This window comes from Streptomyces sp. DT2A-34, from assembly GCF_030499515.1.
GTDB lineage: Bacteria > Actinomycetota > Actinomycetes > Streptomycetales > Streptomycetaceae > Streptomyces.
In genome coordinates this window covers 5,835,661-5,949,109 of sequence record NZ_JASTWJ010000001.1, presented here as the reverse complement: position 1 = coordinate 5,949,109, position 113,449 = coordinate 5,835,661, and the positions used below count along the sequence as shown (strand labels likewise).

The 113,449-nt window shown below is 70.1% G+C and carries 106 protein-coding genes, 2 tRNA genes and 4 pseudogenes (2 of these 112 running past the window's edge); 52 read left to right on the top strand and 60 right to left on the bottom strand.

From position 1 onward, the window contains the following. Positions 1-207, top strand: the final stretch of a protein-coding gene (locus QQM39_RS26710) for an MFS transporter (RefSeq protein WP_302000085.1). It extends 1,344 nt beyond the left edge of the window; only the last 207 of its 1,551 coding nucleotides appear in the window; its start codon lies off the left edge, out of view; the stop codon is at positions 205-207. Here the strand turns inward: QQM39_RS26710 and QQM39_RS26705 are convergent. Further along, a complete protein-coding gene (locus QQM39_RS26705) occupies positions 188-1,351 on the bottom strand; it encodes an alpha/beta hydrolase (RefSeq protein WP_302000084.1) in 1,164 nt (387 codons plus the stop codon). The two genes, QQM39_RS26710 and QQM39_RS26705, sit on opposite strands and share 20 nt — an antisense overlap. 102 nt (positions 1,352-1,453) lie before the next feature. Here QQM39_RS26705 and QQM39_RS26700 point away from each other — a divergent pair, with 102 nt between their 5' ends. Next, positions 1,454-1,948: a GNAT family N-acetyltransferase gene (locus QQM39_RS26700; RefSeq protein WP_302000083.1), complete on the top strand. Its 495-nt coding sequence runs from the start codon at positions 1,454-1,456 to the stop codon at positions 1,946-1,948. A 66-nt stretch (positions 1,949-2,014) separates the two neighbouring features. Here the strand turns inward: QQM39_RS26700 and QQM39_RS26695 are convergent, their stop codons facing one another. Continuing rightward, positions 2,015-2,563 carry a DUF1062 domain-containing protein gene (locus QQM39_RS26695; protein ID WP_302000082.1) on the bottom strand — a complete coding sequence of 183 codons (549 nt, stop codon included), beginning with the start codon at positions 2,561-2,563 and terminating at the stop codon, positions 2,015-2,017. Between the two features lie 195 nt (positions 2,564-2,758). Between QQM39_RS26695 and QQM39_RS26690 the strand changes: the two genes are divergently transcribed. The 3 genes from QQM39_RS26690 to QQM39_RS26680 all read left to right on the top strand — a co-directional run bounded on the left by QQM39_RS26690 (position 2,759) and on the right by QQM39_RS26680 (position 6,139). Next, entirely contained in the window at positions 2,759-3,871 is a 1,113-nt protein-coding gene (locus tag QQM39_RS26690; RefSeq protein WP_302000081.1) for a hypothetical protein, read from the top strand. A 226-nt stretch (positions 3,872-4,097) separates the two neighbouring features. Beyond that, the gene (locus tag QQM39_RS26685) at positions 4,098-4,532 is read left to right on the top strand and encodes a DUF485 domain-containing protein (protein WP_302000080.1); all 435 of its coding nucleotides are present in this window, start codon (positions 4,098-4,100) and stop codon (positions 4,530-4,532) included. Further along, the gene (locus QQM39_RS26680) at positions 4,529-6,139 is read left to right on the top strand and encodes a cation acetate symporter (RefSeq protein ID WP_302000079.1); all 1,611 of its coding nucleotides are present in this window, start codon (positions 4,529-4,531) and stop codon (positions 6,137-6,139) included. Before QQM39_RS26685 ends, QQM39_RS26680 begins: the two co-directional genes overlap by 4 nt. Positions 6,140-6,232: 93 nt before the next feature. Here the strand turns inward: QQM39_RS26680 and QQM39_RS26675 are convergent, their stop codons facing one another. From QQM39_RS26675 to QQM39_RS26665, 3 genes and pseudogenes are all read right to left on the bottom strand, one after another. Further along, on the bottom strand, positions 6,233-7,120 hold the full coding sequence (locus tag QQM39_RS26675) for a cellulose-binding protein (RefSeq protein WP_302000078.1): 888 nt from the start codon (positions 7,118-7,120) through the stop codon (positions 6,233-6,235). Between the two features lie 399 nt (positions 7,121-7,519). Then, positions 7,520-10,290 (bottom strand): annotated as a pseudogene (locus tag QQM39_RS26670) (SUKH-4 family immunity protein). Positions 10,291-10,298: 8 nt separating this feature from the next. Further along, positions 10,299-11,294, bottom strand: coding sequence for an SMI1/KNR4 family protein (locus QQM39_RS26665; protein WP_302000077.1), 996 nt, complete (start codon positions 11,292-11,294; stop codon positions 10,299-10,301). A 310-nt stretch (positions 11,295-11,604) separates the two neighbouring features. Here QQM39_RS26665 and QQM39_RS26660 point away from each other — a divergent pair, with 310 nt between their 5' ends. After that, positions 11,605-12,129 carry a YwqJ-related putative deaminase gene (locus QQM39_RS26660; RefSeq protein ID WP_302000076.1) on the top strand — a complete coding sequence of 175 codons (525 nt, stop codon included), beginning with the start codon at positions 11,605-11,607 and terminating at the stop codon, positions 12,127-12,129. A gap of 58 nt (positions 12,130-12,187) precedes the next feature. Beyond that, positions 12,188-12,682 carry an SUKH-3 domain-containing protein gene (locus QQM39_RS26655; protein WP_302000075.1) on the top strand — a complete coding sequence of 165 codons (495 nt, stop codon included), beginning with the start codon at positions 12,188-12,190 and terminating at the stop codon, positions 12,680-12,682. 23 nt (positions 12,683-12,705) lie between these two features. Here QQM39_RS26655 and QQM39_RS26650 read toward each other — a convergent pair whose 3' ends face one another. Beyond that, on the bottom strand, positions 12,706-14,040 hold the full coding sequence (locus QQM39_RS26650) for a sensor histidine kinase (RefSeq protein ID WP_302000074.1): 1,335 nt from the start codon (positions 14,038-14,040) through the stop codon (positions 12,706-12,708). Positions 14,041-14,207: 167 nt separating this feature from the next. On the opposite strand from QQM39_RS26650, the gene QQM39_RS26645 reads away from it, so the two are divergent. From QQM39_RS26645 to QQM39_RS26610, 8 genes are all read left to right on the top strand, one after another. Next, entirely contained in the window at positions 14,208-15,068 is an 861-nt protein-coding gene (locus QQM39_RS26645; RefSeq protein ID WP_302000073.1) for a hypothetical protein, read from the top strand. A 14-nt stretch (positions 15,069-15,082) separates the two neighbouring features. Then, a tRNA-Gln gene (locus tag QQM39_RS26640) sits at positions 15,083-15,156 on the top strand. A 126-nt stretch (positions 15,157-15,282) separates the two neighbouring features. Continuing rightward, the gene (gene glmU / locus QQM39_RS26635) at positions 15,283-16,731 is read left to right on the top strand and encodes a bifunctional UDP-N-acetylglucosamine diphosphorylase/glucosamine-1-phosphate N-acetyltransferase GlmU (protein ID WP_302000072.1); all 1,449 of its coding nucleotides are present in this window, start codon (positions 15,283-15,285) and stop codon (positions 16,729-16,731) included. Positions 16,732-16,806: 75 nt separating this feature from the next. Beyond that, positions 16,807-17,787, top strand: a complete 981-nt coding sequence (locus QQM39_RS26630; protein WP_128431423.1) for a ribose-phosphate diphosphokinase — start codon at positions 16,807-16,809, stop codon at positions 17,785-17,787. A 192-nt stretch (positions 17,788-17,979) separates the two neighbouring features. Beyond that, positions 17,980-18,576 (top strand): 50S ribosomal protein L25/general stress protein Ctc, encoded by a 597-nt coding sequence (locus QQM39_RS26625; RefSeq protein ID WP_302000071.1) that lies wholly within the window; start codon positions 17,980-17,982, stop codon positions 18,574-18,576. Between the two features lie 211 nt (positions 18,577-18,787). Then, positions 18,788-19,384, top strand: a complete 597-nt coding sequence (gene pth / locus QQM39_RS26620) for an aminoacyl-tRNA hydrolase (protein WP_302000070.1) — start codon at positions 18,788-18,790, stop codon at positions 19,382-19,384. A gap of 65 nt (positions 19,385-19,449) precedes the next feature. After that, complete coding sequence (locus QQM39_RS26615; RefSeq protein WP_302000069.1) at positions 19,450-19,938, top strand: hypothetical protein; 489 nt, start codon at positions 19,450-19,452, stop codon at positions 19,936-19,938. Between the two features lie 137 nt (positions 19,939-20,075). Then, positions 20,076-20,753 carry an LPXTG cell wall anchor domain-containing protein gene (locus tag QQM39_RS26610; protein WP_302000068.1) on the top strand — a complete coding sequence of 226 codons (678 nt, stop codon included), beginning with the start codon at positions 20,076-20,078 and terminating at the stop codon, positions 20,751-20,753. A 72-nt stretch (positions 20,754-20,825) separates the two neighbouring features. Here the strand turns inward: QQM39_RS26610 and ppc are convergent, their stop codons facing one another. Beyond that, entirely contained in the window at positions 20,826-23,567 is a 2,742-nt protein-coding gene (gene ppc, locus QQM39_RS26605; RefSeq protein WP_302000067.1) for a phosphoenolpyruvate carboxylase, read from the bottom strand. 311 nt (positions 23,568-23,878) lie between these two features. Here ppc and QQM39_RS26600 point away from each other — a divergent pair, with 311 nt between their 5' ends. Both QQM39_RS26600 and QQM39_RS26595 read left to right on the top strand, forming a co-directional pair. Next, positions 23,879-24,889, top strand: a complete 1,011-nt coding sequence (locus QQM39_RS26600; protein ID WP_302000066.1) for a fatty acid desaturase — start codon at positions 23,879-23,881, stop codon at positions 24,887-24,889. Beyond that, on the top strand, positions 24,886-25,563 hold the full coding sequence (locus QQM39_RS26595; protein WP_302000065.1) for a TetR/AcrR family transcriptional regulator: 678 nt from the start codon (positions 24,886-24,888) through the stop codon (positions 25,561-25,563). The genes QQM39_RS26600 and QQM39_RS26595 overlap by 4 nt, the downstream gene beginning before the upstream one ends. A gap of 8 nt (positions 25,564-25,571) precedes the next feature. Here QQM39_RS26595 and QQM39_RS26590 read toward each other — a convergent pair whose 3' ends face one another. Together QQM39_RS26590 and QQM39_RS26585 are read right to left on the bottom strand one after the other, a co-directional pair. Next, entirely contained in the window at positions 25,572-25,745 is a 174-nt protein-coding gene (locus QQM39_RS26590; protein ID WP_302000064.1) for a CsbD family protein, read from the bottom strand. Positions 25,746-25,848: 103 nt separating this feature from the next. Then, a complete protein-coding gene (locus tag QQM39_RS26585; RefSeq protein ID WP_302000063.1) occupies positions 25,849-26,658 on the bottom strand; it encodes a trans-aconitate 2-methyltransferase in 810 nt (269 codons plus the stop codon). 94 nt (positions 26,659-26,752) lie between these two features. Between QQM39_RS26585 and tamR the strand changes: the two genes are divergently transcribed. Further along, complete coding sequence (tamR, locus tag QQM39_RS26580; protein ID WP_059196100.1) at positions 26,753-27,250, top strand: MarR family transcriptional regulator TamR; 498 nt, start codon at positions 26,753-26,755, stop codon at positions 27,248-27,250. Between the two features lie 16 nt (positions 27,251-27,266). Here tamR and QQM39_RS26575 read toward each other — a convergent pair whose 3' ends face one another. After that, positions 27,267-28,034, bottom strand: a complete 768-nt coding sequence (locus QQM39_RS26575; protein WP_302000062.1) for a response regulator transcription factor — start codon at positions 28,032-28,034, stop codon at positions 27,267-27,269. 273 nt (positions 28,035-28,307) lie between these two features. Here QQM39_RS26575 and QQM39_RS26570 point away from each other — a divergent pair, with 273 nt between their 5' ends. The 3 genes and pseudogenes from QQM39_RS26570 (at position 28,308) to QQM39_RS26560 (ending at position 29,745) form a co-directional block, all read left to right on the top strand. Further along, positions 28,308-28,763, top strand: coding sequence for an N-acetyltransferase (locus QQM39_RS26570; protein ID WP_302000061.1), 456 nt, complete (start codon positions 28,308-28,310; stop codon positions 28,761-28,763). A gap of 66 nt (positions 28,764-28,829) precedes the next feature. Next, positions 28,830-29,327: pseudogene (locus tag QQM39_RS46285) on the top strand (sulfotransferase); the annotation flags it as partial. Positions 29,328-29,436: 109 nt separating this feature from the next. Further along, a complete protein-coding gene (locus QQM39_RS26560; RefSeq protein ID WP_302003955.1) occupies positions 29,437-29,745 on the top strand; it encodes a hypothetical protein in 309 nt (102 codons plus the stop codon). A 71-nt stretch (positions 29,746-29,816) separates the two neighbouring features. Here QQM39_RS26560 and galK read toward each other — a convergent pair whose 3' ends face one another. The 3 genes from galK to galT form a co-directional block, all read right to left on the bottom strand. Then, complete coding sequence (gene galK, locus QQM39_RS26555; protein ID WP_302000060.1) at positions 29,817-30,980, bottom strand: galactokinase; 1,164 nt, start codon at positions 30,978-30,980, stop codon at positions 29,817-29,819. 129 nt (positions 30,981-31,109) lie between these two features. Beyond that, positions 31,110-32,072: a UDP-glucose 4-epimerase GalE gene (galE, locus tag QQM39_RS26550; protein WP_302000059.1), complete on the bottom strand. Its 963-nt coding sequence runs from the start codon at positions 32,070-32,072 to the stop codon at positions 31,110-31,112. Beyond that, positions 32,069-33,154, bottom strand: coding sequence for a galactose-1-phosphate uridylyltransferase (gene galT / locus QQM39_RS26545; protein WP_302000058.1), 1,086 nt, complete (start codon positions 33,152-33,154; stop codon positions 32,069-32,071). Before galT ends, galE begins: the two co-directional genes overlap by 4 nt. A 178-nt stretch (positions 33,155-33,332) precedes the next feature. Here galT and QQM39_RS26540 point away from each other — a divergent pair, with 178 nt between their 5' ends. Further along, positions 33,333-35,024, top strand: a complete 1,692-nt coding sequence (locus QQM39_RS26540; RefSeq protein WP_302000057.1) for a sodium:solute symporter family protein — start codon at positions 33,333-33,335, stop codon at positions 35,022-35,024. Between the two features lie 20 nt (positions 35,025-35,044). Further along, on the top strand, positions 35,045-35,398 hold the full coding sequence (locus QQM39_RS26535) for a hypothetical protein (RefSeq protein WP_302000056.1): 354 nt from the start codon (positions 35,045-35,047) through the stop codon (positions 35,396-35,398). Positions 35,399-36,000: 602 nt separating this feature from the next. Here the strand turns inward: QQM39_RS26535 and QQM39_RS26530 are convergent. The 4 genes from QQM39_RS26530 to QQM39_RS26515 all read right to left on the bottom strand — a co-directional run bounded on the left by QQM39_RS26530 (position 36,001) and on the right by QQM39_RS26515 (position 42,897). Next, complete coding sequence (locus QQM39_RS26530; protein ID WP_302000055.1) at positions 36,001-36,708, bottom strand: LuxR C-terminal-related transcriptional regulator; 708 nt, start codon at positions 36,706-36,708, stop codon at positions 36,001-36,003. A 323-nt stretch (positions 36,709-37,031) separates the two neighbouring features. Further along, a complete protein-coding gene (locus tag QQM39_RS26525; protein ID WP_302000054.1) occupies positions 37,032-38,867 on the bottom strand; it encodes a PQQ-binding-like beta-propeller repeat protein in 1,836 nt (611 codons plus the stop codon). A gap of 74 nt (positions 38,868-38,941) precedes the next feature. Then, the gene (locus QQM39_RS26520; RefSeq protein ID WP_302000053.1) at positions 38,942-40,744 is read right to left on the bottom strand and encodes a PQQ-binding-like beta-propeller repeat protein; all 1,803 of its coding nucleotides are present in this window, start codon (positions 40,742-40,744) and stop codon (positions 38,942-38,944) included. 344 nt (positions 40,745-41,088) lie between these two features. Beyond that, the gene (locus tag QQM39_RS26515; RefSeq protein WP_302000052.1) at positions 41,089-42,897 is read right to left on the bottom strand and encodes an ABC-F family ATP-binding cassette domain-containing protein; all 1,809 of its coding nucleotides are present in this window, start codon (positions 42,895-42,897) and stop codon (positions 41,089-41,091) included. Positions 42,898-43,106: 209 nt separating this feature from the next. On the opposite strand from QQM39_RS26515, the gene QQM39_RS26510 reads away from it, so the two are divergent. Then, on the top strand, positions 43,107-44,717 hold the full coding sequence (locus tag QQM39_RS26510; protein WP_302000051.1) for a S8 family peptidase: 1,611 nt from the start codon (positions 43,107-43,109) through the stop codon (positions 44,715-44,717). A 73-nt stretch (positions 44,718-44,790) separates the two neighbouring features. On the opposite strand, the gene QQM39_RS26505 is transcribed toward QQM39_RS26510, so the two are convergent. The 9 genes and pseudogenes from QQM39_RS26505 to rsmI form a co-directional block, all read right to left on the bottom strand. Next, positions 44,791-45,912, bottom strand: a complete 1,122-nt coding sequence (locus tag QQM39_RS26505) for a peptidoglycan recognition family protein (protein WP_367669126.1) — start codon at positions 45,910-45,912, stop codon at positions 44,791-44,793. Between the two features lie 192 nt (positions 45,913-46,104). Next, complete coding sequence (locus QQM39_RS26500; protein ID WP_302000050.1) at positions 46,105-48,105, bottom strand: nitrate- and nitrite sensing domain-containing protein; 2,001 nt, start codon at positions 48,103-48,105, stop codon at positions 46,105-46,107. Between the two features lie 55 nt (positions 48,106-48,160). Further along, positions 48,161-48,940 (bottom strand): MHYT domain-containing protein, encoded by a 780-nt coding sequence (locus QQM39_RS26495; protein WP_302000049.1) that lies wholly within the window; start codon positions 48,938-48,940, stop codon positions 48,161-48,163. A 181-nt stretch (positions 48,941-49,121) separates the two neighbouring features. Beyond that, positions 49,122-50,026 (bottom strand): annotated as a pseudogene (locus QQM39_RS26490) (4-(cytidine 5'-diphospho)-2-C-methyl-D-erythritol kinase). Further along, a complete protein-coding gene (gene rsmA / locus QQM39_RS26485; protein WP_302000048.1) occupies positions 50,027-50,914 on the bottom strand; it encodes a 16S rRNA (adenine(1518)-N(6)/adenine(1519)-N(6))-dimethyltransferase RsmA in 888 nt (295 codons plus the stop codon). Positions 50,915-50,992: 78 nt separating this feature from the next. Next, complete coding sequence (locus QQM39_RS26480) at positions 50,993-52,480, bottom strand: resuscitation-promoting factor (protein ID WP_302000047.1); 1,488 nt, start codon at positions 52,478-52,480, stop codon at positions 50,993-50,995. Between the two features lie 146 nt (positions 52,481-52,626). Further along, on the bottom strand, positions 52,627-53,508 hold the full coding sequence (locus tag QQM39_RS26475; protein WP_302000046.1) for a TatD family hydrolase: 882 nt from the start codon (positions 53,506-53,508) through the stop codon (positions 52,627-52,629). 62 nt (positions 53,509-53,570) lie between these two features. Continuing rightward, positions 53,571-53,966, bottom strand: a complete 396-nt coding sequence (locus QQM39_RS26470; protein WP_302000045.1) for a hypothetical protein — start codon at positions 53,964-53,966, stop codon at positions 53,571-53,573. A gap of 190 nt (positions 53,967-54,156) precedes the next feature. Beyond that, positions 54,157-55,005 (bottom strand): 16S rRNA (cytidine(1402)-2'-O)-methyltransferase, encoded by an 849-nt coding sequence (gene rsmI, locus QQM39_RS26465; RefSeq protein WP_302000044.1) that lies wholly within the window; start codon positions 55,003-55,005, stop codon positions 54,157-54,159. 62 nt (positions 55,006-55,067) lie between these two features. On the opposite strand from rsmI, the gene QQM39_RS26460 reads away from it, so the two are divergent. From QQM39_RS26460 to QQM39_RS26445, 4 genes are all read left to right on the top strand, one after another. Then, positions 55,068-56,810 (top strand): dolichyl-phosphate-mannose--protein mannosyltransferase, encoded by a 1,743-nt coding sequence (locus tag QQM39_RS26460; RefSeq protein ID WP_302000043.1) that lies wholly within the window; start codon positions 55,068-55,070, stop codon positions 56,808-56,810. A 92-nt stretch (positions 56,811-56,902) separates the two neighbouring features. After that, entirely contained in the window at positions 56,903-57,073 is a 171-nt protein-coding gene (locus tag QQM39_RS26455; RefSeq protein ID WP_302000042.1) for a hypothetical protein, read from the top strand. A 198-nt stretch (positions 57,074-57,271) separates the two neighbouring features. Then, positions 57,272-58,915, top strand: coding sequence for a penicillin-binding transpeptidase domain-containing protein (locus tag QQM39_RS26450; RefSeq protein WP_302000041.1), 1,644 nt, complete (start codon positions 57,272-57,274; stop codon positions 58,913-58,915). A gap of 105 nt (positions 58,916-59,020) precedes the next feature. Then, on the top strand, positions 59,021-60,703 hold the full coding sequence (locus QQM39_RS26445; RefSeq protein ID WP_302000040.1) for a penicillin-binding transpeptidase domain-containing protein: 1,683 nt from the start codon (positions 59,021-59,023) through the stop codon (positions 60,701-60,703). A gap of 3 nt (positions 60,704-60,706) precedes the next feature. On the opposite strand, the gene QQM39_RS26440 is transcribed toward QQM39_RS26445, so the two are convergent. After that, the gene (locus QQM39_RS26440; RefSeq protein WP_302000039.1) at positions 60,707-61,066 is read right to left on the bottom strand and encodes an SsgA family sporulation/cell division regulator; all 360 of its coding nucleotides are present in this window, start codon (positions 61,064-61,066) and stop codon (positions 60,707-60,709) included. Between the two features lie 179 nt (positions 61,067-61,245). Between QQM39_RS26440 and QQM39_RS26435 the strand changes: the two genes are divergently transcribed. From QQM39_RS26435 to QQM39_RS26410, 6 genes are all read left to right on the top strand, one after another. After that, the gene (locus QQM39_RS26435) at positions 61,246-62,304 is read left to right on the top strand and encodes an energy-coupling factor ABC transporter permease (RefSeq protein WP_302000038.1); all 1,059 of its coding nucleotides are present in this window, start codon (positions 61,246-61,248) and stop codon (positions 62,302-62,304) included. Positions 62,305-62,306: 2 nt separating this feature from the next. Further along, the gene (cbiQ, locus tag QQM39_RS26430; protein WP_302000037.1) at positions 62,307-63,068 is read left to right on the top strand and encodes a cobalt ECF transporter T component CbiQ; all 762 of its coding nucleotides are present in this window, start codon (positions 62,307-62,309) and stop codon (positions 63,066-63,068) included. Further along, entirely contained in the window at positions 63,056-63,817 is a 762-nt protein-coding gene (locus QQM39_RS26425) for an energy-coupling factor ABC transporter ATP-binding protein (RefSeq protein WP_302000036.1), read from the top strand. The genes cbiQ and QQM39_RS26425 overlap by 13 nt, the downstream gene beginning before the upstream one ends. Positions 63,818-64,062: 245 nt before the next feature. Further along, positions 64,063-64,533 (top strand): MarR family winged helix-turn-helix transcriptional regulator, encoded by a 471-nt coding sequence (locus QQM39_RS26420; protein ID WP_302000035.1) that lies wholly within the window; start codon positions 64,063-64,065, stop codon positions 64,531-64,533. A 150-nt stretch (positions 64,534-64,683) separates the two neighbouring features. Next, positions 64,684-65,133: an organic hydroperoxide resistance protein gene (locus tag QQM39_RS26415; protein ID WP_302000034.1), complete on the top strand. Its 450-nt coding sequence runs from the start codon at positions 64,684-64,686 to the stop codon at positions 65,131-65,133. A 35-nt stretch (positions 65,134-65,168) separates the two neighbouring features. Beyond that, positions 65,169-66,335 carry a serine hydrolase domain-containing protein gene (locus QQM39_RS26410; protein WP_302000033.1) on the top strand — a complete coding sequence of 389 codons (1,167 nt, stop codon included), beginning with the start codon at positions 65,169-65,171 and terminating at the stop codon, positions 66,333-66,335. A 64-nt stretch (positions 66,336-66,399) separates the two neighbouring features. Here the strand turns inward: QQM39_RS26410 and QQM39_RS26405 are convergent, their stop codons facing one another. Continuing rightward, on the bottom strand, positions 66,400-66,675 hold the full coding sequence (locus QQM39_RS26405; protein ID WP_302000032.1) for a DUF1876 domain-containing protein: 276 nt from the start codon (positions 66,673-66,675) through the stop codon (positions 66,400-66,402). Between the two features lie 72 nt (positions 66,676-66,747). Then, positions 66,748-68,217 (bottom strand): toll/interleukin-1 receptor domain-containing protein, encoded by a 1,470-nt coding sequence (locus QQM39_RS26400; RefSeq protein WP_302000031.1) that lies wholly within the window; start codon positions 68,215-68,217, stop codon positions 66,748-66,750. Between the two features lie 31 nt (positions 68,218-68,248). Between QQM39_RS26400 and QQM39_RS26395 the strand changes: the two genes are divergently transcribed. After that, on the top strand, positions 68,249-68,707 hold the full coding sequence (locus tag QQM39_RS26395; RefSeq protein ID WP_302000030.1) for an HIT family protein: 459 nt from the start codon (positions 68,249-68,251) through the stop codon (positions 68,705-68,707). Between the two features lie 39 nt (positions 68,708-68,746). Here the strand turns inward: QQM39_RS26395 and QQM39_RS26390 are convergent, their stop codons facing one another. Then, entirely contained in the window at positions 68,747-69,205 is a 459-nt protein-coding gene (locus QQM39_RS26390) for a hypothetical protein (RefSeq protein ID WP_302000029.1), read from the bottom strand. Positions 69,206-69,570: 365 nt separating this feature from the next. Here QQM39_RS26390 and QQM39_RS26385 point away from each other — a divergent pair, with 365 nt between their 5' ends. The 3 genes from QQM39_RS26385 (at position 69,571) to QQM39_RS26375 (ending at position 72,260) form a co-directional block, all read left to right on the top strand. After that, entirely contained in the window at positions 69,571-71,067 is a 1,497-nt protein-coding gene (locus tag QQM39_RS26385; protein WP_302000028.1) for a metallophosphoesterase family protein, read from the top strand. A 25-nt stretch (positions 71,068-71,092) separates the two neighbouring features. After that, positions 71,093-71,812, top strand: coding sequence for a class I SAM-dependent methyltransferase (locus tag QQM39_RS26380; protein WP_302000027.1), 720 nt, complete (start codon positions 71,093-71,095; stop codon positions 71,810-71,812). Positions 71,813-71,978: 166 nt separating this feature from the next. Continuing rightward, entirely contained in the window at positions 71,979-72,260 is a 282-nt protein-coding gene (locus tag QQM39_RS26375) for a hypothetical protein (RefSeq protein WP_302000026.1), read from the top strand. A 90-nt stretch (positions 72,261-72,350) separates the two neighbouring features. Here QQM39_RS26375 and QQM39_RS26370 read toward each other — a convergent pair whose 3' ends face one another. The 3 genes from QQM39_RS26370 to QQM39_RS26360 form a co-directional block, all read right to left on the bottom strand. Next, positions 72,351-73,196 carry a DMT family transporter gene (locus QQM39_RS26370; RefSeq protein WP_302000025.1) on the bottom strand — a complete coding sequence of 282 codons (846 nt, stop codon included), beginning with the start codon at positions 73,194-73,196 and terminating at the stop codon, positions 72,351-72,353. A gap of 84 nt (positions 73,197-73,280) precedes the next feature. Then, positions 73,281-73,469: a DUF397 domain-containing protein gene (locus QQM39_RS26365; RefSeq protein WP_302000024.1), complete on the bottom strand. Its 189-nt coding sequence runs from the start codon at positions 73,467-73,469 to the stop codon at positions 73,281-73,283. After that, a complete protein-coding gene (locus tag QQM39_RS26360) occupies positions 73,466-74,311 on the bottom strand; it encodes a helix-turn-helix transcriptional regulator (RefSeq protein WP_302000023.1) in 846 nt (281 codons plus the stop codon). The genes QQM39_RS26365 and QQM39_RS26360 overlap by 4 nt, the downstream gene beginning before the upstream one ends. A 136-nt stretch (positions 74,312-74,447) precedes the next feature. Between QQM39_RS26360 and QQM39_RS26355 the strand changes: the two genes are divergently transcribed. Together QQM39_RS26355 and QQM39_RS46280 are read left to right on the top strand one after the other, a co-directional pair. Beyond that, positions 74,448-74,852, top strand: coding sequence for an ATP-binding protein (locus QQM39_RS26355; protein WP_302000022.1), 405 nt, complete (start codon positions 74,448-74,450; stop codon positions 74,850-74,852). A 366-nt stretch (positions 74,853-75,218) separates the two neighbouring features. Beyond that, positions 75,219-75,470, top strand: coding sequence for a PIN domain-containing protein (locus QQM39_RS46280; protein ID WP_367669119.1), 252 nt, complete (start codon positions 75,219-75,221; stop codon positions 75,468-75,470). Between the two features lie 67 nt (positions 75,471-75,537). Here QQM39_RS46280 and QQM39_RS26345 read toward each other — a convergent pair whose 3' ends face one another. Together QQM39_RS26345 and QQM39_RS26340 are read right to left on the bottom strand one after the other, a co-directional pair. After that, a complete protein-coding gene (locus tag QQM39_RS26345) occupies positions 75,538-77,847 on the bottom strand; it encodes an MMPL family transporter (RefSeq protein ID WP_302000021.1) in 2,310 nt (769 codons plus the stop codon). A 264-nt stretch (positions 77,848-78,111) separates the two neighbouring features. Further along, entirely contained in the window at positions 78,112-78,717 is a 606-nt protein-coding gene (locus QQM39_RS26340) for a TetR/AcrR family transcriptional regulator (RefSeq protein WP_302000019.1), read from the bottom strand. 166 nt (positions 78,718-78,883) lie between these two features. On the opposite strand from QQM39_RS26340, the gene QQM39_RS26335 reads away from it, so the two are divergent. Next, positions 78,884-82,180 (top strand): S41 family peptidase, encoded by a 3,297-nt coding sequence (locus QQM39_RS26335; protein ID WP_302000017.1) that lies wholly within the window; start codon positions 78,884-78,886, stop codon positions 82,178-82,180. Positions 82,181-82,255: 75 nt separating this feature from the next. Here QQM39_RS26335 and QQM39_RS26330 read toward each other — a convergent pair whose 3' ends face one another. From QQM39_RS26330 to QQM39_RS26315, 4 genes are all read right to left on the bottom strand, one after another. Then, positions 82,256-82,441 (bottom strand): hypothetical protein, encoded by a 186-nt coding sequence (locus QQM39_RS26330; protein ID WP_302000016.1) that lies wholly within the window; start codon positions 82,439-82,441, stop codon positions 82,256-82,258. Between the two features lie 88 nt (positions 82,442-82,529). Further along, entirely contained in the window at positions 82,530-83,423 is an 894-nt protein-coding gene (locus QQM39_RS26325; protein WP_302000014.1) for an SDR family oxidoreductase, read from the bottom strand. Then, a complete protein-coding gene (locus QQM39_RS26320) occupies positions 83,420-84,382 on the bottom strand; it encodes an alpha/beta fold hydrolase (protein WP_302000012.1) in 963 nt (320 codons plus the stop codon). The genes QQM39_RS26325 and QQM39_RS26320 overlap by 4 nt, the downstream gene beginning before the upstream one ends. Then, positions 84,379-85,923 carry an NAD(P)/FAD-dependent oxidoreductase gene (locus tag QQM39_RS26315; protein WP_302000010.1) on the bottom strand — a complete coding sequence of 515 codons (1,545 nt, stop codon included), beginning with the start codon at positions 85,921-85,923 and terminating at the stop codon, positions 84,379-84,381. Before QQM39_RS26315 ends, QQM39_RS26320 begins: the two co-directional genes overlap by 4 nt. 173 nt (positions 85,924-86,096) lie before the next feature. Between QQM39_RS26315 and QQM39_RS26310 the strand changes: the two genes are divergently transcribed. Continuing rightward, positions 86,097-86,771, top strand: coding sequence for a MerR family transcriptional regulator (locus QQM39_RS26310; protein WP_302000008.1), 675 nt, complete (start codon positions 86,097-86,099; stop codon positions 86,769-86,771). On the opposite strand, the gene QQM39_RS26305 is transcribed toward QQM39_RS26310, so the two are convergent. After that, complete coding sequence (locus QQM39_RS26305; RefSeq protein ID WP_302000006.1) at positions 86,768-87,571, bottom strand: exodeoxyribonuclease III; 804 nt, start codon at positions 87,569-87,571, stop codon at positions 86,768-86,770. The genes QQM39_RS26310 and QQM39_RS26305 overlap by 4 nt on opposite strands. 187 nt (positions 87,572-87,758) lie before the next feature. Continuing rightward, positions 87,759-88,382: a superoxide dismutase family protein gene (locus QQM39_RS26300; protein ID WP_302000004.1), complete on the bottom strand. Its 624-nt coding sequence runs from the start codon at positions 88,380-88,382 to the stop codon at positions 87,759-87,761. A gap of 588 nt (positions 88,383-88,970) precedes the next feature. Between QQM39_RS26300 and QQM39_RS26295 the strand changes: the two genes are divergently transcribed. Next, positions 88,971-89,447 (top strand): GNAT family N-acetyltransferase, encoded by a 477-nt coding sequence (locus QQM39_RS26295; protein WP_302000002.1) that lies wholly within the window; start codon positions 88,971-88,973, stop codon positions 89,445-89,447. 4 nt (positions 89,448-89,451) lie between these two features. Here QQM39_RS26295 and QQM39_RS26290 read toward each other — a convergent pair whose 3' ends face one another. The 8 genes from QQM39_RS26290 to galU form a co-directional block, all read right to left on the bottom strand. After that, the gene (locus QQM39_RS26290) at positions 89,452-90,672 is read right to left on the bottom strand and encodes an MFS transporter (RefSeq protein WP_302000000.1); all 1,221 of its coding nucleotides are present in this window, start codon (positions 90,670-90,672) and stop codon (positions 89,452-89,454) included. Positions 90,673-90,794: 122 nt separating this feature from the next. After that, a tRNA-Ala gene (locus tag QQM39_RS26285) sits at positions 90,795-90,868 on the bottom strand. Positions 90,869-90,937: 69 nt separating this feature from the next. Beyond that, positions 90,938-92,233, bottom strand: coding sequence for a gephyrin-like molybdotransferase receptor GlpR (gene glpR / locus QQM39_RS26280; RefSeq protein WP_301999999.1), 1,296 nt, complete (start codon positions 92,231-92,233; stop codon positions 90,938-90,940). Positions 92,234-92,428: 195 nt separating this feature from the next. Next, complete coding sequence (locus tag QQM39_RS26275) at positions 92,429-93,064, bottom strand: GNAT family N-acetyltransferase (protein ID WP_301999997.1); 636 nt, start codon at positions 93,062-93,064, stop codon at positions 92,429-92,431. A 20-nt stretch (positions 93,065-93,084) separates the two neighbouring features. Beyond that, positions 93,085-93,630, bottom strand: a complete 546-nt coding sequence (locus QQM39_RS26270; protein WP_301999995.1) for a molybdenum cofactor biosynthesis protein B — start codon at positions 93,628-93,630, stop codon at positions 93,085-93,087. Further along, the gene (gene moaC, locus QQM39_RS26265) at positions 93,627-94,121 is read right to left on the bottom strand and encodes a cyclic pyranopterin monophosphate synthase MoaC (RefSeq protein WP_301999994.1); all 495 of its coding nucleotides are present in this window, start codon (positions 94,119-94,121) and stop codon (positions 93,627-93,629) included. The genes QQM39_RS26270 and moaC overlap by 4 nt, the downstream gene beginning before the upstream one ends. An 86-nt stretch (positions 94,122-94,207) precedes the next feature. Beyond that, entirely contained in the window at positions 94,208-95,530 is a 1,323-nt protein-coding gene (gene glp / locus QQM39_RS26260) for a gephyrin-like molybdotransferase Glp (RefSeq protein WP_301999993.1), read from the bottom strand. A 4-nt stretch (positions 95,531-95,534) separates the two neighbouring features. Next, a complete protein-coding gene (gene galU / locus QQM39_RS26255) occupies positions 95,535-96,437 on the bottom strand; it encodes a UTP--glucose-1-phosphate uridylyltransferase GalU (RefSeq protein WP_301999992.1) in 903 nt (300 codons plus the stop codon). Positions 96,438-96,570: 133 nt separating this feature from the next. Between galU and QQM39_RS26250 the strand changes: the two genes are divergently transcribed. After that, the gene (locus QQM39_RS26250; protein WP_301999991.1) at positions 96,571-97,152 is read left to right on the top strand and encodes a 5-formyltetrahydrofolate cyclo-ligase; all 582 of its coding nucleotides are present in this window, start codon (positions 96,571-96,573) and stop codon (positions 97,150-97,152) included. A 73-nt stretch (positions 97,153-97,225) separates the two neighbouring features. Here QQM39_RS26250 and QQM39_RS26245 read toward each other — a convergent pair whose 3' ends face one another. Then, the gene (locus tag QQM39_RS26245) at positions 97,226-99,994 is read right to left on the bottom strand and encodes a penicillin acylase family protein (RefSeq protein ID WP_301999990.1); all 2,769 of its coding nucleotides are present in this window, start codon (positions 99,992-99,994) and stop codon (positions 97,226-97,228) included. A gap of 255 nt (positions 99,995-100,249) precedes the next feature. Here QQM39_RS26245 and QQM39_RS26240 point away from each other — a divergent pair, with 255 nt between their 5' ends. From QQM39_RS26240 to QQM39_RS26225, 4 genes are all read left to right on the top strand, one after another. Next, positions 100,250-101,770, top strand: coding sequence for a potassium/proton antiporter (locus QQM39_RS26240; protein WP_302003732.1), 1,521 nt, complete (start codon positions 100,250-100,252; stop codon positions 101,768-101,770). A gap of 238 nt (positions 101,771-102,008) precedes the next feature. Beyond that, positions 102,009-103,301: an MFS transporter gene (locus QQM39_RS26235; protein ID WP_301999989.1), complete on the top strand. Its 1,293-nt coding sequence runs from the start codon at positions 102,009-102,011 to the stop codon at positions 103,299-103,301. A gap of 67 nt (positions 103,302-103,368) precedes the next feature. Continuing rightward, the gene (locus tag QQM39_RS26230; protein WP_301999988.1) at positions 103,369-103,701 is read left to right on the top strand and encodes an FmdB family zinc ribbon protein; all 333 of its coding nucleotides are present in this window, start codon (positions 103,369-103,371) and stop codon (positions 103,699-103,701) included. An 81-nt stretch (positions 103,702-103,782) separates the two neighbouring features. Next, positions 103,783-104,625 (top strand): S-methyl-5'-thioadenosine phosphorylase, encoded by an 843-nt coding sequence (locus tag QQM39_RS26225; RefSeq protein ID WP_301999987.1) that lies wholly within the window; start codon positions 103,783-103,785, stop codon positions 104,623-104,625. Positions 104,626-104,721: 96 nt separating this feature from the next. Here the strand turns inward: QQM39_RS26225 and QQM39_RS26220 are convergent, their stop codons facing one another. After that, positions 104,722-104,874: a hypothetical protein gene (locus tag QQM39_RS26220; protein WP_301999986.1), complete on the bottom strand. Its 153-nt coding sequence runs from the start codon at positions 104,872-104,874 to the stop codon at positions 104,722-104,724. A gap of 22 nt (positions 104,875-104,896) precedes the next feature. On the opposite strand from QQM39_RS26220, the gene QQM39_RS26215 reads away from it, so the two are divergent. Together QQM39_RS26215 and mscL are read left to right on the top strand one after the other, a co-directional pair. Continuing rightward, on the top strand, positions 104,897-105,361 hold the full coding sequence (locus QQM39_RS26215; RefSeq protein WP_301999985.1) for a hypothetical protein: 465 nt from the start codon (positions 104,897-104,899) through the stop codon (positions 105,359-105,361). A gap of 87 nt (positions 105,362-105,448) precedes the next feature. Beyond that, positions 105,449-105,907, top strand: a complete 459-nt coding sequence (mscL, locus tag QQM39_RS26210) for a large conductance mechanosensitive channel protein MscL (protein ID WP_301999984.1) — start codon at positions 105,449-105,451, stop codon at positions 105,905-105,907. A 4-nt stretch (positions 105,908-105,911) separates the two neighbouring features. On the opposite strand, the gene QQM39_RS26205 is transcribed toward mscL, so the two are convergent. Next, positions 105,912-106,094 (bottom strand): hypothetical protein, encoded by a 183-nt coding sequence (locus QQM39_RS26205; RefSeq protein ID WP_301999983.1) that lies wholly within the window; start codon positions 106,092-106,094, stop codon positions 105,912-105,914. A gap of 126 nt (positions 106,095-106,220) precedes the next feature. On the opposite strand from QQM39_RS26205, the pseudogene QQM39_RS26200 reads away from it, so the two are divergent. Both QQM39_RS26200 and QQM39_RS26195 read left to right on the top strand, forming a co-directional pair. Continuing rightward, positions 106,221-106,472, top strand: a pseudogene (locus QQM39_RS26200) (low temperature requirement protein A); the annotation flags it as partial. A gap of 916 nt (positions 106,473-107,388) precedes the next feature. Further along, complete coding sequence (locus tag QQM39_RS26195; RefSeq protein WP_301999982.1) at positions 107,389-108,360, top strand: helix-turn-helix transcriptional regulator; 972 nt, start codon at positions 107,389-107,391, stop codon at positions 108,358-108,360. Here QQM39_RS26195 and QQM39_RS46275 read toward each other — a convergent pair. The 8 genes from QQM39_RS46275 to QQM39_RS26160 form a co-directional block, all read right to left on the bottom strand. Continuing rightward, positions 108,295-108,579, bottom strand: a complete 285-nt coding sequence (locus tag QQM39_RS46275; protein ID WP_367669110.1) for a ribbon-helix-helix domain-containing protein — start codon at positions 108,577-108,579, stop codon at positions 108,295-108,297. The genes QQM39_RS26195 and QQM39_RS46275 overlap by 66 nt on opposite strands. 21 nt (positions 108,580-108,600) lie before the next feature. Beyond that, positions 108,601-109,212: a transfer protein spdA gene (locus tag QQM39_RS26190; RefSeq protein WP_301999981.1), complete on the bottom strand. Its 612-nt coding sequence runs from the start codon at positions 109,210-109,212 to the stop codon at positions 108,601-108,603. A 76-nt stretch (positions 109,213-109,288) separates the two neighbouring features. After that, on the bottom strand, positions 109,289-109,477 hold the full coding sequence (locus tag QQM39_RS26185) for a hypothetical protein (protein WP_301999980.1): 189 nt from the start codon (positions 109,475-109,477) through the stop codon (positions 109,289-109,291). 733 nt (positions 109,478-110,210) lie between these two features. Then, on the bottom strand, positions 110,211-110,990 hold the full coding sequence (locus QQM39_RS26180; RefSeq protein WP_301998423.1) for a hypothetical protein: 780 nt from the start codon (positions 110,988-110,990) through the stop codon (positions 110,211-110,213). A 26-nt stretch (positions 110,991-111,016) separates the two neighbouring features. Next, positions 111,017-111,322, bottom strand: coding sequence for a hypothetical protein (locus QQM39_RS26175; RefSeq protein ID WP_301998421.1), 306 nt, complete (start codon positions 111,320-111,322; stop codon positions 111,017-111,019). Between the two features lie 235 nt (positions 111,323-111,557). Continuing rightward, positions 111,558-112,997: a phage/plasmid primase, P4 family gene (locus QQM39_RS26170; protein WP_301999979.1), complete on the bottom strand. Its 1,440-nt coding sequence runs from the start codon at positions 112,995-112,997 to the stop codon at positions 111,558-111,560. 9 nt (positions 112,998-113,006) lie between these two features. Then, on the bottom strand, positions 113,007-113,300 hold the full coding sequence (locus QQM39_RS26165) for a hypothetical protein (protein WP_301999978.1): 294 nt from the start codon (positions 113,298-113,300) through the stop codon (positions 113,007-113,009). Positions 113,301-113,338: 38 nt separating this feature from the next. Beyond that, a protein-coding gene (locus QQM39_RS26160; RefSeq protein ID WP_301999977.1) for a hypothetical protein crosses the window boundary here: on the bottom strand, positions 113,339-113,449 show its 3' portion. The gene runs 81 nt beyond the window's last position; only the last 111 of its 192 coding nucleotides appear in the window; its start codon lies beyond the right edge, outside the window; the stop codon is at positions 113,339-113,341.

Sequence of the window (113,449 nt, the reverse complement as noted above, 5' to 3'; positions counted from 1 at the left end):
ACGCGGGCCCTGGATTCCGGCGCCGCGGCACCGGAGGCCACCAGGCGGGCCATCGCGGACGCGGTGCACGCCGTGTACCTGGGGGCGTCGTGCGCGGCGGCGCTGGCCTTCCTGGTGCTGTTGCTGCTGGCGCCGAGGCGGTTTCCGGTCCTCGGGGAAGACCTCACGGAAGCCCTCACGGAAGACTTCAAGGAAGACGGACGCTGACCTCGGGGTTGGCCGGCGACGGCCCGTCGAGCGGCGGCTGCGAAACGCCCTTCAGATGCAGATCGAAGAAGGCGGCGACGTACGCGCGCGTGAGGACCGACGAGCGCGCGTAGGGAAGCGGCGCGGTGTCCGGGATGCCGGCCAGTTCCGCGAGGAGAGGTACGTCGGTGAAGGAGCCGTGGTCGGCTCCGGCGACGGTCAGCCAGCGCTTCCAGCCGTCCAGGTGGGCCCAGCCCTGGACCCACTTCTCGTCCGCGTGCCTGTCCTTCGTCCCGAACATCAGGAAGGGACGGCCGTCGAGCCCGTCGTCCGGGACGGGCGCGAAGAAGGTGCCGTCCATGTTCACACCGGCCCGCACGCGCGCGTCCCCGGCCATCGTCGTGGCGGCGGCGTTGCCGCCGATGGAGTGCCCGGCCATGCCGATCCGCTTCGCGTCGATCACGCGCGCGTACCGCCACGCGGGGTGACGCCCGGTCAGCCGGTCGAGCACGAAGGAGACGTCCTCGGCCCGGCTCTCGGCGATGGCCGCCATTCCGCCCTGGGGAGGCTGGTCGCAGATGGCACAGGGCAGGGTCCGCCCGTCGGGGAGGGTCGTACCGGCGTTCTCATACGGGTGGTCGACCAGCGCGACGACATATCCGCGACTGGCGAGGTCCTCGGCGAGACCGGTGAGCGTGGCGCGCGGGAAGGTGAAACCGGGCGAGAGGACGGCCAGCGGGAACCTGCCGTGCGCCGGGCGCGCGTCGGGGTGCGCCCAGGTACGGACACCGCCGATCACCTCGGGCGGAACGGTGACGTCCGGGGCGCGCAGCCGAATCAGGAGGCGGGCCTCCTCGGTGGTCATGTACGGGGCGGTCGGGCCTTCGGTTCCGGGCCGTGCGGGGTAGTACATCGACACCATCAACTGCCGCGGGCCGGCGGCCGGTACCCAGGGGTCGGGGCGGTCGCTGTCGACGAGGTGGACGGTGCCGCGCCCTACGGTGTGGGGTCCGGTGGGGCGGGGCAGTTGGGCCGACCCGACGGTGGACGAAGGGTTCGCGGGGGCGGCGGAGGCGGACCCCGCGGCGGCGATCGGCAGGGTCAGGGCCGGTCCGAGCGCGAGCACGGCGGACGCCGCGAACGCCGATAAGCGTGATCTGTTCATGCGGAGGACGCTAGGCCGCGGGCCCGTGACCCGGCGTCACCCTGGAGTCCCCTGTCCGGCACGCCACGTCGTACCACAGACGTACGGATCTACCCTGTCCCCATGCTGACCCTGGAGCGCCTACGCGCCGACCACGCGGACGCCCTGCTGGCCTTCGAGCGGGAGAACCGCGAGTACTTCGCCCGGTCGATCCCGGACCGCGGAGACGCCTACTTCGCCCCTGCCGGTTTCGCCGCCCGGCACGAGGCACTGCTGGCCGAACAGGACGCCGGGATCTGCCACTTCCACCTCGTGCTGGACGCCGACGGGCACCTCGTCGGACGGGTCAACCTGATCGACGTCGAGGACGGTTCCGCCGAACTCGGCTACCGCGTCGGCGAACTCGCGGCGGGCAAGGGCGTCGCCACGGCCGCGGTGGCACAGGCGTGCCGGGTGGCGGGTACGGCGTACGGGCTGACGTCCCTGGTCGCCGTCACCCACCTGGACAACCTCGCCTCCCGGACCGTCCTGGAGCGGAACTCCTTCACCGTCGTGGAAGACGTCACTGTGGACGGCCGTCCCGCGGTCCGTTACCGCCGCTCGCCTCTCGGGCACTGACGGTCCGCGTCGGCGCCAGGGCCTGTCCGGCGGGTCTCGCCGGACAGGCCCTGGTCCCGAGGAGGTTCAGCGCTTGAGCGTGAAGGTGAAGTCACCGGAGAGCCTGCCGCTCAGCCGGACTGCCGAGACGAGCTTCCCCTGCGTGATCAGTCTCTCGGCCTCGGCCCGTGAGAGACCGCAGCCTTCAGCGATCAGTCGTACCGGCCGGACCGGAATCCGCGCCGCGAAGCGGACCGAGACGTCGATCACCTCGCGGTCCAGGTGATCCGATCCGCCGGTGTCGAGGCGCCAGGCGCCCGCCCAGTCGAGGGCGATGCGGTTACGGCGCCGCAACGCCGGATCCTGGAGCAGCTCGGCCGTCAGGCCGAGGTCGTTGTCGTGCAGCCGGTCCAGCAGCTCAGGTCGTACGGAGCGCACCTGCGCCCGCTCCAGGACCGTGAGCTTCGACGTTTCCCCGCAGGCGGTGCAGAGCACGAGGAGCCAGGCGTCGATGAGCTTGTGGTGTGCGTTGACGCGAAATTTACCGCTTGCCCGGAAGCGGTCGGACGCGCACGTGTGGCAACGGCGCAGAACGGTCGGCAGGCAGGTGGGCGTGACCACCCAGGTTGTGAGCACAGAGGTACACCGGTTTCAGTGAGAAGTCCGCAGCAAAAAGCAGCGCGGCGCACAGGCGCGACGCGCGACGAATCAGCGCTCGGGAGGTCTCACACGGTGTACAACGGCACGCCTTCGACTGGACAGCTGGGTGCGGCAGCACGGTAAGGGCGAACAGCGGCGCTGTGCCACCGGTTTTCGTGTGAGGGTGCGGTCATGACCAACGCAACACGACACACCCTCCGTGGATTTGCGGAGACCTTGGTCCGCCTGGGCATAGCGACGGACGAACAAGCCGCGACCGGCCTGGCGGAGGCCGCCGGGATCGGCATGGACCTCGACGAGGAATTCGAGGACACCGACGAACTGACCTTCCTCCTCGGCGAATGCGGCCTCGGCTTCCAGATGCCCGAGAAGGTGCTGGGCGGTCTCGAGGACGGGTACGAGGATCTGCTGCTCGACGCGGCGGCGTGCTCGGGCGGCTCGGTGGTCGTCGATGACGTGGAGCTGGTGAGGGACGAGGACGGGGACGAGTACCTGCACTTCCGGCGCAATGGCCGGTCGATCTGGCACCCGGCGGAGCACCTCTCCGACAGCACCCGCTACATGGACTGGAACGCCGCCTTCGACGCCATCGGCGACCTCGTGCCCGGCAACGGCGATCCACGGGGCTTCCACCAGCTGGACGAGGAGGCCTACGACGCCTGGTGGCTGCTGTTGACGCCCGAACAGGCCGAAGGGCTCCAGGAGTTCGGCCTGCCGATGCCGGTGCGGCTCGGCAACCGGGTGCGCGACCGCATCCCGACGGCGGAGCCCGAGACGCTCGCCTGGTACGTGGAGGACGACCGCCTGCATGCGAGCGAGGAGTCCCGCCGGCGTCTTGACGAGTGGCTGACTTCCATGGACGCCGCCCTGGACCGGTGGCGGACGGCCCACCTGCCGGCCGGCTTCCCCTTCGACCACTCGCTCGACTCGCTCGCGGAGCTGGAACGGCTCGTACTGGACCGCTTCGACAGCCTCACCTCGCTGGAGGCGGCGGCCGGAGACGAGTTCTTCGAGGGCGCGGTCCGATACGTCGGAGAGAGCGCCGTGCGACTGTGGCCGTGCCGCTGGACGTACCGGCACTCCGACGACACCTCGTCGGTGTTCGCCAACGAACCGATGATCCGCTCCAACGCCCCGGACGGCTTCGCGGGCGAGTTCTCTCCCGCCTACGTACTGCGGACCCTCGTCAGAAGCCGCACCTCCGACGACATGCGCAAGCGCATGGAAGACATCGGCGAAGCGGTCGACAGCTACCGCAAGGCGCTACGCTCCCGCGCCCGCTGAGGCCCCCTTGGGGCAGTCCCAGCCCCTCAGCTGCCTCAAAGGTCTGGGTTAACGGCGGTAACACCCCAGGTCAGACACGGTTTGGCGTAGTAAGCGCATACCGACCGCTCAGTTTGGTGAAAACCGCACGCATTCCCGGTACTCCGAAGTAACGTGCATGGCTCGCCCGCCCCCCACCTCCCTGCGGTCCGCCGCACCGGACCCGAGCCATGCAAGGAGCAAAGGGATGTCCTCCCCGTACGACCGGTACGACCCGTACTCGCCCACCTATCCCTGGCAGCCCCCCGCCCCACCGCAACCACCGGCACCCCCACGACACCGAACCCCCGACCACCCACCCCTCGGCCACCACAGCGACCTGCGCATCCTGCGCACCGCCTACCGCTGGCAGCGGCGCGTCGCGACGCTCACCGCGCTCGGGTACTTCACCCTCTTCCTGATCCTGTCCGCCTTCGCGCCCGGGTTCATGACGAGCACGGTCACCGACGGGCTGCCCGCCGGCCTGCTGCTCGCGCTGCTCCAACTGCCCGTCACCTGGCTGGCGATAGGCCTGTACGAGCACACCGCCCGCCGTTACGTCGACCCGCTCGCGGACCGCATCCGCAAGGAGGCCGCGGTGGAAGCCAAGCGTGAGTCGGTCAAGAGGGGGACGGGGCGATGACGGACTTCAGCGGAGACGCGCAGGCGATGTCGCTGGTCGCCTTCTGTGCCGTGGCCACCATCACGCTGCTGCTGTGCGTGATGACGGGCCCGGACCGCGACGACCTCGACGAGTTCTACACGGGCTACAGCTCCCTGTCCCCCATGCGCAACGGCCTGGCGATCGCCGGCGACTACATCAGCGCCGCGACCGTACTGGGCACGACCGGCGTGGTCGCCCTGTGCGGCTACGACGGGATCGTGCTGGCACTGAGCACGGCCCTGTCGCTGATGCTGCTGATGTTCCTGCTGGCCGAACCCCTGCGCAACGCGGGCCGGTTCACGATGGGCGACGCGCTGGCCCGCCGTATGCCGGGGCGGGGCGTGCGTATCGCGGCGTGCGCGGTGACGCTGGCCGCGCTGGTGCCGCTGATGCTGGTGCAGCTGGCCGGGACCGGGCAGTTGCTGGCGTTCATCCTCGGGTTCTCGGGCGACTCCCTCCAGACGGGGTGCATCATCGGCCTCGGCGTACTGATGATCAGCTACGCGGCGATCGGCGGGATGAAGGGCACGGCCCTCATCCAGATCCTGAAGATGGTGATGCTGCTCGGATCGGGCGCCGTCGTCGCCGTACTGGTGCTGGCACGGTTCGACTGGAATCCGGGTGCGTTGTTCAGCACGGCGGCGGAGCGGAGCGGGGTGGGCCCGGCGTTCCTGGAGTCGGGGCTGCAGTTCGCGGGCGGACCGCATCCCCGCCTGGACATGATCAGCGCGCAGTTCGCGGTCGTCCTCGGCGGTGCCTGTCTGCCGCACATCACCATGCGCATGTACACGGCGTCGGGCGTGCGTCAGGTGCGGCGCTCGATGTCGTGGGCGGTGTCCAGCGTGGCGCTGTTCGTGCTGATGATCACGGTGATCGGCTTCGGCGCGACGGCGCTGATCGGGCGGGAGGCGATCCTCGGGGCGGACCCGCAGGGCAACACGGCGTATCTGCTGGGCTCCCGGGCCGCCTTCGGCGCCGAGGTCTCGATGGCGGAGACCCTGCTCTTCACGACGGTCACCACGGCCATCTTCCTGACCGTGCTCGCCTCCGTCGCCGGCATGATCCTCGCCTGCGCGAACTCCCTCGCCCATGACGTGTTCGCCGTCCGGGTACGGGAGCTGTCCGGCCGCCGCGAGATGACGCTGGCGCGGCTGTCGGCGCTGGCGGTGGGGGTCCCGGCGATCGTGCTGGCGACGATGGTCCAGCACCGCAGCCTGCAGCCGCTGGTGACCCTGTCCTTCTCCCTGGGCGCCTCGGCCATCGCCCCGGCGCTCGTCTACAGCCTGTTCTGGCGCCGGTACACGCGGGCCGGCCTGCTGTGGACGCTGATCGGCGGCTCGGTGGTCGTGCTCGTGCTGATGCCCGGGACCAATCTGGTCTCCGGATCACCGGTTTCGGCCTTCCCCGACGCCGACTTCAACTGGTTCCCGTTCACGACGCCCGGCCTGGTGTCGATTCCGGCCGGGTTCCTCTTCGGGTGGCTCGGGACGGTCCTGTCCGGGCGGGGGAAGTCGGAGGAACAGCGGCGCCAGTACGAGGCTGTGGAGGGGTGGATTCTGGCGGGGGCGGTGCGCAGGGGGAACTGACCGCCCGTGAAAGCTGACCGCCGGGGAGCAGACCGCCACGGAGCAGACCGCCGGTGAGCTTGCCCGAACGCGGCGGCCCGCCACCGGTGTCACTCACTCCAGCGCGGCCTGCCCCGTCAGCGCCGTCAGACTGACCCTCATCTGGCCGATGTGCGCCCGCACGTCGTCCCACATCTCCCCGTGCTCGCGCAGCACCCGTTCCGTCTCCCGGGCGATGGCATCCGCCCGCCGCCGGGCCTGCGCGAGCAGCTCCGTCGCACGCGCCCGCGCCTCCTCCTGCAAGCGCTGCGTCGAGGCCTGCGCGTCCGCGAGCTCCTGCTCCGCATCGGACAGCGAGGCCTCGGCCCGCGCCATCCGCTCCTTCTCCGACGCCTCCAGCGCCGCCAGCCGCTCCTCGGCCTCCCGCTCGGCCTCGGTCCACCGCGCGGTGTGCTCCTTGTCCTGCTCGGTGAGCATCACGGCGGTGCGCTCCCGTACCTCGCGCAACGTGCCGAGCGCCTCCCCGCGCCCCTCCTTCACATCGCGCCGGGCGGTGACACGGATCTCGATCGCCTCCGCACGAGCGGCGAGCAACCGCTCATCGGCACGCTCTTCCGCGTCGGAGCGTACGGCGTCGGCGTACGCCTGCGCCGCGTCACGCACACTGTTCGCACGCTTCTGCGCCTCGTCGACCAGGGTCTGTGCCTCCTGCCGCGCACCGTCCCGCAAGGCCTCGGCCTCCTCCTGCACCAGCGTGAGGATCCGCCGCGCACGCCCCCCGAGCGTCTCGTACGTCTGCGGGGCGAGCTGCGCCACCTCCTCCCGCAGCTGCTCCGCCTCCTCCTCCATCTCCCTGGCGAGCACGGTGAGCCGCGCGGCCCGTTCCCAGGCGGCGTCGCGGTCGCGGAAGAGGGCGTCGACATGGGCGTCGACCTGTTCGGGACGGTAGCCACGCCCACGTACGACCGCGAAGTCGTAGAGCGAGACCGGTGCGCCGCTCATCCTGGAACCCCTCTCCGTCGAACCAACGCGAAAATAATCATTTAGCGCCCATCTTGATGTATCAGGCCGAATCGCTCATAACGCGACACTCCGCGCGCGGGGGCATGAGGTAGGCGCAAGGGCACGGCACGGGCGCAGAGACACAGAGGGGAGATATGGAGGCGCGGGGTGGGATTGCGCGGGGCGGAAGGCGCGGGGGCGTGCGGGCGTGATGGTGTGCGCGTGTTCTGGTCTAAGGGGCCTCGGCGCGAGACGCGCGGCAGGCGGGCGTGACGGCGGGGGCATGGGAAAGGGCCGGCCCCGGTCGGAAAACCGAGGGCCGGCCCTTTCGCCACCCGAACGCCGCCGCAGTCAGCGGCAGCAGGGCGATGTCACCTCACGACAAACAAGCGGGCGGCGTCACAGCAACCCGTCCCACATCTGCTCCAGCAGCACCGACCACCAGCTCTCCGGCGAGCCGAGCGCCGCCGGGTCGAGGGCGGCGAGCTGGGCCTGGAAGTCGACGGTCCAACGGCCCGCCTGCTCCTGGTTCAGACCGAAGCGAAGACGCCACATCCGGCCGAGCAGCGCCAGGCAGCGCTGGAACTCGGGCAGCCCGGTGTTCACGAACTGCGGCGGTACGGGCGCGCCGCCCGGACCCGCCTCCACCGGCACGGCGACGATGTTCGCCGTCCCGTACTGCACACACAGCGCCCTGCCGAAGTCACTGCCCATGACGAGGTACGAGCCCGCGTCCGACGCCGGCTGCACCCCGCGCTCGGCCGCCAGCTCCGCCAGCGTCGGAACGGGCCGCCCCGGCTGGGCCTGCGCCCAGAAGAACGGACCCATGTCCATCGGCAGCCCGCCGACCACCAGGCTGTGCGCCACGACCGGCGGTACGCCCTGCCGGGACACGGCGGCCTGCTCGAACCGGAAGAGCCCCGGCCCGAACGCCCCCGCCAGCTCCTGCGCCACGCCCTCCGGCGGAATCGGCGGCGCCGCCTGCACCTGCGGAAGCGGGGCGCGCACCGGCGCCGGCCGGGCGGGGCCGTCGGCCACCTGGTGCAACTCGCCCTGGTGGACGAGCAGTTGCTGCATGCCCTGCTGCCGGCTCGCGTGATCCGTGCCGTACGGCGCGATGGACGTGATCCGCGCCTGCGGCCACTGCTCCCGGATCATCCGCGCGCAGTACGCACCCGGCAGCTCGCACGACTCCAACTCCGTGTGCAGCTCCAGCACCTGGTCCGAGGGCACGTTCATGCCGCGCAGCTCGTGGAAGATCTGCCACTCCGGGTGCGGCGTACCCGGCGCCGAACGCCGGATCAGCTGCTGCTCCGACCCGTCCTGCGCACGGTAGCGAAGGACGGCCTGGTAGCCGGGGCCGACGGTCGGCTGGCCGGCGGGCTGCTGGGGGTAGCCGTACGCCGGGGGCTGACCCGGCCCGGACTGAACGGGCCCAGGCTGACCCGGAGGCGGCGGAACCGCACCCGGCGGCATGGGCGGCTGGGGCGCGCCGGGCGGCATACCCGGAGCGCCCGGCGCCACACCGGGGGCGCCCGGAGCCATACCGGGAGCCCCTGGAGGCTGAGGCGCGCCAGGGCCCTGCGGCGGCTGTGGGACGCCCGGCGCCGGCGGCGGAGGCGGAGGCACACCGGGGCCGCCCACCGGGGGCCCCGCCAGCACGGTCTCCGCGTGGTGAACGGCACCGCGCGCACCGCCGGAGGCACCCGGGGCGCCGTGTCCACCCGGCATGCCCGGGGCACCAGGAGGCTGCGGGGCGCCCGGGGGCTGCGGGGCACCGGGAGTTCCAGGTGCAGCCGGGGTACCGGGAGGGCCGGGAGGCTGCGGGGCGCCAGGCATGCCCGGGGCGCCCGGGGGCGGCGGAGGGCCGCCCATCCGACCGGGGTCGGCCAGCACCGTGGCGGCATGGTGCACACCGCCGGGAGGCGTACCGCCGGGCGCGTCAGCGGCACCCGGCCCCTGCGGAGCCCCCGGCCCGGCAGCGCCCTCAGGACCATCGGACCCCAACGCCGAAACGAGCTGCGTCGGAACGTACCCACCCGCCGGCGCACCCGGCGCACCCGGCATACCCGGAGCGGGCGGAGGAGGAGCCGTACCCCCCACCCCCGCACCCGGCACCCCCGGCGGCGGAGGCGGAGGCGGAGGCGGCGTCGCCCCACCCCGCGCACGAGGAGGCGCCGCCTTGCTCGTCGCGGCATCGGCGATGGCCCCGGCGTTCGGCGCGAGCGGCTGCCCGGGCCCGCCCGGAGCCTGCGGCGCACCGGCACCCTGCGGATAGCCGTACGAAGGCGCACCCGGCGGAGGCGGAGGGATCGCCCCCGGAGGCGGCGTACCCGGCGTCCCCGCACCCTGCGGATACCCATACGAAGACCCACCCGGCCCCGGCGGCGGCGTGCTGCCCTGCCGCGCACCGCCCTGGCCACCCGGCGCACCCGGCTCGTCGACCGCCGGTTCGACCGCCGTCGGCGGAAGCTGACTGCCGCCCGACATCAGCGCCGTCCTGGCGTCCGGCGGCGCGGTGTCGTCACCGCTCAACGGCGGCGCGAACACCGTCTCCGGCAACGGCACGGAACGGTCCTCACCGGCCTCGGCGTTGGTGTCCGTCCCGGCCCAAGGAGTCGCCCCGTCCGGCACACCGGGCATCACCGGCGCGGGAGTCGGCGAAGACCCGCCCGTCACCCCGGAACCAGCCGCAGGCACAGCCGCAGCCGCAGGCGCAGGCGCACCCTCGCCCGCACCACCGTCGGAGTCCGAACTCGAACCCGAACCCGCCGCCCCCCGTCCCGCCGATCCGGGATGCCCAGCCTGTCCGCCGCCTCCTGCAACCACTCCGGCGGAGTCAGCAGGAACGACGTCTGGTTCAGATCCATCCGAGCCGGGGCGGCCGGCGCCGGATCGGGAACCGCGTCGGGACGGCCGTACTCCTCCTCGTACCGGCGAATCACCTCACCCACCGGCAGCGCCGGCCACAACGTGGCCTCACCACTGTCCCGGGCGATCACCAGCCGCAGCGCACCCCCATCCGAACGCGGACCGTCCGCACGGTCCTCGCCCCACACCACGAACCCGAGCTCGAACTCCCGCACCCGCACCTCACGATGCTGGTACGACGGCACATCCCCGTTGACCCACTCTTCCGCGCGCTCCTGCGCCTGCGCGAACGTCACCATCGCGAAGCTCACTCCCCCACAGCCGCGGCAGCCACGGGCACCGCATGCGCGAACCCACCGTCCACCATCAGATTCGCGACGGTCTCCAACTCCGGCGGAGAACCCGCCAGTCGGGACAGAAACGCGTCGAAGTCCTCACCGCACGGCACCAGCAACCGCTCCACCCGCTCGGCCGGCGACCACGACGGATCCACGTCCCGCGCGTCGTCGTACGCGCAGAACCACACCGAACCGAGCCGCTCGCCCTTCACCTTCACGGTCAGCAGCCCGCCCTGCACGAACCCCACACCCAGGTAGTCCTTGGTCAGATGGTCCCGCAGACACTTGTTGACGTAGACCAGGTCATTGACCGCCGCCTCGTCCCGCACCGTGAAGAACGGCTGGTCCACCAGCAGCCCCAACTCCGCGTCCAGAGCCGTCCCCACCGGCGCACAACCCCCCGCCGCCTTCAGAAACGACCGATACGCACCCGGCAGCCGATACCCGAGATCCTCCTCGACCCCCAGCACCTGCGACTCCGTCACCGCCACACCCGACTTCGGCAGCCCGAAATGCGCCGGCCGCGTCTCCTGCAACGGCCGCGTCCCCCGCTTGTTCTGGTCCACCGCCGACGTGGCGATCCCACCGTGATGCCGCAGCAGCGCCTTCACCTCGACCGGCACCAACTCCAGCCGCCGCGCACCCACCACGTGATGCCACGTCCAGCCGTGCGGCGTCGCCACCGCCGGAATCGTGTCCCACAGATCGTGCCCCGACGCCGCCAGCGCCGCGTTCGCCGACACATAGTCCGTCAGCCGCAACTCGTCGACACCGAAACCCTCCGGCGGCTCCGCGATCTCCGCCGCCGCCCGCGCATACGCCGAGAAGTCGGGGTAACCACGCTCGTCCACCCGTACTCCTCTCGGGTGACGGGCCGCCCGAACCGGATCCGGGAAATGCACGACCTGCCCGGCGTAGGCCGCGTTCGGCGGCGCGGCTTGCTGCCCGAGCCGACCTGTCGTCATGGCGGTTGCCCCCTGCGGCGTTCTGATACGGACCCGCCATGACCACCCTCGGTCACAACGCCCCGGTATCGGCTGTCTCGTCTGCCTCCACACGTCACCGCATGGAAAGCGGTGCCGACAGCCTAAGCGGTACGACGACACCGGTCACCGGCACCGGGCACGACCCCCTCCGCTTCCGTGACCAGCCGTCACCCCACCGTGACAGCCCGCCCGAACCCGGGCGTGTCGCACAGCCCCAGCTTCCGCACCCGCCACGCCTTTTGGCACTCTGTGACGTCCGAGAGCATGCCCGGGGGATGCTCGGGAGGGGATGATGAACATGAACGCGACGCAGACAGGCCCACACTCAGCGAGTTCCGGCGACCCCCGCATCGGCTGGAGCGCCGCCGAAACACCCCACGCGCCGACCCTCCGTCACCGCCGCGACGGCATACTCCCGACCGTCGCCGCCGCCCTCTCCGTCCGCGGCGCCACCCTCACCGGCACCGCCGCCCGCGGCGACCAACCCCCACCACTGCACCACCTCGTCCAGGACTTCCTCGACACCCTCACCAGCTCGGAACGCGACCGCTTCACCGGCCGCTGCGCCGAGACCATCCTCATCTCCCGGCACCTCGCCGCCGCCGACGAGGCCCGCAGCAAACGCGCCGCCCGCAAACCCATGACCAACGGCGAAGCCCGCAAAGCCCTCAAACAGGCCAAACTCACCGCCCGCCGCATCCGCGAAGCCGGCGACCCCCTGCACGGCAGCTTCGCCGCACCCTGCCGCGCCTGCACCGCCCTCAGCGCCCACTTCGGCGTCCGCATCGTCGACCCGACACCGACCGGCAACTGACCCCCACCGCACCAGCACGCACGTACGCACAGCACGGACGACGACGAACGAAGGGCCGATGCAAGCCGACCGCACCTCCACCACCCGCTTCCCCGTCCCCGTCGACGCCGCCCTGCGCGCCGCCGGCTGGCAACCCGGACGCTGGGACATCAAACAGGCCGAATACTGGGCCGACACCCTCCGCGACCACGCCTCACCCGCCGGTCACCGCCACGCCGTCTTCCCCGCGGCCGTAGAAGCCTGGGCCGAATTCGGCGGACTCCACCTCACCCCCACCGGCCCCGGCCGCCAGGTCGCCCCCGCCCACATCCACTTCGACCCGCTCCACGGCCTCCACATGGCCCGCACCCTCGGCGACCTCGGCCGCGCCCTCGACACCAAGGTCTGCCCCCTCGGCGCCGAAACCGACACCCAGGCCCTCCTCGCCATCGACACCGAAGGCCGCATCTACGCCCTCGACCACACCGGCGACTGGTACCTCGGCCCCGACATCGACCAAGCCCTCGCCGGCCTCGTCTCAGGCATAGAACCGGCACGCCTGACAGCGGGCTGACCCCCGGGGCACTGGTACGGCGACTACGCCGCCGGAATCACCGCCGAAACCCGAAAACCCCCCGCATCCGTCGGCCCGGACACAAACACCCCGCCCAGCCCCACGACCCGCTCCTTCATCCCCACCAGCCCATTGCCCCCCGACGGCAACCGCGCCGAGGACGCCGACGACACCTCCGGCGGCGGCTCGTTCTCCACCTGCATCGCGATCTCCGACACCCGATGCGCGAGCCGCACATGCGTCTTCGCCCCCGCCGCATGCTTGTGGACGTTCGTCAACGCCTCCTGCACCACCCGAAACGCCGTCTGCTCCACCTCCGGCGCATACGACCGCGACTCCCCATCCACGGACAGATCCACCACCATCCCCGCAGCCGCCGACTGCCCGATCAACTGATCCAACTCGGACAGACAAGGCCCCTCACCGGCCCCCTCCTCCCCCAGCCCCATCTCCCGATCAGCCGCGGCAGCGGCAGCAGCCCCCACCACGGCAAGCGGTACGACGGCCCTCCGCGGCCGATCCGCATCAGCGTGCCCACTGCGCAGCACACCGAGCATCTCCCGCAACTCGGTCAACGCCTGCCGCCCCATGTCCCCCACGAGCGCGGCATTCCGCACGACCTTCTCAGGATCCTTCCGAGCCACGGCCTGCAACGCGGCGGCATGCACCACCATCAAGCTCACCCGATGCGCGACCACGTCATGCATCTCCCGCGCGATCCGAGTCCGCTCCTCGTTCCGCGCCCACTCGGCCCGCTCCTCCGCCCGCTCCGCGAGCAACTGAAGCTCCCGCTCAAGACTGTCGGCCCGCTCCCGCAGACTCTCCATCAACCGCCGCCGAGCCCCCACATACAGCCCCAGCAGCAGAGGAGGCGCGGTCACCCCGAGAGCCGTCGTGAGCGAGGCAAGCGGAACAACCCAGTCCCCGAACGTCAGATCCCCACTGTCCACCCCCTGCCGCACCCACACGAACGTCACGATCAGCATCCCGACGAACGACATCCCCGCCAGCGAGGCGATGATCCGCCGCGGCAGCTCGGAAGCGGCGAGGGTGTACAGCCCGACGATGCCCATCAGGAACCCCATCTGGGCGGGCATGACGGCAATGGACACGAGCACCACAGCAATGGGCCACCGCCGCCGCAACACCAGCACCGACCCGGCCAGCACCCCGAACACAACCCCCGCGGCCTCCGGAATCCCGGCATCCCGCGCGAACCGAATCCCCTCGCCCCCGCACTCCACCGCCGACGCGACAGCCAGACCCACGTCCAGCACCGCACTACGCACCCTGCCCCACCACCACGGCCCCGCCCCCGGTGGCGGCGCCTCTGTGTGGGCTTCCCCCGTCGTGGTCATGCCTCCAGCCTACGGGCGGGCGGGCGAGGTTTTCCGGCGAGTTTTACGGACTGGCCTACACCACACCCGGTAACCGAACGGAAGCGAAACCACCCGATATCCCTCGAACTGCTGAATCGCTCACCGTTCGACTCCGGAACGGATCATTCCGGCCGGACGGTATGCCTATGGCACATCCACAGGGCAAATACGCCGACTTCGAGGGGCTGCGGGAGCAGGCGGTGGCGCTGCGGCGGCGGGGCTACAGCCTTCGACAGATCCGCGACGAGCTGAAGATCTTCAACAACGACATCCTCAACCAGCTGGTGAAAGGGGAACCGCCGCCGGAGTGGACGAAGCGGCCGAACGCGAAGGACGACCTGAAGGCGAAGGCACGGGAGCTGCGGCTCCAGGGGTGGACGTACGACCAGATCGAGGCGGAGCTGGGCTGCTCGAGGAGCTCGGTATCGCTGTGGGTGCGGGATCTGCCGAAGCCTGCGTCGCGCTACACACCGGAGGAGCATCGGGAACTCATGCAGGCAGGGTTGGCCCGCCTGCGCACTGCACAGGACGAGGAGCGCAAGCGGGTCAAGGAGGGCGCCTCTCAGGAGGTTGGCGAACTCACCGACAGAGATCTCTTCATGGCCGGCGTCGCGCTCTACTGGGCCGAGGGCCAGAAGAGCAAGCCGTACCAGCGCCGTGAAGTGGTCACTTTCGTCAACAGTGACCCGGCAGTGATCCAGGTCTTTCTTGCCTGGCTCGAACTGCTGGGCGTGGGCCGCGAGCGCCTCGGGTTTCGGGTCATGATCCACGAGACTGCCGATGTGGCTCGCGCCGAGCAGTTCTGGGCTGCCCTCGTCGGCATCAAGACATCAGATCTGCACCGGACGACGCTCAAGAAGCACAACCCCAAGACCGTTCGCAAGAACACCGGCGACAGCTACCACGGCTGCCTCGTCGTCCGAGTCCGGCAGGGCGCCGAGCTGTACTGCCGCATTGAGGGCTGGTGGAACGGGATTGCTGCTGGCGCCACCGCGCGACTCCGGTAAGGTCTGAGGCACTGTCCCCCGTGGTGTAACCCGGCAGCACACCAAGTTTTGGTCTTGGCAGGTCAAGGTTCGAATCCTTGCGGGGGAGCTCCAGTGCACAACACTTCGGTTCGGGCCCTGACAGCCAAGTCAGGGCCCGCTCCCATGCCCCCCACGAAACCCCCCGGTATCCTGCGGATGTCACCCCACCCCCTCCACAGCCGAAGGGCATCCCGTGAGCGCCATTCGCCCGGCAGCCGTCGTCGTTCTCGCAGCGGGTGAGGGCACCCGTATGAAGTCGGCCACACCGAAGGTCCTGCACGAGCTCTGCGGACGCAGCCTCGTGGGTCATGTGCTCGCCGCCGCACGCGAGTTGCGGCCCGAGAACCTGGTCGTGGTCGTGGGGCACGCACGCGAGAAGGTCACCGCGCATCTCGGCGAGATCGACCCCGGCGTACGCACCGCCGTGCAGGCGGAGCAGAACGGCACCGGGCATGCCGTACGGATGGCCCTCGAAGAGCTGGGCGGCACCGTCGACGGGACCGTGGTCGTCGTATGCGGGGACACTCCCCTCCTGACCGGCGAGACCCTGACCCGCCTCGCCGCGACCCACTCCGCCGACGGCAACGCGGTCACCGTGCTGACGGCCGAGGTCCCGGACGCGACCGGCTACGGCCGGATCGTGCGCGACGGTGTCTCCGGTGCCGTGACCGCGATCGTCGAGCACAAGGACGCCACCGAGTCGCAGCGGGCGATCCGGGAGATCAACTCGGGTGTGTTCGCGTTCGACGGGCAGCTGCTCGCGGACGCCCTCGGGAAGGTGCGTACGGACAACAGTCAGGGCGAGGAGTACCTCACCGACGTCCTCGGGATTCTCCGCGAGGCCGGTCACCGTGTGGGTGCCTCCGTCGCCGCCGATCATCGTGAGATCGCCGGGATCAACAACCGGGTGCAGCTCGCCGAGGCCCGTCGGATTCTGAACGACCGGCTGCTGACCCGCGCCATGCTGGACGGCGTGACCGTGGTCGACCCCGCCACCACCTGGGTCGACGTCACCGTCACTTTCGAGCAGGACGCCATCGTGCACCCGGGCACCCAGCTGCAGGGTTCCACCCACGTCGGTGAGGGTGCGGAGGTGGGGCCGAACAGCCGGCTCACGGACACGCGTGTCGACGCCGGTGCCCGCGTCGACAACACCGTGGCCTACAGCTCTCACGTCGGGCCGGGCGCGTCCGTGGGGCCGTACGCCTACCTCCGCCCTGGTACGCGGTTGGGTGCGAAGGGCAAGATCGGTACGTACGTGGAGACGAAGAACGCCTCGATCGGCGAGGGGACCAAGATCCCGCATCTCTCCTACGTCGGTGACGCGACGATCGGTGAGTACTCCAACATCGGTGCCGCGAGCGTCTTCGTGAACTATGACGGACAGGACAAACACCACACGACGGTCGGCTCGCACTGTCGTACCGGTTCGGACAACATGTTTGTGGCTCCTGTCACGATCGGGGACGGCGCGTACACCGCGGCGGGCTCTGTGATCACGAAGGATGTGCCGCCCGGTTCGCTGGCTGTGGCACGCGGTCAGCAGCGGAATATCGAGGGCTGGGTGGCTCGTAAGCGTCCGGGTAGTGCGGCCGCGAAGGCGGCTGAGGCGGCGTCTCGGCAGGTCGAGAGCGAGGGCTGACCGGAAACGGGTGCGCCAAACACGGCGTACCGTGATAAGTGCACACCCTGTTGAGACACCTCTGAGGAGACAGCTGTGACCGGGATCAAGACGACCGGCGAGAAGAAGTTGATGTTCTTCTCCGGCCGCGCCCACCCCGAGCTTGCCGAGGAGGTCGCCCAGCAGTTGGGTGTCGGGGTTGTCCCGACGAAGGCCTTCGATTTCGCCAACGGTGAGATCTATGTGCGTTATCAGGAGTCGGCGCGTGGTGCGGACTGCTTTGTGATCCAGAGCCACACGGCTCCGATCAATCAGTGGATCATGGAGCAGTTGATCATGATCGACGCGCTGAAGCGTGCGTCGGCTCGCTCCATCACGGTGATCGTGCCGTTCTACGGTTACGCGCGGCAGGACAAGAAGCACCGCGGGCGTGAACCGATTTCGGCGCGTCTGATCGCGGATCTGATGAAGACCGCGGGTGCGGATCGCCTTCTGACCGTGGATCTGCACACGGATCAGATCCAGGGCTTCTTCGACGGTCCGGTGGATCATCTCTTCGCTCTTCCGCTGCTCGCGGACTATGTGGGTGCGAAGGTCGACAAGGAGAAGCTGACGGTCGTCTCGCCGGATGCCGGGCGGGTTCGGGTGGCGGACCGCTGGTGTGACCGGCTGGGTGCTCCCCTTGCCATCGTGCACAAGCGGCGTGACAAGGATGTGGCGAACCAGGTGACCGTCCATGAGGTCGTGGGTGAGGTCAAGGGCCGGGTGTGTGTCCTGGTGGACGACATGATCGACACGGGTGGCACGATCTGTGCGGCCGCGGACGCGCTGTTCGCTCACGGTGCGGAGGATGTCATCGTGACCGCCACGCACGGTGTGCTGTCCGGTCCTGCCGCGGACCGGTTGAAGAACTCGCGGGTGAGTGAGTTCGTGTTCACGAACACGCTGCCGACGCCGGGTGAGCTGAGCCGGGATCTGGACAAGCTGACGGTGCTGTCGATCGCGCCGACGATCGCGAGTGCGGTGCGTGAGGTGTTCGAGGACGGTTCGGTGACGAGCCTGTTCGACGAGCAGTAGGGCGTGGCGCCTTTCGCTTGATCGATTTCTTTGCGGCCTCCTTTGCCGAGTAGACTGTTTCAGTTGCTCGGCGAGGGAGGCCGTACCGCTTCATCGGAAGTCGTACGGCGATCCGTTATCGACGCGCTCTTCGTAGCAGGCCGTTCGTGGCCGGGTGACCACGTCCGTCTCCAGCTTCTACGAGGAGTGATCATGTCCGAGGTCAAGATCTCCGCCGAGACCCGTACCGAGTTCGGTAAGGGTGCCGCCCGTCGTATCCGTCGTGACAGCAAGGTTCCCGGTGTTCTGTACGGTCGCGGTTCCGACCCGATCCACCTGACCCTCCCGGGCCACGAGCTGCTGCTCGCGCTGCGTACGTCGAACGTCCTGATCGCCCTGGACATCGACGGCAAGACCAACGAGCTGGCGATCCCGAAGTCCGTGCAGCGTGACCCGATCAAGGGCCACCTGGAGCACGTCGACCTGCAGCTGGTCAAGCGCGGCGAGCAGGTCAACGTCGAGATCTACGTCCACACCGAGGGTGAGCTGGCTCCGGGTGGCAATCTGCTGGAGCACGTCCTGAACGCGCTTCCGGTCGAGGCCGAGGCCACGCACATCCCCGAGTCGGTCACCGTCTCCATCGAGGGTCTGACGGCCGGCGACTCCGTCCTCGCCAAGGACATCCCCCTGCCGAAGGGCACGAAGCTGGCCGTCGAGGGTGACACGGTGGTCCTGCAGGTCCTGGCCGCGCAGGCCGAGGAGGCCGCGGAGGGCGAGGCCGCCGGGGGCGAGGAAGTCGCCGAGGCCTGATCTTCGGCTCTGGCAGAGGCGTGATCCTCGGCTCTGTCATCGGTTTGTCAGCCGCTGTTCCCGATGGGGGCAGCGGCTGGCGCATATAACTCAGGCTTGCCTGGCAATGTTCGCCGGTCATCCCGGCGGACCGGCATTTTCTGCTGGGGGTCCGGGGGCCCGCGGCGGCAGCCGCTGATGTCGCAGCCCCGGGAAAGCACAGCAAGGAGAGATGGACGTGACGAGCGACCCGAGCGCCCCTTGGCTGATCGCCGGCCTCGGTAATCCGGGACCCGATTACGCGATGAACCGGCACAACGTCGGGTTCATGGTGGCGGATCTGCTGGCCGGGCGGATCGGGGGGAAGTTCAAGCGGGCCGGTAAGGCGCAGGTCGTGGAGGGGCGGATCGGGCCGCCGGGGCCGTTGAACCGGCGGGTGATTCTGGTGAAGCCGATGTCGTACATGAATCTCTCCGGTGGTCCGCTCAACGCGCTGCGGGATTTCTACAAGGTGCCGGTGGGCAATATCGTCGCTGTTCATGACGAGTTGGACATCGACTACGGCACGTTGCGGTTGAAGCTGGGTGGCGGGGACAACGGGCACAACGGGCTGAAGTCGATGACGAAGGTGATGGGTTCGGACTATCACCGGGTGCGGTTCGGGATCGGGCGGCCTCCGGGTCGTATGCCGGTGGCGGACTTCGTGTTGAGGGATTTCGGGTCGGCGGAGCGCAAGGAGCTGGACTACTTCGTGGACCGGGCGGCGGATGCGGTGGAGTGTCTGGTCATCGAGGGGTTGGAGCGGGCGCAAAGCACGTACAACTCGTGACTTGTCCGCCCACTCCAACGGGCCGGGTTTGACCGGGCGTAGGGGCATGGCCAAGGATCGCGGCCATGCCTTCTGCCGTTGTTTCCAGTCAGGGCGCTGTGGCCGTGCTGCGGTTCGGGCGTTTCGCGGCGATGGGTACGGTCGCGGCGCTGATTCTGATCGCGGGTGTGTGGGCGTCGTGGGGCACGGCGCACCATGTGATGCTCACGAAGGGTCGGGAGAGCGGCACGATCGAGGTGACGCGGTGTGGTGCCCACACATGCAGGGGGCCGTACACGCCGATCTCGTCGGGGTCGCAGCCGCGTAGGTCGGTCGTCATCGAGAAGAACGTGGCGGTGCGCGAGGGGCAGACGTACACCGTTGTGGTGAAGCCGGGGAGTGAGGACGTCGTTCGGTCGGGGCCCGCGGGTGTTCTCTACGCCTGGGTTCCGCTGGGTGGTGCGCTGTTGTTGGCGTCGGTCGTCGTCGCAGGTGGGTTGCGTCGGACGCGGGTGGCGTGGGTGATGGCGGGGTCGGGGATCGCGTTGCTGACGGCGGCGTTCGTGACGGTCTGAGGTCTGAGCCGTTCTCCATATCTGTGGAGGATCTGAGTGTTGTCTGTTCGTGATTGACTTGGAGTCAGTCCGGGCTGGATGCTGAGCCGCCCCCTCCACATCTTCCCGTTCCTTTCACGAAGATGGACTACTGCCTCATGCGAACCCTCTCCCGCGTCGGCGCCCTGTGCGCCGTCGCCGCGGCCGCTGTTTTCTCCGCACCGGCCGCCGCCCACGCCACCGCTCCCGGTGACAACGGCACCGTCAAGATCCATGACGCCTCCACCGGCGAGGAGCTGCGTAAGAACGAGCCGCACGTGTGCGAGTTCTACCTGGACGCGTTCGGTTTCGACAGCGTCCAGAAGGTCGACTGGCACATCGAGGCGTGGGCGCCGACCGCCGACGTCAAGGGCGAGACGGTGAAGTCCGGTGCGATCACCCTGGACGGCGAGGGTCATGGCCGTACGGAGGACATGACGCTGGCCGACGGGCACTACAAGCTGTTCTGGAACTTCGAGGGCGAGAACGGCTCGGCCAAGCACAAGGTGTTCTGGACGGACTGCGAGGACGAGGAGGAGGGTGGCGGCACCTCCGCCACTCCGTCGGCGTCCGCGCCGTCGGCCTCCGCGTCGCCGGCCGACCCGACCAACGAGCCGAGCGCGAGCCCGTCCACGTCCGCCGAGGGTGCCGCGTCGTCGTCCCCGTCGCCGCAGGGCGGCGCCGAGGGTGACCTCGCGGAGACCGGTAACGGTGCTCCGGTGGGTCTGCTGTCGGCTGCCGCGGCGGCGCTGCTGGGCGCGGGCGGGTACCTGGTGTTCCGGCGTCGTAAGGCCTGATCGCCGGGGTGGTGAAACGAACGGTGCCCCCGTGCTCGTACGAGCACGGGGGCACCGTCATGTGCGGGGCGGTCAGCCGGTGTTGCGCAGGCCGGCCGCCACGCCGTTGACGGTGAGGAGCAGGGCCCGGGCGAGCAGCGGGTCGGGTTCGGCGCCCGCGGCCGCGGCGTCGCGCTGGCGCTTGAGGAGGGTGACCTGGAGGTAGGAGATGGGGTCCAGGTAGGCGTCGCGGATGGAGAAGGTCTGCTTGAGGACCGGTGTGGCGTCGAGGAGTTCCTGCTCGCCGGTGATCTTCAGGACCTCGGAGACGGTGAGTTCGTGTTCGGCGCGGATGGTGTCGAAGACGTGCTTGAGGTCGTCGGGGACGAGGGTGTCGACGTAGTGGGCGGCGATCCGCAGGTCGGTCTTGGCGAGGGTCATCTCGACGTTGGAGATGAAGTTGCGGAAGAAGTGCCACTGTTCGTGCATCTCGTCGAGCACGGTGTCGAGGCCGGCTTCGCGCAGTGCCTTGAGGCCGGAGCCGACGCCGTACCAGCCGGGGACGATCTGGCGGGACTGGGTCCAGCCGAACACCCACGGGATGGCCCGCAAGCCGTCGAGGGAGACGCCCGAGCCGGGGCGGCGGGAGGGCCGGGAGCCGAGGTGCAGGTCGGCGAGCTGGTCCACCGGCGTCGACGCGAGGAAGTACGACGGCAGGTCGGGGTCCTCGACCAGCTTGCGGTACGCGGTGTGCGCGGCGTCGGACACCACGTCCATGGCCGCGTCCCAGCGGGCGAGCGCCTCGCCGGACTGGCGGGGCGCGGTGTGCAGGGCGGAGGCCTGGAGGGTGGCCGCGACGGTCAGCTCGAGGTTCTCGCGGGCCAGCGACGGCACGAGGTACTTGTCGGAGATGACCTCGCCCTGCTCGGTGACCTTGATCTCGCCTTCGAGGGTGCCCCAGGGCTGGGCGAGGATCGCGTCGTGGGAGGGGCCGCCGCCGCGGCCGACGGTGCCGCCGCGGCCGTGGAAGAGGCGCAGGCGGACGCCGTAGCGGTGGGCGACGTCGCGCAGCCGGCGCTGGGCGCGGTGGATCTCCCACTGGCTGGTGGTGATGCCACCGAACTTGGAGGAGTCGCTGTAGCCGAGCATGACCTCCTGGACGTCGCCGCGCAGGGCCACGAGCCTGCGGTACGACGGGTCGGAGAGCATGTCCTCCAGGATGGTGTCGGCGGCCTTGAGCTCGTCGGTGGTCTCCAGGAGCGGGACGATGCCGATCTTGGCCCAGCCGGCGTGCAGGTCGATGAGGCCGGCCTCGCGGGCGAGGACGGCGGCGGCGAAGACGTCGTCGGCGCCCTGGCACATGGAGATGATGTACGACTCGATGACCTCGGGTCCGAAGACGGCGAGGGCCCGCTTGACGGTCTGGAAGACGCCGAGGGTCTTCTCGCCGGCCGCGTCGACGGGCGCCGGGGTGGGCGCGAGGGGGCGGCGCGAGCGGAGTTCCTTGGCGAGGAGCTTGGAGCGGTAGTCGCGGGGCATGTCGGCGTAGCGCCAGGATTCCTCGCCGAGGCGGTCGAAGAGCTGGCCGAGGGCGTGGTGGTGGGCGTCTGCGTGTTCGCGGACGTCCATGGTGGCGAGCTGGAGGCCGAACGCGGACAGGGTGCGGATGGTGCGGTCCATGCGGCCGTCGGCGAACAGGCCGCCCCGGTGTGCGCGCAGGGACGTCTGGATCAGCTTGAGGTCGTGCAGGAGCTCGCTGGTGCCGAGGTAGTCGCGGCCGGGCTCGTGGGGGATATTCCTGGCCAGGCGCGTCTTGGTGTTCTCCAGCTTCTGCCGGATGCAGGTGGCCTTGAGCCGGTAGGGCTCCTCGGCGTTGAGGCGCTTGTAGCGGGGGCTGATCTCGGGGAGGGCTTCGAGGTCGGCCTGGAGGGACTCCAGGAGTTCCTCGGTGGCGCCGGTGTAGCGGATGGAGTTCGACAGGAAGCCGCGCAGCTCGTCGATCATCTCCAGGGCGTCGTTGATGCCGTGTTCGTGCTGGAGGATGAGGACGTCCCAGGTGACCTGGGGGGTGACGTTGGGGTTGCCGTCGCGGTCGCCGCCGATCCAGGTGCCGAAGGTGAGGGGGCGGGTGTCGTCGGGGAGCTTGTGGCCGACGCGCTCCAGTTCCGCCGTCAGGTCCTCCAGGACGTCGCCGACGGCGCCGGCGTGCAGTTCGTCGAGGTAGTAGATGGCGTTGCGGGCTTCGTCGGCGGGCTCGGGGCGTACGACGCGGAGCTCGTCCGTCTGCCATACGAGGTCGATGTTCTCGGCCAGTCGGGTGTCGTGCCGGCGTCGGTCTCCGTCGTGGACCGGGGTCTCCAGGAGCGCGGCGATGCGCCGGAGCTTGTTGAGGACGGAGCGGCGGGCGGCCTCGGTGGGGTGCGCCGTGAAGACGGGGCGGACGTTGAGGTGCTTGATCGTCTGGCGCAGGTGTTCGGCGTCGGCGTCCTTGAGGCGGTCGGCCGTACGGGCGAGGAGGCCGCCCTCGGCGGCGCGCCGGGCGCGCAGCTCGCGGCCTCGGTGGACCTGCTCGGTGACGTTGGCCAGGTGGAAGTAGGTGGAGAAGGCGCGGACCAGCTTGGCCGCGGTGTCCAGCTCCGTGCCTCGCAGCAGCTCGGCTGCGGCCTCGCCGTCCTCGCGGGTGAGGCGGCGGACCTTCTCGACGAGTTCCAGCAGCTCGGGACCCTCCTGGCGGACGAGGGTCTCGCCGAGCAGGTCACCCAGTCGGCGGATGTCGGCTCGCAGCTCGGTGCTGGTGGTCGCCTGGGACACAGTCTGGTCGTCGGCACTGCTCACAGGTGCGGCTCCTTGCAGTGTTGAAGCTCGTCCGGGAGGGAACCCGGGGCCGGGGGCCGCGCGGCGGGGGCCGCATACGGCTCCTGGCATCCGGGAAAGAAATCAGAGCGGACCGCGCTGTCCGACCGACTCCAAGGATAGGTGTCCATGCGGACGCGCAGTCTCTCGGGCTCTTGCCGCCGGGCGCCGCACTGCCATACTTACGACGCCGTAGGTTACGGAAGCGTAGGAACCGTTTTAACGGAACCTGGGAACAGTTCCCGAGAACCCCGGCACCTGTCTCAACCCTCGAAACCCCACAGGGGACGCCCATGACCACGAGCTCCGATGTGATCGAAGACGCCCCGCAGGCGAACGACGACACCACGACTTCCTCAGCGACGCTGGGCGGCGAGAAGAAAGGGTCGCTCGAGCAGATCGCGCTCCTCCTCTTCATCGTCGTCCCGTTCCTGGCGCTCGCCGCTGCCGTGCCGCTGGCCTGGGGCTGGGGAGTGAGCTGGCTCGACCTCGGTCTGCTGGTCTTCTTCTACTTCTTCGCCTGCCACGGCGTCACGATCGGCTACCACCGCTACTTCACCCACGGTTCCTTCAAGGCGAAGCGTCCCCTGCGCATCGTGCTCGCCATCGCCGGCTCGATGGCGGTGGAGGGTCCCCTGGTCCGCTGGGTCGCCGACCACCGCAAGCACCACAAGTACTCCGACGCGGAGGGTGACCCGCACTCCCCGTGGCGTTACGGGGAGACGGTCCCGGCGCTGATGAAGGGCCTGTGGTGGGCGCACATCGGCTGGATGTTCGACGAAGAGCGGACGCCGCAGGACAAGTACGCGCCGGATCTGATCAAGGACAGGGCGATCCGCGGGATCTCCCGTCACTTCATCTCCTGGACGATCCTGTCGCTGGCTCTGCCCGCCCTGATCGGCGGTCTGGTGACGATGTCCTGGTGGGGCGCGTTCACGGGCTTCTTCTGGGGCTCGCTGGTCCGGGTGGCCCTGCTGCACCACGTCACCTGGTCGATCAACTCGATCTGCCACGCGGTGGGCAAGCGCCCGTTCAAGTCGCGTGACCGCTCGGGCAACGTGTGGTGGCTGGCGGTCCTGTCGTGCGGCGAGTCCTGGCACAACCTGCACCACGCCGACCCGACCTCCGCGCGGCACGGTGTGATGCGCGGCCAGATCGACTCCTCGGCGCGGATCATCCGCTGGTTCGAGATGCTCGGCTGGGCCTACGACGTGCGCTGGCCGTCACGCTCGCGTATCGATTCGCGCCGGAACACCGAGGAAGGCGGCTCCCGGCGCGGGAAGGAACCCGCGAAGGCGGCATGATTGACGCCGTGGCGACCGACTCCAGCAGTACCTCTGGCAACGACAAGCAGCGGCGGACGCGCCGTACCCGGATGACCGGGGCGGAGCGCCGCCAGCAGCTGCTGGAGATCGGTCGCACCCTGTTCGCCGCGAAGGGCTTCGAGGGCACGTCGGTGGAGGAGATCGCGGCGAAGGCCGGGGTGTCCAAGCCGGTGGTGTACGAGCACTTCGGCGGCAAGGAGGGGCTGTACGCGGTCGTGGTGGACCGGGAGATGCGGCGCCTGCTGGACATGGTGACCAGCTCGCTCACGGCCGGTCACCCCCGGGAGCTGTGCGAGCAGGCCGCCTTCGCGCTCCTGGACTACATCGAGGAGTACACGGACGGCTTCCGCATCCTGGTCCGTGACTCGCCCATCCCCCAGTCGACGGGTTCCTTCGCGTCTCTCATCTCGGACATCGCCACCCAGGTGGAGGACATCCTGGGCCGCGAGTTCAAGAGCCGCGGCTTCGACCCCAAGCTCGCCCCGCTGTACGCGCAGGCTCTGGTCGGGATGGTCGCGCTGACCGGCCAGTGGTGGCTGGACGTCCGCCGTCCGAAGAAGGCGGAGGTGGCGGCCCATCTGGTGAACCTGGCCTGGCACGGGCTGGACGGCCTGGAGCCGAAGCCGCGGCTGATAGGGCACCGCAAGAGCTAGCCCTTGAGTCAGCCCTTGAAGGTGTCCTTGCCCTTCTCCTTCGTCTGGCGGGCGTTGCCCTTCCTCTTCTCGGTCTTTCCTTCGGCGGTCAGTTCCTCGTTGCCGACCGTGCGGCCCATCGTTTCCTTGGCCTTGCCCTTGAGCTGTTCCTTCTTGCCCCTGACCTTCTCTTCCTTCGCCACGTCCCTCACTCCTCGCAAGGCTTGACGTCGTGGTCCACTCAGCGGGTGACCCTCCGCCGTGGTGCTCAAACAGCGACCTGGACCTGGCCGACGGCGGTGATCATCACGCCTCCTTGCGGGCCACGGCGAAGATGCGGCGGAACGGGAAGGGGGTGCCGTGGGCGCCGGCCGGATATGCGTCCCGCAGGGCCGCCCGGTAGTCGTGCAGGAAGGCTTCGCGCTGGTCGGGGGCGTCGGCGAGGGCCGTCAGGATGGGCCGCAGTCCCGTTCCCTTCACCCAGTCCAGCACCGGATCCTCACCGGTCAGGAGATGGACGTACGTCGTCTCCCAGACGTCCGCCGTGCAGTCCAGGTCGGTCAGGTGCTCCAGGTAGGCCGGCGGGGTGAGCACGGCGTCCTCGTGGCGCAGGGTGTCGGTGAGGCCGTGGCGGCGGGCGAGGTCGCGCATCAGGCGGTGGCTGGGGGCGTCGAAGTTGCCGGGGACCTGGAAGGCGAAGGTGCCGCCGGGCCGAAGGCCCCGCACCCAGTCCGCGAACCGCTCCACGTGCCCGGGCACCCACTGCAACGTGGCATTGCTGATGATCAAGTCGTACGGCTCCCCGGGCGTCCACGTGCGTACGTCGGCGTGGGCGAAGTCGAGGCGGCCGCCGCCCGGGGTCGGCCCTTCGTGCTCGACGTGGGCCTTGTCGAGCATCTCGGCGGAGTTGTCGTAGCCGGTGATCCGGGCCGTGGGCCAGCGTCGCGCGAGCAGGGCGGTGACGTTGCCGGGGCCGCAGCCGAGGTCGGCGATGCGGGGCCGCTCGCCGGGGAGGTCGGGGACGCGGGTGAGGAGGTCGGTGAAGGGGCGGGCGCGGTGGCCGGCGTGGCGCAGGTACTGGGCGGGGTCCCAGGTGGGGGCGGCGGCAGCGGACATGGGCGGGCCTCCTGTCTGTCGCTCTCCAGCCTGCCCCCGCAAGTATCTTGACGTCAAGAGACTTCACGTCGACACAACCACTACACTGATCTCCATGGAGGACGAGGTCGATCGGCTGGTCGCAGCGTGGCGCCGGGAGCGCCCGGACCTCGACGTGGAACCGCTCGAGGTGCTCAGCCGGGTGAGCAGACTGGCCCGGCATCTGGACCGCGCACGGCGGCTGGCCTTCTCCGAGCACAGCCTGGAGCCCTGGGAGTTCGACGTACTGACCGCGCTCAGGCGCGCGGGGACGCCGTACCAGCTCTCCCCGGGGCAGCTGCTGACCCAGACCCTGGTCACCTCGGGCACGATGACGAACCGTATCGACCGCCTGGCCAAGAAGGGCCTGGTGGAGCGCCTCCCCGACCCCAGTGACCGGCGCGGCGTGCTCGTCCGCCTCACGGACGAGGGCCGCGACCGCGCCGACCAGGCCCTCGCCGGCCTGCTGGACCAGGAGCGCGCGATCCTCGCGGAGCTGTCGCGCGCCCAGCGGGGTGAACTGGCCGGTCTGCTACGGCAGTTGACCGCCCCGTTCGACAACATCCCCGGCTAGCTCAAGGGGCCGGCCCCTACGCCAGCTGACCACCCCGTTCGACCACATCCCCGGACAGGTCGACCGGCCCCACCCCCGCCCTGCGCGCGAGCGCCACCGCGGCGAGGGTGGAGTGGACGCCCAGCTTGCCGAGGACGTTCTGCATATGGGTGCGGACGGTGTGCGGGGAGAGATACAGGCGCTCGGCGACGGCCTTGCGCCCCAGTCCCGCCACCATGCACCGCAACACCTCCCGCTCGCGCGGGGTGAGGGACTCCACCAGCCGTTCGCTCTCGGTGCGGTGCTTGCGCGCGGCCGTCAGCTCCCGCAGTACGCCCGTGAGCAGGGCGGGCGGCAGATGGGTCTCGTCGCGCAGGACGCCGCGGATGACGGTGAGCAGCCGGGACAGCGAGCAGTCCTTGGCCACCCACCCGGAGGCCCCGGCCTGCAGGGCGAGCGCGGCCCGGCGCGGATCGTCCTTCTCGGCGAGGACGACGATCCGTACGGCCGGCTGGGCGGTGCGGACACCGGCGACGAGCGAGATGCCGTCGACGAGCCCGTCCTCGCCCACTTCCTGGACGGGCACGGCGGGCCGTATCCCCGCCACGTTGCCACCCAGGTCGGCGTCGACGAGCAGGACATCGAACCGGCGCCCCTCGGCGGCCGCGCGCTCCAGGCTGCGCAGCGCGGCCGGGCCGCTGCCGGCGGCGGAGACGTCGACGTCGGGCTCGGCGGCCAGGGCGGCGGCGAGCGACTCGGCGAAGATGCGGTGGTCGTCGACGACCAGCACTCTGATGCGAACCACGAAACCCCCTCCCCCAAGCTCTCGAAGAGCAGGGGATACCCCATCGTCATGAGGACGACACCGGGAGACGAACACAGTCGCGGGTACGACGCCCGAAGCATGATGGGCCGCACGGCCGCCGCCGTGCAGAAACTGCTACCCCCCGCTTCGGGCGTCGAACCCGACTTGTCTCGCCCCCTGATCAGCACCGGCCCCCACCGGTGCCGTTCATCAGAGTACGGGCGGGGGGCAGGAGCGGAAGGCAATTTGCAGAACTGGTAGTCCGGCGCGTTTATGGTGAGCCGCATGTTTCGTCTGGAGACAGAAGTCGACAAATCACGGCAGCATCTGCTCCGCCGGCGGCTGCGGGAGACCAACACCGCGCTCTCCCCGATCCTGCGCGCCCTGCGCGGAACCCCTGGTGAACGCGAACTTCCGCTCCATGTCTGGGCGTTGGACGACCATGGCGCCCTGGCCGGCGGGCTGGTCGGCCACACCTGGACCACCTGGCTCCATGTCACGTACCTCTGGGTCGACGAACGCCACCGCGGGACGGGGCTCGGTTCGCATCTGCTCGCACGCGCGGAGCGCATGGCCCGCGCCGAACGGCGCTGCACCGCCGTACGCGTGGAGACGTGGGACTTCCAGGCGCCGGAGTTCTACCGGAAGCAGGGGTACGACGTGGTGTGCGTGATCCCGGACTATCCGCCGGGGATCACGGAGTACACGCTCACCAAGCGGCTGGGGTGAGCCGCGGCGGCGTCCGGGAGGCTGAGGCTCAGCCGCCTCTCAGGCACACCCCCTACCCTCCGCGCCATGAGCATGCTGCGGAAGCTGAACTCGAAGATCGGCGCGACGACCGGATACCAGGTACGCCGAGTACCGGCTCCGCCCCCGCCGCCGGGCAACCTCAACGCCGTACCCGGGCCGCGCGGTCCGCGTCCGGAGCGGCCGGCCACCGGGGGCGGGGCCGGGGCCGTGCGGGGGCCGGTGGATCCGGCCGTCGACCGGCTGCTTGAGCGGCCGGTGTTCATCCTGACGTCGGTGCGGTCCGGGTCGACGCTGCTGCGCATGATGCTGGGCGCGCACTCCCGGCTGCACGCCTCGCACGAGCTGCATCTGACCGGCCTGGAGGTGTACTTCAAGTCCCACAGCCCCACCGAGAAGTCCCCGCGGGCGCTCGGGCTCGGGTACGAGGAGCTCGAAGGACTGCTCTGGGACCGCACGCTGCACCGGGAACTGATGAAGTCGGGCAAGTCGTTCATCGTGGAGAAGACCCCGGGCAACGCCTTCGCCTGGCGGCGCATCGCCGAGACCTGGCCCGACGCCCGGTTCCTGTACCTGCGCCGGCATCCGGCCGCGGTGGCACGGTCGTGGCACGAGGCGGTCCCCGACCGCACCCGTGAGGAGGGCGGCCGCGCGGGTGCTCCAGTACATGGAGGCCATGGAGGACGCGTACGCCGAGCTCGGCGGGCACATCCTGCGCTACGAGGAGCTCACCGCCGACCCCGCCGCCCGACTCCGCGACATCTGCGCGTTCCTGGAGCTGGAGTACGAGCCCGGCATGCTCGACTACGGCAGCAGTCTGGAGGGCGCCGTGCTGGGCGGCGGCTTCGGTGACTGGAACGACAAGATCCGGTCGGGGCGGGTGCAGCCGGACCGTCCCGCGCCGACGGAGGACGAGATCGACGATGTGCTGCGGCCGATGTGCCGGGCGTGGGGCTATTTGTAGGAACGATTACGGGGCCGAAGGCACCGCCGCCCTCAGCCCCGTAACCCTTGGGACCCTTGGGACCCGTGAGGTCAGCGCACCCGCCGCGCCCCCGCGGCCGGCACCGCCTCGAACACCCGCGGTGCCGTGAACCCGGCCGAGGCGAAGGCCTCTTCGACCGCCTTGGTGATGGTCTCGACGTCGGCCGCCTCCGCCAGCACGATCGCGGAGCCGCCGAAGCCGCCGCCGGTCATACGGGCGCCCAGCGCGCCGGCCGCGTTCGCCGCCTCGACGACCAGGTCCAGCTCGGGGCAGGAGACCTGGAAGTCGTCCCGCAGGGAGGCGTGGCCCTCGCTCAGGACCGGGCCGATCGCCCGCGTCTCGCCGGACTCCAGCAGGGAGACGACCCGCTCGACGCGCTGGTCCTCGGTGACGACATGGCGCACCAGGCGGCGCACCTCCTCGTCGTCGCCGAGCCGCGCGAGCGCCGCGTCCAGGTCGTCGTAGGCGATGTCCCGGAGGGCGTCCACGCCCAGCAGCGCCGCGCCCTTCTCGCAGCCCGCGCGCCGCTTGCCGTACTCGCCCTCGCTGTGGGAGTGCTTGACCTGGGTGTCGACGACCAGCAGGCGCATGCCCTCGGCGGCCAGGTCGAAGGGGATCTGCTTCTGGGAAAGGTCACGGGTGTCGAGGAACAGGGCGTGGCCCGTCTCGCAGCACGCGGACGCCGTCTGGTCCATGATCCCGACCGGGGCACCGACGTAGACGTTCTCCGCGCGCTGGCACAGGCGGGCCAGCTGCCAGCCCTTCTGGCCCAGGTCGTAGAGGTCGTTGAGCGCGAGCGCGACCACGACCTCCAGTGCCGCCGACGACGACAGGCCCGCGCCCGCCGGGACCGTCGAGGACAGGTGGATGTCGGCGCCGGTCACGGCGTGGCCGGCCTCGCGCAGCGCCCAGACCACGCCGGACGGGTACGCCGTCCAGTTCCGGTCCGACTCGGGCACCAGGTCGTCGACGCGCAGTTCCACGACGTCGCCCTCGACGTCCGCCGAGTGCAGGCGCAGGACGCCGTCCTCGCGCCGGGAGACGGCCGCGACCGCGGTGTGCGGGAGCGCGAACGGCATGACGAAGCCGTCGTTGTAGTCGGTGTGCTCGCCGATCAGATTGACCCGGCCCGGCGCGGCCCACACCCCTTCCGGCTCGGCCCCGTACAGCTCCTTGAACCGCTCGGCGACCGCGGCTGCCGTCTCGACGCTCATCCCCTGACCCTGACCTTCCCTGCTGAACCGGCCGAAGCGGCCGGTGAGTTGACCGGCCGAACAGCCGTGGAACTTACGGCCGACCGCATCGGCCGTAGTGCTTACGGCCGTGTGTACCGGCCGTAGAACTTAACCTGCGCGCCGCTGCGCGAACTCCCACGCGTCCGCGACGATCCCCGCGAGGTCCGCGCGGGACGGGTTCCAGCCGAGCCGCTCGCGGGCGGTGTCGGCGGAGGCGACCAGAACGGCCGGGTCGCCGCCGCGGCGCGGGGCCACGACCTCGGGGATCGGGTGCCCGGTCACCTGGCGGACGGTCTCGATGACCTCGCGGACGGAGAAGCCGTTGCCGTTGCCGAGGTTGCAGATGAGGTGCTCGCCCGGCTGGGCGGCCTCGACCGCCAGCAGGTGGGCCTCGGCCAGGTCGGCGACGTGGATGTAGTCGCGCACGCAGGTGCCGTCCGGCGTCGGGTAGTCGTCGCCGAAGACGGAGATCGCGTCGCGCCTGCCCTGGGCGACCTGGAGGACGAGCGGGATGAGGTGCGACTCGGGGTCGTGGCGCTCGCCGCAGTCGCCGTAGGCGCCGGCGACGTTGAAGTAGCGCAGGCTGACCGCGCCCAGGCCGTGGGCCGCCGCCTCCCCGGTGATCATGTGGTCGACGGCGAGCTTGGAGGCGCCGTACGGGTTGGTCGGCTGGGTGGGCGCCGACTCGACGATCGGTACCTGGCTCGGCTCGCCGTAGGTGGCGGCCGTGGAGGAGAAGACGAGCTTGCGCACGCCCGCCTCGCGCATGGCGCCGAGGAGGGCCATGGTGCCGCCGACGTTGTTGTCCCAGTACTTCTCCGGCTTCACCACCGACTCGCCGACCTGCGAGAACGCCGCGAAGTGCAGCACCGCGTCGAAGGAGGAGTCCAGCCACTTGGCGGCGTCGCGGATGTCGCCCTCGACGAAGGACGCCCCGGCCGGCACACCCTCGCGGAAGCCGGTCGAGAGGTTGTCGAGGACGACGACCTCGTCACCCGCCTCCAGCAGATGCTGGGCGACCACGCTGCCCACATAGCCGGCGCCACCGGTGACCAGGTACTTCCCACTCATGAACTCGCTACCTCTCGCAGTCGCTCGGCCGCGGCCTCCGGCCGGATGTCGTTGATGAACACGTTCATGCCGGACTCGGAACCCGCGAGGAACTTCAGCTTGCCGGAAGTGCGGCGAATGGTGAAAAGCTCAAGGTGAAGCGCGAAATCGTCCCGCACGACGCCCTCGAAGTCCTCCAGCTGACCGAACGGCGCCTGGTGCCAGGCGGCGATGTACGGCGTCGGAGGCTCGCCCTCGCCTTCCTTCCCTCCACCCGGCCCATCGAAGATCCGGTCGAAGCGCCTCAAGAGTTCCAGATACACCTTGGGGAACTCTGTGCGCGCCTCCTCGTCCAGGGCGAGCAGATCCGGCACCCGGCGCTTCGGGTACAGGTGGACCTCGTACGGCCAGTGCGCGGCGTACGGCACGAAGGCCACCCAGTGTTCACTCTCCAGGACGACCCGCTCGTCGGCGAGTTCACGCTCCAGGATGGCGTCGAAGAGGTTCTCCCCGCCGGTGGCGTCCTTGTGGGCGGCGAGGGAGCGCAGCATCAGGGCGGTGCGCGGGGTGGTGAAGGGGTAGGCGTAGATCTGCCCGTGCGGATGGCCGAGGGTGACACCGATCTCGGCGCCGCGGTTCTCGAAGCAGAACACCTGCTCCACGGAGGGCAGCGATGACAGTTCCGAGGTCCGGTCCGTCCACGCGCCGAGCACCAGGCGCGCCTGCTCCTCGGTCAGGTCGGCGAAGGACGCGTTGTGGTCGGAGGTGAAGCAGACGACCTCGCAGCGCCCGGAGTCGCCGGCGAGCGAGGGGAATCGGTTCTCGAACACGACGACGTCGTACGAGGAGTCCGGGATCTCGCTCAGCCGGTCGCCCTCCGAGGGGCACAGCGGGCACTCGTCGGCCGGGGGGTGATACGTCCGCCCCTGCCGGTGCGAGGCGATGGCGACCGCGTCGCCGAGCAGCACGTCGTGACGGACCTCGGACGTCGTGACGGTGCGGTCCAGGGGACGGCGGTCGACCGCGTCCCGCACGGTGTCGTCGCGCAGGTCGTAGTAGATGAGCTCACGACCGTCGGCCAGCTGGGTCGAGGTCTTCTTCACGCCGGACTCCCTATTAGGGCCACTCAACCACTCAACAGAACTAAACACATCGAAACACAACTCACCACCAGCGTCAACATCACAATCAAACAAAGAGCATCACCATACGTGTTCAATTACTGAACACAGGAGGCGTAGGTTCCGCTCTGTATCGGTTCGCACAACGAAGCGAGTACATATGCAAACCCCCACAGAATCCCCCACCTACCTCGCCGCCGAGCTACGGCTCCCCACGAACTGGCTCGACTACCTGATCCTCGGCATCTACTTCGTCGTCGTGCTGGGCATCGGGTTCGCCGCCCGCCGCTCGGTGAAGACCAGCCTCGACTTCTTCCTCTCGGGCCGCTCCCTGCCCGCCTGGGTCACCGGCCTCGCCTTCATCTCCGCCAACCTGGCCGCCACCGAGATCCTCGGCATGGCCGCCAACAGCGCGCAGTACGGTGCCTACACCGTGCACTGGTACTGGATCGGCGCCATCCCGGCCATGGTCTTCCTGGGCCTGGTGATGATGCCCTTCTACTACGGCAGCAAGGTCCGCTCGGTCCCCGAGTTCCTGCTCCTGCGCTTCGACAAGGGGGCGCACCTGCTCAGTTCGGTCCTGTTCGCCTTCGCCGCGATCCTGATCGCCGGCGTGAACCTGTACGCCCTGGCGATCGTGGTCGAGGCCCTGCTGGGCTGGCCGCAGTGGGTGGCCATCGTCGTGGCGGGCTTCTTCGTCCTCGCCTACATCACCCTCGGCGGCCTGTCGTCGGCGATCTACAACGAGGTCCTGCAGTTCTTCGTGATCCTGGCCGCGCTGATCCCGATCACCGTGCTGGCGCTGAAGAAGGTGGGCGGCTGGGACGGCCTGACGGACTCCCTGACCAAGACCCACGGCGACGACTTCGTCACGGCATGGGGCGGGACGGGCATCGGTGAGGCGAACCCGCTGGGCGCGAACTGGCTGACGATCGTACTGGGCCTCGGCTTCGTGCTCTCCTTCGGCTACTGGACGACGAACTTCGCGGAGGTCCAGCGGGCCCTCTCCGCGAAGAACCTCTCGGCGGCCCAGCGCACCCCGCTGATCGCGGCCTTCCCGAAGATCTTCATCGTGTTCCTGGTGATGATCCCCGGCCTGGCGGCGGCGGTCCTGGTCCCGAAGATCGGCACCTCCGGCTCCGACCTCCAGTACAACGACGCCATCCCGTACCTGATGGAACAGCTCCTGCCGAACGGCGTCCTGGGCATCGCGGTGACGGGCCTGCTGGCGGCGTTCATGGCGGGCATGGCGGCGAACGTGTCGTCCTTCAACACGGTGTTCACCACGGACATCTGGGCGAAGTACGTGGTGACGGACCGCGAGGACGCCTACTACGTCCGCTTCGGCCGCCTGATCACGGCGATCGGCGTGCTGGCGTCCATCGGGACGGCGTTCCTGGCCTCGTCCTTCTCCAACATCATGAGCTACCTCCAGACCCTCTTCTCCTTCTTCAACGTCCCGATGTTCGTGGTCTTCATCGTCGGCATGTTCTGGAAGCGGGCGTCGATGAAGTCGGGCTTCTGGGGTCTGCTGGCCGGCACGACGGCGGCGATGATCAACTACTTCGTCTTCTACAAGCAGGACGTCATCTCCATCCCCTCCGACCAGGGCGCCAACTTCGTCTCCGCGATCGCGGGCTTCGTGGCGGGCGCGGTCGTGATGGTGGCCGTCTCCCTCTTCACCGCGCCCAAGCCGACGGAGGAACTCCAGGGCCTGGTCTACGGCACCCGGTCCCCCGGCACGGCCGAGCCGGCCGCGCCGGGCGACGAGGCGTGGTACCGCAAGCCGGCGCTGCTGGGGTGGGGTGCGGTGGTGCTGGCTGCCGCCTGCTACATCCCGTTCTCCTTCTGACGATCGGAGGTTGAGAGACCATGACCGAGCACCCCGAACACCCCGAACCCTCCGAGCGCCCCGGCCACCCCGCGTACTCCGAGAAGGACGTCCTGCGCGAAGTCACCGAACTGGAGGGGAAGTCCGCGACAGCGGCCCGCCTCTTCGACATCCGGCGCATCATCGGCGGCCTCTTCGTGATCTACGGCGTCATCGTCACGATCGCCGGACTCACCGATGACGACGCCGCGATCGACAAGGCCGAGGGCGTCAACATCAACCTCTGGACCGGGCTGGGCATGCTGCTTCTCGGCCTGTTCTTCCTGGTGTGGCTGAAGCTGAGGCCTATTGTTCCGCCGCCGGACGTGGTGGTGGGGGACGACTCGAAGGAGTGACGTCCGGCGGGGGCGGGCCTCGGGTTTCTCGCCCCCGCCGCCCCGACCCGTCCCATCCTCAAGGGGCTCCGCCCCTTCGACCCCGCTGGGGCTGCCGCCCCAGACCCCGCTTTCGGCCCTGAACGGGCCTCGTCCTCAAACGCCGGACGGGCTGAATGCCCGGACCGGCGCCCAGAGGCCACGCCCTCTGCGATGGCCGTGCTCGGTGTCAAACGCCGAATGGGCTGAGTGAAGCCGAGCAACCTCAAGACGTGAAGCCACCTGCCCGGTGGGGGTGGGGCCGGACCAGCTGAGTGAACCGACCGGCCTCAAGACGTGAAGCCCCCCACGGGTGGGTGCGGGCCGGCGTTTGAGGAGGCGCACCCCCGCGGCGCCGCAGTCGCCCACGGCGGGAAGGGGACGTGCCGGGGGGGTGTCCGCCCGCAGCGGCCGGCGTCAAGAAACAGCCCCTCCAGGCCACCAGCAACCGCCGGACCGAGGACGGACCCCCCCCGGCACGGCCCCGACCCACAACGCACCCGCAGGCGCCACGCGAACCCCCACCGGTCAGCAACAGGCCGCCGCAGGCATCCCCGCCCCGGCCACCCGCCGGGAGACAACCGTCAGGACTCAGCCCCCACCCCACCCCCCGACGACGACTGCGCCACCGGCCCCGCCCGGTCCAGCAACCCCGTCCGGGCCGCCAAGGCCGCTGCCTCCAGCCTGGAACCCACGCCCAGCTTCATCAGAACCCGCTGCACATGGGTGCGAGCGGTGGAAGGCGCGATGCCCATGCCCGCCGCGATCAGCCGGGTGTCCTCGCCGTCGGCGACACGCACCAGGACCTCGACCTCCCGGGGGGTGAGCATCTGCAGCAACCGCTGCCCCTCGTCGTCCGGTTGAGCCACCGGATTGAGCAACTCACTGAACGCGCCCTGCAGAAGCTGCGGCGCCACCGCCGCCTCCCCCGCCCGCGCCTTCATGATCGCCCGCTCGACCCCCTCGATGCGCTCGTCATGCCGCACGTAACCCGAGGCCCCCGCCGCGAACGCCGCCGCGATCCCGCGCGGACTCGGCACCGGCCCCAGCACCAGCACCGCCACCTGCGGACGCTCCCGCTTGATCTTCACCACCGGGTCGAACATGCCGGGCTCCGCCGGCGTCGCCGTACCCAGCAGGCACACCTCCGGCGCCCGCGTGATCACCAGCTCCGCCGCCCCCGCGGCCGGAGCCGCCGCGGCCAGCACCCGGTGCCCCCGCAGTTTCAGTGCCGAGGCCAGCGCCTCGGCGAGCAATCGGTGGTCGTCGACCACCATGAGCCGCACTCCCATCGAGTAACCCCCCAGTCCCCCCAATGGATCCCCATCAACGCCAGCCCAGGACCGGCTGCGCCAGTCCGGATGACTCATGGATGCCCACTGGTCCGCGCGGACAGAAGCCCCCTCCCGGCTCCCCCGCCCTTCATGCCCCCGGAAGCTACACGCTTGTTCGACATTGCGCTCCCCCTACTGGTGAGAAGTGCCCCGGATCGACGGAATTTCTGGCTTTCCCCGCATTCGAGGGATGATGAGCGGTACGCGCACGGCCCCGCCCCTGAACAGGGACGGGGCCGTCATCACGCCCGACACCGATCGTTCGCGACCGGTCGCTTTCGTCAGCCGGTCGTACCGAACGCGATCACATGGGACTTGCTCGTGTCCGAACTGGTCAGCTCGCTCGCGTACATCGCGGACATGTACAGATGCCCCTGCGCGTAGATGATCTCGGCATAATCCGGAGACATCCGGGTCTCCGCATCGCGCACCACCTGCGTGGCCGGGTTCTCCAGCAGTTTCGTCTCCTTGAAGCTGCCGCCGTCGATGCTGACGATCTGCCCGCCCTTGTCGTACGGCGGACGCTTGTACGCGATCACGTTGCCGCCGTCCATGCGCAGGGGCGTGATGTTGTACCCGTCGCCCGCGTCCGCGCGCTGCCCGGTCTGCTTGCCGGTGGCCAGGTCGAACGAGACGATCTCGTTGGTCCGGCCGCGCTCGCCGCCGCCGGCGTGCTCCTCGGTCTGCGCGTAGAGCCGGTCGTTGCCCACCACGACGCCCGTGCAGGACTCGATCTTGGTGACGCCGGGGCAGCGTGCCGCGTACTGACCGCCCGGCAGGGAGATGCGGTTGCGCAGCTTGCCGGTCTTGTTGTCGATGGAGAAGGCGTCCGTGATGCCGATGGAGTCCTGGGACTCGCCGAGTTCGGCGGCCACGACGAGCGGCTCGGTGGAGATCACGCTGGCGTACTCGACGCCCTCGGTCATCTTGTACTCGGAGATCACCTTCCCGGACTGCGGGTCGATGGTCTGGATGTGCAGCTGGGGCTGGGTGTAGGAGCCGCACTTGCGGACCGCGACCAGCTTCGCGCCACCGGCGTACCCGAGGTCGTAGCAGCTGTCGTTGGCCTTCGGTACCCACAGCGGCTTGCCGGTCCGGAGGTCGAACGCGGCGCCGCCCCTGATGCCGCCGGCGGCGACCGTGCCGCCGCTGACGGTGACGTTGTCGAACTGGATCGCGTCGCCTTCGACCTCGGCGGTCTTCGTCCACAGCTTCTTGCCGGCATCGAGGTCGAGCGCCGCGACCTGGGTGCAGCCGTGCGAGGGCTTCGCCTTGGTCGGCATCGCGGGCTCGAAGGCGATGGCCGTCAGGTTGTCCTCGGTGATGTGCTCGGTCGCCAGGCAGACCGGTCCCGGCAGCGGGATCGTCCACAGCTTGGTGCCCTTGTCGGGGTCGTAGCCGACGATCTGGGCGACGCCGCTCTTGACGTACGCCTTGGCGGTCAGCCACGAGCCGGACACGGTGACGCTGCTCTTGTCGTCGACATCGGGCGGCGGGACCCGGAAGAGGACCTTGGAGGCGGGGTCGGCGGGCACCCTCTCCGTGCCGTCGGGGAAGTCGCCGCCGCCGGCGCCGTTTTCGCCGCCGCCGGTGCCGCCGCTGGAGCCGGCGGTGTTGTCGGTGCCGCCCTTGTCACCGGACTTGGCGTACCACACGCCACCGCCGATGATCAGCGCGATCACCACGACGGCCGCCGCCACGATGACGGCCACCTGCGCGTTGAGCTTCGAGCCGCCGCCCGGCGCGGCGGGCTGGGGGTACTGCGGCGTGGCCGCCTGCTGATAGCCGTAGCCGTAGCCGGGCTGCTGCTGTTGCCCGTGCTGGTTCTGCTGCTGCCCGTCGTACGGGTTCGGCGGCTGGCCGTACGGATTCTGCGGCTGACCGTATGCGGCGGGCTGCTGGCCGGGGTAGCCGTACCCGGCCGGAGGGGTCTGCGGGGCTCCCTGGGGCGCCTGGGGTGCCTGGGGATAGCCGTACGCGGGCTGCGGCGGCTGCTGCGGCGCCGACGGTGTCTGAGGTGCCTGCCCGGGCGGCTGCGGTGGCTGCTGCGGTGGCTGCGGCGCGCCGAACCCTCCTCCCGGCGGGGGCTGGTGGGGCGGTGGAGGCGGCTGGGTCATGGCGTGGGTACCTCAGGGGAGGGGGACGGCGGACGCGTTGGGGGCGGTGGGGAAGGGGAGAGCGGACGCACGCCTCACTTGCCGTAGACGAGCATCAGCTTCTCCTTCGCCTGGTCGTTGCCGCTCAGCCGGGTGCTGGAGAGGTAGAGGCGCCCGTCGGCCCAGTCGAGGTCCTTCGAGAAGAAGCCGTTCTCGACGCGCGCGGCGCTCGCCGGGTTCTGCAGCAGCGTCGTCGGCTGGGGGCTGCTGCCGCTGACCGGGATGGACACGACCCGGCCACCCGCGTCGTACGACGGCTCGACGTAGGCGATGAGCTTGCCGTCCTCGACCTTGATCGGCAGCATCGACTCGTCCGCCGGGGACTTGACGCGCCACTTCTGCTTGCCGTTGGCGAGGTTGATCGCGACGATCTCGTTGGCGCCGGTCGTCGCCTTGGTCGGCATGTAGAGCGTGTCGGCGTCGGCGGCCACACCGGTGCAGCCCTGGAGGTCACGCTGGAGGATGGCCCAGCCGCACTGGGCGCCGATCTCCAGGGAGACCTGGACCTGCGAGCGGCGCTTGCCGTCGGCGCCGAGGGTGGAGATGTTCCACTGCTTCTTGTCCTCGTTGGTGCTGTAGATGACCAGCGGGTCGAGGGAGAAGAAGCGCGCGACCTTCCAGCCCTTGTCGAACTGCCAGGTCCACTTGACCTTGCCGGTTGCCGGGTCGAGCTGCTGCACCTCGTCGTGCTCGTTGGTGCCGGTGGCGTCACAGCTCGCCACGGCGATCAGCTTCTCGCCGCCCGCGAACGCGTCCGGGAAGCACTTGTCGCCGAACCGCGTCTTGTCCCACAGCTTCTCGCCGCTGTCGATGTCGTACGCCGTGCCGGACTGCGAGCGACCGACCATCAACGTGCTGCCGGTGATGGACAGTTCGACGTCGAGCGTGCTGTCGAACAGCGCGCCGTTGGCGACGGAGCCCTTCCAGCCCTTGGCGCCGGTGCCGAGGTCGATCTGCTGGAGCTGGTTGCACTTGGCGCGGTCGCTGCTGCCGCTCATGTACGCCACGACGATCTTGTCGTCGGCCGACTGCTGCGGGGTGACCGCGCAGATCTTCTGCGGGAAGGTGATCGGGTCCCAAGCGGCCTCGCCGTCACCGAGGTTGTAGGCGAGCACCTGCTTGTACGCCGCCTTCACCGCGGCCTTGTCGGTGATCCACATGCCGGGGGCGTCGGCACCGGAGGCGGGCGCGTCGGGCGCCTGCGTGTACCAGAGCACCTTCGACTCACCGGACTGGCGGCCCGCGTTGAGGTTCTCCGGGTCGGCGCCGCCACCGCCGCTGCCGTTGCCGGAGTCGCCGGTCGGGGACCCGGAGCCCTTCGGGTCGCCGGTCGGCTGGGCGACCGGCGTCTTCGGGTCGTCGTCGCCGCCGCGGGTCACCGCGAACACGGTGCCGGCGAGGACAAGCAGCACCGCGGCCACGGCACCGATGATGAGGGCGGGCTTGCCCTTGAAGGGGCTGCCCGAGCCGGGCGGCGGGGTGCCGGGGGCACCCGGGTACTGCTGCTGGGGCGGGAAACCGTAACCCTGGGCGGGCTGCTGGCCGTACGGGCCCGGCTGCTGCGGATAGCCGTACGGGCCAGGCTGCTGCTGCGGCTGGCCATAGGCGCCCGGCTGCCCGGGCTGCGCCGGCTGCTGCTGCGGGTAGCCGTAGCCGGGCTGGGGAGCGCCGGGCGGCGGGCCCTGCGGGGGCGGGGGCGCCTGGGGCGGGCCCTGCGGCGGGGGCGGGGTCTGCGAAGCACCCGGCTGCGGGGGCTGCGGCGCTCCGAAGCCACCCTGCCGCGGATCCTGCGGTACGCCGAAACCGCCCTGCGGCGGCTGGTTGGGCGGCTGGCTCATGCGCGGTTCCCCCTTGTGACCGGTGTGGTGCCACGTCCTGTGCCGTCGCGTTTCCGCCACACCAGCGTTTCTCAGACTGTCTTCAGACGGCTCTTTCTATCACCCGCCACCGACAACCCACCGGCCCGTCTCAGCCCCTGTTCCCAAGGGAGAACCGCCCCGTGATGCCCCCGTTATCCGCCTTCACGCCCCCTTCACGCGAGGCGGTACTGCAGCGCCCCAAGGGGCGCGGGGCTGCATTGAATATGCGGCTCCGCCGCGCGGGCGCGACCAGCCACGACGGCGCCGCAGCCGACCAACGACACCTCGCGGCACCCCCAACAACGCGGCACCCAGCGGAGCGCCTACGCCTCGTCGGCGAGTTCCAGCCAGCGCATCTCCAGTTCATCCCGCTGCCCCGCCAAGTCGCGCAGTTCGGCGTCGAGTTCGGCGACCTTGGCGAAGTCGGTGGCGTGCTCGGCGATCTGGGCGTGCAGTTTGGTCTCCCGCTCGGAGAGCTTGTCGAGCTGCCGCTCGATCTTCTGCAACTCCTTCTTGGCGACGCGCAGATCGGCGGCGCTCTTCTCCGGTACGGCCTTCTCGGCGGCCGGGGCGGAAGCCGTGGCGGCGACCTGCGCCTCCATGCGGTGGCGCCGCTCCAGGTACTCGTCGATGCCGCGCGGCAGCATCCGCAGGCTGTGGTCGCCGAGCAGGGCGAACACCCGGTCCGTGGTCCGCTCGACGAAGAACCGGTCGTGGGAGATGACGATCATCGAGCCCGGCCAGCCGTCGAGGACGTCCTCGAGCTGGGTGAGGGTCTCGATGTCGAGGTCGTTGGTGGGCTCGTCGAGGAAGAGGACGTTGGGCTCGTCCATCAGGAGACGGAGGAGCTGGAGCCTGCGCCGCTCACCACCCGACAGGTCCCCGACCGGCGTCCACTGCTTCTCCTTGCTGAAGCCGAACGTCTCGCACAGCTGCCCGGCGGTCATCTCGCGCCCCTTGCCGAGGTCCACGCGCTCGCGCACCTGCTGAACGGCCTCCAGCACCCGCAGGTTGGGGTTCAGCTCGGAGACTTCCTGGGACAGGTAGGCGAGCTTGACGGTCTTTCCGACGGCGACCCGCCCGCCGGCCGGCTGCGTCTCGCCCTCGGTCCGCGCCGCCTCCGCCATCGCGCGCAGGAGGGAGGTCTTGCCCGCGCCGTTGACGCCGACGAGGCCGACGCGGTCGCCGGGACCGAGCTGCCACGTCACATGCTTGAGCAGCATCTTGGGACCGGCCTGGATGGTCACGTCCTCCAGGTCGAAGACGGTCTTGCCGAGCCGGGACGAGGCGAACTTCATCAGCTCGCTGCTGTCCCGGGGCGGCGGTACGTCCTTGATGAGCTCGTTGGCCGCCTCGACCCGGAAACGCGGCTTGGAGGTACGCGCGGGGGCGCCGCGCCGCAGCCAGGCCAGCTCCTTGCGGACCAGGTTCTGCCGCTTGACCTCCTCGGTGGCGGCGATGCGCTCGCGCTCGGCGCGGGCGAAGACGTAGTCGGAGTAGCCGCCCTCGTACTCGTAGACCGAACCGCGCTGCACGTCCCACATGCGCGTGCAGACCTGGTCGAGGAACCACCGGTCGTGGGTGACGCACACGAGCCCCGAGCGCCGCTCGCGCAGGTGCTGGGCGAGCCAGGCGATGCCCTCGACGTCGAGGTGGTTGGTGGGCTCGTCGAGGACGATCAGGTCCTGCTCCTCGATGAGCAGCTTGGCGAGCGCGATCCGCCGCCGCTCGCCACCGGAGAGGGGGCCGATGACGGTGTCGAGGCCCTGCGGGAAGCCGGGCAGGTCGAGGCCGCCGAAGAGGCCGGTGAGTACGTCCCTGACCTTGGCGTTTCCGGCCCACTCGTGGTCGGCCATGTCCCGGATGACCTCGTGCCGGACGGTCGCCGCGGGGTCGAGCGAGTCGTGCTGGGTGAGCACGCCGAGGCGCAGTCCGCCGGAGTGGGTGACCCGGCCGGTGTCGGCCTCCTCCAGCTTGGCCAGCATGCGGATCAGGGTCGTCTTGCCGTCGCCGTTGCGACCCACGACACCGATGCGATCGCCCTCGGAGACGCCGAGCGAGACACCGTCGAGCAGGGCACGGGTGCCGTACACCTTGCTGACGTTCTCGACATTGACCAGATTGACGGCCATTTCTCTCCTGCCCAGGGGGATCGATCGACCCTCCAGGGTAGTCCGGCGCACCGACACCTCCTCTATCCGCGTCGGCACCCGCCCCCTCACCCGCGCTTACTCGCGCGTAGGGATTCCCCTAATTGACGTGACCTCTTCAAAAACGTCACCGTAAGCGCACACGACAGGCCACCCCCCACGGCCCAGTCCGCGCACGTCTCCCCCTCCCCGTGTCGTCCGTGCAGCACTCCCCCGCACCCCGCCGCAGACGCGTCGCCCTCGCCGCGCTCGTCTCGGCCGCCGCCCTGTTCGCGGTGGGCGCCGCGACCACCGCCCCCGCCTCCGCGGCCCCCGCCGAGGGCGTCGTCCAGGGCGCCGACGCGCCCGGCGCCATCAAGGGCAGCTACATCGTCACCCTCAAGGACAACGCCGGCTTCCGGGCCGCCTCCGCCAAGGGCAGGGCGCTCGCCACGCGCTACGGCGCCGAGGTGGAGCGCACCTACAAGAGCGCGCTCAACGGCTACGCGACCGAGATGAGCGAGACCGAGGCCAAGCGGCTCGCCGCCGACCCGGCCGTCGAGAGGGTCGTCCAGAACAAGACGGTCCACATCAACGCCACCCAGACCGGACCGACCTGGGGCCCGGACCGCATCGACCAGGCGGACCTGCCGCTGGACTCGTCGTACACCTACCCGGACAGCGCGGGCAGCGGTGTGACGGCGTACATCATCGACACCGGCGTCCGCATCACCCACAGCGAGTTCGGCGGCCGGGCCTCCTACGGCTACGACGTGGTCGACGGCGACTCCACCGCGCAGGACGGCAACGGCCACGGCACGCACGTGGCCGGCACCGTCGCGGGATCCACGTACGGCGTCGCCAAGAACGCGGACATCGTCGCCGTGCGCGTCCTCGACGACGACGGCTCCGGTACGACCGACGGCGTGGTCGCGGGCATCGACTGGGTCACCGAGAACGCCCAGTTCCCGGCCGTCGCCAACATGTCGCTGGGCGGCAGCGCCGACTCGGTGCTCGACGAGGCGGTCCAGAACTCCATCGCGGCGGGCATCACTTACGCCGTCGCGGCCGGCAACGACAACACCAACGCCTCCTCGAACTCCCCGGCCCGTGTCTCGGCGGCCCTCACCGTGGGCGCCTCGACCAGCGCCGACGCCCGGTCCTCCTTCTCCAACTACGGCTCCGTACCGGACCTCTTCGCGCCCGGGTCGAGCATCACCTCGGCCTCCAACGCCTCCGACTCCGGCACCGCGACCTACTCGGGTACGTCGATGGCGTCCCCGCACGTCGCCGGCGCCGCGGCCGTCTACGTCGGCGAGAACCCGAGCGCCACGCCCTCCGCGGTCGCCTCGGCCCTGACCTCGGCGGCCTCCTCCGCCACGCTCACCGGCGTGGGGACCGGCAGCCCCAACCTGCTGCTCCAGGTCACCCCGGCCGGTGACGGCGACGGCGGGGACGACGGCGGCGACACCGGCTCCGCCTTCGAGTCGACCACCGACGTCTCCGTCCCGGACGCGGGCTCGGCCGTCCACTCGCCGATCACCGTCAGCGGCCTCACCGGCAGCACCCCCAGCGACCTGTCGGTGTACGTCAGCATCGTCCACCCCTACCGGGGTGACCTGGTGATCGATCTGGTGGCGCCCGACGGCTCGACGTACCGCCTGAAGAACAGCAGCTCCTCCGACTCGGCGGACAACGTCGACGCCACCTACACGGTGAACGCGTCCAGTGAGACGACGGTCAACGGGACCTGGCAGCTGAAGGTGCAGGACGTCTACAGCGCGGACACCGGATACATCAACAGCTGGAAACTGACCTTCTGAGACACATGCAGAGGCTCTGAACGACCGTGCGCCCCGGGGACCGGACCCCCGGGGCGCATCGCCGTGCCCGGGGTCAGCGGCGGGCGGCCGCCGCGCGGACCTCGGCGAGGAGGTTGTACATGATGTTGCCGGGGCACTCGGTGGCGAAGTAGTCGCGGTGACCGCCGACCACGTTCGTGTCCTTCTTCGTGCCGTTGACCGGGTTGACGTACGTCACCTGCGCCTGCGGGTCCAGGCCCTTGAAGCGGGAGATGACCTTGATCAGCCGGATCAGGGAGGCCTTGGCCGCGTCCGTCGGACCCTGCTCCTGGAGGGTGCCGATCAGGGCGACGCCGAGGGCGCCTGAGTTGTAGCCCACGGAGTGGAAGCCGGTGACGAGGTCGCCGTCCTGGTTGAAGGCGGGGATGCCGTCGTCGCCGGAGTAACGGCCCTCGTAGACGTTGCCCGCCTCGTCGATGAGGAAGTGGTAGCCGATGTCGCCCCAGTCGTTGGTGATCGCGTGGAACTCGTAGATCGCGCGCACCGTCGCGGCCGGGTCGGGATCGCCGTTCGGCGTCGCGGTGTGGTGGACCGTGATGATCTGGAGCGGGTAGTACGTCTCGGGCGAGTTCACCGAGCCGTCCGGCTTGAACCGCTTGGACTCGTCGGCGCCCCAGGCCGGGCGCGAGAGGTAGCGCACGCCACGCACGCGCGTGGGCTCGCTCGGCACCTGGACGGTGCGGTCGGGGCCGTCGGTGGTGTCGATCGCCAGCGAGTGGACGCCGTCGATGCCGCTCGGGGCCTTCACCTCGTACGCGGTGGCGTTGTCGGCGGCGACCAGGGCCGTACCGCCGTTCTCGACGGTCGCGCAGCCGCTCGCGAGGGTCTGCCAGTCGCCGTCCGCGAGCCGGATGGCGGCACCCTGCTTCGCGCCGGACCAGCGCACACCGACGTAGGTGGCGGCGAAGGCGGTGGCGGCCTCGCCGGTGCCGGTGGCGGCCTCGGTCCGGGTGGCGGGGAACTTCTCCGGCGTCGTACCGGAATCGCCGGAGCCGGACGCGGAGTTGTCCGTCTCGCCGGAGTCGCTGGACGCGAACACCATCGGCGTGAGCGCGGCACCGGCGGCCACCGCTCCCGAGGCGGCGATCACGCCGCGCCGGGACAGGGAGCGCTTTCTACGGTGGGACGGCTGGGCGGGGGTGGGGGATTCGGACACGGACGTGTCCCCTTCCAGAAGTGCACTTGACGGGGGCGCCGGGCATGCCGAGGGCAGCACGGGCGGCCTGGCCTGACGCCAGACGCTTGAAACGTCAAGGGAATCTAACCGTCCCACCCGCCCCACGCGTACTCCGATCGCCGTACATTCGTGTGAAGATCGGGCAAGGAACCCCTACTTGTGAGTACGGCGTTACGCTCCGGCGCCGTCCGCCCGCTGCCGCTGCGTGATCAGCGCCGCCGCCGGGGCCAGGCCCCGTCCCTGGAGCTCCTGTTCACCCACCGGCATGTCGTCGCGCAGCAGGTTCTCGGGGACGAGGACGGCCGCCGTGACGCCGCCGTTCGGCGAGGCGCGCAGCTCGACGCGCAGCCCCTGCCGCTCGCGCAGCCGGTTCACCACGAACAGGCCGATCTGCTTGGCGTCGAGGAGGTCGACCTTCTCGGACTGGAGCTTGCGGTTGGCGTCGGCGAGGGCGTCCTCGTTCATGCCGAAGCCGCTGTCCTCGACCTCGATGAGGAGCCCCTCGCGGATCCGGGCGGCGCGCAGCTGCACCTTGGTGCTCGGCGGGGAGAACGCCGTGGCGTTCTCGACCAGTTCGGCGAGGAGATGGATGACGTCGGCGACCGAGCCGCCCACCAGCGACACCCTCGGCACCGCCCAGATCTGCACGCGCTGCCCGTTCTCGATCTCGGCGACGGCCGCGCGCAGCACGTCCGCCAGCGCGATCGGGTCCCGCCAGCCACGCCCCGGCGCGATGCCGGAGAGGATCAGCAGGCTCTCGGAGTGCCGGCGCATCCGTGTCGCGAGGTAGTCGACGCGGTACAGGTCCTGCAGCTCCGCCGGATCCTGCCGGCGCCGCTCCATCCCCTCCAGGAGGTCCAGCTGACGGTGCAGCAGCACCTGGCTGCGGCGCGCCAGGCTGACGTACACCCCGGAGATCCCGCTCAGCAGTTCGGCGCGCTCGCTCGCGGCCTTCAGCGCCGCCCGCTGCACCGCCGTGAGCGCGGTGCCGACCTGGGCCAGCTCGTCGCCGGCCAGTCGCCGCATGGGGGCCTCGGCGTCGATGTCGACGCCCTGTCCGGCGTGCAGCTTGCGCATGGCCTGGGGCAGGCGCCGGCCGGCGACCTCCAGGGCGTCGTTGCGCAGGTCGAGGAGCTCGACGATGAGGCCGCGTCCGACGAGCACGGAGACCAGCAGCGACAGCAGCACGCCCACCAGGCCGAGCACCACCGCCACGCCCGAGGCGCCGAGGGTGTCCCAGCCGAACGGGTCGGCCTGCGCGGTGGCCCCCGTTCCGGCCGCCGTCTCGGCCTCGGTCAGCTCCTTCAGCACACCGGAGACCGCCGTGTCCCAGCCCGCGAGCGAACCGGCCGTCACGGCCGCCGCTCCGGCCCCGGCGTCCCGCACCCGGTTCTCGACGGCCCGCACGCGCGCGTGCCCGTCGCCGCCCAGGATCTCCTCGTACGCCGCCCGGTGTGCGGCCTTCAGGTCGGCGACGGCGGGTTCCAGCAGGTCGCGCTGCAGGGCGACGGCGCCCACGAACAGCGCGTACGGCTCCTTGCCCAGCGTCCCGCGCGCGCCGGCGGCGGCCAGCAGCGCCTGCTCCCGCGCCAGTGCCTCGCGCGCGCGGGCGAGTTCGAGCACCACGCGCGCCTCGGACGCGGCGTCGGTGCCCTGGTCGCCGGTGAGGGCGCCGGTGACGGCGAAGGCGTGCTCGATGATCGCCGAGTACGCGGTGTACGCGGCCGAGGGCGCCCCCGCCTTCTTCGCGGCCGCCTCGGCGCGCGGCTTCGCCAGCCCCTCGGCGTCGGCCTCCAGGCGCTCGATGCGCCCGGGCAGGCTCGCGTCGAGGAGGGCGGCGTCGGAGCTGGCGGCGTTGATGCCGTCGAGCAGGGCGGTGGCGGCCTTGTCGGTGGCCTCGCGGGCCTTGGCGAAGGCCTCCGGGGCCGTCGCGGACCGCATCGCGGCGGTGCGCTCGGCCTGCAGCACGGTGACGAAGTCGCCGACCGGGGTGAGGAGTTCGGAGTTGACGTCCTTGGCGCGCTCGGTGTCGCCGATGCTGGAGGCGGTCGTCACGGCGGCGAAGCCCCACAGCGCCATGAGGGACACGATGGGCAGCATCAGCAGGGAGACTATCTTCGCCCGCACCGATCTGGGGCGCAGCCGGGCGGAGGTACGGCGGGGGACGCGCATGAGGGGACCTCGTTCGACCTGGGTCGGGGGAGAAGCTCGGGGGTACGGGGAGCCGTCAGGCCGTGGTGAGTTCGACCTCGCGCAGCAGCTGTGCCGCGGCGGCCGACTCGTGGCGCTTGCCGGTCGGGGACAGCGCGACGTACGCGGCGGCGAGGAAGAGGAACGAGCCGAGCAGCACGGCCAGCGGGAAGATGAACTCCGTGGCGGTGGCGCCGGGCAGGGCCGCGCTGCTGGGCGCGAGGGAGATGTTCACGGCGTACATCGCGGTGTAGTGCATGCTGCTGACGGCGAGCCCCATGACGAGCGCGGCGGCGGTCGCCAGCACCGGTCCGCGCACGATGAGCGTGAGGGTCAGTGCGGCGGTCGCGGCGACGACGGCGATCGCGACCGAGGCGATGACGAGCATCGGGTCGTAGTCGACCTCGCCGTGCAGGTTGAGCGCGGCCATGCCGGTGTAGTGCATGGCGGCGACACCGAGCCCGGCGCCGAGGCCACCGAGGAGGACCGACATCACGCGTGAGCGGCCGTATCCGGCGGTGAAGACGCCGGCCGCGACCACGGCGACGGCCATCAGCAGGCTCAGCACGGTGATCGGGACGTCGAAGCGGATCGGGGTGCCGTCGACGCTGAAGCCCATCATCGCGATGAAGTGCATGGTCCAGATGCCGGAGCCGATGGCGAGCGAGGCGAGCAGCAGCCAGTTCCGCTTGGAGGCCCCGTCCGCTTCAAGTGCCCTGACGGTGCAGCGCAGTCCGAGCGCCGAGCCGACGCAGGCCATCGCGTAGGACAGGACGGGGGTGACCCATCCCGCGCTGAAGTGGTCCATGTGCCCCATGGGAGCTCCTCAGGAGTACCACCGGTAACAGACGACCGGGGGTGGCTGATCATGCCACCCCTCGCTGAGGAGCAGATCACCTGAAAAGGATCACGAAACCCCATTGGTGAACATTAAATTACTGTGGCGTGCCTTACACCCTTGCCCTCCCACCCGCACATTTATGCAGGCCAGAGGGAGCTCACCGGCTGATCACCGTGGCCCCCGGCACGGGTCCGGACGCCGTACGCACCACTCGGCAGGTCCCCGACGACCGTAGAGTTTCGGCCACCTTCACCGCCGACTCGGGGTCGCGGGCGAGGAACGCCGTCGTCGGGCCCGAGCCGGAGACCAGCGCCGTGAGCGCGCCCGCGGCACGGCCGGCGGCGAGGGTGTCGGCGAGCTCCGGGAACAGGGAGAGGGCGGCGGGCTGCAGGTCGTTGGAGACGGCGGCGGCGAGCGCGTCGGCGTCGCCCTTCGCGAGGGCGTCGAGGAGCGGCTCGGAGGCGACCGGCTCCGGGATGTCCGTGCCCTCGCCGAGCCGGTCGAACTCACGGAACACGGCGGGCGTCGACAGCCCGCGCTCGGCCATCGCGAACACCCAGTGGAAGGCGCCGCCCACGTCGAGCGTCCGGAGCTTCTCCCCCGCCCGGTGCCGAGCGCCGCCCCGCCGACCAGGCTGAACGGCACGTCGCTGCCCAACTCGGCGCAGATGTCGAGGAGTTCCTCACGGGAGGCGTGCGTGCCCCACAGCGCGTCACAGGCCAGGAGCGCGCCCGCGCCGTCCGCGCTGCCGCCGGCCATGCCGCCGGCGACCGGGATGTCCTTGGCGATGTGGAGGTGCACGGCCGGGTCGATCCCCCGGCGCTCGGCGAGCACGATCGCCGCCCGCGCCGCCAGGTTCGTACGGTCGAGCGGGACCTGGCCGGCGTCCGGCCCCTCGCAGGTCACGCGCAGTTCCTCGGCCGGGGTCGCGGTGACCTCGTCGTACAGGCCCACGGCGAGAAAGACGTTGGCCAGGTCATGGAACCCGTCGGGACGGGCGGCGCCGACCGCGAGCTGGACGTTGACCTTGGCGGGGACCCGTACGGTGACGCTCGCGCTCACTTACTCGGACTCCTTGTGCTGGGCGGCGGCTTCCTTGTGCTCCGCGATGCGCACGAACTCCTCGACCGTCAGCGCCTCTCCACGCGCCTGCGGCGAGACCCCGGCCGCGACGAGCGCCGCCTCGGCCGCCGCCGCCGAACCCGCCCACCCGGCGAGCGCGGCCCGCAGCGTCTTGCGGCGCTGGGCGAAGGCGGCGTCGATGACGGCGAAGACCTCACGCCGCGAGGCGGTCGTCTTGATCGGCTCGGCGCGCCGGGTCAGCGCCACCAGCCCGCTGTCGACGTTCGGCGCGGGCCAGAAGACATTGCGCCCGATGGCACCGGCCCGCTTCACCTCGGCGTACCAGTTGGCCTTCACGGACGGCACGCCGTACACCTTGGAGCCGGGCGCGGCGGCCAGGCGGTCGGCGACTTCCGACTGCACCATGACGAGGGTGCGTTCGATGCTCGGGAAGGTCTCCAGCATGTGCAGGAGCACGGGGACGGCCACGTTGTAGGGCAGGTTCGCGACCAGGGCGGTGGGCGGCGGGCCCGGGAGCTCCGCGACGTGCATCGCGTCGGTGTGCACCAGCGCGAAACGGTCGGCGCGCTCCGGCATGCGGGCCGCGACGGTCGCGGGGAGCGCGGCGGCCAGTACGTCGTCGATCTCGACGGCGGTGACGCGGTCGGCCACCTCCAGCAGGGCGAGGGTGAGCGAGCCGAGCCCCGGGCCGACCTCGACGACCACGTCGTCGGGCTGGACCGCCGCGGTGCGGACGATACGGCGGACCGTGTTCGCGTCGATCACGAAGTTCTGGCCGCGCTGTTTGGTGGGGCGCACACCGAGGGCGGCCGCCAGTTCACGGATGTCGGCGGGGCCCAGCAGGGCGTCGGGGGTGGGGCTGCTCACCCGACAAGGGTACGGGGCGCCGCCGGGCGCGATCGCACCAGCGCGGCCGGCCCCGCAGCCGACCCCGGCGGCTGACGGTCACCCGTGCAACCGCGCCCCGCAGTGCGGCCAGGGACTCGCCCCCTGCCGCACGTACAGCTTCTTCGCCCGCAGCGTCTGTTCCGCCGCCGGCGCGTCCTGCGGCCGCCCCTTCCCGCCGAGGTTCCGCCAGGTCTGCGTGTCGAACTGGTACAGCCCGCCATACGTCCCCGACGAGTCCACCGCGTCCGCCCGCCCCCCGGACTCGCACGCCGCCAACCCCTCCCAGTTCAGGTCACCCGCGCCCTGCACGGACGTCGGCAACGGCTTCGTCCCCACCTTCACCACCTGCGTCCGCGGCTCCCGCACCACCTCGGACCGGATCCGCCGCGGCTTCTGCCGGACGCCGTTGACGGTGCGCAGCGAGTACGTGATCCGCCGCAGCCCCGGCTGTCCCGCCCGCTCGACGACCTCCGTTCCCTTGAACACCGAGGGGTCGTCGATCCGCTCCACGGCGAACGGGATCGCCTCGTCGCGGATCTCCTTGCGGCCGGTGATCCTCAGGACCGTGACCGTCTGGCCGTCGCGCGGGAAGCTCTCGTGCGGCACGGACGTGGTGTCCTGTCCGCGCAGGGTGATGCCGGCCTGCTCGACCACCTCGCCCACGGTCGCCGCGTTCGTACGGATCGTGCGCGCCCGGCCGTCCGCCATGATCGTCACCGCGCGTTCGGTGCGCACATTCAGCGCGAGCCCCTCGCGCCCGATGCGCCGGGAGCGCGGCGTCGACAGATACGCCCCCTCCGCGCGCACCCCCAGCTGCTTGAGCGCCGCCTCGACCGTGCGCGCGGTCGTCCACACCTCGCGCCGCTGCCCGTCGAGCGTGAGCCGCACCGGGCGCCCGTAGTGCACCTCGACCTCGGCACCGTTGGTGAGCGCCGCACCGGGACCGGGCGCCACCACGTCGTGCGCCCCCACCTCCACGCCCTCCTCGGCCAGCAGTTCGGTGACGTCGTCCGCGAAGGTGTGCATCTCGCGCGGCTCGCCGTCGACGGTCAGCTCGATCGCCTTGTCCTTGGCGACGAAGGCGGTCGTGCCGCCCGCGAGGAACGCGACGACCAACGCCTGCGGCACGAGTCGGCGCATGGGCCCGTCCACCCGCTCGGCGGCTCGAGCCCGGTGCCGGCGCGCGGCACGTCGACCACGCCGGGGGCGTACCACCGGCACGGGCGCCACAGCTTCAGCGGCCTCGTATGCGGGGCGGTACGTGTCCTCGTAGGCCGCGTAATCCCCGTAGTCCCCGTAGTCCCCGTAGTCCCCGTGATTCCCCTGGTCTCCATGGCGACCGTGGTCCCCATGGCCGCCGTGGCCACCGTGCTGGCCGTAGCCGGCGTACACCCCGTACACAGGTCCATACGTGTCCGTACGCGTCTGGTACGCCCCCGGCACCCCGTATGCCAGCGTCTGCGCGTTGTACGGGTCGAAGCCGCCGTACGCCGGGGGCTCGTGCACGGGGATCGGGCCATACGTCTCGAACTGCGCGTTGCTCACGACGACACGCTCCAGCGGAGGAGTCCGGATCCGGATCGGGCCCACAGAAAGTAGCGGAGGGGTGGTGACTCTCCAAAGCGGTCCGACTACGTATCGTGACGATCGGTGGGCGTGGACCCGGGCGAGCGTTATCCGCCGGTTATCGGTCAGTAACCGAAGGCATGTGCCGTGTTCGACCCGAGGGCCGCCGCCAGCACGTCCTCCTCGATCCCCCGTACGGCGGCCATGGCGCGCACCGTGATCGGAATGAGATACGGGGCGTTGGGCCGTCCGCGGTACGGCGCCGGCGTGAGGAAGGGCGCGTCGGTCTCCACGAGGAGCAGCTCCAGCGGGGCCACCGCCACCGCGTCCCGCAGGTTCTGGGCGTTCTTGAAGGTGACGTTGCCCGCGAAGGACATGTAGTAGCCGGCGCGGGCGCACACCTGGGCCATCTCGGCGTCCCCGGAGTAGCAGTGGAAGACGGTCCGCTCGGGGGCGCCCTCCTCCTTCAGCACCCGCAGCACATCCGCATGAGCCTCGCGGTTGTGGATGACCAGGGCCTTGCCGTGCCGCTTGGCGATCTCGATGTGGGCGCGGAAGGACGCCTCCTGCGCCTCCTTGCCGTCGGGCCCGGTGCGGAAGTAGTCGAGGCCGGTCTCGCCGACGCCCTTCACCTGAGGGAGGGCGGCGAGGCGGTCGATCTCCGCGAGCGCCTCGTCGAGCGCCCGCGCTCCCCCGGGTTCGCGCGCGCCCTGCCGTGACCAGCCGTCGGGGTCCCCGTGCACGATGCGCGGAGCCTCGTTCGGGTGCAGGGCGACGGTCGCGTGCACGGCGTCGTACCGCGCCGCCGTCTCGGCCGCCCACTGCGAGCCGCGTACGTCGCAGCCCACCTGCACGACCGTCGTCACCCCGACCGACGCCGCCTTCGCCAGGCCCTCCTCCACGGTGCCGGACTGCATGTCGAGGTGGGTGTGGGAGTCGGCGACCGGCACCCGGAGCGGTTCCGGGAGGGGCGGGGCGGCGTGCTTGTCGGCGGCGTTCGAAGGCATGCCCCGATCCTACGAAAGGGGCATGCCTTCTCTGTCGGCGCTCGGTCTCAGCCGACCTCGACTCAGCTCGCCTTGCGGTGGAAGACGTGCAGGAGATCGGACAGATGCCAGTGGTGGTCCGTCCCGGCCGCCGACTCCGGCGTCGGCCTCCCCTGCCGGGGGATCGACCGCTGGGGGTGCAGGGAGTTCTGCACGGAGGACACCTGCCCGGGCCGCATGATGCGGACGACGTGGTTGTCGCAGTTCTGACACGTGGGCCGGCTCAACGGAGACGGAACCACCTGGCCGTCGGCCACATAGAGGACGAACTCACGGCCGTGGCCGTCTATGTGGTGCTCTATCTCGTACGACTGCTCCCAGCCGTGCCCGCATCGCATGCAGGCGAAGGAATACGACTCGTGGACGACGGCGGTCGCGGCGCTGCGAAGGCCCGTGGTCTGCTGTGCGATCTCGCTCATGCCAGCTCCTGTGGTCCGCTGGTGGGACGGGTTGCGTCCCTTCGACCAGTGGACTCCTCCGCGGCAGCGAACGCACGCCATCTGTCCAGTGTTGGCGCCGACTTGGACGTTCTTTGCCGAAAGGGCCGACTCCCTTTACCCCCGCATGGGGCGCCCGCTCAGCCGAGATACGCCCCGCTCACACGGCATTTCACGCCCCCGCGTTCTTCGCCGCGACCACCGCGTCGAAGACCTCCCGCTTCGGCACCCCGGCCTCCGCCGCCACCGCCGCGATGGCCTCCTTGCGCCGCTCCCCCGCCTCTTCCCGCACGCGAACCCGCCGCACGAGCTCCTCGGCGCCGACCTCCTCGGCCCCCTTCTCGGGCGCCCCCTCGACCACGACGGTGATCTCCCCGCGCACCCCCTCGGCAGCCCAGGCCGCGAGCTCCCCGAGCCCGCCCCGCCTGACCTCCTCGTACGTCTTGGTCAGCTCCCGGCACACGGCGGCCCGCCGCTCGGCGCCGAACGCCTCGGCCATCGCGGCGAGCGTGTCGTCGAGCCGGTGCGGGGCCTCGAAGTAGACGAGCGTGCGCCGCTCCTCGGCCGCCTCCCGCAGACGCGACATCCGCTCCCCCGCCTTGCGCGGCAGGAACCCCTCGAAGCAGAACCGGTCGACGGGCAGCCCGGACAGCGCGAGCGCGGTGAGTACGGCGGACGGCCCCGGTACGGCGGTGACGCGGATGTCCTTCTCGACGGCCGCGGCGACCAGCCGGTACCCGGGATCCGACACCGACGGCATCCCCGCGTCGGTCACCAGCAGCACGCGCGAGCCTTCGAGGAGCGCCTCGACGAGCTCGGGCGTACGAGCCGACTCGTTGCCCTCGAAGTACGACACGACGCGCCCGGCCGGCTGCACGCCCAGCGCCTGGGTCAGGCGCCGCAGCCGCCGGGTGTCCTCGGCGGCGACCACGTCCGCGCCGGCCAGCTCCTCGGCGAGCCGGGGCGGGGCGTCCTTGACGTCGCCGATGGGGGTGCCTGCCAAAACAAGGGTTCCTGTCACGTTTCCATCCTCGCAGGGCGCATCCACGGGACTCCCACAGACGTGTTCCCTACGATGGCGCGGTGACCAGTACCGCGTCCTCCACGGACACCCGGCAGGGCCAGGCGACCCACGAGCAGCAGCCGTCGTGGCAGCAGCGGCTGCGCCGATTCGGCTACACGGCGACGCCCAGAAGCGACGTACGCGACCGGCTCGTGCCGCCGTATGCCGAGCCCAGCCCGCGGATGTGGCAGTTCCTCGGCGTCTCGCGGCCGCTCGCCGAGCGGATCGCGCGCTGGTCCGGCTGGGGCGGTCCGCTGCTGGTGACGCTGCTCGCGGGAGTGCTGCGGTTCTGGAACCTGGGCAGCCCGAAGAAGGTGATATTCGACGAGACGTACTACGCCAAGGACGCCTGGGCGCTCGTCCACCGCGGCTTCGAGGTCAACTGGGACAAGAACGCCAACGACCTGATCCTGTCGACGAACGGCCACGTCCCGATCCCCACGGACGCGGCGTACGTCGTGCATCCGCCGGTCGGCAAGTACGTCATCGGGCTCGGCGAGCTGATGTTCGGGTTCAACCCGTTCGGCTGGCGGTTCATGACGGCGCTGCTGGGCACCCTGGCCGTCCTGATGCTGTGCCGCATCGGCCGCCGTGTCTTCCGCTCCACCTTCCTGGGCTGCCTCGCGGGCGGCCTGATGGCGGTGGACGGGCTGGCCTTCGTGATGGCCCGCACCTCGCTGCTCGACGGGGTGCTGATGTTCTTCGTGCTGGCGGCGTTCGGCTGCCTCGTCCTCGACCGGGACCGGGCCCGCGCGAAACTCGCGGCCGCGCTGCCGGCCGACGCCGACGGCCGGGTCCGCCCCGACGCGCACACCGCCGAGACCCTGCGCCTGGGATGGCGCCCCTGGCGCTGGCTGGCCGGCCTGATGCTGGGCCTGGCCATCGGCACCAAGTGGAACGGCCTGTACTTCCTGGTCGCCTTCGGCCTGATGACGGTCCTGTGGGACGTCGGCGCCCGCAAGGTCGCCGGTGCCCGCTTCCCGTACCTCACGGTGCTCAAGCGCGACCTGGGCTTCGCCTTCCTGGCGACCGTGCCGGTGGCGATCGTCACGTACGTCGTGTCGTGGACGGGCTGGATCCTCTCGCCCACGGACGGCAGCGGCGGCTACTACCGCGACTGGGCGAGCGCCGACGGCCGTACCAGCAGCTGGTCGTGGCTGTTCCCCGACTGGTGGCTCAGCCTGTGGCACTACGAGCACCAGGTGTACGAGTTCCACGTGGGCCTGTCGTCCCCGCACACCTACCAGTCCAACCCGTGGAGCTGGATCGTCGACGGCCGCCCGGTGTCGTTCTTCTACGAGTCCCCCCTGCCCGGCAAGGACGGCTGCCCCGCCGACGCGGGCGAGAAGTGCGCGCGCGAGGTCCTGGCGATCGGCACGCCGCTGCTGTGGTGGGTGGCCGCCTTCGCCGTCCTGTACATCCTGTGGCGCTGGCTCTTCCGCCGCGACTGGCGGGCGGGCGCCATCGCCTGCGCGGTCGCGGCCGGCTACCTCCCCTGGTTCCTCTACCAGGAACGCACCATCTTCTTCTTCTACGCCGTCGTCTTCCTCCCCTTCCTCTGCCTGGCCGTGGCCATGCTCCTCGGCGCGATCATCGGCCCGCCGGGCTCCGGCGAGACCCGCCGGGTGGCGGGGGCGACGGGCGCGGGCGTGCTGGTGCTGCTGATCGCCTGGAACTTCATCTACTTCTGGCCGATCTACACGGGCACGGCGATTCCGGTCGACGACTGGCGGTCGCGAATGTGGCTGGACACATGGGTCTAGCTTGCGTAACAGGAGCAGGCGATGATCGTTCACCGGGCATGAACGCAACCAAACGGACACTTGCTGTCATTGCCCTCACCGGAGCAGCGGTCATGTCGGCCGCCACCCTCGCCACCGCCGACACCCGCGACTCCCAGCCCCCGCAGACGTCCACGAACCTGGTGTACCCGTACTCGGCCGCCTACCCGCCGGGCGTCCTCCCCCTGGCGGCTGCTCCCGCGGCCGCCATCCTCGGTTTCGTCAGCCCCTTCGGCGTCCTCTGAGGACCGTCTCCCGCTGAGCGCCGCATTCGGCCGACCAGGCCGGACGCGGCGCTCAGTCGTATCCGCGGTATCCGGACGGACGCTCTTCGGTCACTCCATCGCCGCAAAAGCGGCCAAGAAAAGAAAACTCCTTCCACAGGTTTCCCTCACGCCACTTACAGTGCGGAGGACTGAAACGGGGAAACGGGGAGGGGACCCATGTCCAAGGGGGTCAAGGCTGCTGTCATAGGCGGGGTGTTCGCCGTGATGGTGGGTGGGGCCGGGTACGGCGCGTACAACATCATGTCCGCGTTGAACGGCGGCGGGGCGACAGGGCAGGGCGGTGAGCCGGCGCCGGTGCGGTCCGGGCCGCCGAGCGGGGACGAGGTCGAGGAAACCACGGCGAAGTTCTTCGCGGCCTGGGAGAAGGGGCAGGCGGCGCAGGCGGCGTCGTACACGAACAACGACGCGGCCGCGCAGGCCGTGCTCACCTCCTACGGCGACGCCGCGCACATCACCGGCGTGAAGATCACGCCCGGCAGGACCAAGGGCGCCACCGTGCCGTACACGGTGAAGGCGAAGGTGTCCTACGGCGGGAAGTCCAAGGCGATCGAGTACCGGAGCAAGCTCACCGTCGTGCGTGGGCTCACCACCGGCCGGGCCCTCGTCGACTGGCAACCGACCGTGATCCACCCGGAGTTGAAGAGGGACGACACTCTCGTCACCGGCGAGGCGGCGAGCCCGCCCATCGAGGCCGTCGACCGTAACGGCACCGTGCTGACGAAGGAGAAGTACCCCTCGCTCGGCCCGATCCTGGACACGCTGCGTGAGCGGTACGGCAGCAAGGCCGGCGGCTCGCCCGGCATCGAGCTGGCGATACGGCACGCCGACGAGTCGCCGGACACCTCGCTGCTGACCCTCGCGAAGGGCAGACCGGGCAAGCTGGAGACGACGCTCAGCGCGAGCGTGCAGGCGGCGGCCGAGAAGGCGGTGAAGCGGTACGACCAGTCCTCGGTCGTGGCGCTCAAGCCGAGCACCGGCGAGGTGCTGGCGGTGGCCAACCACCGGGACGACGCCTTCAACGCGGCCTTCGAGGGCAAGGTCGCCCCCGGCTCCACGATGAAGATCATCACCGCGGCGATGCTCATCGACAACGGCGTGACCTCGATGAACGGACCGGCGCCCTGTCCGCCGACCGCCACCTGGCAGAGCCAGACCTTCAAGAACCTCACGGGCCTGGAGCCCGACGAGACCGCGAGCGCCACCCTCGCAGGCGGCTTCATGCGCTCCTGCAACACGGCCTTCATCAAGCTCGTCGACGAGGACCCGCTCACCGACGCCTCGCTGACCCAGGAGGCCGAGGAGCGGTTCGGGCTCGGCCGCGACTGGAAGACCGGTATCACGTCCGTCGACGGCAGCGTCCCCGCCTCCGGCGGCCCGGACCGCGCGGCCAACGCCATCGGCCAGGGCCAGGTCCAGATGAACCCGCTGAACATGGCGTCGGTGACGGCCACCGCGATCACCGGCGAGTTCCGGCAGCCGTATCTGGTCTCGCCCGAGCTCGACAACCGCCAACTGGCCACCGCCGAGGGGCTGCGGGCGAGCACCGCCGCCCAGCTGAAGCAGATGATGCGGCTGACCGCGACCACGGCCCCGGGCACCGCCGTGCAGGTCATGTCGGGGCTCGGCGGCGACATCGGCGCCAAGACCGGTTCCGCCGAGATCGACGGAAAGGCCACCTCCGACAGCTGGTTCACCGGCTTCCGCGATGATGTGGCGGCCGCGGCCCTGTCCCAGCAGGGCGGCCACGGCGGCGACGCGGCCGGGCCGATTGTCGCAGCCGTGCTACGAGCGTCCGGCTGAACTCATCCCCCGCGGCACGGGACTCTAGGGTGGTCGTCGTCGTTGGTATGCGTGAGGTCGGCAGGGCGGCGGGGGCCCCTGGAATACGCGAGGGAACGGAAAGAAGTGGGCAACAGAGGGCGCGTCGCTGAGCGACGGAAGACCAACCCCGCCGTGGTCGGCGGGATGATCGCCGTGGTCATCGGCGGCGCCGGGTTCGGCGCCTACGCGCTGTTCGGCGGCGGGGCCGTCGCCGACAGTCGTACGCAGTCGACGTCGGCGAGCGCCGACGACAAGGCGAAGGACGTCAAGACCGGCCCGCTGTCGGCGACCGAGGTCACGTCCGCCGCCCGGGTGTTCCTCACCGCCTGGCAGCAGGGCAAGGTGACCGAGGCCGCCGCCGCCACGGACGACTCGACGGCCGCCCAGGCCCTGCTGACCGGCTACACCAAGGACGCCCACATCAAGGACGTCACCCTCACCGCCGGCACCCGCACCGGCGACAAGGTCCCCTTCTCCGTGAAGGGGACGGTGGCGTACAAGGGCACCGAGAAGCCGCTGACGTACGACAGTTCACTCACCGTCGTCCGCCGCGCCGAGGACGGCAAGCCGCTCGTCGAGTGGCACTCCGCGATCGTCCACCCCGACCTGAAGGACGGCGACACGCTGGTCACCGGCGAGTCCGGCACCCCGCCGGTCAAGGCGCTCGACCGGGACGGCGGCGAGCTGACGGAGGCCGCATACCCGTCGCTGGGCTCGGTCCTGGACGGGCTGCGCGAGAAGTACGGCGAGAAGGCGGGCGGCAAGGCGGGCGTCGAGCTCCAGGTGATCCGGGGCAAGGAGTCCAAGAAGGCCGAGCTGTCCGACAAGACCCTGCTGGAGCTGAGCAAGGGCACGCCGGGCACCGTGAAGACGACGCTGAGCCCGACGATGCAGGCCGCCGCGGAGAAGCAGGTCGCCGCGAAGTCCAAGGCGTCGGTGGTCGTCCTGCGCCCGTCGACCGGCGAGATCCTCGCGGTCGCGAACTCCTCGCACGGCTTCAACACCGCCTTCCAGGGCTCTCTCGCCCCGGGCTCCACGATGAAGGTCATCACCTCGTCGCTGCTGATCGAGAAGGGCCTCGCGTCGGCGGACAAGCAGCACCCCTGCCCGAAGTACTTCACGTACGGCCACTGGAAGTTCCAGAACGACGACAAGTTCGAGATCAAGAACGGCACGTTCAAGGCGAGCTTCGCCCGCTCCTGCAACACGGCCTTCATCAGCCAGGCCCCCGAGCTGGACAACGACAGCCTGACCAAGCAGGCCCAGCAGGTCTTCGGCCTGTCCATGAACAACTGGTCCGTCGGCGTTTCCACCTTCGACGGCTCCGTCCCGGTCCAGTCCCAGGCGCAGATGGCGGCCTCGCTCATCGGCCAGGGCGGGGTGCGGATGAACCCGCTGAACATGGCGTCGGTGTCGGCGACGGTGAAGTCGGGCACCTTCAAGCAGCCCTACCTGGTGGCCCCGACGGTCGACAACCGCGCCCTCGCCACCGCCTCCCGCTCCATGTCCGCGTCCACGCTGTCGCAGCTGCGCGAACTGATGGCCTACACGGCGGCCTACGGCACGGCGGCCGAGGCGATGTCCGGGGTCACCGGCGACGTCGGCGCGAAGACCGGCTCGGCGGAGGTCGACGGCCAGAAGAAGCCGAACGGCTGGTTCACCGCGTACCGGAACGACCTGGCGGCAGCAGGCGTGGTCCAGGCGGCCGGCCACGGCGGCGAGACGGCGGGCCCGATCGTGGCGGCGCTGCTGAAGCTGGGCGGCTGAGCCTCAGCGTGCTACGGGCGCGGCGGCCAGATACGTCCGCCGCAGGAACCTCATCAAGGCCTTCGACTCGAACTGCACCACGGAAACGCCCTGGTCCGAGTGGAACTCCACGACGGCCTGCACCCTCCCGCACGGCCACACACGTATCTCGCCGCTCCCGGCAGGGGCCCGCAGCCCCTGCTCCAGCAGGGAGCGCGAGAACGTCCACTCGTGGGCCTCGCGCCCGGGCAACCGCACGCGCACCGAGCGCGGGTCGGTCTCGGGGTCGTAGCGCAGGACGACCGGGACGGCCTCCTGCTCCTCCTGCAAGAGGTCGGCATCCGTGACGATATGGGCTCGGGCGTACTGTTCGATTACCGACATCGGACGGCCCCTTACGCTGCGTGACCTAGGCGAAAGCTGTGCCTCCGCTCCCCTCCAATGTCGCATATCTTGCGGAAAGCGCTCCCTGTGGCCGACGCATCTCACATGTGCGATACCAATGCGACGCACAAGCTCCTCGCTCTTGCAAGCCATTCGCATTAAGCCACTATCATCGAACGGTGCATGTACCCGACGGATTCATAGACGCCCCGACCTCCGCCGTGACCGGAGTGGTCGCCGCGGCCGCGGTCGCCGTGAGCCTGCGCGGCGCGCGCCGTGAGCTCGACGAGCGGACGGCGCCGCTGGCCGGCCTGGTGGCGGCGTTCATCTTCGCCGTGCAGATGCTGAACTTCCCGGTCGCGGCCGGGACCAGCGGACATCTGCTCGGCGGCGCCCTCGCCGCGATTCTCGTCGGCCCCTATACCGGCGCGCTGTGCATCTCCGTCGTCCTGCTGATGCAGGGCATCCTCTTCGCGGACGGCGGCCTCACCGCGCTCGGCGTGAACATCACCAACATGGCGATCGTCGGCGTCGTAGTCGCCTACGTGGTCTTCCGCGGCCTGGTGAAGGTCCTGCCGAAGACCCGGCGCTCGATCACCGCCGCCTCCTTCGTCGCCTCGGTGGTGTCGGTGCCGGCCGCGGCCCTCGCGTTCACGCTGCTGTTCTGGATCGGTGGCACCACCGACGTCTCGATCGGCAAGGTCGCCACCGCCATGGTCGGCGTCCACCTGCTGATCGGCATCGGCGAGGCGGCGATCACCGCGCTGACCATCGGCGCCGTCATCGCCGTACGCCCGGACCTCGTCTACGGCGCCCGTGACCTGCGGCAGCCGCTGAAGCTGCGGGTCGGCGGCGAGCTCGTCGACGCCCCGGCGCCCGAGGCCGCGCGGCCGGTCGCGGCCCGGACCTCACGCCGCACGCTGTGGATCAGCGGCCTGGTCACCTCCCTCGTCCTCGCCGGGTTCGTCAGCTTCTACGCCTCCGCCAGCCCCGACGGCCTGGAGAAGGTAGCCGAGGACAAGGGGTTCGCCGAGTCCGCGGAGGAGCACGCGGGCGCCGACTCCCTGCTCGCCGACTACGGCGTCAAGGGCATCGACAACATCCGTCTGTCGGGCGGCCTCGCCGGGACGATCGGCGTCGGCGCGACCCTGGCCGCGGGCACCGGCATCTTCTGGGCGGTGCGCCGGCGCCGTACGGACGAGGCGGCCGATGTGTCGCCCACGAGCACGAGCGTCTGAGCATGGGCGCAGGGCACGCGCACCGGCTCTACCGGCACGGGCACTCGCCCGTGCACGGCCTGCCGCCCCACACCAAACTCGCCGCGACGTTCGCGTTCGTGGTGGTCGTGGTGTCGACGCCGCGGGAGGCGATGTGGGCGTTCGGCCTGTACGCCGTGCTGCTCGCGCTCGTCGCGTACGTCGCGCGCGTGCCCGCAGGGTTTCTGCTCAAGCGGCTGCTGATCGAGGTGCCGTTCGTGGCGTTCGCCGTGCTGATGCCGTTCGTGGCGGAGGGCGAGCGCGTCGAGGTGCTGGGCATGTCGCTGAGTGTGAGCGGGCTGTGGGGCGCCTGGAACGTGCTCGCCAAGGGCACGTTGGGCGTCGCCGCCTCCGTACTCCTCGCCTCCACCACCGAGCTGCGTGAACTCCTCCTCGGCCTCCAGCGGTTGAAGCTTCCGCCCCTCCTCGTGCAGATCGCGTCCTTCATGATCCGGTACGGCGATGTCATCGCGGACGAGATGCGGCGGATGCGCATCGCCCGCGAGTCGCGCGGCTTCGAGGCGAAGGGCGTGCGGCACTGGGGCGTGCTCGCGAAGTCGGCGGGCGCGCTGTTCATCCGCTCCTACGAACGCGGCGAGCGCGTGCATCTGGCCATGATCAGCCGGGGGTACGCCGGTTCGATGCCGGTGATCGACGAGGTGACCGCGTCCCGGGCGCAGTGGTCGTACGCCCTCGCGCTCCCCTTCGCCGCCCTCGTCGTCTGCGTGTTGGGATGGACCCTGTGAGCACTGCTTCCCTGGAGGTCTCCGGCCTCGCCTTCGCCTACCCGGACGGCCACCAGGCCCTGTTCGGCGTGGACTTCACGATCGCGCGCGGCGAGCGGGTCGCGCTGCTCGGGCCCAACGGCGCCGGCAAGACGACCCTCGTGCTCCACCTCAACGGCATCCTGACCGGCGGCACGGGCGGCGTGCACGTCGCCGGGTTGCCCGTCGGCAGGCAGCACATGGCCGAGATCAGGCGCCGGGTCGGCATCGTCTTCCAGGATCCGGACGACCAGTTGTTCATGCCGACGGTCCGCGAGGACGTCGCCTTCGGGCCGGCGGCGGCCGGGCTGAAGGGCCCGGAGCTGGAGGAACGGGTCGACCGGGCGCTGGAGCGGGTCGGCATGGCGGAGTTCAAGGACCGTCCCCCGCACCACCTCTCCTTCGGCCAGCGGCGCCGGGTCGCGGTGGCGACCGTCCTGGCGATGGAGCCGGAGATCCTCGTCCTCGACGAGCCCTCCTCCAACCTCGACCCCGCCTCCCGCCGCGAACTGGCCGACATCCTGCGCTCGTTGGACGTCACCGTCCTCATGGTCACGCACGACCTGCCGTACGCCCTGGAGCTGTGTCCCCGCTCCCTCATCCTGAGTGAGGGCGTGATCGCGGCGGACGGGAAGACGGCCGAGCTGCTGTCCGACGACGAGCTGATGCGCGCCCACCGCCTGGAGCTGCCGTTCGGATTCGATCCGCGGTCCGTGACAATGGGCGCCTGACGAATCACGACGAGGACGCCGGATCAGCCGCGTACCCCGCCCCCTTGCCCATCGACCCGGACCCGCCCAGCGCAGCCATCAGCCATCAGCCATCAGCCATCAGCCATCAGCCATCAGCCATCAGCCATGGAAAACGTCTGATGCCAGGAGCCGGGCACGCGCACAAGCCGCGAACGACGACTGATGCGCGCCCACCGTCTGGAGCCGCCGTTCGGATTCGATCCGCGGTCCGTGACAATGGGCGCGTGACCAACGACGAGGGCACCGCGGACAAGGGCTCGCTGCTGCTGGACGAGCAGCTGTGCTTCGCGCTGTACGCCGCCCAGCGCGCGGTGACGGCCGCGTACCGCCCGCTTCTCGACGAACTCGGCCTCACCTACCCGCAGTACCTCGTCCTGCTGGTCCTGTGGGAGCGCGGCGAGACGACGGTGAAGGAGCTGGCCGGCGCACTGCGGCTGGACTACGGCACGATGTCGCCGCTGCTCAAGCGGCTTCAGGCGGCGGGTCTTGTCCGCCGGGAGCGTGCGGCGAGCGACGAGCGGTCGGTGCTGGTCGCGTGCACGGGGCGGGGACAGGAGCTGCGGGAGCGCGCGGCGCGCGTGCCGGGCGCCCTGCTCGCCGCGACCGGGCTCGGCGGCCCGGAGGTGGAGCGGCTGCGCGAGGAGCTGTGGCAGCTGGCGGCGAGGGCGGGGGCCGCGGCCGACCGCAACCGCTGATCTCGGGTCCATCGGCTGATCTCGGGTTACCGACGGTTGCTACCCCCTGATAACGGCAGGCACCCTACCGGCAAGTACCTTGTGCACGATGTACTTGTGCGCGCCGCGCGGCGGAGTCGCACATTGATACAGCCTGGGGGAGGGCCAACCATGACCGTCGAAGGCACCGCCGTCGACACCCGTCCGACGAAGATCATGTACGTCGCCGAGGCCACCGCGCACGGCGGCCGGGACGGCTACGTCACCAGCCAGGACGGCCAGATCGACCTCAAGGTCGCGATGCCCCCGGAGCTCGGCGGGGACGGCAACGGCACCAACCCCGAGCAGCTGTTCGCCGCCGGCTACAGCACCTGCTTCCACAACGCGCTGATCCTCGTCGGCCACCGCGAGGGCTACGACCTCACCGGATCCACCGTCGCCGCGAAGGTCGGCATCGGCCCCAACAAGCACCGCGGCTACGGCCTCGCGGTCGCCCTCAGCGTCTCGCTGCCGGTGCTGGACGCGGGCATCGCGGCCAAGCTGGTGGACGCGGCGCACGAGGTCTGCCCGTACTCCAACGCGACCCGGGGGAACATCGACGTCACCGTCCTGCTTGGGTAGAAGGGCACCCGCACAGGCAGGACGAGGAGACGGACGTGGGCGTGAACGGCACAGTGGCCGAGGGCTTCGAGCCGGTCAGGGAGGCGTTCGTACGGAACTTCGCCGCGCTCGGGGAGCGGGGCGCGGCCGTCGCCGTGTACCGGGAGGGGCGCAAGGTCGTCGACCTGTGGGCCGGTACCAGGGATGTGGACGGCGAGGATCCCTGGCAGCGCGGCACCGCGCAGGTCGTGCGCTCGGCGACCAAGGGCGTCGCCGCCGCCGTACTCCTCCTCCTGCACCAGCGCGGGGAGCTGGACCTGGACGCGCCGGTCGGCGAGTACTGGCCGGAGTTCAAGGCGCACGGCAAGGAGCGGCTGCTGGTCCGGCATGTGCTGAACCATCGCGCCGGGCTCCCGGTGCTCGACCGCCCGCTCACGCCCGAGGAGGCACTGGACCCGCACCGCGGCCCCGAGGCGGTGGCCGGGCAGGCGCCCGCGTGGGAGCCGGGCACCGACCACGGCTATCACGCGCTGACGTACGGCTGGCTGCTGGACGAGCTGGTGCGGCGGGTGACGGGGCGCTGGGCCGGCGAGTGGCTCGCGGCGGAGGTCGCCGGGCCGCTGGGCCTGGACCTGTGGATGGGGCTGCCGGAGTCGGAGGCGGGACGGGTCGGTCGTACCGGCCGGGTCGACGGTCCCGAACCGGTGGGTGGGCTGCGGTCGCGCCCGAAGCGGTCGGTCACCGAGGCCTACGGCGACCCGGACTCCCTCACCCGCCGCGCGTTCGCCGCGATCACCCCGTTCCCCGACCAGAACGCCCCCGCGTACCGTGCCGCCGCCCTCCCCGCGACGAACGGCATCGCGACGGCCGACGGACTGGCCCGCTTCTACGCGGCGCTGATCGGCGAGGTCGACGGCGTCCGGCTCTTCGACCCGGCGACGGTGGAGCTGGCCCGGGCACAGGAGTCGGCGGGGCCGGACCGCGTCCTGGTCGTGGGCACCCGCTTCGGCCTCGGCTACATGCTGCACGGCACTGCGTCGCCCCTGCTGGGACCGGGTTCCTTCGGCCACCCCGGCCGTGGCGGCGCCCTCGGCTTCGCCGACCCGGAGACGGGGATCGCGTTCGGCTATGTGACGAACGGCTTCCGCAAGACGGTGACGGCGGATCCGAGGGCGCAGGGGTTGATACGGGCGGTGCGGGTGGCGGTCGGGGCGCTCGCGTAGCGTTCGGGTCGGACGATTCGCTTCAGACGATTCGCTTCGGACGATTCGCTTCAGACGATTCGGTTCAGACGTGGATCGGGTGCGACGTGCGTCCCGACGCCTGGTCGATCTCCCCGTGTGCCTTGGTGAGCATCTGCATCGCCAGCTCGTTCAGCGCGCGGGCACCGGCGATCTCCTCACCGACGCGTGGCTGATTCGCGTCCGTGTGGTGCCGTGAGGCGTGCCCGTGGGCCCGTACCTCGGTGCCGTCGGGGAGCCGCACCATCGCGACCGCCCTGGTGTGCGTGTCGTCCTCCTGGAACTCCAGCTCGACATGCCATCCCACTGCGGTGTGCATCATGACGATCACCTCCGGAAGTTCTGCTTCCAGGGTGCGCCTCGGAAGGGCCCGCCGACTAGTCGGGCTCGGCGCCTAGTCGGGCTCGGCGAACTCCTCGGGCCGCGGGGCCGGGGCGGGGCGCCTGGTGCGGGCGGGGGCGCTGAGGGCGGTCACCCGGTCGGCGAGCAGGGCGATCCGCTCGGCGGCCTCGGTCACCAGGTCGGTGCGCAGCCGGCGCTGGTGGCGCAGCGCGAGTTCCATGGTGGCCAGCGCCAGGGCCGCGCCGACCAGGACCACGACCGCCAGCGTGAGGTGGACGCGCGGCCTGCCCTCCCCCGCCGCGTCGAAGGCGAGCCCGGACGCCACGGCCAGGGCAGTGACCAGGGCCAGCCCCACGCAGTAGCCGCTGAGGATCCAGGGGTGGTCCTGGCACAGCCACCTCAGCCGGGAGCGCCGCGCCTCGTCCGCGAGCCGCCCGAGCGCCCCGCGCATGTCCTCCAGCTCCCAGTCGGCCTTCTCCCGCTGCTCGCGGGAGAGCGGCGGCCGCGACTCGGCCAGGCGGAGCTCCAGCCGGGCGATCGCCCGGCGCAGCACCGGCCGGGTCACCCGGTCCGGCAGGCCCTGCGGCCAGCGGGCCCACAGGTCGGCGTCGCGCCGCTTGAGGCGGATGTGGGTGGCGGCCGTGTGCGCGACGGCGAGGCCCATGACCAGCAGCAGGGCCAGGGAACCCCACATGCCCTTGTCACCCCACATCTGCAGCGCCGGGAACAGCCCGATGAGCACCAGCCCCGCGCCCATCGGCCAGGTCTGCCGGATGTACGTCTGGTGCTTGACCGCGTGCAGGTCGCGTTCCCAGCTGTCGATGGGGCGGCGGAGCAGGAAGCGGCCGACGGCGACCGCGATGAGCGGCGCGCACAGCAGCAGGCAGCCTCCCAGGGCGGCGTGCAGGGTCCATGGCAGGCCGTCCCCGCGCGCCCAGTCGTCGTCCCTCGCCAGCGCGGGGACCCCGACCAGTGCCGCGCCGGCCGGCAGCGCGGTGAGGACGCCGAGCCACCGTCCCGGCCGGTGTCCCGGCGGGGGCGGCGGGACGTGGGTCCAGGTTCGGGTGACCTCGGTCTCCAGTACGGCGATCAGTTCCGCCAGGTCGTCCTCGAAGCGGGCCGCGCGCAGTGACTGGGCGTTGCGGTGGGCCAGTTCGCGGATGGGGTGCGGGAGTTGGTCCGGTCTCGGCGGGGCGGCGCCGTCCAGCAGCAGGGGGACGACGGTCTTGCCGGTGTGCAGCGCCTGGTCGATCTCCCTGCGGACCCAGTCCGCCTCGTCGTCCAGCCGCAGCCCGCCGGACGGGCCCCGCGATGCGAGCCAGCCCCGGTGCACGACCACGAGCAGCACCTCGCAGTCCGCCACGCGCTCCCGCAGCGTGTCCGGGTAGCGCTGTCCCGGCACGATGGACGCGACGTCCCGGAAGACCTGGTCCTCGCCGAAGTGCTGTTCGAGCCGGTCGTACAGTTCCCGCACGACGTCTTCGTGATCGCCCCTGCGGTAGTTGATGAAGATGCCGCCCACGCCGCACACCCTAGAGCGACAGGGAAGGTCCATGGACGCCCGTGAACAGGCTTGCGCCTTCTGCGAGATCGTCGCCGGCACCGGCCACGCGCGGGTGGTGTACGAGGACGCGCACACCCTCGCCTTCTTTCCGCTGGCGCCCGCGACGCGCGGGCACACGCTGGTGGTGCCCCGGGCGCATACGGCGGACCTGTGGGCGATGGACGAGGCGGAGGTCCAACGCCTGTTCCACACCGTGACGGTGGTGGGCAGGGCGCTGCGGGCGGTCCTCGAACCCGACGGCATGAACGTCATCAACTCCGCGGGCGCGGTGGCCTCGCAGTCCGTGTTCCACACCCATGTGCACCTCGTGCCGCGCCGGCCCGGGGATGCGATGGGGCCCATCTGGCCGCCGAAGGGCGGGGGTTTCCGGGAGGAGGACGACGCGGCAACCGCTGCGCTCGCCGCCCGCGTTTCGGCGGCGGTCCGGGTTCCGGGGCGGGAATCCTGAAGGGGCTCCGCCCCTCCGACCCCGGGCTGGACGGGTACCTCACAACGCGATGACGACCAGCGCGAGGTCGGCCAGCAGCAAGGGCGCGTAGAACAGCAGTAACGTCGGCGTGATCCAGACCTCCGGCCAGGGCATCCGCGCAAGGTACGGCGCCACGTTCATGGACAGCACCTCGACCGTGCTGTCGGGGACCCGCGCGGCGTCGTAGAGCCGGCGGAAGGCCCGTTCCTGGCGCAGGAAGAAGCAGTCCAGGTACCAGAAGCAGAGGAGCGGCACCACGCCGACGGCCGCGAGCTGCCAGTTGAGCCGACTGGCGGAGAGCGCCAGCAGACCGGCGGCCAGGGTCAGCGCCCAGCCCTTGACGAGAAACGAGTTGGTGCCCAGGCGGTTGATCGTCGCCTGGATGAATTCGAGATGCTTGATCCGGTCGGCGTCCAGCGGCGCCCTGCCGCCGACCCCCGCGTCCGACGCGCCCAGCCCCTCACTCAGCGCAGTCACTGCCCCGCCCCCTCGGTGAAGTCTTCGCACGTCCGATCGTAGTTCCGGAGCGAACGGCCCGTGGTGCCGTAAGCGAAAGCCGTCTGCGCCGACCGGGCTCGCGACCAGCCACGACGGCACCGCAGACCACCGAGCGGCCATCGCGGCCCCCGGTGGAGCCGCATACCGACACAGCCGGCGGAGCGCTTGGTGCCGGAGCAAAGACCGCAACTCGGGATCAGTGAGACTCGGCACACTCGCTTCGGTGACCGGCTCCGCCCTGCTTCCATGGAGATGTCGCATTCCACGGAGATGTCGCGCGCCGGCCCTGGCCCAGCCGCCAACGCCGCCTCCCCCGTTCACCGCTCCGGGCCACATCGAGGGACATGCGCTGCTGCTTCTCCGCCCACCTCCCCGCTCTCGCAGCACTGTCGGCCTTCCCCGGCCCCTGCGAGGTGCTGCGCTCCGGCGCGCGCCTCGCCCCTGCCCTGCTGCGGACGGCCTCGGCCGCCATGCAGCGGGCGCGCTCCCACCACCCCGACGACCTGGCCGCCGTCAATCTGGAACTGGTCACCCTCACCGAGGACACCGCCGTCATCACCTGGTACACCGGCATCCCCGGCACCGACGACGGCCTGGGTCACCCCCTCCCGGCGATCACCGAGGGCGAGGTCGTCTACGGCACCCACCCCTCCCGGCTCAACCGCACCGCGTCCGAGGGCCGGCCGACCGCCCACCACCAGGTCGAGCTGACCGACCTGGAGCCGGGGCAGACGTACTACTACCAGGCCCGCTCACGGGGCGTGGCCGCCACACCCACCCCGCTGCACCTGGTGCGCGGCAACGCCGTGGGCACGTCGACGTTCGGGTTCGGTTCGGGCGGCGGGCCGTACTCCTTCACCACCCCGCAGCCCCCGCCCGGCCGGCACCTGCTGTCGGTCGCGCTCTGCAACGACCTGCACCTCGGCGAGACCACCGCGGGCCTGGTCGGCGGCCTGCCCCTGCTGCGCGGGGTGCCGCAACTGCCGGGGCGAGCGCCCTATCCGGAGCTGATGAGCCGCGCCCTGGTCGAGGAGGCCCGGCGGCGCGGGGCGGACCTGCTGCTGGCCGGGGGCGACATCTCGGCCGGCGGAGCCGCTCACGACCTGCGCGAGGCCCGGCGGATCCTGGACGGCTTCGGCACGCACGGGCAGGACTACTTCGTCGTACGCGGCAACCACGACCGTTCCCAGGACGCCGGCGTCTTCCGTACCGCGTTCCCGGGGGGCGGCGGTGGCGACGACGGGCCGGGGTACTTCGCCCGTGACCTCGGCGGGCTGCGGATCATCGGCCTCGACACCTACGTCAAGACCGGCAACGGCGCCGACGCGGGCGGGCTCGGGGCCGAGCAACTGGCTTGGTTCCGGGCGCGGTTGAGGGAAGCACCGGACCAGCCGACGCTGGTGTTCGGCCACCATCCGCTGACGGTGCGGGACTCCGTCTTCCCGGTGACCCGCGGCCAGTGCCTGGAGCGCCGCCAGGCCCGCGCCGTCGTGGACGCCTACGCGTCCGCACCCGGCGTCTTCCTCCACCACGCGGGCCACACGCACCGCAACAAGCGCACCGTGCTGACGCGGGCCCCGCACGTCACCCAGCAGGAGGTCGCCGCCGCCAAGGAGTACCCCGGCGGTTTCACCCTGCTGCGCATCCACTCCGGCGGCTACGCCCTCAACCACTACAAGTCCGGTGACCTGGCGGCCCGGCAGTGGAGCGAGCGCAGCCGCCGGGTGGCCGCGGGGCTTTGGCCGCACCATGCCCTGGGCCGGTCGGTCACCGACCGCAACAGCGTGACCTCGCACGACCTGTCGGGCGTCACGGTTTCACAGGGCGTGAATCGCACGTAACAGCGAGTGTCCGTAGCATCGAAGCATGGCCACCCTCTGGGACCTCATGCGGGACTGCATCCCCGACGACCACGCCCGTCAGGTCACCTCGCGCTACTACGTCGACGAGGTGATGGGCGCACCCGGCGCACCCGGCCTGGTCGTCGATCTGGGGTGCGGCCGCGGCGCGTCGGCCGCGCTCTTCCGCAAGCACGCCCCGCGGGTGCGGTGGGTCGGGATCGACATCCGGGACTCGCCGGAGGCCGGCCGGCGCACCCCCGGCGGTGACCCGGTGGTGCACTACGACGGCGTCCACCTCCCCCTCGGCTCGGACTCGACTCCGCTGATCTACTCCCACCAGGTCTTCGAACACGTCGCCCGCCCGCGCGAACTGCTGGCGGAGATCGCCCGAGTGCTGGCGCCCGGTGGTCTTTTCATCGGATCAACATCCCAATTCGAGCCGTACCACTCCTTCAGCCTGTGGAACTACACGCCGTACGGCTTCCGGATCCTGGTCGAGGAGGCGGGGCTCGCGCTGGAGGAGATCCGGCCCTCGCTCGACGGAGTGGCGCTGATCATGCGGAGTTACCTGGGCCGGCCGCCGGAGTACAGCCGCTACTGGGACCAACAGTCCCCGCTGAACACCGAGATCGACCAGTGGGCGCAGGACGGCCGCCGCCGAACGGCCCTGGTGAACCTGCGCAAGCTCACGTACTGCGGTCAGTTCGCGTTCCGGGTGGGCAAGCCGGCCCTCGCCCAGGCCTGACGCACGGCACTTCTAGTGCAAGATCGTGAAACTCGGCGTGCCTCAGGATGATTTGGGGCCTTTCCTACTTAATCTCCCTTAATCGTGAGGAGTCGCCCCTTTTTATGAGGAGTCGATCCTTCACGCAGCGCACCCACCTCACTCCACTCACTCCACCGGAGATGACATGCACAAGCTTCGCAAGGCCGCCGTCCTGGTCGCCGCCCTCAGCACCGTCGGCCTCGCGGCCGCCGGAACCGCCCACGCCGACGGCAAGGGCCGCGGGGGCAACGAGTTCAAAGTCCAGCAGAGCACCCAGTGCAAGTCCCACGACCTGAACATCGACATCCTCGGTGTGGTCGGGGTGCTCAACGGCGCGCTGGGCGGCGCCCTCAACGGCGAAGGCAACGAGGGCAGCCAGGCCACCAGCCTCGGCTCGAAGATGGGCTGCAGCAACAGCGCCTTCTGACGCAAGCCTCCTGCCGCACAAGGGTCACAGGCGGTCAGCCAACGGCTGACCGCCTTCCCTGGTGCACAAGGGGTCCCCGCGCAAGGTTCCCTAATTCGCGTGCAGCATCATCCCGATGCCCACCACCAGCAACGCGGCCCCCACCATCCGGGCGGCCCCGAACCGCTCCTTGAAGAAGACGGCCCCGATGGCCGCCCCCACGATGATCGAGGACTCCCGCAGGGCCGCGACCGGCGCCAACTCCGCCTTCGTCTGCGCCCACAGGACCAGCCCGTACGCGGCGACGGACAACGCCGCGCCCAGCAGCCCCAGCCCCGCGAACGGACGCAGCACGGCAACCGTCTCCCCGCGCCAGCGCCAGACCGCGTACGCCGGGACGGCGAGGCCCTCGACCGCCATCAACCAGGCGATATAGCCGACGGACGAGCCGGAGGCCCGTACGCCCAGCCCGTCGAGGACGGTGTACGCCGCGATGCTCAGCCCGGTCGCCAGCGCCGCGCCGATCGCCGCCCAGTCGGGCCGGCGCCCGCGCAGACCCCACAGGGCGACGCCGGTGAGCCCCGCGCAGGAGCAGGCGATCCCGGCGGCCGCCCACCCGTCCGGCACCTCGTGGGCGACGAAGGCGGCGAGTACGGCGACGACGATCGGCGCGGTACCGCGCGCGATGGGGTAGGCCTGCCCGAAGTCGCCCAGCCGGAAGGACTTCATCAGCAGCGCGAAGTAGACGATGTGGACGAGGGCCGACGCGAGAAGATACGGCCACGCCTCCGCCGCCGGGAACGCCGCGAAGCACGCGAGGACCGCGCCGATCAGCGTCCCCCCGCCCGCGATGAGCGTGAACGCGACCAGCTTGTCGGTGATCTTGTGGGCGATGGCGTTCCAGCTGGCGTGCGTGACGGCCGCCAGCAGGACGGCGGCCGTGACCAGCGGGGTCACGAAGTCGTACGGTGCCCGAAGGGCGGTACGCCGTCGGCGGCGAAGATCAGCGACTTGCAGATCTGACGGGTCATGCTCCGCAGACTAGCGGTCGGATACGTGGCCCACGAATGAATTCCAGTTTCCCGGCGCGATGGTGAGGTGAGGGGCGTCGGGGGTCTTGGAGTCGCGGATGTGGATGGTGGCGGGGGTGGTGGCGACCTCGACGCAGTCGTTGCCGTTGCTGCTGTCGCTGTAGCTGCTCTTGAACCAGTGGAGTTCCGGGGTGCTCATAGTTCTCCCAGCGCTTGCTCGATGAAGGCCAGAGATTCCCCTGGCGTGAGCGCCTGAGCCCGGATAATGCCATACCGCAGGTCAAGAAGCCGGAGCTGCCTCGGATTGGAGACTGGACGGCCGCCGAAGTCGCCGTCGGTGCGCCCGACTCCGGTTCCGTCGCCGAACTTCAGCACCTGAATCCGGCCCCCCGTCCCGGGGTGGTTCGCGCGGGAGGTCGGCATCACCTGAAGCTCAACGAACGGCAACTGGGCCACCGCCAGCAGGTGTTCGAGCTGTCGGCGCAACACCATTGTGTCCCCGATCGGGCGGCGCAGCGTGACCTCTTCCTGGACAAAGCTGAGTTCTGGCGCAGGGGACCGGTCGAAGATGGACTTCCGGGCCATGCGTCCCGCCACCATTCGCTCAAGCTCGTCGGGTGAGTAGGCCGGACGCCATGTCGCAAGCAGCGCCTGCATGTACTCCTCGGTCTGCAACAAGCCGTGCAGGTTGTGGTTGCCGTACATCAACAGCTCAACCGCACGACCCTCCAAGTCCGCCAGCTCCCGCACCTTCTTCGGGTACCGAGCCTGCTCCATGTCCCGCTTGAACGCCTTGAGATGCCCCTGCGCCTTCAGGACGTCGTCCGCCCTGTCCAGGAACTCCGGCCGGGGAATCCGCTGGCCGCGCTCCATCTTGCGGACCATGTCCTCGCCGTAGCCCATGACCTCACCGAACTCGGCCGCCCGCATACCCGCAGCCTCCCGGCAGACCTTGAGCAGCCGCCCCACCGCCTGAACCACCGGCTCGATCTCGTCCCCGGGCTCGACATCCCAACCGGCCTCGTCCGCAACCTCGTTCATGCCCACCTCCACCGCGCAGTCGTACCCCGTACAACCCCTGAGACAGCCGAGACAGCACGAGACAAAGCCGGACAGTCCCGCTACGCACAGGAGCGATCACTCACCCAGGCAAGCCGATCAGGACACGCTGAGTGACATGAACCGCGAGATGACTGCCCCTGAAAACGACCTCACCTCCCCCATCCGCAACTTCAGCGTGCTGCTGTCCCCCACGCCCCGCGGCGCCCGCCTGGCCCGTCTGCTCGCGAGGGAGCAACTCCGCAGCTGGGGACTCCCGTTGGACCCGGCGGAGCACATCGTGGCCGAGTTGGCCACCAACGCCGCCACCCACGGCCGCGTCCCCGGCCGCGACTTCCGCCTGACTCTCCACGTCGTCGCCGACACCCTCCGCATCGAGGTCACGGACACCCGCGCCGACCGTCTGCCCTGCCTCGTTCCGTCCGGCCGGGGTCTGCTGCTCGTGGACGCGCTCGCCGACCGATGGGACGCGGCGCCGGGGCCGTACCCGCGCAAGACGGTCTGGGCCGAGCTCGATGTATGAGGTATGGGCCACCTTTGTATGAAGCACATCTCACGGAGGAGCCATGTCCGCAACCCAGATCGACTCGGCGACGCACCGAGGCCCGATTGCGTCACCTGGAGCGAGCCCAGCAATGGGATGAGGACGTCTTCTGGCGGCGCCACGCGGCGGAGAAAGGGGCCGTCGACCCGGGGCACACGGAGAAGGACCTCGCCTGAGCGTGATCCGCTATCTCGCCGACCCGACCGCCGTGTGGCGGCTTCAACGCGACCGAAAGCTCAACGACCTCTCGTCGCACGAGCTGGACGACGCGGGGGGATCGGGTCATGTGCCGCCCAGCGCACCGAATTCCTTCAGTCGGCCCGCAACCTCGACGAGTACGACGACATGGCCGAGATGTTTGCCGAGCTGTATCCGGACGTCTCCGTCCCCAAGGGCGCGTGGCGCTGGATCGAGGCCGGGCAGCACAGGCTCGCCCAGCGCGGGCAGCACCAGAGCCTTTCCGCCGTGGACTGGCTGGTCTGTGCCACCGCTGCCCATCACGGCCTGGTCGTACTGCACGACGACAACGACTTCCGTGCCGCCGCTCGCGTTCTCACGGACGTCACCGAGCGGAGTGTCTTCGCTCCGCCCGTATGAAGAAGCCGGTGAGGGCGCCCCGTCCCCACGGAGCCCTCACCGGCCGGCCCACTTCAATGGTGAACGGTCAGACCCGTGCCAGCGCGCGGTCCCCGTCGGAGTCCGAGTCCTTCCCGGTCTCGGCGTCCGTGCGCAGCCCCTCGCCCTCCACGTCCACGTTCGGCAGGGCGCGGTCCAGCCACTTCGGGAGCCACCAGGCCTTCTTGCCGAGCAGTACGAGGACCGCCGGGACGATGGCCATGCGGACGACGAACGCGTCGAAGAGGACCGCGATCGCGAGGCCGAAGCCGATCATCTTGACCATCGACTCGCTGGCTCCGATGAAGCCGGAGAACACCGCGATCATGATGATCGCCGCGGCGGTGACGACCCGCGCGCTGTGCCGGAAGCCCGTCACCACGGCCTGGGTGGGCCGCTCGCCGTGGACGTACGCCTCGCGCATCCGCGTCACGAGGAACACCTCGTAGTCCATGGCGAGGCCGAAGACCACGCCGACCATGAAGATCGGCATCATCGACATGACCGGGCCGGTCTCCTGGACGCCGAAGAGGTCGGCGAGCCAGCCCCACTGGAAGACCGCCACGACGGCGCCGAGGGCCGCGAGGACCGACAGGAGGAAGCCGAGGGCCGCCTTCAACGGGACGAGGATCGAGCGGAACACCAGGATCAGGAGGAGGAAGGCGAGGCCCACCACCAGGATCAGATACGGCACGAGCGCGTCGTTCAGCTTCTGCGAGAAGTCGATGTTCATCGCGGTCGTGCCGGTGACCAGCACGTTCGCGTCCGTGTCGGCCTTGATCCCGGCGCCCGCGTCGCGGATGGAGTGCACCAGGTCCTCGGTGGAGACCGATGACGGCTTGGAGTCGGGGATCACGGTGATCGTCGCGGTGTCGCCCGCCTTGTTGTACGTCGGCGGGGTGACCGTGACGACGTCCTTGAGGCCCTTGATCTCGTCGGAGACCTCGGTGACCGCGTTCTTCGGGGCGTCGCTCGTCCTGGCGTCGACGACGACCATGAGGGGGCCGTTGAAGCCGGGGCCGAAGCCCTCGGAGAGCAGGTCGTAGGCGCGGCGCTGGGTCGTCGACGTCGGCTGCGAGCCGTCGTCCGGGAGGCCCAGTTCGAGGGAGGTCGCCGGGAGGGCCGCGGCACCGAGGCCGAGGACGCCCAGCAGGAGGACGGCCAGGGGACGGCGTACGACGAAGCTCGCCCAGCGGGTGCCCATGTTCGGCTTGTCCGCGTTCGGCTTGTCCGCGTTCGGCTTGTCCGTGTTCGCCTTGTCCGCGCTCGCCTTGTCCGCGCTCGCCTTGTCGGCATTCGCCTTGGCCGCGGCCGTCTTCTTGCCGCGTCCGAGGAGCTTGCCCTTCTCTCCGCCCGGCTTCACCTTCCGGCCCGCGTAGCCGAGCAGTGCGGGCACCATGGTCAGCGCGATCAGCACCGCGATCACGACCGTGCCCGCGGCGGCGACACCCATCTTCGTCAGCATCGGGACGTTGACCACCGCGAGGCCGACGAGCGCGATCACCACCGTGAGGCCGGCGAAGACCACCGCGGAGCCCGCGGTGCCGGTGGCCCGGCCGACCGCCTCCTCGCGGTCGCGGCCCTCGGCGAGTTCGGCGCGATAGCGGGAGACGATGAACAGGGCGTAGTCGATGCCGACGGCGAGGCCGATCATCATGGCCAGGGTGGAGGTGGTGGAGCCCAGGTCGAGGGCGTTGGCCAGCGCGGTGATCGCCGAGACGCCGATGCCGACGCCGATCAGCGCGGTGAGCAGCGGCAGACCGGCCGCGATCAGCGAGCCGAAGGTGATGACGAGGACCACCGCGGCGACCGCGAGGCCGATGATCTCGGAGGAGGCGGCCTCGGGTGCCGCCTGGAGCGCGTCACCGCCGATCTCCACGGTCAGTCCGGCGTCCCGCGCCTGCTGCCCGGCGTCTTCGAGTGCCTCCCGGCTGGCGTCCTTCAACTCCATGCCCGGCACCTCGTACCGCACCGAGGCGTACGCGATGGTGCCGTCCTTGCTGACGGCGTGCGCCTTGTAGGGGTCGGCGACGGAGACGACCTCGGAGCCGTCGGACAGCTCCTTCACGGTCTGCTCGACGGTCGCCTTGTGGGCGGCGTCCGTCATCTTCTCGCCGTCGGGTGCCTTGAAGACGACACGGGCTGTGCCGCCGTCCGCGCTGCTGCCCGGGAAGCGCTGTTCGAGCAGGTCGAAGGCCTTCTGGGCCTCGGTGCCGGGGATGGAGAAGGAGCTGGATCCGGCGCTGGGGGCAGTGGCCGCGCCGACGCCCGCGAGGGCGAGCAGCGCGACCCATATGAGGGCGACGAAGTGCCGTCGCCTGAAGGCGAGTCGGCCGAGTTTGTACAGGAACGTGGCCACGGGGGCGTCTCCCGGTCAGGTCGTGGGGTCGGGGGGCCTGTATCGGAATCCCGGCCGGATCAGCGCACGTCGTCTGGTGCGTGCGATCGCAAGGCGCCGGAGCGCCCTCGTGGCGGAGCCACGTGGGCGGTTCGGCAACGCGGCGAGCGTGCGTGCCAGACGACGTGCGCCCGGCCGGGGTTCCGACACAGGCCCCAGGGCAGGGGTGATCAGCCCGACGACGTGAGCGGTTACGTCAGGTGGAGGGCTTGCTCAGGGAAGGGGTCAGTCGGTGGAAACGCCGAGGGCGGGGAGGACCACGGCGTCGATGTACGAGATGAGGAAGGCCTGGGTCGGCGGCAGCTCGTCGAGCATCGTGCGGGCGGCGAACCCGCCCAGCATCATGTGCGTCATGTAGTCGATCGCCGGGTTGTCCGCACGGACCTCGCCCCGGTCGATCGCCCGCTGCACCAAGCGACGGAACTCCGCCATCTCCGGATCGATGAGGTGCTCCCGGAACGCCCGCAGGAGGTCCGGGTTGCTGTGCACGGCCATGGCCAGACCCCGCATCAGGGCGGAGGTCTGCTCCATCTCGCAGTCGTCCGAGCGCATGGTGAGAGCGTGCAGGTCGCCCTTCAGCGATCCGGTGTCGATGCCGCCGAGGCCGATGCCGCCCGGCTTGCTGTGCCGGACCGCCTTGGCCACCAGCTCCGGCTTGCCGCCCCACTGGCGGTAGAGCGTCGCCTTGCTGGACCGGGTGCGGGCCGCCACGGCGTCCATGGTGAGGGCGTCGTAGCCGACCTCCCGGAGCAGGTCGAGCACGGCCTCGTACAACTCGGCCTCGCGCTCAGGGGTGATGCGGCTGCGACGCGCGGTTGCGGCCTCGGTCACCGTTCTCACCTTCCCACTTCCGAACGACACGGTTTCGTACACCACGAAGGTACCCCATCCCTCACCGAAACGAAACGGTTTCGTTCGCCTCCCGCTTGTGTTCTGGGTCACGCGAGTCCTTGTGTCACGAGTTGCCCCGGTACGTCCACAGGAAAAGCATGGGGAGGTGAGCTACCTGCGCCTACCGCATCTGAGCGGCGATCTGCTGTGCTTCGTGGCCAAGGACGACCTTTGGCTGGCCCCCCTCGACGGCCCGGGCCGCGCCTGGCGGCTCACCGTGGACCGCACCAAGACCGGCCACCCCCGCTTCTCCCCCGACGGCCGCCACATCGCGTACACGAGCTGGCGCAGCCTGGTCCCCGAGATCCACCTGGTCCCGGTGGACGGCGGCCCGGGCGGACAGCTCACCCACTGGGGGTCGGCGGACACCCAGGTGTGCGGCTGGACACCCGACGGGATCATCCTCGCCGTCGCCTCCCACGGTGAGCCGTTCTCCCACTTCACCTGGGCCTACAAGGTCAGCCTCGGCGGCGACCCCGGCCGCAAACTCCCCTGGGGACCGTGCTCCGACATCCAGGTCGCCGACCTCGACGGCGAGCGCAAGACCCTGCTCCTGACCGGCACCCCACCGCACGAGCCGGCCGCCTGGAAGCGCTACCGGGGCGGGGCCACGGGCCGCCTCTGGCTGCACGGCGAACGCCTGCTGGCGGACATCGGCGGCCACCTCCACTCCCCCATGTTCGTCGGCGGCCGTATCGCCTTCCTCTGCGACCACGAGGGCGTCGGCAACCTCTACTCGTGCGCCTACGACGGCTCCGACGTGCGCCGCCACACCGACCACGACGCCTTCTACGCCCGGCACGCGTCCAGTGACGGCACCCGTGTGGTGTACCAGTGCGCGGGCGATCTGTGGATCGTGGACGACCTCGCCTCCGACAGCGAGCCGCGCAAGCTCGACGTGCGGCTGAGCGGGCCGCGCGCGGGCCGCCGTACGTACCAGGTGCCCGCCGCCCAGCACGTCGACGGCATCTCCGTGGACGAGACGGGCCGCGCGAGCGCCGTCGTCGTACGGGGCAGCCTGTACTGGCTGACCCACCGGGACGGCCCGGCCCGCACGATGACCGACACCCCCGGCGTACGGGTCCGGCTCCCGGAGATGCTCGGTTCGGTCGGCCAGGTCGCGTATGTGACGGACGCGGAGGGCGAGGACGCCATCGAGATCGCGTATCTGCCGCGGGCGACGGGTGACCGCGAACCGCGCCGGCTGGCCTCGGGCGAGCTGGGCCGGGTCCTGGAGATGGTCGCCGACCCGAAGGGCGAGCGCCTCGCGATCGCCGCGCACGACGGACGGCTGCTGCTCATCACTGTGCCCGACGAGGCGGCTGCCGCCGCGGGGACCGAGGACTCGAACGGCGAGGTCACCGAGCTGATCCGGTCGATCAACGGCCCGGTACGGGACCTGGCCTTCTCCCCGGACGGGACCTGGCTGACGTGGTCGCACCCCGGGATCGGCCGCTCCCTGCGCCAGATCAAACTGGCCCGCATCAAGGACAGCCTGATCGTCGACGTCACCAACGGCCGCTTCGAGGACGAGAACCCGGTGTTCACCCGGGACGGCCGCTACCTGGCCTTCCTCTCCTGGCGGGGCTTCGACCCGGTGTACGACGTCCACACCGGCGACCTGTCCTTCCCGCTCGGCTGCCGCCCCTACCTGGTGCCCCTGTCCTCCGCGACCCCGTCCCCCTTCGCCCTGAACCCCGAGGGCCGCCCTGCCGCCGGCGGCCTGGACCCCGTGGAGGACGAGGAGGGCGGGGACGCCGGTACGACGACCGTCGAGGTGGAGGGCCTGGAGAGCAGGGTCACCCCCTTCCCGGTCGCCGCCTCCAAGTACTCCGCGCTGCACCCGGTCGCGGGCGGCGGACTGGTCTGGCTGCGGTGGCCGATCTCGGGCGCGCTGGGCGAGACCTTCGCCAACCCGGACGACATGACCGGGCGGCCGACCCTCGAACACTTCAACATCAGCAAGGCGAAGAAGGCCGAACTCGTCGACCACCTGGACTGGTTCGCGATCAGCGGCGACGGATCCCGCCTGGTCCTGGTCGACGAGGGCGAGCTGCGGGCGGTGCCCGCGTCCGAGTCCGGCGACAGCGACTCGACGGTCTGGATCGACCTGCGCCGCATCCTGCACGAGGTGGACCCGGCCGCGGAGTGGAGGCAGTCCTACGCGGAGGCGGGCCGGCTGATCAGGGCGTACTTCTGGGAGCCGGACATGTGCGGCATCGACTGGGACGCGGTCCTCGACCAGTACCGCCCCCTGGTCGAACGCGTCGCCTCCCCCGACGAGTTCGCGGATCTGCTCCGCGAGGTCCTGGGCGAACTGGGCACCTCACACGCGTACGTCGCGGCTGCCCGCCGCAACGAGGGCCCGGCGCACTACCAGCGCTGGCAGGGCCTGCTGGGCGCCAACTTCGTCCGCAGGGACGAGGGCTGGATGGTCAGGCGCATCCTCCCCGGCGAGTCGTCCGACTCCAAGGCCCGCTCCCCGCTGGCGGGCACCGGAATCCGGGAAGGCGCGCTGCTCACCCACGTCGACGGACGCCCGGTGGACCCGACCGCGGGCCCCTACCCCCTCCTGGCCGGCTCCGGCGGCACGACGGTGGAGCTGACCTTCACTCCGGCGGACACTCCGGCGGAGGGCGAGGCGGGCCGCGCGCGGCGGGTGGCGGTGGTCCCCCTGATCGACGAGCGCCCGCTCCGCTACCAGGACTGGGTCGCCAAACGCCGCGCCGTCGTACGGGAGTTGAGCGGCGGACGCTGCGGCTACCTGCACATCCCGGACATGGGCGGCTCGGGCTGGGCCCAGTTCAACCGGGACCTGCGGATGGAGATGTCACGCCCCGCACTGATCGTCGACGTACGCGGCAACGCGGGCGGCCACATCAGCGAGCTGGTCGTGGAGAAGCTGACCCGCACGATCCTGGGCTGGGACCTGACGAGAAACGCCCAGCCGGTGTCGTACGCGTCCAACGCCCCGCGCGGCCCGGTGGTCGCCCTCGCGGACGAGGCGACCTCCTCGGACGGCGACATGATCACGGCCGCCTTCAAACTCCTCAGGCTGGGCCCGGTCGTCGGCCAACGCACCTGGGGCGGAGTCGTCGGCATGACCGGCCGCCACCGCCTCGGCGACGGCACGGTGATCACGGTGCCGATGAACGCGGCATGGTTCGACGCGTACGGCTGGTCCATCGAGAACAAGGGCGTAACCCCGGACGTGGAGGCCCTGCGCACCCCCCTGGACTGGGCGGAGGGCAGACACGCACAGCTGACGGACGCGGTGGAACTGGCCCTGAAAATGCTGGAGGACAACCCCCCGGCAACTCCTCCGGACTACTCGCACGTCCCGGACCGGTCGAGGCCGAAGCTTCCGCCGCGTTCCAGCGAGGCGAGCCGGCGGCCGTCCTGAAAATCCTGTACCGACACAAACGCGGGGCACCCCCAAAAAAAGCAGGGGGCACCCCACGTTCATCGAGCGCGACGACTACCGGTCGAAGTCCTGGTCGAAGCGCTCCTCGTCCTCACGCTCCCGCATCCGCTCGGACTCCTCGTCCCGCTGCGGGCGCTGACGACCCTTCTGCTGAGCCTGCTCCCGCGCCTGCTGCGCCTTCTGGCGAGCCTGCTCCTGCAGCTTCTCGGACTTCTCCTGGAACTGGTCCTTCATGCCCATGTGGGTTCACTCCCATGGTGGGTGGGGGGTTGGCCCCTCGCTGGGGCCTCGACCAGATTCACACGGCCGACAACCCTGCGCATGTCGATCAGTCACGCCCCGTAATCCGCGCAGTTCGCTCCCGCTCATCGGCCGCGCCCCCCGCCCCGACCAGCCCCGTACGCATCCCCTCCAGCCGCCCGGCGAACCGCCGCATCTCCCGCTGCCCCACGGACCCGATGATCCCCGGCAGATACCCGCGCACACCCTGCATCCCGCGCAGCCACCACTGCCCGTACACATGGCTCGACCGCCGCTCGATGCCGGCCACGATCCGGTCGACCGCCGGCCCCAGCGGATAGGTCTTGTTGGACGGCCAGGGCAGCCGCTTCCTCAACTCCCGCATGACGTCGTCCTGATCGGCCCCGCGCACCATGTCGGTGTCGGTCCAGGACAGATACCCGACCCCCACCCGCACGCCCTGGTAACCGACTTCGGCCCGCAGACTGTGCGCATACGCCTCCACACCCGACTTGGACGCGCAGTACGCGGTCATCATCGGCGCCGGAGTGATCGCCGCCAGCGAGGCGATCTGCAGCAGATACCCCCGGCTCTCCATCAGCACCGGCAGAAACGCCCGCGCGGTCACCGCCGACCCGATGAGATTGACCTCGATGACCCGCCGCCACGCCTCCGGGTCGGAGTCCACGAACGGCCCCCCGGTGGCGACACCGGCGTTGGCCACCACGATGTCGACCTTCCCGAACCGCTCCTTCACCTCCCGCGCCACCTGGGCCATCGCCTCGTGGTCCGTCACATCGGCGTACCAGTGGTCGCTGTCGCCGTGCAGCCGTTCGCAGACCTGCTTGAGCGCGTCCGGCTCCAGCCCGACGAGCGCCACGCTCGCGCCGCGCGCGGAGAGCTTGCGGGCGAGCAGCTCACCGACGCCCCGCGCCGCCCCGGTGACGACGGCGACCTGTCCTTCGAGGCTCACCCTGCTCATGCGCCCTCCTTGACCTGCGTGTACGTGTCGGCCTGCGGGTACGTCCGGTCCTGCGCGTACGTCGTGACGAGCTCCCGTATCTTCCTGGTCACCAGCTCGGGCGCCTCCACCGGCGTCATGTGCCCGAGGCCGGGCAGCTCGGTGACGCCGAGACAGTTCGGCAGCGCGGCGGCCAGCGAGCGGGCGTGCACCGGCGGGGTCAGGCGGTCGGCCGTACCGACGACCACCGCGGTCGGCGCCGCCAACTCCCGTACGCCGTGGTCGAGATCGAGCAGGTCGAGCACGTGCGACCAGGCGTGCCGCACCTTGCGCGGGCACGCGTGGACTATCCGCGCGCATGCCTCGACCATGTGCGGGGCCGAACCGGGGCCCATCGTCCCGTACTTGAGGATCGCCCTGGCGATCGGCGTCACCGGTCCGAGCGGTGCCCGGGAGCCGAGTATGTGCTTGGTCAGCCAGGTACGCAGACGCCCGGGACGTATCGGTACGACGGTGGACTCGGCGACCAGCCGCGACGATCCCGTACTGCACAGCAGGACGGCGGCCGCATGCTCCCGGAACCCCGGGCGGGTGGCGGCGGCCAGCACCGTCATGCCGCCCATGGAGTGCCCGGCGATCACGGCCTTCTCACCGGGTGCGAGCGTCGCCTTCAGTACGGCTTCGAGGTCGTCGGCGAGGGCGTCGGTGCTGCACGCCGGGCTCGCCGGGCTGCGTCCGTGGCCGCGCTGGTCGTAGGCGATGACCCGGTGGTCGGCGGCCAGCTCCCGGATCTGCGCCGCCCAGAAGGCGGTCGAGCAGGTCCAGCCGTGGGCGAGGACGACGGCGGGCGCGGCAGGGTCGTCGACGGGGCCGTGCACCTCTATGTGCAGCCGGGCGCCGTCGGCGGAGACGGCGATGAGCTCGCGGGCGGGGGCGGGCGGGGCGTACGGCCCGGACTCCACATGCATGAGACGGCTCACGCGGTCACCTCGGCGCTTTCCTTGCCTTCCTTGTCTTTCCTGTCTCTCTCAGCTTTCTTGTCTTCCTTGACGGACGACCGGACGACGACGTACTCGGCGAGATCCACCCGCCGTGTGGCCCGCCGGAACTCGGTCGTCGTACCTGGCCAGATGGTGGTGTTACGGCCGTTGGCGTCGAGGTACCAGCTGGTGCAGCCGCCGGTGTTCCACACCGTCCGCCTCATCCGGTCCTGCACCCGCCGGTTCCAGGCGGCCACGGCGCTCGGCCGCGCGTCGAGAGCCACCCGGCCGCCGAGGACGTTCAACTGCCGTACGAAGTCGGCCATGTAGTTCAGCTGGGACTCGATCATCAGGATCATCGAGGAGTTCCCGAGCCCCGTGTTGGGCCCGATGATGGTCACCCAGTTGGGGAACCCGGCGGCCGACGCGCCACGCAGCGCCTCCATCCCGCCCTTCCACGCCTCGGCGAGGGTCCTGCCCTCCGCCCCCACCACCCGCTCCGCGATGGGCATGTCGGTGACACGGAACCCCGTCCCGAACACGATCGCGTCGACCTCGGCCTCGCTCCCGTCGGCGGCCACGACGGTCGAACCGCGGATCTCGCTCAGCCCGCCGGCCACCACATCCACATTGGGCTGGGCGAGCGCCGGATAGTACTCACTGCTCAGCAGGATCCGCTTGCAGCCGATGCGGTAGTCGGGGGTCAGCTTGGCGCGCAGGGCGGGGTCCTTGATGGAGCGGCCCATGTTGCGCTTGGCCAACTGCTCGATCATGCCCAGCTCGCCCGGGTGCTTGGTGAACGCCTGGACCTGGAGCTCCCGGAGGCCCCACAGCAGCCCGCGCCGCAGCTGCGCGGTGAAGGGCAGGGCCCGGTGCAGGGAGCGTTCGGCGCCGCTGATGGCGCGGTCCATGCGGGGCATGACCCAGGGCGGGGTGCGCTGGAAGAGCGTGAGCCGCTCGACCTCGGGCTGGATGGCCGGCACGATCTGGATGGCGGAGGCGCCGGTGCCGACCATGGCGACGCGCTTGCCGCGCAGGTCGAAGTCGTGGTCCCAGCGGGCGGAATGGAAGACCCTGCCCGGGAAGGAGTCCAGCCCCGGGATGTCCGGGACCTTCGGATCGGACAGCGGCCCGGTGGCGGAGACGACGAAATCGGCCGACAGATTCCCACTGGTGGTCTCGATGTCCCAGCACAGCCGCTCCCCGTTCCAGGTCATCCGCCGCACCTCCGAGTTGAAGCGGATGTGGGGGCGCAGCCGGAAGACGTCCGTGACGTGCTCCAGGTAGGCGCGTATGTGCTCCTGCCCGGAGAAGGTGCGCGGCCAGTCGGGGTTGGGCGCGAAGGAGAACGAATACAGATGGGACGGCACGTCGCACGCGCACCCGGGATAGCTGTTGTCCCGCCAGGTGCCGCCGACGCTGTCGGCCCGCTCCAGGACGACGAAGTCGGTGACGCCCTCGCGTCGCAGCCGTACGGCGGCCCCCAGCCCGCCGAACCCGGACCCGACCACCGCGACCCGCACATGTTCGCGTTCGGCCATGCCTTTGCCTCCATGCCTCACCGGGAACGTCACCCGGAACCGGAACTGGAACCGGAACCGTGCCAGTGAACACTGGCGCAATGGGAGAGTAGAGGAGGACTCTACCGACCGGTAGGGGTCGGTCCAGAAAACCACCGAGGAAAGTTACCGCCGGTACGACTTAAGGTTCCCAGGTGACCGAGAAGCGTGAATACCGCGTGGAGGAGCTGGCCCGCCTGGCCGGCATCACGGTGCGCACCCTGCGCTTCTACCGCGAACGCAAGCTGATACCGCCGCCCCGCCGCGAAGGCCGCATCGCCTGGTACGACGATCACCACCTGGCCCGCCTGCGCACGATCGCCGCCCTCCTGGAGCGCGGCCACACCCTCACCGGCATCGCGGAACTCGCCGAGGCCCTCGACCACGGCCGCGACGTCGCCGACCTCCTCGGCGTCGCCACCCCCACCGAGGAGAAGCCGGTCCACCTCACTCCCGAGGAACTCGCCGCCCGCTTCGAGGGCCAGGTCACCCCGGAGAACCTCGCCCTCGCCCTGGACCTCGGCTACCTCGGCACCGACGGCGACGAGATCGTCCACGTCAGCCGCAGCCTGCTGGACGTCTCCTCGGCCCTGGTCCGCGAGGGCATCCCTCTCTCGGAGGTCCTGGCGGCGGGCAAGCGGGTCCGCGAACACGTCGACGACCTCGCGGAGATGTTCGCCGACCTGGTACTGCGCCACACCCACGACGGCGACTTCCAGCGCCTGCGCCCCCTCGCCCGCAGCGTGGTGGAGGCGGAACTGTCACTGGCGCTGGACCGGAGGCTGCGGAAGCAGAACGAGGGGGACCGACGAGGCGCCGAGCAGGCCTAACGGTCGTAGACCACCGTCACCGGCGCATGATCCGACCACCGCTCGCCATGCGTCGCCGCCCGCTCGACGTACCCCTTGAGCGCCTTGGCGGCGAGCCCCGGCGTCGCCACGTGGTAGTCGATGCGCCAGCCGGTGTCGTTGTCGAAGGCCCGCCCGCGGTACGACCACCACGAGTACGGCCCCTCGGTGTCCGGATGCAGCGACCGCACGACATCGACGTAACCGCCGGCACCGAGGTCCAACACCTGGCCGAGCCACTCCCGCTCCTCCGGCAGGAAGCCGGAGTTCTTGGTGTTGCCGCGCCAGTTCTTCAGGTCGGCCTGCTGGTGGGCGATGTTCCAGTCGCCGCAGACCAGCACTTCACGACCGTCGGCGGCGGCACGCTCGCGCAGGTCCTTCAGGTAGGCGAGGAACTCGCCCATGAAGCGGACCTTCTCGTCCTGCCGCTCAGTGCCGACCTCGCCGGAGGGGAGGTAGAGGGAGGCGACCGTCACACCGGGCAGGTCGGCCTCGACGTAGCGGCCGCTGTCGTCGAACTCACTCGACCCGAAGCCGACCTGGATGCGGTCGGGCTCACGGCGGGTGTAGAGGGAGACACCGGCGCGCCCCTTGGCAGCCGCGGGCGCGTGCACGACGTGCCAGCCGTCGGGCGTGCGGACGTGCTCGGGCAGCTGCTGCGGCTCCGCGCGCACCTCCTGCAGGCACAGCACATCGGCTTCGGTGCCGGCGAGCCACTCCACGAAGCCCTTCTTCGCGGCGGCCCGCAGCCCGTTCACATTCACAGAGGTCACAGTCAGCAAAACACTCTCCTAGACAAGAGGAGGCGTACGTTACTGGGCGACCTCCCTGCCTCTGTCCATGACCTCGCCCGTGAGGGCGCCCAAGGGTCCGGTTCCCACCCCGTGGGCAAGGAAATGGGAACCCCGGACACGGACGCCCCCTTGGTCAGCCTCCGGCAGACGTAACCCCCACCCGGAACGATGGGGGTTACATGAACGGCACGTTCACACAGGCAAGCCGCGCACCGGCTGTTCCGGCGTGACCGGCGTGCGTGGCGGTGGCCATCTCGTGCAGCACCACTGAACGAGCCCCGCCCTCGCGGAAGCGCCAGTCCACGGTGGCTATGGAGCGGGCGGAGCCGTCCTTGTTGGTGGTCAGGTCCAGCCACACCTTGTTGTCCGGGTTGGCGAACGCGGGGTCGACCGAGGGCTGCGTCGGGTCCAGCAGGTTCTGGTAGTGCGGTCCGGCGTCCGTGGGCAGCTTGCCGCACGGCTTGGTGTGGACATGAGCGCCGTAGACCCGATCGGCCCCGAGGTCCCGCAGGCGCAGCTCGATACGTGTCCCGCCGCTGCGGCGCAGTTCCTCCTTGACCTGGACCCTGCTGCCCACCGGCACCTGCTGGGTGTTGTAGGTCACCGCCTGCGCCCAGGGAGCCGCGTCCACCGGGGCGAACACCGTTCCGATGACCATCTTCGGGATCGGGGCGTTCGTGCTCTGCGGCTCGGCGGCACCCGCGATCGTCATCACACTGGCTCCGGCGGCGACCGCCAGAATGCCGGCGGCCGCGATCAGGACGCCTTTGTTCAGGGCGTTGTATTTATGTCTGGGCATGGTTCGTCTCTCCGGTATGCGCAGGGGAAGCATTCCGCGCTGTCCCAGAAGGGGAGCAGCACCCAAGGTCAGACGCTTTGCGGAAACTTGAGGCGCCCAACGCTTGAGCCTGCAACGTACAGGGCCGATCAAGTGATAGCGGACCCCTACTGATGAGTACCTGAGGAGGCTTTGTGAAAGTTCAAATAACTGGCGGTTAGTCAGGAATCCTGTTGATCAACACAGCAAGGGCGCGAGCCGGTTCGACCGACTCCGCACACTGCGGCACCTAGCGGAGTCCTTCAACCTCGGCCACACGGCGAAGACGACGGAGGCTGTCACGCGGGACGAGTCAAGACATGGACGTAACTCTCAGCGACCGCGCCCGCCCGCCCCCGGCGCTGCGTACGCCCGGGCGACTGCGGCCCTGCGAACACCGAAGCATGTACCCCCGCGTTCGAGCGGACCCGCTCGGCTCCCACCCCGGGCCTTACGCACATTGACCGAGGTCACAGTGGGCACCCCGGCGCCCTACCGGCACACTGGACGTCGTCCGATTCTGGAACCTATTGACCACTCTTGATCTTGAATTGATATACGGTACATAGCATGCATATACATCGCGCCTCCTTCGACCACCCCGACGCCGTCAAGCTCAACGACCAGGTGCAGGCCGAGTACGGCGTCCGCTACGGCGACGACGGGGACGCCACGCCCCTCGCGCCGACGGACTTCGAGCCGCCGGACGGCCTCTACCTGATCGCCTACGACGAGCTCGGCACCCCCGTCGCCTCCGGCGGCTGGCGCGCCCAGGACGAGAACGGCGAGGGCAACGCGGACGGGGACGCCGAGCTCAAGCGGATGTACGTCGTCGAGCGGATGCGCGGGCAGGGCCTGGCGAGACGCATCCTGGCCGCGCTGGAGGAGGACGCGCGGGCGGCGGGCCGCACCCGCATGGTGCTGGAGACCGGCGCCAAGCAGCCGGAGGCGGTGGCCCTGTACACGTCCAGCGGGTACGAGCCGTGCGCGAAGTTCGGCTACTACCGCTTCCACGAGCTGAGCCTGTGCTACGCCAAGGCGCTGTGAGCGGTCAGTCCCGTGCGGCGTTGACGCGGTAGACGTCCCGCACGCAGAGGTTGAGAACGGCGGAGGCGACGACGAGCCCGGCACACGCCACCAACACCGTCCGGTTGTCCCAGATGCCGGCCGCGAGAGCGGTCAGCAGATAGCCGAGCGGAATCGCCAGCCGCTCCCCAACACTGTTGAACGCGCTCATGCGCCCCAACTCGCCCTGCGGCACATGCCGTTGGAAGGCGGTGGTCCACGCGACGATCGCCACGTCCAGCCCGACGCCCGCGAGCAGGGCGGTCAACAGCAGCCAGGGCAGCGGCAGCCCCCAGCCCATGACGAGCAGGGGGATGGCCATGGGCAGGCAGGCCGCGACAGCCACCACGAGCAACCGGTACGGCCGCCAGCGCAGACACACCACCGTCCCGGCCAGCAGCCCCGCCGCGAACGCCCCCTGGACGAGCCCCCAGTCACGCGCCCCGCCGTACCGCTCCGCCGCGACGACCGGCCCCAGCAGTTGGAACCCCGCCAGCCACGCGGCGACGAGGACGGTCCCCGCGACCGTGTACGTCCACAGCCAGGTCCGCGACCAGAAGCCGGCCCATCCCTCCCGCAGATCGCTCAGCACGCCGGTGCCGGTGACCGGCGCGTCCAGGCGCAGCCCGAGCAGCAGAAGGGCGGCGACGGCGAAGGTGAGCGCGTCCCAGGCCAACGCCCAGGCCGGGCTGCTGACCGCGACGACAACCCCGCCGATCGCCGGTCCGAGCACCTTGACCGCGTTGCTCGGCAGCCTGAGCAGGGCGTTGGCCCGCTGCAACTGCTCCGCGGGCACGATCTGGGCCACGGCTCCCTGAGCGGCGGGCACGGTGAAGGCCACCGCCGTCCCGGAGGCGAAGCCGCAGACCGCGATGGAGCCGGTCGTGGCGTGCCCGGTGGCGACGACGGCCGCCAGGGCCCCCTGGGCGGCGGCCGCCAGCAGATTGCCGAGGAAGAGCAGCCGGCTGCGGGACATACGGTCCGCGAGCACTCCGCCCATGAGGAGGAAGACGATGGTCGGCACGGTGTTCGTGGCGAGCACCACACCGAGGGCCCCGGCTCCTCCGCCCTGTTCGATCACGGAGTAGGCGAGCGCGAGGGGCGCCATCGCGGATCCGGTGGCGGAGATCCAACTGGCGGTCACGAACCGCCGAAAGGCCGCGTTCCGCAGCGGCGTCGCCGGTAACCGTGCGGCGGCCTTCTCCACGCTCCCCCTCGGACACACCGAAGCTTGAACACACCGAAGCTTGGACATAACAAAGATCCCGCCCGATCAACCGATCGGACGGGATCTTTCAACTCCCAAGTTCCCTTGGAAAGTTGTTGCGGTGGACCTGAGGGGATTCGAACCCCTGGCCCCCTCGATGCGAACGAGGTGCGCTACCGGACTGCGCCACAGGCCCTTGCAACGAGTGAAACTTTAGCACCCCGATCGGCCTGCTTGGAAATCCGTTCCCGGCCCCGGCCGGGCACTACTCGTTCGCCGCGCGCGGCCGGTCGCCGTCCTCGTACTGGTCGAACAGCGGCGTACGGCCCCGCTCGCGCGCCCGGCGGGCGGAAGCGGCCCGGCGGGCGTCGCTCCGCCCGCCCTCCTCGGCCTTCTCCTCACCGCGAGCCTCGTCTCCCGACTCGCCCGACGCTCCCGGCTCCGCGCCCCGCGCGGAACCGTCCCCGGCATCGCCGCCCGCGTCCCGGTCCCGGCCGACGGGGCTGGACCGCGCCGAGCTCCACGCGTCCGGCGCGCCGAGGTCCACGTCGGGAGTGGCCCGCGGCGCGACCGGCGCGGTCACGTACGTCGGCAGCGGCACCGGAACCGGGTCCCAGCTGTCGCCGTGCCCCGGCCTGCGCCGGCGCTCACGCTGCTGGTCGACCCACTCGGCGTGATCGGTCTGCTCGACGAGGGCGCGCCGGTCCGCGGCGAGGGCGGACAGGCCGGGGTCGGTGCCTGGTTCGGGCCCCTCGTCGGCCTCGTCGAGACCGGCACCGGAGTCGGGGGCACCGCGCCGGCGCGACTGGCGCGCATGCTCGCGAAGCCGCTGCGCGGCGGCCTCGGCGCTGCGCCGGTCCATCTGGTAGGCGAAGCGACGGCGCTCCTGGGAGCGCAGATACGCGATGTACCCGCTGAGCATCACGGCGGGAACGCCGGGCGCCCACAGGAAGGCGAGCCCGCCGACCGCGGCGACGATCGCGCCGAGCGTGAAGGCGAGGAAGAGCATCACGGTGGTGCGCCGTCGGCGCGCGAGCACCTTGAGGCGTCTGGCACGTGCCGCGGCCGCCTCGTCCGAGGGTGCTCGCCGGGGTGCGGGCACCCGTTTGCGCGCCTGGGACGTCGGGCCGGAGCCCGCTTCGGCCGCGGGCGCGTTGGCACGTTCGGGGGCCGGCCTGGACCCGTGTTCGGGTGCCGCCTTGCCTCCCTGTTCCCGTGCGGATTCACGCGCCGGCTCCGGGCGCTCCGGTGCCTGGGCCTGGACCGCCGCCTGGGTCTGCGGACGGGTCGGAAGCATGGCGAAGGCCCGGACGTCCACCGACTCGGTGACGTCGCCCGGGTCATCGGCGCTGGGCTCCCCCTCGTCGGTGGAGCGCGCGCGCAGGTCCTTGGCGTACCGGCGCTCCATCCCCGCCCGTCCGGACAGCAACCGGATGGCTGTGCTGAAGCGTTCCGTCGGACGGGCCTCGTTCAGCTCGTCCTGCCTACGGAGCCACATCGGCACCAAGTAGGCGGCCCAGGCCCCGACAATGACTGCGTAGATGAGGCCGCTGCTGCTCACGCCTCACACGGTAGAGGGGTTTGCGTGAGGCCATCTGCCAATTGAGCCGGTGTGTCGCACGATCTGGCTGATATTTCGAACTTTTTTTGTGACCGATGCGATCAGCAGCCCGCCCAGGCGCGAATTTAATGCCCCGAGGCGGTCATCCGACGTCAATTTCGAACACTTATTCAATTTCCGGGGGCCGCTTCCCGGCTACGCGGGATTGCCCCGGCTGTTCTGCGGGTTCGTGTGCGGTGTCTCCTGTGAGCGTGCCCGGTGCCAGCCGCCCAGCAACCCCTCCGGCACCTCTTCCGCCGTGAGCGCGAAGACGAGATGGTCCCGCCAGGCTCCGTCGATGTGGAGATATCGCGGACGCATCCCCTCCTCGCGGAATCCGAGTTTCTCCACGACCCGGCGGCTCGGGCGGTTCTCGGGGCGAATGCAGACCTCGATGCGGTGCAGCCCGACGGTGCGGAAACAGTGGTCCGCGACCAGCGCCACGGCGGTCGGCATCACCCCGCGGCCCGCCACCGCCTCGTCCACCCAGTAACCGATGTGCCCCGAACACATCGAGCCCCAGGTGATCCCGGCGACCGTCAACTGCCCGACCAGCCGCCCCTGGTACTCGATGACGAACGGCAGCATCCGGCCCGAGTTCGCCTCGGACCGCAGGTGCCGGACCATCTGGCGGTAGGTGGGCCGGTGCGCGATCGGCCCGGTGGGCGTGGGCGGCGGAATCGTCGCCTCCCAGGGGCGCAGCCAGTCCCGGTTGCGCCGGTTGACCTCGCGCCAGACCCGTTGGTCGCGCATCTTTATCGGCCGGAGGACGACATCGCCGTCCCCCAGCACGACGGGCCAGGATGGGCTGTTCAGCTCGCACCCCCGCTGCTGGGTCTGGGGTGATCGCCGCCGCGGATCTGGTCGACGGCGTGGATCAGGAGGGGCTCCAGGACGGCCAGGCCGTCCTTCACCCCGCCGCTGGAACCGGGCAGATTCACGATCAGGGTGCCCCTCGCCACTCCGGCCAGGCCCCGGGAGAGCGCGGCCGTCGGCACCTTGTCCCGGCCGAACGCCCTGATGGCCTCCGCGATGCCCGGTACCTCGTGTTCGATCACCGCGCGGGTCGCCTCCGGCGTGCGGTCGGTGGGCGAGATGCCGGTGCCGCCGGTGGTGACGATGACGTCGTAGCCGGCGTCGACGCCCGCACGCAGGGCGGCCTCGACGGGGTCGCCGTCCGGGACGACCTGCGGTCCGTCGACCGCGAAGCCGAAGCGCCTGAGGCCGTCGGCGATCAACGGGCCGCCCTTGTCCTCGTAGACCCCGGCGGCGGCCCGGTTGGAGGCGGTGACGACCAGTGCGGCGTACGGCGCGGTGAGCGCGAACAGCACACCGCCCACCGAAGCGTCGGAAGTCATGCCCGGCTCCAGTCGCCCGACTTGCCGCCCGTCTTCTCCTCGACCCGTACGTCCGTGATGACCGCTCCCTTGTCGACCGCCTTCACCATGTCGATCACGGTGAGCGCGGCGACGGAGACCGCGGTGAGGGCCTCCATCTCGACGCCCGTGCGGTCCGTGGTCTTCACGGTGGCCACGATCTCCACGGCGTCGTCCGCGACCGACAGATCCAGTTTCACACCGGACACCGACAACGGGTGGCACAGCGGGATCAGGTCCGGGGTGCGTTTGGCGCCCATGATGCCCGCGATACGCGCGGTGGCCAGGGCGTCGCCCTTCGGCACGCCCTCCCCGCGCAGCAACTCGATCACGCGGGGTGAGACGAGGACCCTGCCGCTGGCACGGGCGGTGCGCGCGGTCACGTCCTTGCCGGAGACGTCGACCATGCGGGCCGCGCCCGCGTCGTCGATGTGCGTCAGTCGGTCCTGCGGGGGTGGGTCCTGCGTGCTCATGCTTGTGTGGCGCTCCCGGTCCGGGCCCGTCGCGGTGCGGCGCACGGGCCTGCTGTGCGCGACACGGTACCGCCAAGCAGGGCCTCTCAGCCGAGCAGGACCACCTCGACCTCGCTGCCGGGCTCGACGCTCTCCACGTCCTCGGGGACGACGATCAGCGCGTCCGCGTGCGCGAGGGCCGCGATCAGGTGGGATCCGGCGCCGCCGACCGGCCGCACCGCACCGTCGGCCAACGTCCCGCGCAGGAACTGTCTGCGCCCCTTCGGCGAGGTCAGCGCCTCGTCCACCGCCAGGGTCGCGGTCGTCCGCGGGCGGTGGACGTCCTCCAGGCCCATCAGGGTGCGGATCGCGGGGCGCACGAACAGTTCGAAGGAGACGTACGACGACACCGGGTTGCCCGGGAGCGCGAGCAGCGGGGTGTGGTCGGGGCCGATGGAGCCGAAGCCCTGGGGCTTGCCGGGCTGCATGGCGAGCTTGCGGAACTCGACGCCGCTGCCGGCCTCGTCCTCGTCGCCGACGTGGGACAGGGCCTCCTTGACGACGTCGTACGCCCCGACGCTCACGCCGCCGGTCGTGACCATGAGGTCGGCGCGGACGAGCTGGTCCTCGATGGTGGAGCGCAGGGTCTCGGCGTCGTCGACGACGGCACCCACCCGGTAGGCGATGGCGCCGGCGTCACGGGCGGCGGCGGTGAGGGCGAAGCTGTTGGAGTCGTAGATCTGGCCGGGGCCCAGGTCCTCGTCGGGCTGGACGAGTTCGCTGCCGGTGGACATGACGACCACGCGTGGGCGCGGGCGCACGCGTACCGTGCCGCGGCCGATCGCGGCGAGCAGCGCGATCTGCGGCGGGCCGAGGACGGTGCCGGCTTCGAGGGCGCGGTCGCCGGACTTCACGTCGCTGCCCTTGGCGCGTACGTGTGCGCGTGCCTCGGCCGGCCGGTAGACGTGCACCTGGCCCTGGGCGCCCTCGGGGGCGAGGCTGCGGGCGCGCATCCCGGTCACCGGGCCCTCGCCGAGGCCGCCGTCGGTCCACTCCACCGGTACGACGGTTTCGGCGCCGGGCGGCAGCGGGGCGCCGGTCATGATGCGGGCGGCCTGGCCGGGGCCCACCTGGAGCAGGTCGGCCTGGCCCGCCGCGACGTCCCCGACGACCTCCAGGGCGGCGGGGAACTCCTCGCTCGCGCCCGCGACATCCGCGACCCGCACCGCGTACCCGTCCATGGAGCTGTTGTCGAACGGCGGCAGGGAGACCGGCACCGTGACGTCCTCGACCAGGACGCAGCCCTGGGCGTCGAGCAGTTGCAGCTCGATGGGTTCGAGGGGGCGGACGGTCGCGAGGATGTCCTCCAAGTGTTCGTCCACCGACCAGAGGTGGTCCTGGTCGGCGGGGCGGGTCGCGGCGGTGCTCAAATCCCTACATCTCCTCGGCTACGTAACTGCGAAGCCAGGTCCGGAAGTCCGGGCCCAGGTCTTCACGTTCGCATGCGAGTCTGACAATGGCACGCAGATAGTCGCCGCGGTCACCGGTGTCATAACGGCGGCCCTTGAACACGACGCCGTGCACGGGGCCGCCGACCTTCTCGTCCGCGGCGAGCTGCTGGAGGGCGTCGGTGAGCTGGATCTCGCCGCCGCGGCCCGGCTCGGTCTTGCGCAGTATGTCGAAGATGTGCGGGTCGAGGACGTAACGGCCGATGATCGCGTAGTTCGACGGGGCGTCGGCCGCGGCGGGCTTCTCGACGAGGTCGTGCACCTTGACCACGTCGCTGTCCTCGGTGGGGTCCACGGCCGCACAACCGTAGAGGTGGATCTGCTCGGGGGCGACCTCCATGAGCGCGATGACGCTGCCGCCGCGCTGCTCCTGCACCTCGACCATCCGCTTGAGCAGCGGGTCGCGCGGGTCGATCAGGTCGTCGCCGAGCAGGACGGCGAAGGGCTCGCGGCCGACGTGCGGGGCGGCGCACAGGACGGCGTGGCCGAGGCCCTTGGGGTCGCCCTGGCGGACGTAGTGCATGGTGGCGAGGTCGCTGGACTCCTGCACCTTCGCGAGCCGGCCGGCGTCGCCCTTCTTCTGAAGGGCCGATTCCAGCTCGTAGTTGCGGTCGAAGTGGTCCTCCAGGGGACGCTTGTTGCGGCCCGTGATCATGAGGACGTCATCGAGACCGGCGGAGACGGCCTCCTCGACCACGTACTGGATCGCCGGCTTGTCGACGACCGGCAGCATCTCCTTGGGAGTGGCTTTGGTGGCCGGCAGGAAGCGGGTACCGAGGCCCGCTGCGGGGATGACAGCCTTGCTGATCCGAGGGTGCGACTGAGTCATGCCCGCCACCATATCCGGTGCCTTTGCAGGGAATCTGAGGCTCCGGTTAATTGGCTCTCATATGAGCGCATTAGGAAGGGTTCGGGAACGACCAGTGAGTCACATCGGACGTCCGGCCGAGACTGACAAGCGAATGTTGCGGCGAGAGTTCGTCTCGGTGAGGAACAGGTTGACAGCCGATGACCTGCGGACATCGGCGGCCGCGCTGGCCGGGCGGGCGCTGGAGCTGCCCGAGCTGGCGCATGCGCGCACGGTGGCGGCGTACGTCTCCGTGGGGAGTGAACCCGGCACGCTCGCGCTGCTGGACGCGCTGCGCGCGCGGGGTGTGCGCGTCCTGCTGCCCGCGCTGCTGCCGGACAACGATCTCGACTGGGGCGCGTACACGGGAGAGGGCTCCCTCGCCCGCGTCCAACACGGCGGAAAGACGGCCCTCTTCGAGCCCACCGGCGAACGCCTCGGCCCGGACGCCGTGACCGACGCCGACGTCGTGCTGCTGCCGGGCCTCGCGGTCGACGCGCGCGGGATGCGTCTGGGGCGCGGCGGGGGGTCGTACGACCGCGTCCTCGCCCGGCTGGAACGCGCGGGGGTCCATCCCGCCCTGGTGGTGCTGCTGTACGACTCCGAGGTCGTCGAGCGAGTCCCCGAGGAGCCGCACGACCGGCCGGTGCACGCGGTGGTGACGCCGTCGGGCACGCGCCGCTTCCGGGAGGCCTGAGCCGCGCTCCGCATGCGAAGGGGCCCTCCACGCGCGCGTGGAGGGCCCCTTCGGTCGTTCGACCGTCAGTGGGTCATGGCCTGAGCACCAGGGTGTCGCTCGTGCTCTCGTCGACCGCGTCGTCCGAGAAGGACCAGTCGAGCAGTTCGCCGTCGGCCCACTTGTCCGTCTGGTCGGTGTAGTGGGCGCTGTAGGCGTGCCCGGAGGCACCGGTGAGGTTGATCCACTTCGACTTGTCGAGGTCGCCGAGGTTGGCCACCATCCGCATCGACGGCACCCAGACGACGCCGTAGCCGCCGGCGGCGTTCCAGCCCGAGGCGTTGACCGTGGCCTCGCCGCCACTGAGCTTCCAGGGGCCTCGGTTGAGGACGTACTGCAGGAAGCTCGGGCCGTCGGTGCCGAGAGTCTGGTTCTTCAGGAACAGGCGGTGCAGCCGCCCCCAGCTCCAGGTGTCGATGTCCTTGCCGAGCTTGGCGGTCAGCTCCCAGCGGGCGTCGATCATGGCGCGCTTGAACAGGTCGTCCCGGTTGTGCGCCGCGCCCGGCCGGGTGAGCGACTTGGGTGTGGTCCACCAGTCGCTCTCCGGGTCGTCCATGAGGGTGCGCACGACCTCGAACCAGCGGTCGCCGCCGTCCGGCTGCGCCTGGTCGGCCTCGCGCTCACCGCACTCGCGCACCTTCTCCGTCTCGTCCGCGGGGCCGGTGGTGTTGACGGGATCGACCCACAGGCACTGACCCTGGACGCGCAGCTCCTTGGGCAGCTTGTTGCCGAAGGCGAGCTTGAGGATGTTGCGCCAGACCGAGTTGAAGTAGGCGGCCGCCGCCGAGTCGGCGTCCTGGGTGTAGTCCCAGCCCTCCAGGAGCTTCTGCGCCTGGCGGACGTCCTTGTCCTCGATGTCGATCTTCAGCAGCTTGGGCACGAGCAGCTTGGCGATCTCGCTGCTGTTGTCCAGCTGCATCTGACGCATGTCGTCGGTGGAGATCTTGCCGCCGTCGTCGATCTTCGACTGGATCAGGTCGGTGATGCGCTGGCTGCGGGCGCCGTAACCCCAGTCCGTGGTGAGCGTGTACGGGTACTTGGACTGGTCGACCACGGCCTGGTTGGCGGTGACGATGTAGCCGCGCGACGGGTTGTACTCGTACGGCAGCTCGTCCTGGTCGATGTAGCCGGTCCAGCGGGACTTGGCGTCCCAGCCCGGCGCCGGGACGGAGCCGTCGTAGCCCTGCGCGCGCGTGGGGATCTTTCCGGGCAGCGTGTAGCCGATGTTGTCCTTGGTGTCGGCGTAGATCAGGTTCTGCGAGGGCACGTCGAACAGGGCGGCCGCGGCGCGGAAGTCGCTCCAGTTCGTCGCCTTGTCCATGGCGAAGACGGCGTCCATGGTGGTGCCCGGGCTCAGCGCGGTCCAGCGCAGCGCGATGCCGTAGCCGTCGCCGCGGTCGGGGGCGGCGGTGTCGACGGTGGCCTTCCTGCCGACCTTCACGAGTTCGGAGCTGCGGTCGGACAGCAGGGGCCCGTTGTTGGTCTCACGGACGACGATCTTCTTGGCGGCGGCGCCGGCGACCTTGATGGTCTCCTCGCGCGCGGTGAAGGGCACCGTCTTGCCGTCGTACAGGTAGCCGTCGCCGGAGAGCTTCTCCAGGTAGAGGTCGGTGACGTCGACGCCGGAGTTGGTCATGCCCCAGGCGATGTTCTGGTTGTGGCCGATGACCACGCCGGGCATGCCCGCGAAGGTGTAGCCGCTGACGTCGTACTGGCACGTGCTGGAGACCGAGCGGCAGTGCAGGCCCATCTGGTACCAGACGGACGGCAGCGAGGCCGACAGGTGTGGGTCGTTGGCCAGCAGCGGCTTGCCGGTGATGGTGTACTTCCCGCGGACCACCCAGGAGTTGGAGCCGATGCCGTTGCCGTTCACGCCGACGGCCGTGGGGAGGTCGTCCAGGACGTTCTGCAGGCCGGACAGCTGGCTCTGCAGGCCGGCGGTGCCCGAGCTGGGAGCCGTGCCCGTCGTGCCGCTCGTGGACGCCGTGGACGAACCCGCGGAGGACGTGGCGCCGCTCTGCTCGAACGTCTTGGTGACCTCGTCGTACTGGCCCGACTGGACGATCGTCTTGTTGCGGCTGTACGGGTAGTCCGGGTACAGGTCCGCGATCTGCTTGGGGCCGAGGCGGCTGGTCATGAGGGCGCGGTCGATCTCGTCCTGCATGTTGCCGCGCAGGTCCCAGGCCATCGCCTTCAGCCAGGAGATCGAGTCGACCGGGGTCCACTTCTCGGGCTTGTAGTCGTTGGTGAACCCGAGCGCCGCGTACTCCAGGGAGATGTCCTTGCCGTCCTTGCCGTCCAGGTAGGCGTTGACACCCTTGGCGTAGGCCTGGAGGTACTTCTTGGTGGAGGCCGACAGCGTCTTGTCGTACTCCTCCTCGGCGATCCGCTCCCAGCCCAGGGTCCGCAGGAACTCGTCGTTGTCGACCTGGCTCTTGCCGAACATCTCCGACAGGCGCCCGGACGTCATGTGGCGGCGTACGTCCATCTCGTAGAACCGGTCCTGCGCCTGGACGTAGCCCTGCGCCATGAACAGGTCCGCGTCGGAGGAGGCGTAGATCTGCGGGATGCCGTAGTCGTCGCGCTTCACGTCGACGGGCCCGGACAGGCCCGCGAGCGTGAGGGAGCCCTTCGTCTGCGGGAAGGAGGCTCGGACGGTACTGACGGACCAGTACGCCCCGCCGGTGACGCCTCCGACGAGGGCCAGCACCAGCACGAGAACGATCAGGCGGGCTCTGCGCCCCTTCTTCCTGCCGGACTTGCCGGGCTGCTGACCCGTGGAGGCGGTGGTGTTGGGGGGCATCGCTGTCCTTGCTGTCCTAACGCGAGCGGCAGGCGGTCCTGGAGTGCTGGAGCAACCATAGGCGCAGGGCCTGGTCCCACTTGACTCGGAGTGGGGAACCAGCACGGACGGACGTTCGATCACGCCCGTCCGAGTGTCAAGAAATCGTCAAGAGTTAGGTAAGGTAACGAAGTAGTTGGGTGCGGAGAACCGCCACTTCGTGTCCTATGTACGTGAGCCCACGCGCGCGCGTGGGCCAGGGAAAGGGAATGGCCGCTGACTGTCCACGACCTCAACCAGCTCCTGCTCGTCTGCTCGCTCGTCCTGCTCGTCGCCGTCGCAGCGGTCCGGATCTCCTCGCGCAGCGGGCTCCCCAGCCTGCTCGTGTACCTGGGCATCGGCGTGCTCATGGGCCAGGACGGCATCGGCGGCATCCGCTTCGACGATGCCGAGCTGACGCAGGTCATCGGGTATGCGGCGCTGGTCGTGATCCTGGCCGAAGGTGGTCTCGGCACGAAGTGGAAGGAGATCAGGCCGGCGCTTCCGGCCGCCTCCGGGCTGGCCCTGGTCGGGGTCTCGGTGAGCGTCGGGGTCACGGCGACGGCCGCGCACTACCTGGTCGGGCTGGAGTGGCGGCAGGCGCTCATCATCGGGGCGGTGGTCTCCTCGACCGACGCCGCCGCGGTCTTCTCCGTGCTGCGGAAGATCCCTCTCCCCTCGCGCGTGACGGGCACCCTGGAGGCCGAGTCCGGCTTCAACGACGCCCCCGTGGTCATCCTGGTCGTCGCCTTCTCCCAGTCCGGCCCGATCGAGCACTGGTACGCGCTGCTGGGCAAGATAACCCTGGAGCTGGCCATCGGCGCGGCCATCGGTATCGCGGTGGGCTGGCTGGGCGCCTGGGGCCTCAGGCACGTGGCGCTGCCCGCCTCCGGCCTCTACCCGATCGCCGTCATGGCCATCGCCGTCACCGCGTACGCGGCGGGCGCCTCGGTGCACGGCAGCGGCTTCCTGGCGGTGTACCTGGCCTCGATGGTGATGGGCAACGCACGGCTGCCGCACTGGCCCGCCACCCGCGGGTTCGCCGACGGGCTCGGCTGGATCGCCCAGATCGGCATGTTCGTCCTGCTCGGCCTGCTGGTCACCCCGCACGAGCTGGGCGACGACATCCTGCCCGCGCTGGCCATCGGGCTGGTGCTGACCATGGTGGCGCGCCCGCTGAGCGTCGTGGCATGTCTGGTGCCGTTCCGGGTCCCCTGGCGGGAGCAGGCGCTGATGTCCTGGGCGGGACTGCGCGGCGCCGTGCCCATCGTCCTCGCGACGATCCCCATGGTGGGCGGCGTCGAGGACAGCCGCCGCATCTTCAACATCGTCTTCGTCCTGGTCGTCGTCTACACCCTGCTCCAGGGACCGACGCTGCCCTGGCTCGCCCGCAAGCTGCACCTCGGGCAGGGCCCCGAGGCCGCCGACCTCGGCATCGAGTCGGCGCCGCTGGAGCGGCTGCGCGGACATCTGCTGTCCGTCGCGATCCCCGAGGGCTCGAAGATGCACGGCGTCGAGGTCAACGAGCTGCGGCTGCCCGCCGGAGCCGCCGTCACCCTCGTCGTCCGTGACGGAAAATCGTTCGTCCCGCTGCCGACGACGGTGCTGCGGCTCGGCGACGAACTGCTCGTGGTCGCCACGGATCCGGTCCGGGACGCCGCGGAGCGCCGACTGCGCGCCGTGGGGGCCGGAGGCAAGCTGGCCGGGTGGCTGGGAACGAACGGGGCGACCGGAACCAGGCGACCCAATCGCAGGTGAAGCACCGGACAGTGCTCATTTTCACAGGGGCAACAGGCGCTGTCCCCTGTACTATGCAGGCGTAACCCCGATCAAACCAACTCTGCCTGACGCAGAGCTGGCGCGACCGTATGGCGGCCGGGATGCCCCTCCTTCAGTGGGCGCCGGTATCTACCGCAGTTCCGCGCGACAGGACAGCTCTCGGCGCCGCCCCCCACCCGACGGGGTCGCGCTACCAGGCGGCAGAAAGGCACGGGCCGTGGCGTCCACGGTCACCATCGAGCCGTCGAAGGACTCGTCGGCTCCCTCCCGCCCGGGATACGGACAGCTGCTGCGCACCCGCGGCGCCTGGACGTTCCTGCTGCCCGGCTTCGCGGCACGCCAGCCGTTCGCGATGCTGACCATCTCCATCGTGCTGCTCGTGCAGCACACCACCGGCTCCTACGGCGCGGCGGGCGCCGCCGCGGCCGTCACCGGCGTCTCCATGGCGCTGTTCGCGCCCTACAGCGGCCGCCTCGCCGACCGCTACGGGCAGCGCGTCGTGCTGGTCCCCGGCGTGCTGGTGCACACGCTGTCCGGCCTGACCCTGACGGCGCTCGCCCTGAACCACGCCCCCTTGTGGGCGCTGTTCGTGGCGGCCGTGCCGACCGGTGCCTCGGTGCCGCAGATCGGTCCCATGGTGCGGGCCCGCTGGGGCGTGAAGCTCCAGGGCTCGCCCCTGATGACGACCGCGGCGGCCTTCGAGTCCGTCACGGACGAGCTGACCTTCGTCGTCGGCCCGCTGCTGGCCACCGCCCTGTGCACCGCCGTCGACCCGGCCGCGGGCCTGGTCACGGAGGCCGCGCTCACCCTGCTGGGCGGCCTGCTGTTCGCCGCGCAGAAGAGCACCCAGCCCTCGGTCACCGTCGCCGGGCACGCACGCGTGGAGCACACCTCCGCGCTGCGCGTCCCCGGCGTGCGCGTGCTGATCGTGACCTTCCTCGGCATCGGTTCCGTCTTCGGCGGCATGCAGGTCTCGCTGGCCGCCTTCACCGAGTCGATCGGCGAACCCGGACTCAATGGCGTCCTGTACGGCACCTTCGCGGCGGGCAACATGCTCTCCGGCATCGCCTGCGGCGCCATCGCGTGGAAGGTGGCCCCGCAGCGCCGCCTCGTCCTCGGGTACGCCGCCCTCGCGCTGGCCGCGTCCGGACTGTGGGCCGCCCACTCGGTACTCGTCCTGGCCGGCCTCGGGCTGCTCGTCGGCATGTGCATCGCGCCCGCGCTGATCACCGGGTACACGCTGGTCGAGGACCTGGTCCCGGCAGGTGCCCGCACCGAGGCCTTCACCTGGCTCACGGGCGCGGTGGCGCTCGGCCAGGCCGCCGCCGTCACGGTCGCCGGACAGCTGGAGGACCGCTTCTGGGGCGGCGCCGGGTTCCTGGTGCCGATGGGCGGGACGATGCTCGCGCTCGCGACCCTGATGGCGCTGCGCTCGCGGCTGGCGGCGCGGCCCGGCGGCCGTACCGTCGCACGTGGCGTCGGTCACCGCGTGCCGGTGGCAGTGGACTGAGCGGCTGGAATACGTCACTATGGTTCGTCGTTAGCACTCATCGAGTGAGAGTGCCAGGAGGAAGACAGTGCCCACCTATCAGTACCAGTGCACCGAGTGCGGCGAGGGTCTCGAGGCGGTGCAGAAGTTCACCGACGACGCCCTGACCGAGTGCCCCAGCTGCCAGGGCCGCCTCAAGAAGGTGTTCTCCGCGGTCGGCATCGTCTTCAAGGGCTCCGGCTTCTACCGCAACGACAGCCGCGGCTCCTCGTCGAGCAGCTCGCCGGCATCGTCGAAGTCGTCGACGTCCTCCTCGTCCGACTCGTCCTCTTCGTCTTCGTCGTCCTCGACGTCTTCTTCGTCGTCCTCGGACTCGAAGTCGTCGAGCGCGGGCACCTCCTCCAGCAGCTCCGCCGCGTAAGCACCCGCTGCTTCTTACGGGACCCTGTCGTCTTCCGGCGACGGGGTCCTCGGCTTCTGCGAGTGCCGTTAGGGTGCGGGCATGGCGAACAAGGCGAACGCTGAACTCGGCGTGATCGGCGGCTCCGGCTTCTACTCGTTCCTCGACGACGTGACCGAAATACAGGTGGACACCCCGTACGGGCCGCCCAGCGACTCCCTCTTCCTCGGCGAGATCGCCGGCCGACGGGTCGCCTTCCTGCCCCGGCACGGACGCGGCCACCATCTGCCGCCGCACCGGATCAACTACCGGGCCAACCTCTGGGCGCTGCGCTCGCTCGGTGTGCGCCAGGTCCTCGCCCCCTGCGCGGTGGGCGGTCTGCAGCCCGAGTACGGGCCGGGCACCCTGCTCGTGCCGGACCAGCTGGTCGACCGTACGAAGTCCCGGGCGGGCACGTACTTCGACGGGCTGCCGCTGCCCGACGGCACCGTGCCGAACGTGGTGCACGTCTCCCTGGCCGACCCCTACTGCCCCGCCGGGCGCGCGGTCGCGCTGAAGGCGGCGCGCGGACGGGACTGGGAGCCGGTGGACGGCGGCACGCTGGTGGTCATAGAGGGGCCGCGCTTCTCGACCCGTGCCGAATCGTTGTGGCACCGGGCCCAGGGCTGGTCGGTGGTGGGCATGACCGGCCACCCCGAGGCGGCGCTCGCCCGTGAACTCGAGCTCTGCTACAGCGCGTTGGCCCTGGTCACCGACCTCGACGCGGGCGCCGAGACCGGCGAGGGCGTCTCACACGACGAGGTACTGCGGGTGTTCGCGGCGAACGTGGGCCGACTGCGGGGCGTGCTCTTCGACGCGGTGGCCGCGCTGCCGGCGAACGAGGAGCGGGACTGTCTGTGCACGAAGGCGCTGGGCGGGATGGATCCGGGGTTCGAGCTGCCGTAGCGGGAGCGCGGGGCGGGGCATGGGGGCGGGGCGTGGGGGCGGAACGTCCCGTTCGGGTGAGGGAGTTGTCCACAACCCGTCGGTAGTCCACGGGCCTCAGCGGGCGGCGGCGCGATGGCTCATCGTGGCCTGACAAGCCGATTCGTCGTCGCAGGTGGTGGTCCGCATGTCCTTCGCTCCGTCTTCCTTTTCGTCGCCTTCCTCGCCTTCCTTGCCTTCCTCCCCGGTTGCTCCGCGCCCGCTGGGCACGGACGCCCCCGCCACATGCGAGGTGCCGCACTTCGCCCCGGTCCGCGTGCGCGGCGGGCGGTATCAGCTGCGCCGGCTCCTACGGCACCGGAGGCGGGCCGCGGCAGCCGGGCTCGCCGTGACCGCGGCCGCGCTCGTGGCGGCGGGCCCCGGCGATGCCGACCGGACGCGTGGGCATCCGGTGGTGGAGCCCGTGCGGAAACACCGTGCCGTCGAGGCGGTGGCCGCGCCCGTGCGGATCGCCGACGGGGCCACCGTGCGGCTGCTGCGCCCCGGCGACCGGGTCGACGTGATCGCCGCTGAGGACACCGCGACGGGCGGCGACGCCCATGTGGTCGCGCGCGGGGCGCGGGTGACGGAGGTGCCGGAGCCGCTGGACGCCGCGGCCGAGAGCGGGGCGCTGGTCGTGCTCTCGGTGCCGCGTGCCACCGCGGCCCGCCTCGCGGGGGCGAGTGCTACGGCACGGCTGGCGGTGACGCTGTGCTGAGCCGCGATTGGACAGGATGGCGTAGCCCTGACGTAGGTTGCGGAGCGGTCTGTTCCACAACGTGTGTGTCCGAGGGGTGGCTGCGAAGTGAGCGAGAAGAAGGATCCGGGCGTCTGGGAGGGCTTCAAGGCCTTCCTGATGCGCGGCAACGTCGTCGATCTGGCTGTGGCGGTGGTCATCGGCGCCGCGTTCACCAACATCGTCAACGCGGTGGTGAAGGGGATCATCAACCCGCTGGTCGGCGCGATCGGCACCAAGAACCTCGATCACTACAGCTCGTGCCTGAGCTCGAAGTGCGAGGGCGAGCAGGGGATCACGATCCTGTGGGGCTCGGTCCTCGGCGCGACCCTCAGCTTCGTGATCACCGCGGCCGTCGTCTACTTCCTGATGGTGCTGCCGATGGCGAAGTACCTGGCCCGGGTCGAGGCCCGCAGGAAGGCGAAGGAGGGCGCCCACGAGGTCATCGAGGTGACCGAGCTGGAGGTGCTCAAGGAGATCCGCGACGCACTGGTGGCGCAGCGCGGTTCGGGGCACGACGAGCGATAGCGGCTCAGAGGTGGTGGGGCGGCTTCTCGTCGAGGAAGCGCTTCAGGTCGGCGGCGCTGTCGCCCTCACCGCCGGGCCGCTCGCCCCACCCGCGGTCCGTGTCGTCCGAGGACTGCTGGTCCAGCGGGTCGTCGAAGATCAGCGCGGGCTTCGGCTCGCGCGGCTCGGGGGCGGGGGCGTTACTCATGCGTCCAGGGTACGGCCCGCACGGCGGCCCTCCACGGCGACAGCCCTCCCGGCGACGGTCCCGGCACTCGCGCGCTTGTGATCCCTTCGCAAGAAATTCCCCGCCCCATCTGCTGTGCTTGATCCCATGACGTCCAGTTCGACTCCCGCGCCGGACTCCTCCCGCCCGCCGGGAACCCACCGCCCGCTGCGCAGGCTCACGGCCCGTGGCCGGGGTGAGGCACACCGGGCCGCCACCCCGCTGGAGCTCTTCTTCGACCTGTGCTTCGTCGTGGCCATCGCCCAGGCGGGCGTGCAGCTGGTGCACGCCGTCGCCGAGGGGCACCCGGGCGAGGGGATCCTCAACTACGCGATGGTGTTCTTCGCCATCTGGTGGGCGTGAACCAACGGAGCAACACCATACCGCGAACCTCTGACCAGCGGCTATGGCTGGGCAGCAGGAAGCCCCCGTCCGGCGCCACGGGGGAAGGCACACAGACGGGGGCAGCCGACGCGCTGAGCCCTTCTCGGGCCGTCCTCAGCGAGCCGGGGTCAGAGAGTTACGTTGCGGCTGTCGTGCGGGTGCCCTTGCCTCATGTGCACGTACATAGCGCGGATGACGTGGGATGCCTGCCTGGAACGGTGGGAGTCAAGCGCAGCTGCAAGGCGACCCTTGAGCGTGGCGCATGTGGGGCAGGTTTCCGGGTCTACGGGACCATCACGGGGAGTCCGTAGGTCCGGGATCATCAATGCCTCTACGGGCGGCTCAGGCAGCATCACGCCTTACCTTCTCTCGCACGGCGCGACCGGTCGCAGAGACGGCAGGGAAACGGACTCGGCGGCCGGTTCGAACCGGGCGGGAAATAGACGACCCCTGAACGCGTGTCCAGCGCTCCGCCGTGTTCCGTCCACCAGCCTTCCGGTGAATCCGCGTACGGCGACTCATCTATGAGGCTCACTAGCTCCGGGTCCGGTAAGGCGCTCACTCGGACGTAGCGGCGTTTTGCGGGAGCGGTCATGCCGGGCACTCGCGGTGTTCGTACCGGTCGGCATTCGACCCACCGTTGGCCACGCGGCGGCACGTCTCCAGCGTCTTGAACGGCTTAAGGCACTTCCGGCACTTCTCGCCGGGCGGGCTGTACGTCGTGTACTCATGCCGTCGCGCGTCCGTATCCGCCGTGGTTTGGCTCGCCATGGTCGCTGTCCCCTCGTCGGCTCCCGTCATACGTCCATGCTTCGACCTGCAAGCGCTACGCGGGAGTTGACCAGGGTTGACTACCATGGGAGTAACACCAGTCAACCCGCCGAGGTTCACGATGCGTGACAACTTTGCTGATCTTGCCCGCCGGGCGCTACGGGACAGCGGATATTCGATGAAGGCTGCCGCTCGCGCCATGAATTACGACGTGGCCTACCTATCCCGAGTGTTCAACGGAAAACAGAAGCCGTCGGCAAAATTGGCATCCTCGCTGGATTCCCTTGTAGGGGCAGACGGCGCGCTTGCTGCAACAGTGCTTGATGACGACGACAGCGAGCGCGTGAAGCGAAGTGCCGCGAATCCGTCGCGTTTGGACGCCGGGACCGTTGACGCGCTGGCTGGTGTGCTCGCCGCCTACCGCCGACTCGATGACACGGCGCAGCCTCGCAGCGTTATTCCAGCGACGACAGCGCAAATGAACGAAGTACTCCGGCTACTGAAAGGCGCCAGGGGACCGCAGCGTGACAGGCTCGCGGAAGTTGCATCGGAATACGTTCAGTTCGGCGGATGGCTGTTGGCGCAGGATCGGCAAGACACCGAAGCCGTGCGACTGCTGAACGAAGCTGTGGAGTTGGCCGACGAAATCGGGAATGGCACGCTGGCAGCGCAAGCACTGAACTTCCGGGGATACCTCGCGCGACAGCAGGCAAGGCCGGACGGAGTAGCACGCTGGTACGCGGCAGCAGCATTCACGCCAGGGGCTCATCCCGCGCAACGACTCGGCGACATGTTGCAGGCTGCCGCAGGCATGGCCGAACTGGGGGCGCATGACGATGCGCTGCGCATGGTTGAAAACGCGGAGCGACTGACCGACAAAGCGGCGGCGATTCCTCCCCCGGAAACGGCGTACTGGCTTACGCCTGAGTTCAACCGGCTGAATATGGGTCTCGCGAACCTTGGACTCGGACGGTATGCGGATGCCGCCGACCACATCACGGCGGGACTTGCCGGGCTTCCTGCGGAGCTACGTGACGCTCCTTGGACATGGGAACACCGTGACGCGCTGAAACGGGCACAGGCGGCACGTTGAATACGAAAGCCCCCGACTCCGCGTCTCCCTGAGTGATCCAGGGTCGGCGAAGCCAGGGGCCATGTGCTGGGCGCTCTCGTCGCTGTCGTACTCCTCAGCGTGCTGGCGGAGCGCATCGCGCATTACGTCATTGAAGGTCCGGCCGGATTCCTCGGCGAGGCGGGCAAGGGTCTCGAACTCGGATTCCCAGAGTCGGACTCGGATACGGCGGATGGTCACGGGTTCTCCTTAGTGGGTTGGTCAACCGGCCAGCGTCAAATAGCGGCGGCCAGTACGCGGACTCACGCCGTAGTGGTCGGCCAGCATCTGACCGGTTGCACGGCCATGCGTGGACTTCAACTCAGCGATGACCGCCCGGACTTCATCAGGCTCCGGCGGGGTGGCCGTCTCGCTGACCGCTTCAAAGTCCGCCCACAGGTCATCGTCCGGCCAGCTGTCCGGCAGGCTCTCGGCGGGCACAGGAAGCGCTAGCGCGGGCTCGGGCAAGGGAATGGCCAGCGGCTCGCCTTCAGGGGCCTCAGCGGGCGTACGCGGCTTCGCTGGTCGGTGCATTCGCCAGACGGTCAGTGGGAATACGGCGTGCAGCGCTGCGGACACCCAAGTGCCTACGGCGTGCAGGCTTTCGCTGGAAAGGACACCAGCCACGTTCGCGGACACGGCTACGGACACGGCCAGCGCAATGTCACGGCGTGACCGGACAGCCCAGACTAGGAACAGGTCGATGGCCACGGGCACGGCGTATGACGGCCACTCAGGCACTCCGTGCGAAACGGCTAGCTGCTGCTGCGTGCTGAAGCTGATGAACATGGCAGCGAGCAAGGCGGCATAGCGGGCGAGGTTGGCAACGGTCATCTGACGCTCTTTCAGGTACGAGAAAGCCCCCGACTCCAGCGAGAGAATCGAGGGCGACTTGGTATGTGGGGTTTTGTCAGCGGCGTTCGCACCGGTTCATGTTCACCGGTCGTTCCTCGCCGTCGATGGTCACGTAATGCACGCCGTCAACCCATCGGTTAGGCGGCACCGGCCCGTCCCAGGTACGCCAGTCAAGACCAAGGAAGAAGAGTGAAAATGGCTTCTGAGATTCACGCCAGCGGGCGTAATCCTCGATTGCTGCCACCTTGTCGGCGTATCTAGATGTCGATGGGAACGGGATGAGTCCAGAATCCTCGTACGTGCCTGCATTTCGCGCTGCGATTGCTCGGCGGCGTGCGCTCATGTCGGCCAGCCAGGGAGGGCATAGCCAGCGGCAGACAGCGAGCCGGGAGTGAGTAGCAGTGTTTCGCTGATACGCCGAACTTCAGTGAGCTGGGCGGCATTCACGTTCGTCCCGAGCGCCTCAAGCTCGACCAGCAGGGCGACCATTCCGCGCGCTGAGTCGTCCCACAGATTGGCGCTCGGGCCATGCCACAACTCGACCCATCGGGCTATCTGGTCATCGGACCAGGACTCAGCGCGGGCAGGTGGAACCGGGGTTGGCAGGTCGCATTCGGCGGGCAGTACCGTACGCTGAAGGCCGGGGCGCGAACGGCCACGGCGTAGGTTCTCGTTATTCACGGTGAGTTACCTCTGATTGGTTACGGATTGATTGCGAACGGCGGTTTTTGAACACGCTCCGTATTTCCGCCCGAGCCGACCTGACAGCGCGCTCCCCCGCGCTCAACGTCCCCAGGGGGTCAAGGGGTCATCCCCCAGGGGGTGGGGTAGGGATGGTCACTCAGCGCGTGCATTCGCGTAATGCAGAGCGAGAGTCTCAGTCGTAGTCATGAGTTGCTCACCCTGACCACTCTCCCTCCGCAGAGGGCCCCTAGCGCAGCAGCCAGGGGCCCCCACATGCGACTTTCCGTAGGTGATCAGCGCTGAAGAACGTGCCGAGTGTAGGAATCGGCAGCAATTCGAGCCTTACGCAGCTCTATCAGCGCCAGATTCGTGCGAGCAGCAGCAGAACGCCTCGGATCGCCGCTCTTCGCAGCAGCCTGAACTACCTCAGCGCTCACCATCGTCAGAATCGCCGCACGCATCTGCGGGTCAATCCCATGCGCGTCGATGAAATCCGCAAGGAAACCCTGATCGGCAACCAGCGCGCCGACCCCGTCATTCCGCTGGGCAAGCCGCTTCATGGTGTTGACCAGGGCTCCGGTGTCGTTGGCGTTGCGCTGCGTCAGCATGACCAAATCAGCGCGAGCGGGCATGGCATCGTCCGGCGCAATTCGCGGGCGAGCAGCCTCATAGCTCAGTGCCGTGGCGACCTCAATTTGAGTATCAGCCTGCTCGAACGACTGCGTGACCTTATCGGCAGCCGTCTTGATGGCTTCCCCCGCGAGCATTTCGCGCCCCTGGGGGTACAGCGTGAGGTCATTTCGGAAGCTGTGCGCCTTGCGCTGTGCCTCCATGGCGGTGTTCAGCGTGCCAGTGATCGCCATAGACGCATCCCGCACGATGTCCCGTAGGTCAGCGGGAAGGTTGCTGCTCATGTCGGCTGTGTCGCTGAATGCAGCCGCGTGAGCCCTGGCGGTACGGGCCAGACCAGCGACAGCGACGTCAACCTGATCGGGGGCGGGCTGGCGAGTAGAAACCGTAATCGGATCGGTCTCGGAACCAGTGCCGGTGTACTGAATGGGGTCCTCAGACATGAGTTTGATCCTTTTCGTTGTTTTTGTTACTTAGCGGAGCGGCGGCGCAGGTTGCGCAGCTTCTTTTCGAGGTCGCGGACAGTCACGCCAGAGGCCAGCGCAACGTCACGGGCGCAGTGCTCGGGCCCGTAATTGGCCACAAGCACGCCAGCGCCCCGAAGGACGTTCTTGATGTCCTTGTAGGAAGCGCCGTTGCGCACACCCAGGTGGGCAAGCACAGCGCTATGGACGGCGGGGATTTGCAGCCACTTTCCGGGCGCCGGTACGAGTACAGCGCTCAGTGCACGGGCTATGTCGTCAGCGGGAATGGTGCTGGGAACAGGGTCGGTCATCGTGATTTCCCTTCGAAAATGGCCACCCTCAGCCGGCTCGGGGATAGCCGCAGGTCAGCGGCATGGGTGATGGCAGGCGAGTGATTCGCGGCAGCACAGCGAGGCAGGGCCCGCAATCGGATGGGTGACAAGATTTTGTGCACCTGAGTACTCCTCTCATACGCGTATAAGAGGTCTCTACAGATGCCAACTTTTTGAACACCCATCCGCTTACGCGACCCTGTCCGCTGTGGAATCAGGCGGAATCTGCGCGGTCGAAGATGCCCGGGGCGGAACCCTGGGGGTCACTCATCAGGCGAATCCCCCGGTACTTCCAGCCCTCGGTTTTGTTCCGGTACTCCTCGACCTTCCCGCTGTCGATTAGATGCCGCTTCACGCTACTCGGGCTGTACTTCGCCGACTTGTCGCCGTTCGTCTCGCGCCATTCCTTCAACTCACGGTTGAACGTGGAGCGCTGGACAGAGCCGTTCTCGTCATAGTCGAAGAGTTCGCCCACAAGGTCCTTCAGCGGGTCTACAGAGTCCTTGTGGTGTTCGGTCGCAGCAATGACGCTCAGCGGGTCGTGTAGCCCTTCGGCGTAGTACCGGACGGCGCCAGCCACGATCCACGCTGCCACGCCCTCAGCCTCCGGCCCCTGAATGGTGGGTTCTAGCTCCGGGTCGCGCCGATCAGCGAAGCTCTGTCCGAACAGAATTGCCTTCGTACGGGCCCACAGCGCTGCTCCGCCGGACGAGAACTCAGGCAGATGGTTAGTGGCCAGCACGATGGTGAATGTCGGCTCATACGAGAACGTACGGCCCATCAGATGGCGCGTGCTGACTCGGTCTCCTCCGCTGAGGTTCTTGAGTAGCGCCGTGTTCATCGGGGTGCCCTGGTTACCTTCCTGCGCGACAACCATTCGGGCGCCTCTCATTCCGGCGATGTGCTCAGTGTGAGGTGCCTGCCCGCGCACATTCTCGAAGATGCTGAACTCGACTTCCCGCACGATGTCATGGCCGAATACGGCTTGCATGGTGCGCACCGTGGTGCCCTTGCCATTGCGCCCATGTGCGCCCCACCAAACCCCTAGGGCATGCTCGCGCACTTCGCCGGTAATCGCGTAGCCCAGGAAGGTTTGGTAGTACCGCTGTAGTTCGCTGTCGCCCGGGAAGACTTCGTCAACGAATTGCAGCCAGCGAGGTGCGGAAGCCTCCGGGCGATACGCCACTCGGGCGCACTGGGTCAGCATGTCCGCTGGATTGTGCTCGCGCATTTCGCCCGTGCGCAGGTCTACCGTGCCGTTGCGGAAGCTCAGCAGATGGCGGGCTGCGTCGATTTCATCCACGTTCACACGGAACTCGCGCAGCACGCTCATTTCAGCGACGATCGCGCGCCGTTGGAAGTTGACTAGCATCTTGGACATGGCAGCGGAGGCCCACGAAGTGTCGCCCGGAGCATCGACTATGCGCTGAGCCAGTACAGCAACGGCGTCTGTAATGGCCTGCATTGCGGCGCCATCGTTGCCGGTCGCTTCCCAGACAACACCATTCCAGCGGTACCAGCCGACGTTTTCCACGTGCTTCAGCCGGTCGGCGCAATGATCTGCAACGAACTTGGCGAAGTGCACGTGCCTTACTTCGTCGCTGACATCGAGCCGGGCGCGCTGCTTGGTCCAGTAGTCCTCATCGAAATTCATCGGAGTCCCTTAGTCGAGGAAAGCAGCGGCAGCAGCCGCGTCACGGGCGGTCTTGGATTCGGCCCGCTTTACAGCTGGAAGCTCCTCGCCATTGGCCCGGTATAGCTCCCGCTTGAATGCCGTTGCATCAGCAGTGGCAGCCGCCAGAGCTAGCGTGGCGTGAACGCTTGCCAGACGAGTGAGCCGCTCTTGTTCCTCGGGGGAAGCTTCGCAGAACTCATGGCCCGAAAGGCTGTTGACCCTGGTCCGTGTGGCTTCAGCCATGAGTTCTTCAGCGCGCTTGTAGTGGTCGATTCCGTTCATGGGCTACGCCCTTCCTTCCTTGGCCGGTGCGCGCTGGCTTAGCCGCGTGCTGTGTATGTGCGAATGGTTTGGATGCTCAGGCCGGTGAACGCGCGGATTTCCTCCTGCGTGAGCATTGCCTTTGCGCTGGGCATCAGTTTGCGCAGTTC

What these genes read in the sequence shown, in the direction of transcription:
- QQM39_RS26705 (WP_302000084.1), bottom strand. Translation starts at nt 1,351, where the DNA reads ATGAACAGATCACGCTTATCGGCGTTCGCGGCGTCCGCCGTGCTCGCG.
- QQM39_RS26700 (WP_302000083.1), top strand. Translation starts at nt 1,454, where the DNA reads ATGCTGACCCTGGAGCGCCTACGCGCCGACCACGCGGACGCCCTGCTG.
- QQM39_RS26690 (WP_302000081.1), top strand. Translation starts at nt 2,759, where the DNA reads ATGACCAACGCAACACGACACACCCTCCGTGGATTTGCGGAGACCTTG.
- QQM39_RS26685 (WP_302000080.1), top strand. Translation starts at nt 4,098, where the DNA reads ATGTCCTCCCCGTACGACCGGTACGACCCGTACTCGCCCACCTATCCC.
- QQM39_RS26680 (WP_302000079.1), top strand. Translation starts at nt 4,529, where the DNA reads ATGACGGACTTCAGCGGAGACGCGCAGGCGATGTCGCTGGTCGCCTTC.
- QQM39_RS26675 (WP_302000078.1), bottom strand. Translation starts at nt 7,120, where the DNA reads ATGAGCGGCGCACCGGTCTCGCTCTACGACTTCGCGGTCGTACGTGGG.
- QQM39_RS26665 (WP_302000077.1), bottom strand. Translation starts at nt 11,294, where the DNA reads ATGACGACAGGTCGGCTCGGGCAGCAAGCCGCGCCGCCGAACGCGGCC.
- QQM39_RS26660 (WP_302000076.1), top strand. Translation starts at nt 11,605, where the DNA reads ATGATGAACATGAACGCGACGCAGACAGGCCCACACTCAGCGAGTTCC.
- QQM39_RS26655 (WP_302000075.1), top strand. Translation starts at nt 12,188, where the DNA reads ATGCAAGCCGACCGCACCTCCACCACCCGCTTCCCCGTCCCCGTCGAC.
- QQM39_RS26650 (WP_302000074.1), bottom strand. Translation starts at nt 14,040, where the DNA reads ATGACCACGACGGGGGAAGCCCACACAGAGGCGCCGCCACCGGGGGCG.
- QQM39_RS26645 (WP_302000073.1), top strand. Translation starts at nt 14,208, where the DNA reads ATGGCACATCCACAGGGCAAATACGCCGACTTCGAGGGGCTGCGGGAG.
- QQM39_RS26625 (WP_302000071.1), top strand. Translation starts at nt 17,980, where the DNA reads ATGTCCGAGGTCAAGATCTCCGCCGAGACCCGTACCGAGTTCGGTAAG.
- pth (WP_302000070.1), top strand. Translation starts at nt 18,788, where the DNA reads ATGGACGTGACGAGCGACCCGAGCGCCCCTTGGCTGATCGCCGGCCTC.
- QQM39_RS26615 (WP_302000069.1), top strand. Translation starts at nt 19,450, where the DNA reads ATGCCTTCTGCCGTTGTTTCCAGTCAGGGCGCTGTGGCCGTGCTGCGG.
- QQM39_RS26610 (WP_302000068.1), top strand. Translation starts at nt 20,076, where the DNA reads ATGCGAACCCTCTCCCGCGTCGGCGCCCTGTGCGCCGTCGCCGCGGCC.
- QQM39_RS26600 (WP_302000066.1), top strand. Translation starts at nt 23,879, where the DNA reads ATGACCACGAGCTCCGATGTGATCGAAGACGCCCCGCAGGCGAACGAC.
- QQM39_RS26595 (WP_302000065.1), top strand. Translation starts at nt 24,886, where the DNA reads ATGATTGACGCCGTGGCGACCGACTCCAGCAGTACCTCTGGCAACGAC.
- QQM39_RS26585 (WP_302000063.1), bottom strand. Translation starts at nt 26,658, where the DNA reads ATGTCCGCTGCCGCCGCCCCCACCTGGGACCCCGCCCAGTACCTGCGC.
- tamR (WP_059196100.1), top strand. Translation starts at nt 26,753, where the DNA reads ATGGAGGACGAGGTCGATCGGCTGGTCGCAGCGTGGCGCCGGGAGCGC.
- QQM39_RS26570 (WP_302000061.1), top strand. Translation starts at nt 28,308, where the DNA reads ATGGTGAGCCGCATGTTTCGTCTGGAGACAGAAGTCGACAAATCACGG.
- galK (WP_302000060.1), bottom strand. Translation starts at nt 30,980, where the DNA reads ATGAGCGTCGAGACGGCAGCCGCGGTCGCCGAGCGGTTCAAGGAGCTG.
- galE (WP_302000059.1), bottom strand. Translation starts at nt 32,072, where the DNA reads ATGAGTGGGAAGTACCTGGTCACCGGTGGCGCCGGCTATGTGGGCAGC.
- QQM39_RS26540 (WP_302000057.1), top strand. Translation starts at nt 33,333, where the DNA reads ATGCAAACCCCCACAGAATCCCCCACCTACCTCGCCGCCGAGCTACGG.
- QQM39_RS26535 (WP_302000056.1), top strand. Translation starts at nt 35,045, where the DNA reads ATGACCGAGCACCCCGAACACCCCGAACCCTCCGAGCGCCCCGGCCAC.
- QQM39_RS26530 (WP_302000055.1), bottom strand. Translation starts at nt 36,708, where the DNA reads ATGGGAGTGCGGCTCATGGTGGTCGACGACCACCGATTGCTCGCCGAG.
- QQM39_RS26525 (WP_302000054.1), bottom strand. Translation starts at nt 38,867, where the DNA reads ATGACCCAGCCGCCTCCACCGCCCCACCAGCCCCCGCCGGGAGGAGGG.
- QQM39_RS26520 (WP_302000053.1), bottom strand. Translation starts at nt 40,744, where the DNA reads ATGAGCCAGCCGCCCAACCAGCCGCCGCAGGGCGGTTTCGGCGTACCG.
- QQM39_RS26515 (WP_302000052.1), bottom strand. Translation starts at nt 42,897, where the DNA reads ATGGCCGTCAATCTGGTCAATGTCGAGAACGTCAGCAAGGTGTACGGC.
- QQM39_RS26500 (WP_302000050.1), bottom strand. Translation starts at nt 48,105, where the DNA reads ATGCGCGTCCCCCGCCGTACCTCCGCCCGGCTGCGCCCCAGATCGGTG.
- QQM39_RS26495 (WP_302000049.1), bottom strand. Translation starts at nt 48,940, where the DNA reads ATGGGGCACATGGACCACTTCAGCGCGGGATGGGTCACCCCCGTCCTG.
- QQM39_RS26475 (WP_302000046.1), bottom strand. Translation starts at nt 53,508, where the DNA reads ATGCCTTCGAACGCCGCCGACAAGCACGCCGCCCCGCCCCTCCCGGAA.
- QQM39_RS26470 (WP_302000045.1), bottom strand. Translation starts at nt 53,966, where the DNA reads ATGAGCGAGATCGCACAGCAGACCACGGGCCTTCGCAGCGCCGCGACC.
- QQM39_RS26455 (WP_302000042.1), top strand. Translation starts at nt 56,903, where the DNA reads ATGTCGGCCGCCACCCTCGCCACCGCCGACACCCGCGACTCCCAGCCC.
- QQM39_RS26450 (WP_302000041.1), top strand. Translation starts at nt 57,272, where the DNA reads ATGTCCAAGGGGGTCAAGGCTGCTGTCATAGGCGGGGTGTTCGCCGTG.
- QQM39_RS26440 (WP_302000039.1), bottom strand. Translation starts at nt 61,066, where the DNA reads ATGTCGGTAATCGAACAGTACGCCCGAGCCCATATCGTCACGGATGCC.
- cbiQ (WP_302000037.1), top strand. Translation starts at nt 62,307, where the DNA reads ATGGGCGCAGGGCACGCGCACCGGCTCTACCGGCACGGGCACTCGCCC.
- QQM39_RS26425 (WP_302000036.1), top strand. Translation starts at nt 63,056, where the DNA reads ATGGACCCTGTGAGCACTGCTTCCCTGGAGGTCTCCGGCCTCGCCTTC.
- QQM39_RS26415 (WP_302000034.1), top strand. Translation starts at nt 64,684, where the DNA reads ATGACCGTCGAAGGCACCGCCGTCGACACCCGTCCGACGAAGATCATG.
- QQM39_RS26405 (WP_302000032.1), bottom strand. Translation starts at nt 66,675, where the DNA reads ATGATGCACACCGCAGTGGGATGGCATGTCGAGCTGGAGTTCCAGGAG.
- QQM39_RS26395 (WP_302000030.1), top strand. Translation starts at nt 68,249, where the DNA reads ATGGACGCCCGTGAACAGGCTTGCGCCTTCTGCGAGATCGTCGCCGGC.
- QQM39_RS26385 (WP_302000028.1), top strand. Translation starts at nt 69,571, where the DNA reads ATGCGCTGCTGCTTCTCCGCCCACCTCCCCGCTCTCGCAGCACTGTCG.
- QQM39_RS26380 (WP_302000027.1), top strand. Translation starts at nt 71,093, where the DNA reads ATGGCCACCCTCTGGGACCTCATGCGGGACTGCATCCCCGACGACCAC.
- QQM39_RS26375 (WP_302000026.1), top strand. Translation starts at nt 71,979, where the DNA reads ATGCACAAGCTTCGCAAGGCCGCCGTCCTGGTCGCCGCCCTCAGCACC.
- QQM39_RS26365 (WP_302000024.1), bottom strand. Translation starts at nt 73,469, where the DNA reads ATGAGCACCCCGGAACTCCACTGGTTCAAGAGCAGCTACAGCGACAGC.
- QQM39_RS26360 (WP_302000023.1), bottom strand. Translation starts at nt 74,311, where the DNA reads ATGAACGAGGTTGCGGACGAGGCCGGTTGGGATGTCGAGCCCGGGGAC.
- QQM39_RS26355 (WP_302000022.1), top strand. Translation starts at nt 74,448, where the DNA reads ATGAACCGCGAGATGACTGCCCCTGAAAACGACCTCACCTCCCCCATC.
- QQM39_RS46280 (WP_367669119.1), top strand. Translation starts at nt 75,219, where the DNA reads ATGGCCGAGATGTTTGCCGAGCTGTATCCGGACGTCTCCGTCCCCAAG.
- QQM39_RS26330 (WP_302000016.1), bottom strand. Translation starts at nt 82,441, where the DNA reads ATGGGCATGAAGGACCAGTTCCAGGAGAAGTCCGAGAAGCTGCAGGAG.
- QQM39_RS26325 (WP_302000014.1), bottom strand. Translation starts at nt 83,423, where the DNA reads ATGAGCAGGGTGAGCCTCGAAGGACAGGTCGCCGTCGTCACCGGGGCG.
- QQM39_RS26315 (WP_302000010.1), bottom strand. Translation starts at nt 85,923, where the DNA reads ATGGCCGAACGCGAACATGTGCGGGTCGCGGTGGTCGGGTCCGGGTTC.
- QQM39_RS26300 (WP_302000004.1), bottom strand. Translation starts at nt 88,382, where the DNA reads ATGCCCAGACATAAATACAACGCCCTGAACAAAGGCGTCCTGATCGCG.
- QQM39_RS26295 (WP_302000002.1), top strand. Translation starts at nt 88,971, where the DNA reads ATGCATATACATCGCGCCTCCTTCGACCACCCCGACGCCGTCAAGCTC.
- QQM39_RS26270 (WP_301999995.1), bottom strand. Translation starts at nt 93,630, where the DNA reads ATGACTTCCGACGCTTCGGTGGGCGGTGTGCTGTTCGCGCTCACCGCG.
- moaC (WP_301999994.1), bottom strand. Translation starts at nt 94,121, where the DNA reads ATGAGCACGCAGGACCCACCCCCGCAGGACCGACTGACGCACATCGAC.
- galU (WP_301999992.1), bottom strand. Translation starts at nt 96,437, where the DNA reads ATGACTCAGTCGCACCCTCGGATCAGCAAGGCTGTCATCCCCGCAGCG.
- QQM39_RS26250 (WP_301999991.1), top strand. Translation starts at nt 96,571, where the DNA reads ATGTTGCGGCGAGAGTTCGTCTCGGTGAGGAACAGGTTGACAGCCGAT.
- QQM39_RS26245 (WP_301999990.1), bottom strand. Translation starts at nt 99,994, where the DNA reads ATGCCCCCCAACACCACCGCCTCCACGGGTCAGCAGCCCGGCAAGTCC.
- QQM39_RS26225 (WP_301999987.1), top strand. Translation starts at nt 103,783, where the DNA reads ATGGCGAACAAGGCGAACGCTGAACTCGGCGTGATCGGCGGCTCCGGC.
- QQM39_RS26205 (WP_301999983.1), bottom strand. Translation starts at nt 106,094, where the DNA reads ATGAGTAACGCCCCCGCCCCCGAGCCGCGCGAGCCGAAGCCCGCGCTG.
- QQM39_RS26195 (WP_301999982.1), top strand. Translation starts at nt 107,389, where the DNA reads ATGCGTGACAACTTTGCTGATCTTGCCCGCCGGGCGCTACGGGACAGC.
- QQM39_RS26190 (WP_301999981.1), bottom strand. Translation starts at nt 109,212, where the DNA reads ATGACCGTTGCCAACCTCGCCCGCTATGCCGCCTTGCTCGCTGCCATG.
- QQM39_RS26180 (WP_301998423.1), bottom strand. Translation starts at nt 110,990, where the DNA reads ATGTCTGAGGACCCCATTCAGTACACCGGCACTGGTTCCGAGACCGAT.
- QQM39_RS26175 (WP_301998421.1), bottom strand. Translation starts at nt 111,322, where the DNA reads ATGACCGACCCTGTTCCCAGCACCATTCCCGCTGACGACATAGCCCGT.
- QQM39_RS26170 (WP_301999979.1), bottom strand. Translation starts at nt 112,997, where the DNA reads ATGAATTTCGATGAGGACTACTGGACCAAGCAGCGCGCCCGGCTCGAT.
- QQM39_RS26165 (WP_301999978.1), bottom strand. Translation starts at nt 113,300, where the DNA reads ATGAACGGAATCGACCACTACAAGCGCGCTGAAGAACTCATGGCTGAA.